The following is a 115,343-nucleotide window of genomic DNA, read 5'->3' as shown; positions in this document are numbered from 1 at the left end:
TTTCTCCGTTTGGGTCATAAGCTTCTTGCGATTTTGCGAGATCCAAACCTTTTGGATGTGCAAATTTCCCGCCTTGATCATCACCCTGAACATCAATCTCCAGACTTCTTAAGCCCTTATTTAATTGGTCTGTAAGAGGAATATGCGTGTATTGTAAACCTTTTAAAGAACGTGTAGTGTCTTTCGCCTGAATCAAATTGAATAAATCAGGTTCAATGGCGTGGCGATAACTATTATGAGAGCCGATAACTTGTAATTGATTTATTTTTAAATCATCGCTTTGAGCATGAGAATTATAAGTTACGGCAATAGTAATTAATAATGTAAACAGAATTCGTTTCATAGATTGAAGTAAATAGGAATTAATAAAAATAGAGTGGGGACAAGACAAGTGAACTTTGTCGTTTTTTGAGATTACTAAATTAGAATCAAGATTTGATTTTTGTGTTACATAAAAAAAAAGAAATCGCAAAGTGAGTGTCATTTCGGCTTAAAAAAGTAGTATTAATAAAACAAATACAGGCATTCCTTAATTTAAAGATAACCTTCAGGAAAAAAACAATGGTACAACATTTTATTATTTTACATCAGCAAATCCTACCAAAATAAACTATGAATACACCTGAAATCTTTGAGAAAACGTATACTGAATACTGGAAAAAGCTGAATGCTTTTTCGTATACGATGACTCAGGATAAAGACTTGGCTCAGAACATTGTTCAGGATGTTTTTATTGATTTGTGGGAGCGAAAAGACGAACTCAATATCAATGCAATTGAACCTTATTTGTTTCGTGCGGTAAAAAATCAGGTTTTCAAACATTACCAAAATAATAAGTTTGATAAGACGGTTCTCGAGGATAAATTTGAAGATTATGTAATTGATCATTTTGCGACAATTGATCCCGAAGTTTTAGAGGTTCTCTATTCTTTATTAGACAAACTTCCGGAAAAAAGAAAAGAAGTTTTACTGATGTACAAAATGCAGGATATGTCGATTGATCAAATTGCTGATGAACTCGGAATTTCTAAACAAACCGTTAAAAATCAAATTTCTTCCGGATTAAAACAATTGCGTGAAGGCCTTAAAGACGTAGCGTGGATGGCACCAATAGTTATTTTTAGTCATAATTTTTAAGATAACTTTCTGTTAATGGTTTCATAATATTTCCGGATAGTACGATTTTATGATTCTTGTACTTACTTGTAATAATAAGTATTATGATAAAGAGAATCAAACACAGTCTGGAACGCCTACTTGACAAAAGTTCCCGAAATAAAACATCAAGAGCAGAAGAAGATCTGTTGAATAATTTTGCATTAAACGAATATCAGAATTCAAAATGGGACGATGCTTCTATGGGAAATTCAGACGAAGTTTCTAAAAATATATACGAAGGAATTCAACTTCGAATGGGTAAGAAAAAATCTTTTCCGTATTTAAAATATACAGCCGCTGCCAGTATTCTTTTTCTTGTTGGTTTAGGATTTTTCTATAAACCAAGTATTGCTAACGAAAAGCAATTAACATTTAAAACATCAGATGCCCCCAAATCTATCAAATTAAGTGATGGCTCGAAAATCTATCTGGCAGCAAATTCATTATTTCAATATCCTGAAAAATTTCTGGGAGACGAAAGAAAAGTTTCGCTTTTAAAAGGAAATGCTTTTTTTGAAGTAGCAAAAGATAAAAAACATCCCTTTATCATTCAGTCAGGAGAAATTAAAACTAGAGTATTAGGAACTTCATTCCATATTCAGTTATCAAAATCAAAGTGTGAAGTTATTGTCGTAACTGGAAAAGTAAATGTTTCTTCAAAAGGGCAAAGTGTCGATTTAGTACCGTATGAAGAAGCATTGTTTTCTGGCGACAAACTAACCAGACTTCCTGTAGATAAAGCATTTGTAATTAATTGGTATACCACTGATATTACGTTAAATGAAACCACACTGCAACAAGTAATTACCATTTTGCAATATAAGTACGGAGTAACATTCGAATTCGAAAATAAATCGGTTCTGACGGTTCCTGTTACGGTGTTTATCGAAAAAAACGCCTCTTTAGAAAGTATCTTAAAACAAATAAATTATATCACAAACTTAAAATTTAATGTATATGACAAGATAATAAAAGTGAACTAAAAAACAAAAAGCAGTTGCTGAGAACAACTGCGATTAATAATTAAGTATCGAAAAACCAACAACTTAAATCATGTATTTTAAACGAATCAATTTAAATCTTCTAAAAGGAATTTTCTTTTTAGCCCTGGCGTTACTGACCGTTCAAATTGGTTACAGTACAACCCATTACAAAAAATCAAATGTAGATAATAAAATAGAAAAAGCAACATTGGTTTCTATTTTTTCGAAATTAAGCCAAAGAACTGATTACAAATTCAGTTACGGACAAGCAATTATCTCTGATAATACGGTTTACACGGTGAATTATACTAACGAATCTGTAACTGTAATTTTAAACGACCTTTCTAAAAAAGCGAATTTCAATTACAACATCAACGGAAAATTAGTTTTAATTCAGAAAACTGCTCCTTCAAAAATTTCAGAATCAGCAGAAAAAATTAGAGCAAAAGGAAAAATTGTAGATGAAAACGGTGTGCCAATGCCAGGTGTAACAGTTTTAGAAACAGCTACAAAAAATGCAACAACAACTAATTTTGATGGTGAATTTGAACTTTCAGTAACAGAAGGTGCAACAATCGAAGTTTCATACTTAGGTTATAAAACCAAAACAGTTGGAGCTCAAAACAAGTTCATGACGATTCAGTTAGAGCCAAATACATCAGAATTGAGCGAAGTTGTGGTTGTAGGTTATGGTAAGCAATCTAAAAAAGATGTAACCGGAGCCGTTACGCAACTAGAAGCTGCTAATTTTAAGCAAGGTGTAAATGTTTCTGTAGATAATTTACTGCAGGGAAAAGTTGCGGGTGTTCGTGTTGTTAATACAAGCGGAGAACCTGGAGCAGGTGTAAATGTTACCATTCGTGGAGTTGGATCTATCAGAAGCGGAAGTACACCTTTGTTTGTTGTTGATGGTATGCCATTGTCTAATGATGATACAAGTCCGGCAGGTACTAATGTTGGTTTTGGAGGTTCAACAGCAAAAAATCCATTAAACTTTTTGAATACAAGTGATATCGAATCGATTACGGTTTTAAAAGATGCATCTGCTGCAGCTATTTACGGAGCAAGAGGATCTAATGGAGTTGTTTTGGTTACTACTAAAAAAGGATCAAAAGGCGAAGGAACATTAACTTTTGACTCTTATATGGGAGTTTCTTCTGTTGCTCACAAATTAGATGTTTTAGATGCAGGCCAATATAGAAACGCTATAAAAGATAAAGCATTTGATCATGGTGGAAACACAGATTGGCAGGATGTAATTTTTAGATCTGCGATCACTACCAATAACGCTTTGTCTTTCTCTAAACAAACAGAATCAGGAAATTATTATGCATCTGTTGCACAAATGGATCAGGAAGGAATTATTCATAACAGTAATTTCAAACGTCTTTCAGGTAGAATTAATGCTGCCGAATCATTTTTAGACAACAAACGTTTAAAAGTGAAACTAAATCTTACTGCGAGCCAGACTACAGATGATGGTGTTCCTGTAAGTGATGACGGTGGTTCTAACGGGCAATTGATCGTGCATACTTTAATGGCGAACCCAACAAGATCAGTTTTTGATGCTAACGGAAAGTACACAAACTTCAACATGAACGCACATTATAATCCTGCTTATTTATTAAGTATTTATGAGGATCAAACGCGTACACTAAGAGTTTTAGGAAATTTAGAGACTTCTTTCAGAATTATCGACGGATTAGAATATAAATTAAATATTGGTATTGATCGCTCTACATCAGAAAGAAATACCACAATTTATGCAAACCTTACCGATTTAAATCCAAAAGGTAAATATGCTCAGAACAATCTTGATTCAAAAAATTCATTGGTTGAGCATTATCTAACTTATAATAAGACACTAGATAAACATAAAATTGAAGTTCTTGGAGGATTCTCTTATCAAAAATTTGAAAGATCAGGAACAAGTTTCAGTATTGATGGAATTTCAGCGCAAGGAGCAGGTGTAAAACCATCTATTAATCCAGGTTTTGCAGGAACGCAGTCTGGTACAACAGGTTATGCTCAGGAAAACGAATTGCAATCTTATTTCGGAAGATTAAATTACACTTTTGATAATAAATATTTATTGACAGCTTCTATGAGAGCTGATGGTTCTACACGTTTTGGAGATAATAACAAATATGGTTATTTCCCTTCATTTGCTGTAGGATGGAATATTTCTAATGAAAATTTCCTGAAAGATTCTCAAACAATCAATAACCTAAAGCTTAGAGCAAGTTGGGGACAAACAGGAAATCAAGAAGTACCAAATAAACAAACTAAGGCAAGTTACTCTTTGGCTGGCCCGGACGGATATTATTTATATGATGATTTAAATCTTGTAAATGGTGTTTCTGTTTCCAGAACAGCAAATCCAGATTTAAAATGGGAAGTTGTTACACAATATAATATAGGTCTTGATTTTAATTTATGGAATGACAAATTTTATGGAACTGTAGACTATTTTAATAAAACAACTACAGATGCTATTTTGTATATACCTTCAACTCCTTTGAGTCAGACAAAATTTATCTGGACAAATATTGACGGTAAAATTGTTAATAAGGGTATTGAGATTACGCTGGGTTCTAAAATCATCGATAGAAAAGATTTCAGCTGGAATGTTGATGTGAATGGATCAACATTAAACAACAAAATTGAAAACTTACCGCTTTCAGAAATCTTAACAGGTGCTATTTCTGGTCCTGGACAATCAGGTGTTAATGCTAATATTTACAAAAGCGGTTATGCGGCAGGTTCATTCTATTTGTTAGAGCACACTGGTTTTGATCAAAATGGAGCAAACGTATTTAAAGACCAGAATGGAGACGGTAAAATTGATAACAGCGACAGGATTATTATTGAAGGAGCTTTACCAACTTTTTATTACGGTTTCAACAGTGATATGAGATATAAAAACTTTAGTTTTTCATTCTCAATTATTGGACAAACAGGCGGTTATTTGTTGAATAATACAGGATTGAATGCTTTAAACATCAATAACTTAGCATCAGATCGTAACGTGGCAACAGGATATTATGAGTCAGGAGCAAACCCAACAAACTCACCAGTTTTGTCTACGCTTTTCTTAGAAAAGTCTGACTTTATAAGATTAAATGCGGCACGTATAGGTTATAATTTTGATTTGAAAGGATTGAACTGGATTAATGGCTTAACACTGTATGTTACAGGAAATAATCTAATTACAATTACAAATTATACAGGATTTGATCCATTAGTAAATACTCCTAAAGCAACCGACGGAAACCAATCTATTGGAATTGATTACGCAGCTTATCCAACTTCGAGAACGTTCAGTTTAGGAGCAACTTTAAAATTATAAATTATGAAGACAAAGACATTTTTAAGCATAAAATTTTTAACATTATTCTCTTTTATTTTTCTTCTAAACAGCTGTACTGATCTGGATGAAGTTTTTTTAGATGAAATACCTGGAAATACAGTTTCAGATCCTGCGGGTTCACTTGCTGCCGCTTATGACAGATTGGGTGACGGAACTTTCGTTGATCACGGAGCCATTTTTGCCATGCAGGAATACACTACAGATGAAGCTATTTTACCAACTCGTGGAAGTGACTGGGGAGATGGCGGAAAATGGAGAGATATGCACGAATTTACCTGGAGCTCTACTAATTCAATCATTGTAGGTAACTGGGATTTATTAACAAATGGTATTACACGTTGTATAACAGCTATACAATCGGCTGAACAAAGTTCAAATCCTGAAAAGAAATTATTTGCTGCAGAAGCAAAAGCACTTATGGCTTTTTACATGTATACCACTTTGGATTTATACGGACAGGCTCCATATAAAGATCCAATGGATCCAAAAGCAACTTTACAAATTTTAAAAGCAGATACTCAAATAGATAAATTAATTACAGATGTTGAGGCTTTAATTCCTGATTTAGCTGATATTGGAACGCAGAGAACCTATCAGGGAAGATTTACCAAACAAGCCGCTTATGCTTTTTTAGCCAACATGTATTTAAATCGTGCTGTATTTAAAGATCGTTACAATGCGTCATCAAATTTCAATTTTAATGAACCTGCTGTAACAGGCAGCACAGGAACAGATATGGATCGTGTTATTTATTACACTTCTTTATTAATCGATTCAGGAAAATTTAGTTTAGAAAGTGACTTTTTCAAAAACTTTGCAAGAGATAACAATAATGGTAAAGAACTTATTTTCGCAATTTCCCAAAAAATAGATTACATCCGTAACGGTTCAAACAGTTTTGCTTATGTGTGCATGGAGCGTAACCAAAGAGCGTCTGCAGCAAACAGAGGAACAAATGCAGCTTGTATAACACCTGAATTCTATGCAAGCTGGGATGGTAATCATGACGATCCACGATTCGAACAACATTATCAATATGCTGATGGTACATGGTTTATGAACGATGGTACAGATGTAAGTGTTCCCGCAACCGATATTGTACCTAAAAGTAGCCCGGCGTTGCCTTGGTTCCATTTCAACAGAGGAATCCAGGCAGGACTTCAATACGGTCCAATATTATTACCTTCAGGATCTCTTGAAATGGTAGGTAACCGTATCAAAGTTTCTCCGTTATTTATGGAAAAAAGTACTGGTACAAGAATGAATTTTACCCCATCATTAACATTTGCAGATCCTACTAAATCTGTTTTTGCTCAAAATGAAATCAATCAGGGAGCTCGTGTTTTTAAATATGAATTTGATCCTGAAGGAGGAAACGGTAACAGTAATGTTGATATTCCGTTATTCCGTTTAGGTGGAATTTATACAATGAGAGCTGAGGCATATTTTAGAAAAGGAGCTGTAGGTGCTGCAATGGACGATTTAAACAAATTGCGTACAAGCAGAAAAAGAGAATCATTATATGCAAATGCTCCTGGAAAAGCGCTTACTGCTTTAGATTCAGAGCAATTGTATAAAGAATTAGGTTTTGAATTGTACTGGGAGTTACAAAGAAGACCACAAAGTATTCGTTTTGGAAAATTCGATTTAGCCGGAACTGCAAAAGCTGCTTCTCAACCTTTTAGAAGACTATTTCCAATTCCGCAAACTGTTATAGATCAAAAAGTGTTTAAACAAAATCAAGGATATAATTAAGTTTTTGTGTTAGTTTATTTTTTAAGTCAAAAGCCTGCTCATTAATTTGAGCAGGCTTTTATATTTATATTTAACACATAGAAACATAGTTTACATAGTAGAGAAAGTCGTTTTCACTTGTAATAAAACTCATAGCTCTGTACTTTTTCACAAAGCAACGCTATGAGTTTTATTACAAGTGAAACGCTTTTTTTCAAATTAAAAAATCTATGTTTCTATGTGTTAAAAAAATAAACACAACGTTTTTATTTCTCATCTTCAGGAAGAATTACCTTATTCATTTCCGCTTCTTTTTCGGCTCTTTTTTGGGCAGCTTTTCCTTTTCCTATTGGTATTCCTGCAGTTACATACAACGATCTGTTGTATTGATCCGGATATAAATCGCCTTTCATGACAGGAACTAATCCGAGATAATACTGAACGGTAATATTAAGGCCGTTTCCAACATTCATATGATAACCCGCACCAAATGCAATTCCGGCATCGATTACATGAATCTGGTCTCTGATATTGTGTTTGTAAACCACATCATCGCCATTGTATTCTTTTTCAAATTTATCAAAAGCTTTGGCTAATAATCCTAATTGTGGACCTGTTTTAAGATAAATATTATTTTTAAATTGATATTTGATTAAAATAGGAACATTAAAATACCGAATTTCCCGATTGACACTTCCACCGGCAAACGTATTATCTAAATTGGCATCATTTAACGAATAAACAGGTAATCCGTGCGCGCCCATTGGCGATTTTACAATTACGCCGGTATTAATCATCCAGGCCGGATTTTTTTTTGATCTTATATCGAAATAAAAACCAAGGTTAAATCCAACCTGAGTTCCTGAAGTATCTAAATTTGAAATAGTCGAAAAGTTAAGTCCTCCATCTAAACCAAATTCCAAAAAAGGCGAATTAAGTTTATCCCCAAAAAGTAATGAAATTAAAACTTGAGATTGTGCACTTGTCATGCAAAACAAAGTGCTAAGTATAAATAAACCTTTTTTCATGGTGATGAAGTTAAAGTCCAAAACGATACTGAACGCCACCTAAAACTTGCGTACGAGTGCCTAAAAAACCAGTTTCCAGCCTGAACATAATATGCTTATTGTATTGAAATTGTGTACCAATAATAAAATTCCACATATCTTTTGGCTTTTTTTGAAGCGAATATTGTACTGTAGAAGATTCGGCTGTACTTAAAGCACCGTCTAAAGTTGTTAAAAAATTTCCGGCACTTTCCAATGCTCTGTTTGCCGTATCGTGTTTCGCAACATTTACCGGATTTGCCTGTTGCGCAGGTGTCAAATTATCCCACCAGTTATCAACTTTGGTTTGATTTTCGGCTACTCTGGTAAAACCATTATCTACTTTTTTCCTGAGCTCCGTCTAATTGTAAAACGTCGGATAAGTTTATATTTCCCTTTGTGTCACCCGAAATATGCACTCTAAAACCACCAACCCATAAAGCTACATTTCTATCCGGTTTATGCAATTTGAAAGTTTTACCCAAACGGGGTCCGAATATATAAGAAAATGCAGGTTTGTCTAAAGCACTTACATCGCTCCAGGACATGTTCATATCAAGAGCCAGCCAACCGCCGCCAATACCAATAGTTGGCGTTAAACCAAGACCGAATGTTGTCGCACTAAAATTAGCCTTGGTATTAAAACTGGCAATTTGCGACCAGTTATTATCTGCGTCAGGAATCCAGATTCCTGCATTGATTTTGGTTGTTGGAGTTGCTTTTCCAAAAATCCCATACACATTTAAAAATGGAAGTAGCCAAATGTCTGGTCTAATAGTTATGGCACCGGCTTCAACAGAAGATTTGTCAAATCGTACAATTTCATCTAAATTAAACATCGGACCATTATTAAAACCAACATTTAAATTGCTTATAACAATTTCAGAATCCTGCCAAAAGTAATTTACCGAGATTCCGGCTGAATAAGGTAATTTGTATCCTTTTTGGGCTACTTTTTCTCCCCAAATAGGCAATGCATAGGGATATTTTTCAACTTTAAGACTGTCTTTGAGTTCTTTATTCTTTTCACCTATTATTTTTTCGGTGTAAACCTGACCGAAAAACTGTATACTAAAAAATAAAAAAAAGGCTGATATTAGTGGGTTATATTTCATTTGTCTGGAGTTTGATGAGATTAATAAAACTGCTTAAAATAAATAGGTAGTAATGTAATCTTAGGTTAATGGCTGATAATTATTATTTGAAATAATAGAAATAGATTTACAGGCGTGTAGTTTTTTATATGGTAATTATTGTTAAAGTTAACTAAAATTTTTTTCCATGTATAATTTTTTTCTAATATTATTCAATTTTTGATACAATAGAGCGCTTAAAATGAGGTAGATAGGTTATAAAAGAAAAAAAGGATAAAAGAGAAACGTTCTTTTGTCCTAGAAAAAAAGATTGCGCCTCAAAATAAAAAAAGCGGATATACTCAATTTAATTATATCCGCTTTCTTTTTAAGACTTCTCTAAATAAAATAAATTAGTGAAAATTAGTGTAATTCGTGGCAAACCATTTAAGCCACAATTTCTCCACCATTAATATGAATAAATTGCCCTGTAATATAACTGCTATCTTCGCAAGCCAGAAAAACGTATGCAGGCGCAACTTCTGATGGCTGACCGGCTCTTTCCATCGGATTATCTTTCCCGAAATCAGAGAGTTTGTCGAAACTTGCTACAATTAATGGTGTCCAGATTGGCCCGGGGGCAACTCCATTTACTCGTATTTTCTTTTTGGCTAACATTGTCGACAGTGATCTTGTAAAACTTACAATCGCACCTTTTGTACTGGCGTAATCTACAAGATGTTCACTTCCGCGATAAGCGGTAACCGAGCTTGTATTGATTATTGTATCGCCTTCTGATAATAGAGGCAATGCTGCGTTTGAAATATAGAAATACGGATAAATATTAGTTTCAAATGTTTTGTGAAGCTGTGTTGCCGTAATTTTTTCTAATTCGGTTTGAGGAAATTGTATCGCCGCATTATTTACCACAATGTTTAATTTCTTAAAATGAGAATGGCATTTTTTAACAGCCGATTTACAGAATTTTTCGTCTTTTAAATCTCCACTAATGAGCAAACATTCCTTGCCTTCTTTCTCAATCAGCGCTTTGGTTTCAAGTGCATCTTTATCTTCTTTCAAGTAAACGATTGCAATATTAGCGCCTTCTCTGGCAAAATGTACAGCTACGCTTCGGCCAATACCGCTGTCGCCGCCTGTTATAAACGCTACTTTACCCAAAAGTTTTCCGCTTCCAACATAGTTATCCCGTATAATTTCCGGTTGTGGATTCATTTGATATTCGTTACCTGGAAGATTTTGTTTTTGTTCGGGAAATTTCTTTGGTTTTTCTTTTTCCATGATCGTCAAATTTTGAGTCATTAATAATTCTCTAAAGTAGTCCAAATCTGAAAAAAAAGTTGACTGAAAAAAATCTAAAAATAGCCCTATAGATGCTTTAAAAGGTTGATAAATAGAGATTTTGTAATATTTAACAGAGATCATATAAGAGAAAAAAATAATATTGTAGTTACTTTTGGGAGACTTCAGAATATCCATTTTTAATTCAATAAAATCGATACCTAATAGATTCACAGAATAAATTTTAAACAAATAAATTAAAGAAAAAATGATACACCAAATCGATACCGCAGATAATATTGTTGCTTTTAGAGCATTAGCCGAAGTAACTAAAGATGATTTTCAACGAGTTGTAGTTCCTGCAGTTGAAAAATTAGTAAATCAATTAAATGAAATCAATTTTTTACTGGTTTTAGATACAGACTTAGAAAATTTTACTGCCGGTGCGTGGCTTCAGGATGCAATGTTAGGACTTAAACATTTAGGAAAATGGAACAGGGCTGCAATCATTTCAGATTCTGAAGAAATTATTTCGTTTACAAACGGTTTTAGTTATGTTGTTCCGGGAGAGTTTAAAGGGTTTAAAAAAATTGAATTTAATAAGGCCCTAAATTGGGTTGAAGGAAATATATAAGACTTCTTCAGGCAAGATTTACTTTTCTGAACAGTTATTAAATACAAAAAATAATAGTTATGAGGTCAATATGGACAGGTTCAATAAGTTTTGGGTTAATCAATATTCCCATAAAAATGTTTTCTGCTGTGCAGGAAAGTAGTCTTGATATGGATATGCTTGATGCCAGCGATCACTCTAACATAAAGTTTAAACGTGTAAACGAAAAAAGCGGTAAAGAAGTAACTTTTTCTGAAATTGTAAAAGGTTACCGAATTGACGATAAATACGTTATAGTTGAAGATGAAGATTTTGAAGCCGCAGATGCCATCAAAACCAAAACAATAGATATTCAGAGTTTTGCGTACGAAAAAGAAATTGAAAGTATTTATTATGAGCAGCCGTATTATCTGGAACCGGATAAGGGTGCGATGAATGCCTATGGTTTATTGCGCGATGCACTTGAGGCAACGGGTAAGGTAGGAGTGACGAGTTTTGTTTTAAGAAACAAAGAAAGTCTTGCCATTTTAAAGCCCTATAAAAATGTTATTCTCTTAAACCGAATTCGTTTCGAACAGGAAATCAGAGACACGGCCGAACTTAAAGTTCCTGCCATTTCTAAAAAGAAAACCAAAGAAATGGATATGGCCAACAAACTCGTAGAACAACTTACCGAAAAGTTTGATATCAGCAGTTATAAAGACGAATATACTGATAAGCTTTTGAAAATAATTAAGAGCAAAGCAAAAGGTAAAAAACAAACTAAAACACCAAAATTGGAAGTCGTTCACAAACAAAGCGACGATTTGTTAAGTATGCTAAAAGCAAGTCTTGAGAAGAAGAAATCCTCTTAATAATTGTAAATGGTTAATTATGAATTATGAATTATGATTTATGATTTATGATTTTTTCATTAATAATTAACCATTTACAATCAACCATTATAACTTGTTCATTATCTTCTTAATATTTGCGCCTTTACCTAAAACGGGTGCCCATAAATCTCCTTTTTTCTCGAAGCGTTGCAATACATTTTTTATGGTAAATTGAGACGGATGCAGCTTATCATTTACTTCACTCCATTCTAAGGGTGTAGAAACTTGTGCTCCCGGAACTGGTCTTACAGAATAAGGTGCGGCAAGCGTTTGTCCGCGGCGGTTTTGCAGATAATCAATGTAGATTTTATTATTTCTTTTTTTGATGCTTCTTTCCAGAGATGTGGTTTCCGGTAAACGCTGTTGAATTTTAGTCGCAATTAATTCAGCAAAAATCTTGATCGAATCATAATCATATTTAGCACCAAGCGGAATATAAACGTGCAATCCTGTAGCACCGGATGTTTTGCAATAACATTCTGTTTCAAGTTCATCCATAACATCTTTTACCACCAATGCCGTTTCTATAACTTCTTCAAATTTATCCTTAGAGGGATCAATATCAATAACCAGCCAATCCGGATTTTCGATTTGTTTAATTGTCGAATTCCACGGATTTATTTCAATACAACCTAAATTTGCCATATAAAGCAAAGTTGCCTTATCGTTGCAAATAAGATAATCCAGGTCTTCATTATTAGATTCAGAAAATACTTTTTTCGTTTTTAACCATTTTGGAATTTTATCCAGGTCAACATCTTTTTGATAAAAACTTGGTCCATTAATTCCGCCCGGAAATCGGTTCATAGATTGCGGACGATCTTTAAGATACGGAAGTATAAAATCTGCCACTTCATTATAATATTGCACGATTTCACCTTTTGTAATGCCACTTTCAGGGAAATATATTTTATTTTGATTGGTTAGCTTAAGGGTGTTTTTGCCTACTTTCAAATCAAAATTATCTTCGCCTTTACCTAATTCTTGTGTTGTATCTTTTTCCATGACTTCATCTTCTTTAATTATTGTGCTATTGATCTTTGCAGGCAGAAAAACCTCTGATGCTTTTTTATCAACTCGTAATCCTAAAAAAACAGGATGGCGTAATCGTAAATCATCTGTCCATTCCGTAAATTTAATTTGCGCAACAAATTTTGGTTTAATCCATTGAATAGTATCTCTAAGCGGTACTTTTTCTGCAACAGGCGATTCATTTATAAAATTAGGTTCAAATTTAGTGTACAGCTCTTTCAGCGTATCTTCGGTAAATCCAGTTCCACATTTTCCTATAAATTTCAATCCTTTACCGTAATATTGTCCCAGTAATATTGCACCAAAATAATTTCGGGAATTTTTAGGCTTTGTAATGCCAATAATGACAGCCTCTTCCTGTTTTTGTATTTTTATTTTTAGCCAGTCATTGGTTCTTTTTCCTATTAAGTAAGTGCTGGAAGCTTTTTTAGCAATAATACCTTCGGTTTTGTTTTTAGCGGCTAATTCTAAACGTTTTACTCCATTTGCTGCAGTATGCTCAGAGTAAAAAACGTTTGGTAATTCATACTTTTCCAGTAATATTTTTAGAAGTTCTTTTCGTTCAAGCAACGGTAAATTAGTAGTTGAAAAACCGTCAAGATTTAAAATATCAAAAACATAATATTTTAAAATTCCTTTTCCTGTTTTAAGGTAATTTTGAAGAAGTTGAAAATTGGCTTCACCAACAGCATTTTCGACGACAATTTCACCATCTAAAATGGCCTGATGGTTTATTTTTTTTAATTCCTGCTGAATAGGTTCAAAATTTTTATCGAATGAAATTTCATTTCGGCTAAAGAGATGTACTTCGTCAGAATTAAGAACAGCAAGCGATCTGTAGCCATCATATTTATTTTCAAAAACCCATTCAGGATCGTCAAAAGGTTTTTCGACTAAAGTAGCGAGCATTGGTTTTACAAAAGAAATGTTTTCTGTTTTTTCAGGCTTTTTTTTTACTGTAGAAGTTGTTTTTTTTGCAGTTGTTGCCTGTTTCTTTTGCTCCGGTTCTTCCGCTTTTTTAGCTAATGATTCTAAAGTTCGTTTAGAAAGTACCGATTTATCTTTTTTAAGAATATCTTCGTCAGAAGCAAATTTGTCGGTCTTTTTTATCAATAACCAGGCATTTTCCTGTTTGCCTTTAAGTTTGACCAGGGAAAATTCGCCTTTTAGTTTTTTGCCTTTTAGAACAAAGCTCAAACGGCCTTTATCTAAATCTGCCAATAAAGTTTTTTTTGCTGATGCAGAAGTATCATCTGCAGAGGTATACGTTCCGTTATCCCAAACAATAACATTTCCTGCGCCGTAATTTCCTTCGGGAATAGAACCTTCAAAATCTTTATAATCATAAGGATGATCTTCGACCATCATCGCAAGGCGCTTTACTTCAGGATCCATCGAAGGACCTTTTGGAACCGCCCAACTTTTAAGAACACCATCTAATTCCAATCTAAAATCATAATGCAAATGAGAAGCCGCATGTTTTTGAACAACAAAAATCAGGTCTTTTTCAGATTTTCCAATTTTGCCTTTTGGTTCTTCTGTTTGCTTAAAATTACGTTTTTGGTTGTATTTAGAAAGTGACATAATGAAAGTATTTATGGGTTCATGGTGCAGTTTTTATAAGTGAAAAAAAAATGTACTTCCTAGTCCTCATTCTGCTCTTTAATCAATTGATTAAAAACAAAAGTGAAACCGGGAAGTACAAAAATTATTTATGCGTGTTCTGTTATAGCGTCAGAATTGTCTGCATTTGCTTGTGCTTCAGAAGCTTTTCTTTGAATTTTTTTATAAATAGCTGAAGCTAGAATTGGTAATGCAAGTCCTGCAACAACAGCTCCTGCTTTTTTATGTCCTGTTTTTTTCAAAACAGCTCCTGCAATTAATGTTCCCACTCCGGCAACAACTAATTGCTTTGTAGAAATATTTAAGGCTTTTTTTTCTAGTTCTTCAGGAATGATTCCGTGTAATAATGGATTAATGAAATTTAAGTTTTCCATGATTTTTATTTTTAATTAAACATTTGTAAGGATCTGAATATTTTTAAATAATCAGATTAATTCTTTTTATCTTCTGAATCTTTTGTTTTGTCTTTCGAAATACGATTTGGATTATCGTTTATAAATTCTTCAACATTTTGAGTATTATTTTTATCAGTATGCAATTTCGATTTATGAAGATTTTCTACCGTTTCTTTTTCCGGACAATTATCATTATCGGGATCATAATTCTTTTCGACCATAATAGTATTAATTTATGATTTGCTAATTGTCAAAATTAGTTCAAATGAAAAATTTTGCTTTATAAGATTAAATTCTGTACTTATATAATTATCAGAAAATACAAGATATCAGAGGTGTTATCTGACATAATATCTACTGCGTAAGATACTTCTTAAATTTTAACATTTGAGAAAAAACTACATAAAAATTATATAATAATCCTAAATTATTTTGTAATACATTCTTACTAAAAAATTTAAATATTTGCTTAATAATTTTAAAGATTGATTCAAAAACGTTAAAGTATTTGTGGGTAAAATCAATCAGTTTATTAATAATTAAAATGAATTACCATGAATAAGAAAGGACCAATCATACTCATAGAAAATAATCAGGGAGATCGTAAATTATTTACACAAATATTTTCTGAATTAGGTTTTTCAAATAATATCCTATATTTTCATTCAGGAAACGATGCTTATAACTACTTAATTTCTAACAATGTAAAACCATTTTTGATATTTTCAGACATTGTGCTTCTCCATATGGATGATGAGCAGGAAGTTAATATTAGTTTTAAAAATTTAAGTATCGAACTAAATTGCCCTTGTTTGTTTTTTACAACTGTCTTTAATCAATGTTTTGTAATGGATTTATATTCTGCGCCAACACAAAATTACATGGTTAAACCTTACAGTTATGAAAAGTTTAAAGAAATTATCAATACAATACTTGAATATTGGCACAAAAATGAATTTATCGTACAAAAAAAATCTAAAAAGGAGAAAGATAAATTGTAATTCCGTAAATTTAAACAGATGATAATGATGTAAGTTGCGAATTGTAATATATAACTTATAATATTGATTTATTCTGATATTTGTAAAAGAATAATTCTTAAGAATTAAACTTTCAAATCAAACTATTAATTAAAAAATATCATATTATGAAAAATTTATTTTTAACAATCGCAATGGTGATGTTCGTTGGAAGTGCAATGGCACAAGAAACTCCAAAACAAACAACGACAACTCAGGATACTGTAAAAGAGCATTTAGCTAAAAAGAGAGATGCAGCAGCTAAAAAGGCTGATACGGTAAAAAAACAAAAGTCGAATAGTACCAAAATGGTTTCAGATCCAACTTCTCATCCAATGACGATAGATACCATCACTAATTCGAATACTAAAAGAAAAACAAAAAAATAATCGGATTATAAAAAGCAAAAAGCCTATAAAATTTTATAGGCTTTTTGCTTTTTATATTATATCGGGTTACTTAATTTCCTTTTGAATAATTTCTTCTTCAATTTCGATTTTTTTGATTTCTACTTTTTCTTTTTTGATTGCTTGTCGCAACAATCCAAACAAACTCATATAAACATTCGCGACAAAAACTAATGCAAATCCCGCAATTAAATATCCACGCCAATCAGTAAGTAATAGTTTGTATTCGCAAAAAATTATAAAAAAAATAGTTACATAATGGCTGAAACAATATTCGCAGGTAAAAAGATAAAAAAGCTTTCGTGTTACCAAGAGTCGGCTGTTTTTAGAACATTCAACGCAAAAGTCCCTGGGTTCTTTAAATATTTCTTCATGCGTTACTGTCCAACTGATACAGGAAATAGGAATAGCTAAAATAAAAAGCCAAATAATTTGAATTGATATATCCATGAGGAATTATGAGTTATAAATTATGAGTTATTAGTTAAAAGTAGAAGTTATGATCTAAAAATCCAAAATTCTAACAATCTAAAATCTAAATTCTCCAATTTAAAATCATTACTCTCTCGTATGTGTATCAGGAAAATATTCATCGGCTTCTTCTAAATCTTCGCTGCTTTTATAATCTTCATCTTCATTATCGTCATCCAGATCGCCATCTTTTTCGATGATATCATCTAAATCATTTTGATTAAAATCATCATCGTCTTCCTCTTCGTCATTCTTAGTCAATCCATCTTCATCAATGACTCTTTCCTCGTTCGGAATATTTTCATTTCTGTTATAATCATTAGTTTCATGATTAATATCGATTAGAGTTTCTTCTTTATTTTGAAGATCGTCTTCCAGATTTTGATATTTATCATTGTCAAATAATTCTTCTATCGCAGTTTCTTTATTTCTATCTATCGGACCATCTTCGTCATGGTGAAAATTACGTTCTAACTGACCGTAGTTTTCGTTAGTTTCATTTTTCATAATATAAAAGTTTAAGGTTATTTTTATAATTGTTATACAAAGCTAGTGCTCAGGTACGCATAAACTCTTATAGAAAATTAAATACTACTTGTATAATTTTCAGCTGTTTGTAGACTTTTCAAACAAAAAAAACCGTTAGCATTTAGCTAACGGTTTTATATAAAATCTTACTTGAATTTAAAATTGTCTTGGATGGTTTACAGGATGAATTTCTTCTAAATCCTGATCAATATCTTCTTGTGCAGATAAGTCGGCATCGCGAAATAAACCGTCGTCCTCATCTTCTGGCTCATCATAAAGATCCAGTTTTTGATCTGCTTCTTCATGATCATCATCGTTGGTAACGGCATCGTCCTGATTTATAATTTGATCATCATCCGGAGAATTAAAATTTCTCGGGTGATGGCTATCTGCTTGTTCGTAAATACTAACATCATTTTCTGAATCCAGTTCTTGTAAATTAGTATCTGAATAATATTTTGTACCTAAAATTACATCTTGTTCGTAATGAGGGAAATTACCATTATTATCACTTGAAGTATTCATAATATATAGTTTAATGATTAATATATTACAAATGTAGCAGTAATAACTTCAGATTACTTATAGAAAAATATTTTGTAATTGTATAATTTACTGGTAATTAGAATAATAATGCTAAAATTTACTCTTCAAGATGTTAAGTTGATTTCTAATATTAATCCCTTGTACCTTTGCACTTCCTGTTTCATTGATTTCTGCCAATGACGGAATTTCAATATTAATCAATCTTCTGTTTTCTAACTTAGAATCAATTGAAAAAGAAGCGTTTAAATTTTTAATTCTAGTTTCTAATTTTGCAAAACTGATGATTTCCATGTAATTTTTAGAATCCGAGCCAAAACCATTATCTTCAACCGTAACGTTCAAATTACCATCAATAAAATTCAGCTGAACTTCTATTTCTGAAGCTTTTGCATATTTTATTGTGCTTGTAACTAATTCCTGGATAATTTTAAAAACCTCACATTGAAGCTGTTCACTGATTTCATTAACCTCTTTTTTAGGATAAGTCAAAAATGAAATTTTAAGCTGACAGGCTTCACCAATATTATTGAGATAAGATTCTAAAAATTCACAAAATCTATGTTGACTGAATTTCTTCGGAATCAGGTTAGGAGATAAGTTTTTAAATTGCTGATAGGTTTCTTCCAATCGCACATTAATAGTACTTATATTTTTTAAATTGCTATTATTCAGATGATTAATTTGCAGTTTTATAGATGCTAGTTTGCTGCCAATGGTATTAATCATTTCTTGCGAAACACGTACACGTTCTTTTTCCTCATCAATAATAAAAGCTTTTAACAGCATTAATTCCTGCTCCAGCAAAATAGTACTGAGCTCCTGTGAACTAAGCTCTGCCTGATGTTCATCTAATAAATTTTTAGTTTTTAAATACTTGTAATTTTGAAGTAAAAAACCAACGGTGAGAATAAAAATTGCAATAATAGCAATTAGAATATAGGGTTTATTTGATGCATTTTGAAAAGGTAAAATTGCGTTTTTATAAACGAGCAATTTTTTACTATTTTCAATATGTGCCTGAGCACTGAAAGATAAAAACGAGAACAACAATAAATGAAGCCTTTTGAAACAAAGTACCATACGTTTTAGTTTTTTAATCAATAAATAAAAAATTAGGTTAAAGTCTTGTAAATTTGGGATTTATAAGAATAAAGCAACCAAGCTTTGAACGCTAAAAATAGTATAAAAGGATTAATAAGAACTATTTTTAAGTACTTTTTTAAGGTGATTTTATGAAATAATTCATTTTCGTAAGAATTTTTATTCAATTGATTTTAAGCAAATTAGTATTTTAATTTTACTAAACATTTTAGTAAAAAATCTTATTTAAATAAAAAAGTCCATTTTAAGACAAAATGGACTTTGGTTTGTTTTGATTATTTCTATTTTATTTGGTTTTATTCGCTTCTTTTAATGCTTTTTTTAGGGCTTTCTTTTCTGCTTGTTTCTTTTCAAAATCTTCATGCGCAGATATTATTGTTTTTCCGGCTTCGAGAACAAAAATGATGTACACACCAACACCAATAAAAATGTAAATGATGTTAAAAACGACTCCAATAGTCGAAAAAGTTACCGCATGATCATACGGACTGTTCATCGAAAGCGTTCCCACAGAATAGGCGAGTGCTTTGAGAAATGGTAAATGTTCGACCAGCCAGAAGAACATCGTTCCTACAAGAATGAGTACAAATATTAAAAATCCTAAAGTTCGAAAAGTTTTATCGCTTCTTAATCTTTTAACGATATCAACAATAAATTTCCCTGTTAAAGCAAGTTCTATTAGCATATCTTTTTTGGTTTTAAGTAGTTCAATATTAGCGATTTATTTTTATATAACGAAATTTTTACTACATTTATATTAACATAATTTAACATAAATTATTTGACAACCCGTATTTAAAGGGAAAATAGTATTTATGGTATTTATTTTTTGATTTTTTTTGGTTAGTACTATTAAAATATTGGCAAGTTGATGTATATCAGCGATTTAATTAAAACAAAAAAATATGAATTATCGGTTACCTAAAAAAACACCTTTTCGATATCTAATGCTGACTTTAATTTTTTTAATTCCTGTTAAAATTTTGAGTCAGGCAGATAATTCAAATATCAAAATAATACGATTAGAAGAAGCACTTCAGCTTGGAAATCAAAATAACAGACAACTTAAAATAGCAAATACAGATGTTGCCATCGCGAATGAAAATGTCAGTCAGGCAAAAATGGCGAAAATTCCGCGTTTGAGTTTGGGCGCAGGATATACCTACATTGGAGATCCTAAATTATACGAAGGATTTTATGAGAGAAACATAACAGTAGATTACTATAACCATCGGGCTTTTGCTAATATAGTCTCCTCAATGCCCATTTATAGCGGCGGTGCAATAAACGATAAAATCGAGCAGCAAAAACTCATTTCCCAAATGCAGGAATCAATTGTAAAAATGACCGAGGCAGATGTAAAAAATGCAATAACAGAATACTATTTTACACTCGAAAAATTATACAGCCAAATTGAAGTAACCAAACAAAATATTATCAATACAGATCTTCGGTTAAAACAATTAAAATCGCGTGTTGATAACGGACAAAATCTTAAAAGTGATTTATTAAGAACCGAATTGCAGCAATCGAATTTTAAAGTTTCGGTTTTTCGAAATACAAATGATATCGAATTGGTAAGCAATTATTTAGACATATTAATTGGTCTTCCAACAAATACGATCTTAAAACCGGATGTGGTTGCAAATGTTAGTTTCGAAGAAGTAGATTTACAAAAAAGTATAACGGAAGCCTATCAAAACAGACAGGAAATAAAACGCGCTGAAATAAGCCTGAAACTTTCAGAATCAACTTTAGATATTACAAAAAGCGGCTTTAAACCTAATATAAGTACAAACCTTATTCTAAATACCGAATATCCCGCACAATGGCCTAATTATGTCAATATTATAAATTATTGGGCAGCAGGTATTTCGCTAAATTGGGATGTTTCGAGTTTTTACAATATAAAACATCGCATACGCGGAGATAAATTGCAAATCGATAAAAGCAATATTGCACTTGATGCCACAAAAGACCAAATCGAAAGAGAAGTAAAAACAGCTTACATCAAATATGCTGAAAGCAAGGAAAACATCAAAACGTATAAAAAAGATGTCGAGCTGTCTTTAAGCAATTATAAAATTGTAAAAAGCAGATATGATAATGATTTTGCTTTAATCAGCGATATGGTCGATGCTGAATTACAGTTGAATAACTCCAAAATTTCATTAGTTAATGCCAATTTAGATTTAATTATTCAATATTATTCCCTGCAGTTTGCAATGGGTAAACTCTAAAAAAAAGCTATTATGAGCGAAGAAAATGCACCAAACGGAGCCCTTCAGAAAGACAAAAAACGAAATACCATTTTAACGGTTCTTTCCTTTATTTTTCTGATTGCTGGAGGCTTCTGGATTATCAGCCTGTTTTTTGATTTTAGCAATTATGAAACTACCAATAATGCTCAGGTTCAGGCGTATATCAATAACGTTTCGGCACGCGCGACGGGGCATATCAAAGAAATTCGGTTTGAAACCAATCAATTGGTGCATAAAGGCGATACACTTATTATTTTAGACAATTCAGAATATTTAATTAAGGTAAAACAAGCCGAAGCCGATTTGGCAATAGCCGAAGGAAACCTGCATTCGATGGAACAAACAATTGTAACTTCATCATCAAATCAGGCTGCTACAAAAGAAAAATTAGCAGGAGATTTAGCAAGTCTTGAAAAAGCCCAAAAAGATTACCAGCGATTTAAAAACATGTATGCCGATTCTGCCGTAACAAAAAATCAATACGATCAGGTAGTTTCAAAATTACGTTCAGAAGAAGCTTATCTAAAAGCCGGAAAAAAAGGATTAGAAGCAAATAATTCGGTAACCAAACAAAGCAGCATCAATTTAGAAGCAGCCAGAGCAACCGTTGCCAGAAAAAAAGCAGATCTCGAGGCAGCAAAATTACAAGCGTCGTATACCAATATTATTGCTCCAGGTGATGGAATTGTTGGCGAACGCAATTTATCGATAGGAGAATTAATCAATGCAAATCAGGTTGTTGCCACAATTGTATTGAATCAGAAATTATGGGTTTCGGCGAATTTTAAAGAAACTCAAATCGAAAAAATAAAACAAGGACAGCAAGTTACCATTACGATTGATGCGCTTAACGGCAAAGAGTTTAAAGGAAAAGTTCTCGGTTTTTCTCCGGCAACAGGCGCTAAATTTTCGATGGTCGAACCCGATAATTCAACCGGAAATTTTGTAAAAATAACACAAAGAATTCCCGTAAAAATTGAATTTGAAGCCGATGCAAAAGCTTTAGAAGAAGTAAAACCAGGAATGAACGTAACGGTGGAAGTAAAAAAATAAAAGATGTTCGCAGGAAAAAAACGAAGCATTTTTACCCTCATAGGATTATATCTCCTGACGATTCCTTTTTTTAACGGACTGAACGTTACGACTTATGATAATTCTCAAATTCTCGGACATTTTGGTGCTTCGACAACGGTTTTTACGTATTCCATTTACATTTCTATTTTTGTTTTACTGGCTTTTATGCCTTTAGGATTAAAACTCGGAAAGCAAATTCCCGTACGCACGATGATTTTATCGGCTAGTTTTTTATCTATTATTTTCAATACGGCTTCTTTATTTGCGGTTAGTATTGAATGGTTTACGTTCTGGCGTTCACTTTTGGGAATTATTTCTGTTATTGGAATATTTGCTTCAATGGTTCCAATTTTATTAAAATACAATCCTGCTTTTAATATGGCGTTGCTGTACGGAATTCTTCAGTTTATTCAAAAAGGTAGTCAGCATGTTTATCAATATTTTGGCGCACATTTTACCAGTTTTTACAATTGGACATTCGGAATTTACTTTCTAAATATCAACTTTTTAATCTGTATTATTCTGGCCTGGTATTTTTATAAAGCGGATGTCGCGCCCATGAAAACGAAGTTTCAGTTTGATTGGTGCGGATGGATAATTATGATTGTATTTTTTACCATTATTCTTTTTCTAAGTGCCGAAGGACAAAGCAGAAACTGGTTTAACGATCCAAAAATAAGTTTAGCGGTTGCCTTATTATTTATCATTCTCGGAATTTATTTAATCCATACCCGTTTTACCGAAGATCCCATAATTGATCCCGAAGTTTACAAATATAAAAACGTAATTATAGGAGCTTTTTTAATGTTTTATATCGGAGTAATGAACGGAACCGGAAGCGTTATCACAGGTTATATGACTAATATTTTGGGTTTTGATTCTGTCTCAGGAGCGCGCACGCATTTGGCTTTGGTGATTGGTTTATGCATTTCAATTCCGTTATCCACCTATCTTTTATTCAAAAGAGTGTATTTGGCAACCATCTGGATAATGGGTTTTGGCTGTTACGGATTTTATCATATCATTCTCTTTTTCAGGTTTTATCCCGGAATAGATTCGGCTGATTTTTTTCTTCCTTTAGTATTCAAAGGCCTCGGAATGGGGTTTCTTTTTCCAATTTCACTATTATATATTTCAGAAGGAGTTCCGCCTAAATTAAGCGCCTCACGAATGATGACCGGAATTATTGCACAAGCTGTTTTTGCAGGTTTATTAGGAAGCGCGATTTTAGGGACCTGCATTTCTAATATGAATGTACAGCACAAAACAGGTCTTAGCCAGCAATTAACAGCCGTAAACCAATTGGCGCAGAAACAATTAACAAATACCAAAAGAAGTTTTTTAATGCGAGGATTATCCGAATCCGAAGCACAAAAGAGAGCCGAAAAAAGCCTTTCTAGTAAAACTTCTCAAGCCTCAATATTATTGGCGTACAAAGATATTTATCTGGTCATGTCAGCAGTTTGTTTTTTACCCATTTTTATAATTCTGCTTTTTAAACTTTGGCGACGACCACTTAGAAGAGTAGAGTTAGAGCCAATTCCAATTTAGAAAAAAGGTACACAAAAGACAGTAATTCGCTTAATCTGTGTACTCTGTGGAAAATCAAATCAATCCTTTAATTAAAATAAAATGAAAAATTCTAATCTACATAACCGTAAAGAACTCTTAGAAACCATTTTGCAATTCATTTTTATTTTTCTGATTGTTGGGTTTTGTTTCAAACTAATGCTGCCTTTTATTATGCCAATGATTTGGGCAACAATTTTAGCCATTATCTTTTATCCGTTTTTTAATTTTCTTCAAAGAATTTTAAGAGGAAGAAAAACGTTGGCATCGATTCTCATAACTGTTACAATTGTTGGATTATTGATTTTGCCTGTAATTTATTCTTTGAATTCGGCAACAAGCAATTTTTTAGAATTAAAAAACAGTTTCGAAACCGGAACGCTTAAAATACCGCCACCCGCAGCAACCATTAAAAATTGGCCAATAATAGGGCAGCCATTATTTGAATTTTTACATTCATTATCATCAGACCTGCAACATAGTTTATTAAAATATGATGTACAAATTAAGGCGATTTCAATGAAAATTATGGAAAGCGTTTTGAGTTCAGGAATGGCTTTTCTTCAGTTTATTTTATCCGTAATTATTGCCGGCGTTTTATTGGTATCAACAAGTGCCAAGAATTTAATCGTGAAATTTATTAAAAGAATTGCCGGAGATAAAGCAGATGAAATTTTGACAATTTCGGTTTCTACGATTCATCAGGTTGTAAAAGGAATAATTGGAGTTGCATTAATTCAAACCATTATTCAGGCTTTCGGACTTTATTTTGCCGGAATTCCGTACGCCGGAATATTTACTTTGCTGTGTCTTATCTTTTCTATTTTACAAATTGGACCCACTATTATTAATATTGGTGTCATTATTTTTATGTTTTCAACAGGCGATTCTGTTTATGCCATTTGCTGGACGATATTTTTTATCATCAGCGGACTTTCAGATAATATTTTAAAACCACTTTTATTGGGCAAAGGTGCTATGGTACCCATGCTTGTTATTTTTCTCGGTGTTATTGGCGGATTTATCATGTGAGGATTTATAGGCTTGTTTGTTGGCCCAATTATATTTTCAATTGGGTATAAATTATTTATCGCCTGGCTTGATGAAACTCCTGAAAGTGAAACTTTTAAAAACGAAAATTTTGAAACTGATCTTTCTGAAAATGATATTATTGTATAACTCAATTGACATCTTTTAAAACGTCAGCATTTTTAAGTTCTTTTTAAGTTTATTGTAAGTATTTGAAAATTAATTAAATAGATTTAAATAATTCGTTTTTAAAAACATCTTATTAAATAAGATTGATCCTGTACCAATATTCATTCGTAAATTAGTAGCCAAATTATACCACATGACAGTACTTACCTTTACTCTGATTATGATTTTGGGCGCTTTTTTGGCAGGATTTATAGGTTCATTATCAGGATTAGGCGGCGGAATAATTATTATACCGCTTTTAACCGTTTTTCTTGGGGTTGATATTCATTATGCAATTGGCGCAGCTTTGGTTTCGGTAATTGCAACTTCTTCAGGCTCTGCAGCGGCTTATGTAAAAGAGGGAATCACGAATATGCGTCTTGGAATTTTCCTTGAAATTGCCACAACAATTGGCGCTGTTTGCGGAGCTTTACTTTCTACTATTGCACCAACTTCTTTTATTGCCGTTTTATTCGGATTAACATTGATTTTCTCAGCCATTAATTCTTTAAGAAAAAAAGAAGAACATATCGTTTTAGAATCAAGTCCATTGGCTAAAAAACTAAGATTAGAAGGAACTTATCCCACTCACGATGGTGAAGTAGTGTATTACGGAACAAAAAATGTAATTGGCGGATTCAGTATGATGGGAATTGCCGGAATGATGTCCGGATTATTAGGAATTGGTTCCGGCGCTTTTAAGGTAATTGCTATGGATAATATTATGAGAATTCCGTTTAAAGTTTCAACCACAACCAGCAATTTTATGATGGGTGTTACCGCAATGGCTAGTTCTGTGATCTATATTCAAAAAGGATATATCGAACCCGGAATTTGTATGCCCGTTGTTATTGGCGTTTTATTTGGCGCGATGGCGGGAGCTAAAATACTGGTAAAAACAAACCCTAAAAAACTCCGAATCTTTTTTGCCTGTTTAATTTTTGTATTGGCATTGAACATGATTTATAACGGACTTAATGGAAAAATCTAAAGCTATGTTACAAGAAAAATTTGGAGAAAAAGATTTTCAAACTATTATAGGAAACTTGTTGCGCTACGGCGTTTGGATCTCGTTATCAGTCGCTTTTATTGGCGGCGTAATTTATTTATTGCATCACGGAAATTCCATCGAGGATTATTCGGTATTTAAAGAAAATGACCGAAATATTTTTGAAGTAATTGCTGATGTTTATAATGGAGTTATTCAGGGCAGGGGAGAATCGGTTATATTTTTTGGCGTGATACTGTTGTTTTTAACGCCTGTATTTCGCGTATTACTTTCACTATTTTCTTTTATTTTGGAGAAGGATTATTTGTACGTAGCCATTACTACAATTGTCATCGGAATTATAATATTGAGTATTTCATTTGGTTTTTCACATTAAAAAGGAGCAGAAGAAAAGTTATTTTCCAATAATTTTTTTCCTGTGTAAATCGCCCCAATCTTTCAATGCAAAAATAACATCTGATAAAGTTTTGCTGTGTTCTGTTGCTGCATATTCAACAGTAGGCGGAAACGTATCATAAACTGTTCTCGTTACAAGTTTGTTCACTTCCAGATCTTTAAGTTCTTTCGAAAGCATTTTATCGGTAATTCCGTTGATGTCTTTAGAAATCTCCTTGAATCGTTTTGGCCTGTTTGATAAAGTGATTAAAATAGGTAATTTCCATCTTCCGCTCAAAACTTCCAAGGCATCTCTAACCGGAAGCAGCGCAGCCAGACATTCTTCTTGCTGGTGCTCTAATACGTTCGTTTTTTTCGTTGTCATATGCACTAATTTGTGTTACTATCTTCCAGGATAGCGCTATCCTCCGGGATAGTACTATAAAAGAGATAGTAAATGTAGATAAGTTTGTATCATAAACAAAATAATAATAAGTTATGAGCAAAAAAGTGCTGAATATAGTAACAAGTATCAAAGGCGATGCTTCATTTAGTAATAAATTATCTAATGCTGTTCTCGAAAAATTAGAGAAAGTATATGGTGAAATACAACTGCAAACAATTGATCTTTCAAAAACACCGTCACCATATCTTGACCAGTTAAATTGAGGTGCATTTTTTACACCTGCAGAAGCGCATACTGAAACACAAAAAGAAGCGATTCAATATTCTAATAACACCATTAGCAATTTATTAGAAGCTGACATTATTGTGATTGGTGTTCCGGTTTACAATTTTGGAATTCCCGCAGTATTAAAAGGCTGGATCGATCAGGTTGCCAGAGCTGGTGCAACTTTTACTTATGGAGATGGTACACCAAAGGGTTTAGTAATCAATAAAAAAGTATATTTATCTATTGCATCAGGAGCTGTATTTTCTGAGGGACCATACAAAGCTTACGATTTTTCAGAACCGTATTTACGTGCTGTACTTGGTTTTTTAGGCATGACAGATATTACTGTTTTCCGCGTAGAAGGAACCGCAATTCCTGATTTAGCAGAAGGCGCTTTGCCAAAAGCCTTAGCAAGTGTCGAAGAATTTGCTTTTTAATTTTCAAATAATATAAAATCCAGACGTTTTTCTGGATTTTTATTTAATCAAAAGTAAAATTAGCCTCGACTTACACAATTTTTCACTAATTGATGGTTTACGCGCAAATAATTTATAATTAATTGAAAATTAACACATTAAATGAATTCGTCTGTTTTTTAACGAAAAACTACGTTTTTATGCAAGAATAAAAAACAGCATATTTTTTATCAAATAAAGAAATGTTAATAACTTTTAGAAATCTAGATTTCATAAGCTATCGCGAAAACATTTTTGTTAATAATAAGTATTATAGTATTAAATTTTACATAATTGTACGAAAAATTTACATTATTTTAATGTTTGAATGAAATTATTCATATACATTTGGGAAATTACTTATTAATATTTAGAAACCCAAATTTTATGAAAAAAGTTTTATTATTAGCCCTTGCGCTAAATTTTGTAGCCTGCTCTACAGACAACAATGAAGACAATTCTGTTGAAACAGCAAAAGTAACGACCAGTACTTTTAATGCTAATCCTAGTCCTGATGATTATCGAAAAGCTAATGATGCTAATTTTGTTAAAGACGAAAAAGCTTTATTAGAACAGGCAAATATTACAAAGAAAACAGCTGCGGTATGGGTTAATGCTACTATTCCAGATGCTAATTTAAGAGCAGCATTAATAAATATTGGAGCAGGCGATGCAAATGACGGAACTCCAAACGACAATACTATTAATATTGATAAAACGCGCGGTGGTCTTTATCTTGCTGGAGCTAATATTAGTGATGCAACAGGTTTACAAGCATTTACTTCTTTATCTCAGTTGATTATCAATGGAAATAATTTAACAAGTTTAAACGTTTCAGGTATACCTACTTTAACCTGGTTAGAATGCCAGTACAACCAACTGACAACTTTAAACCTTACATCAAATACCAACTTAACACAAATTTGGTGTCACAATAACCTGCTTACAAGTTTATCGCTTCCTGCAAATGTTAGCGGTCTTTGGGGATTATGGTGTTACGGTAATCAATTGTCTACATTAAATCTTAATGGAAATGTTAACCTGACAAGTTTATTTGTACAAATTAACAATTTTTCTACCTTGTCTACAGCTTCGTTAACTTCATTAAAAATGGTAAACCTTTCTTATAATAAATGGGTGACTTTAAACTATAGTACAAATTCACAATTAAATTGTTTCTGGTGTTATAACAACACATTGCTAACGGATATTAATCTTAAAAACGGTAATAATGCAGCAATTACTATTGTTGATTTTTCCGGAAACACAAAACGACCAGCTATACATGTTGATGCGAACTTTGTAGCACAAGCACCTATACTATGGACTCCAAGCGGAGGTTCAGTTTATCAATTGTAATTTCACTCATCAAATAAAAAAAATCCAGACATTTGTCTGGATTTTTTGTTTTTTAACTGAGATGGTTTTTTAAACAAATGGAAACATAAATTTTAAACTTGATAGAAAAGATGTCTTAAACTTATATTTCCTTATATAACTTATATGGTTTGAACTAAAACAAACCTACAAGGTTTTGAAAACGTTGCAGGACCGCATAATTAGCCATTAATAATTAACCATTCATAATTATTTTTCAATAATCATCGTAATTCCCTGGCCGCCTGCCGCGCAAATCGAAATAAAACCTTTTCCAGAACCTTTTTCGTTTAATAATTTTGCCATAACGCCAATAATCCTTCCGCCAGTGGCAGCAAACGGGTGTGCTGCGGCCAAACTGCTTCCTTTTACATTCAGTTTGCTTCTGTCGATGACGCCGAGTGGTTTTTTAAGACCTATTTCAGCACTAAGTTCAGGGCTTTCCCAAATTTTTAAAGTGGCCAAAACCTGAGCGGCAAAAGCTTCGTGAATTTCATAATAATCAAAATCCTGTAACGTTAAGTTTGCTTTTTCGAGCATTCTGGATGCAGCAAATAAAGGCGCTAATAATAAGTTTTGCTGGTTTTTTACATATTCAATGGCAGCTACTTCTGCGTGCGTGATGTACGCTAAAATAGGTAATCCGTTTTCTTTAGCCCATTCTTCGCTTGCCAATAAAATACTCGAAGCGCCATCTGTAAGCGGCGTTGAATTTCCTGCTGTTAATGTTCCGTTTACTTTATCAAAAGCCGGAGCTAATTTCGCTAACTTTTCTAACGTACTGTCTTTTCTAAGATTATTATCTCTGTCAAGTCCGTTAAAAGGTGTAATCATATCATCAAAAAAACCTTCATCATAGGCTTTTGCCATATTCAAATGACTTTTTAACGCCAACTCATCCTGGTCTTCTCTCGGAATTTTATAATATTTGGCCGTAATTTCAGTATGTCCACCCATCGAAAGTCCGGTTTGGGCTTCTTCATTTCTTGGAACTAATGGCGAAAGATCTTTAGGTCTTAGTTTTAAAAACAATTTTATTTTTTCGCCCAATGATTTTGCTTTTCTCGCCTGAAGTAATATTTTTCTAAGATTTTCGCTCACCGCAATTGGCATATCACTAATAGAATCTACGCCGCACGCAATTCCGGATTCGATCTGGCCGAGCGCAATTTTATTGGCAATATAAATAGCACTTTCAATTCCTGTATCACAAGCTTGTTGCAAATCGCAGGCTGGAGTTGCAGGATCAAGAGAAGTTCTCATTACAGATTCCCGAATCAAATTATTATCAGACACATGTTTGATTACAGCACCGCCAACAACTTCTCCAAGCAATTTTCCCTGAAGATTATATTTATTGATAAGACCATCAAGAGTAGCGGTCATCATTTGTAAATTACTAACGTCTGAATAAAAAGTGTTTGCCCTTGCAAAAGGAATTCGGTTATAACCTACAATAGCAACTCTTCTAATATTACCCTGATTTTCCATCTTGTTATTTTTAAATTTATATTGTCTGTTTTACTTTATTTGGCACTAAAAGTATAATTATAAATAATTAGTATTATACATTTAAATAATGAGAATTTATAACGCTAAATTTACCATTTAAATCCTGTTTACGAAACATGCATTTCTTTATTTTCGACATTAAATACAAAGTTAAAATTTGTTTTACAGCTATTTTTAAATAACTAAATAAGTTCTATCTAAAAAGATTAAAAAAAGTTTTTGTATAATAAAAAGCAGCAGGAATTAGCAATATTTCGTAAATTGAAATCCGTTAAAAAGAATTTTACCAAAATTAATATATAGAAAAAAGATGCCGGAAATAAAATTAAAACTAGACGAAAAGCAGCATGGAGGTTTTCAATTAATTGAAAATGAGGAAAAAATAGGCGAAATGGTGCTTAGTATTTCAGGTACAATCCTGACAGTTTATCATACAGAAGTTGATGAAAAATACAACGGAAAAGGATATGCAAAATTGCTTTTGGATGCCATGGTTGCTTATGTTCGCGAACATAAATATACTGTAAAACCACTTTGTCCGTATGTTTTTGCACAATTTACAAGACATCCGGATGAATATGCTGACATCTGGCAAAAGTGATATTAAAAAAAAGCCTTCAAATAATTTGAAGGCTTTTTGATTTTCAGAAGAAGCTCTTTTTATGATGAAAAAGTTAATCCTTTAGCTTTAAAATTACTAAACATAACTTGTCTTGCTGTACTAACAGTTTCTTCGGTACGGTAAATACTGCACCAGAATTTGACCAGGATTTTGAATTTTCCGTCAGAAATAGCAGTGTAATAAATCTGAGAAGGTTTAGCATTATTTACTAACGGAAGATTTTCTAAAGATTCATTTATAATAATATTAATGTCTTCAGGATCAATATCTCCGGTAACTTCAATCGAAATTTCTACCAATTTAAAATTGTCAGTATACGTCCAGTTTGTGATGTTTTGAGATAATAAATTTCCATTCGGAATAATGATTTCGGCACCATTTGGAGCATTGATTTTCGTTGTACGAAGTCCCATCGATTTTACACGGCCAGATTCAGAACTTATATCAATAACATCCCCAATTTGAATTGGTTTATCAAAAATTAAAATAATACCCGAAACAAAGTTGTTTACCACATTTTGCAATCCAAGTCCAACACCGACACCTAAAGCTCCTAAAAGAATACTTAATTTATCCAAAGGCATTCCGGATGCAGCAACGGCCAAAAGATAACCTACAATTAAGACAACCAGTCGCGTAATTAGTAATTTAGAATGTTGTCTTTTATTAATGTTTTCTTCGTTTTCATCATCAATTTCACCAAAAAAGTACGCTACATATTTCTGCAATAAATGCGCTGTCCAGATAATAATAAAGAACAATACAATATTTCCTAACGTAAATGTAATGCTGCCAATTGTATTAGGATGCGTAAGCACTGATCCTAATGAAGTATGTAAAGATTCCCAAATATTTAAATTGGAAGCAATTACCACAAGCCACATATAACTTATAACGATGATAAATGGTTTTTTTAGCGTATCAGATAAACTTTCGTGATCAAAAAGTTTTTCGATATCACGTTTAAGTCTAGTTGTATATATCTGTAAAATAATGATTTCCAGAATAATTTTCAGCAAAACACTAAGTGCTACAATTTGTGTAAGCGATATAAAAGCGGTTAAACTAAGCATATTAGAAAGAGAAACTCTTCCGAAAATATTGTAAAGTATAGACAAACCGTTTAATACAATAAAAATAACACTGGCCCATTTAAAGAAACCTTTTATATATAATTGATCTTTAATGCTTCTGATTTGCACCAAACCATAACGAATTCCAAAAATATTAATCGCAATAAAACAACAACGCTGAAATAAACCAACTCCAATAAATAAATCAAGGAAACAAAGTGCAAAGAACAATCCTAAAAGCAACAGCCAGTTTCGCATTGATTTTCCTGACCATTTATTTTTGAAAAGTACCGTAATGCTCGCAAGTAAAATAAGATGAAGCATTTCTATAAAAAATGCCGGAGCGTATAAATTGCCAACAATGGCAATATTAAGACCAATTACAATAACCGGAATTATGATGCCTCTGTTAAGATATTTAAAATTAAAAGAAGTAAGTTTATCCAGGTGACCTTTTTCTTTTAAATAATTTAGATTGCGTTTTATGTACCAACCCAAAATTCCCATTAAAAAAGCCAAAGTAATCAGTCCGCCAGCACGATAGCTCAAATAATAAGAGGCAACACTTTCTTCAATAATTATTTTTGATTTGATATTTTGGCCAACTTGTTTTTTAGGAATAGAATCGTTGATACTCCATAAAAAAGGATATTCTTTTTTAAGCATACTAATTCCAGACTTCTCAAGCTTGCCCTCTACAGTAATTAAAGCATTCGAAACTGCAATTTTTCGCTGAACAGTTAATCGTTTATTGCTATTTAAAATCCCCTGATTTTTAGTCATCAGGCTATCTGTTGCTTTGTATCTTTTTCTAAGATTTCCAAATTCTTTTTTAAACTGCTTACGCTTTATAGTGTCTTTTACAAGACTCATTAAAGTTTTATCTTTACGAAGCTCAATAAATCGGGCTTTAATTTTTTCAAGATTCTGATTGCGTAAATTGATATCATTATTCTGATCGTCAAGTTCCTGCTGAATTTCTTTCAGTACAATACGATACATTTGCTGGTTTCGCACGTTCGGATTTGCACCGCTCAAACTGTTTAAAATTAAATCGAGTTTGCTTTGTGTTCTTCTTATTTCTCCAAATAAATGGTGACTTGCGCCATCAAAATCGGCATCATTATAAGCAGATTCCATTACAGCGCCGGCTTTTTCAATTGCCATCAAATAATCGCTGTCTGTTGTGGTTTCTTCAAATAGTTTTGATTTGCTGCCTGTTTTAGAACTTTTATTTTTTATGCTATCCGTTTTTAAACTATCTTTTTTTGGAACAGCGTTTTGCGAGTAAGAATGTGATGCAAAGAGCAACACGGTAAGTAAGGCTAATAAAATAGAATTTTTCTTTTGCATCATAATTTTAAGAATGAGTTTGGGTGCTCAAATTTAATTTTTTTTAACTGACATTTGGTGTTGTTGTGATAAGATTATAACAATTAAAAATTAATAATTAAAAAATGAAAAAGTCCAATTGATGTAATTGGACTTTTTTATTTAATAAGCTGAGGCATTTAAATTCCAAATTCTATTTTAAAGTAGTTGTTTTAATTTTAGCTCTCCAATAAAAATAAACGGTTAAAGTATTTAAACAAACGAATATCCAGAGAATGGGATTATTGAAAAAAGTTTGATAATTTCCCCGTTTGGAATTTCAATAAACGGAACTGTTATTAAAATATCCAACAACAATGCCGTTAATGACATAATTAATCCAATAACAAAGCCGTGAGTTTTACGGCCTGTTTTATAATAAAATTTCGCGCTTTCATTAGCATAAAAAACAAGTAACATCATAACCAATGCGGCTTGCAGGTTGAGTGAACTGTTTACTAACGGAACAAAACTGAGAATATAAAACGAAATACTTACACTAATCCAAACCAATATGCCGGGCAAAAGAATTTTTAAATAATTCATAAGAAGAATTTTAAACATTTATCGCATTCCAGATTCCGGTTTTCGCAGTTTCCTTTGCATAAGTTTCAAAATCAGTTGGTTTTCTGCCTAATACTTTTTCAATGTCATTTGTAATTTGAGAATTTCTTCCGTCTAAAACTTGTTCAAAAAGATAGTTAACCAACCAAATATGATCTTCCGGAATTTGATATTCCCGCAACATTTGTTTGTATTCTTCCAGCGTTACTGCCTGAAATTGAATCTCTTTATGAGTTGCTTTTGCAATTTCGGCAACAGCTTCAGGAAAAGTTAACAATTTTGGACCCGTAAGTTCGTAGGTTTGATTGTTATGATCGTGCAAAAGACATTCTACAACTACATCGGTAATATCATTTGCATCTGTAAAAGGCTCAAGTGCTTCTGCTCTTGGTAAAGCTACAAAACCGGCTAAAATAGGTTCCAGGAAAAAGCTCTCGCTAAAGTTTTGGTTAAACCAGCTTGCTCTTACAATCGTCCAGTTTTTGGCTGTGTTTTTTATAATTTCTTCGCAAAGCTGGGCTTCTTTTTCGCCTCTTCCGGATAATAAAACCATTTTTTGAACGCCAAGGTTGGTGGCTAGAGTTGCAAATTGCTGAATAATTTCTGCAGCAGCAGGAACAGCTAAATCGGGCTGAAAAGTAATGTAAACCGAATCTATTTCGTGTAAAACGGCATACCAGGTTGCTGGATTTTCCCAATCAAAAGGCTGTGCTGCATTTCTGGAACCAATTCTGATTACTGCTTCGTCTATTTTTTGCAAACGCTCAATAACTCTGCTTCCTGTTTTTCCGTTAGCACCAAGTACTAAAATGTTCTTATTTTTCATATCAATATTTTTAAAAGTGAATACTGATACAAAGGTGTTTAAGAATACATCAAATCATTTGTTGCAAAAGAATTACGATTTGTTTGAAAAGCATTTTTGTTTGATATCATTTGGTCGGGCACCAAATTTTTTATGAAAAGCATTCGAAAAAGAACTAAGACTTTCGTAACCCACTTCCCATGCGGCTTCCTGAACCGTTTTATCGCTTTGCTGCAGCAATTCATAAGCTTTGTTAAGGCGTTCTTCCTGAACATATTTAAAAACCGGAATTCCGAACAGCTCTTTAAAGTTCTTTTTCAATTTACTACTGTTCAGTCCAACCATTTTAGAAAGCTGGGTAATCGATGGCGGTTGAGAAAAGTTATGCGTAACAATTTCTTTGGCCTGAAAAAGTTTGTTTTTATCTTTTTCTGAAAAAACATCCTTTTGATCACTCGCCAATAATCCAAAAAAGTGTGCAAGAAGCTCGCTGATTTGACTTTTCAAAAATAATAATCGTGTATTTCCGGTATAAGTAGTATTGAAAATTTTTTGAACGGCGAGTTGCATATCAAGTGTCATGTAAAACGATGGGCCTTTTACAAAATGTTCCTGCGGATTTAATAAATCAGGCAAATGTTTTTCGAAAATTTCCTTTTCTGCCTGCGATAATAAATGCATGTTTTTTAATTTTGAGAAAATGCTAATCGACTGTAACGGTTTATCAGGTTCAATTTTATGAGAGAATTCTACTTTCTGATTTCCAAAAAAGCAAATAGCCAAACCTGTTGTATTGGTTAAGTATTTCGTTTGCTGGTTGTGTTTTATTTCTAATTCGACATTGCCGGAACCATAAAAAGCAAATCCAACAGCATCGCCATCGATCTCGCATTTCTGAACAAATGTTTTCGTTGCATTCGATTGCTCAATCAAAACTATAAAATCATTCAATTCAATAATATCCGTTGTCATATTTATTAGTTTATGATTTTAATCTCAGACGTTAAAAGTAGAAATAAGTTTTAATTTTCAGCCTCTTATCATGCAAAAAAACAAATCTGATACTAATTATAAAATTGATCTTTTGATGGGTTTATTGTTTTTCAAAAATAGGATTTCAATAGTTTTTCTTGTTTCAAAATAGCGCAATTGATGTTTCATTTTATAGCATGAAACATGTTTGTAAAATATTGTATGCTTGTTATTCCTAATTTAGATTTATCAAAATATAACGTTCCGGTTTGTTTTATACTGTTTGTATTTTTTAGTCCCAAATACTACACTAAATTTTTAATACAAAATCATATTTATATGTCCCTTCCCAACGAATTATACAGTGCGAAATTTGCAGATTATCTTGATTCTCTTAAGATTTTATACTTAGTAGATGATAAGTTTAAAGTAATATGCGATGATTATTGTAAGAGTAAAGTGAATACTGAAAAATACAAAAAAAAATTTGAGAAAAACTTTCATAACAAATTACAATCTGAGAATTTGTCTAAAGAACTGGAAGAAGAGATATTGATTTATCTGATAAGAAAAGAATAAATATCAAAGTAAATAAAACTTTAAAGTAATAAATTAAGTTATGAAAAAGATACTCCAGAACCTGGTAATATTGAGTTTTGCTGTAATTTTGTTGTCCTGCAAAAAGGATAAAAAAGATGAAAATATTGCCGGAGTTGTAAAACAATCGGCTGCTGATTCTATTGGCACAACTGATATTGGCTGGCCACGCGAAGTAACAAATGATGGAGCAAAACTGGTTTATTATCAGCCACAAGTTGATCAGTGGAGAGATTTTAAACAGTTAACTGCGCAAATTGCCTTTTCGCTAACGCCAAAAGACGGAAAAGAAGTTTTAGGAGTTGCTTCTTTGCAGGCAGAAACTATGGTCGATAAAGATTCTCATAATGTATTCTTTAAAAATGTGGAAGCAACTGGTGTAAGATTTCCTGCTCTCGATGAAAAACAAACACCTCAGATGGAGAAATTATTTAAAGAATTGCTGCCAAAAAGCGGAAATCCGATTGGTTTAGATCGAGTTATGGCAGATTTAGCAAATTCTAAAAGTCCTGATAAAGGTGTAGCTGTTAAAAATGATCCTCCCGTAATTTTTTACAGTGCAAGCCCGTCCATATTATTGATTGTTCAGGGCGAACCGGTTTTAGCTCCGGTAGAAAAAACGAATTTGAGCTATGTTGTAAATACCAATTGGGATTTATTTTATGATAAATCTTCAAAAAAATATTATTTGCTGGCAGAAAATGTATGGCTTACTGCTACCGATTTAAAAGGAAAATGGACCAAAACCCAAAGTTTACCAAAGGAAATGAGCAATTTGCCATCCGATCAAAATTTTGATGATGTCAAGAAAATGGTTCCGGCAAAGGCTGTTAATGTAGATTTGCAGGTTTTCTATAGCAATAAACCGGCTGAACTTATTGCAGTAAACGGAGCTCCAAAATTTTTAAAAATTCCGGACACGCAATTAATGTATATTGATAATACGGATAATGATATTTTTGCCGATCAAAAAGACGGGCAATATTATGTATTGCTTTCTGGCAGATGGTTTAAATCGAAGGAATTAACTGGACCCTGGAGTTATGCAACAACAAGCTTACCGGCTGATTTTGCAAAAATTCCCAAAGATTCTCCTCGTGCTAATGTATTAGCTTCTGTTCCGGGAACAGAAGAAGCTTCAGATGCTGTATTGCTTGCTCAGGTACCTACAACAGCCATTATAAAAAAAGCTGACGCCGAAGCTAAAGCAAAAGTCAATTATGACGGAACACCACAATTTAAACCCATTGAAGGAACATCACTTCAATACGCCAGCAATACGCAGGAGAGGGTAATAAAAGTAGGCGATATGTACTATTTGTGTTTTCAGGCGGTTTGGTTCATGTCAACAACTCCTAATGGACCATGGAAAGTAACAAATTCAGTCCCGAAAGAAATTTATACAATTCCGCCAAGTTCGCCCGTTTATAATGTAACCTATGTTACACAAAATGTAACCGATACAACAGTAGAAAGCAGTACAACAGCAGGTTATTTCGGAGCGTTTATTGTGGGTGCAATGTTTGGAGCCGTACTTACTTACGGAACCGGATTTTATTATCCGCCGTATTTATTCTATGGTCCGATGTATCCCATTTACCGCCCATGGCCTTGTACTTATGGCGTTGGAGCCGTTTATAACCCATGGACGGGCGGTTGGGCGGCAGGAAGATCTGTTTATGGCCCTTACGGATCAGCAGGAACCTCAGCCTGGTATAATCCTGCAACCGGAAGATACGGTCGTTCTGCAAGCGTTCAGGGTTGGTATGGCGGACGTACCGTAGCGCATTCATACAATCCGTGGACAGGAAATTATGCAGCCACAGCGCAAGGTCATAATGCATACGCACAATGGGGACATTCTGCAGCTACCAACGGCCGTGACTGGGTTCAGTCCGGACATATTACTACCAGACACGGAACTGCTATTGGCTATAAAACATCAAGCGGAAATGAAGGTGTAATTACGCATCACAGAGGTGGAGGAACTACAATTCGTACCAATAATAATTTGTATGCAGGGCATGACGGTCATGTTTATAAAAAAGATGCTAACGGAAATTGGAGCCATTATAATAATGGAAATGGTGGCTGGACTCAAGCAGGAACGCTGGGTTCTACACACAATTCCGGAGAAAAAATGCAGCGTCCTGCAGATAAAATTCAAAATAATAACCTGGATTTACAAAAAGCAGACAGAGTGTTAGGTTCGCCCAATAAACCTCTTGGAGAGCCGGGTCGCGCCAGCACTATTGATGGTCTTAATCGATCTGATCTTGCAAGAAACAGAGGAGAAACGCAAACCCGAAATTTTCAAAACTTTCAACGTTCCGGAGGTGGAATTGGTGGAGGCGGTGGCCTTAGAGGCGGCGGTTTCAGAGGAAGAAGATAAATTATTAATTCAGAAAAACAGCGTTTAGAGACTACGATTCTAAACGCTGTTTTTTATTTAAAAGTTCCAATTCTGCAATGATTTGTTTTTTCATAATAGTATGAATATAATCTTTGGCTTCGGCATAAGAAATAGCATATTTGCGTGGAATATCTTGTAAATGAGAAGGAAAAGAAGCTACTATTTTATCGTAATAAACGTCTAATTCTTTTTCATCCGGCATTTCAAATTTTAAACGTATTTGAAAACGTCTTAATAAAGCAGTATCAATACTATGATAATGATTGGTGGCACAAATAAGTAAACTTTCATTAGGCAAATAATCAATCAATTGAATGATAGTATTTACGAGACGTCGCATTTCGCCAACATCCTTGTCATCGCTGTCGCGGCTTTTTCCTATCTGGTCAAATTCATCTAAAAATAAAACTGCTTTTTCACGAATCGCCTTATCAAAAATGGCTTTTATGTTTTTAGAAGTTTCACCAATTCGTGCATTTATCAAAGTACTTAAATTGATAATTACAATGTTCTTATCCAAAGCAGTTGCAATCGCTTTTGCTGTTGTTGTTTTACCGCAGCCCGAATGTCCGTACAGTAAAATTTTATGATCAACTTTAAGATTGTACTTTTTTAATTCCTCAATATATTGATGTTCCTTAATGGTTTGCGCTAAAGCAGATTTATTTTCATCACTAAAAAGTAAATCACTCAATGCTATTTTTTCGGTATCGTTTACGGTAAGTTCGTACAAATTCATTTGAGTTTTTATTTGGTGCAAAATTAGATTTTATTCTGCAATATTCTCGTTCCAGATTTCTTTTCCCAAAAACCGATTTCCAAAGATTGATGTTCCAACTCTAACAAGATTAGAACCTTCGGCTATAGCCAATTCTAAATCTTGCGACATTCCCATAGAAAGTTTTAAATCAGAAATGCCTTCAATTTCTTCCTGATAAATCAGATCTCTGATTTCTCTTAACAAACGAAGAGAAGGGAGCATTTTTTCTTTTTCTACATCTAATAAACCAATAGTCATTAAGCCTTTGATTTTTAAGGTTTCGTATTTTTTAATTTCTTTAATAAATGAAATAACTTCTTTTGGAGGCAAACCAAATTTACTTGCTTCAAACGAAGTATTTACCTGAATAAAAACGTCCAGATTTCTGCCTTCCTTTTGTAATTGTTTATCTAATTCCTGCGCAAGACTTATTCGGTCAAGTGATTGAATGCAAGTCACATATTTTAAAACATCTTTAATTTTATTGGTTTGCAAATGACCAATAAAATGACGTTCAATATTTAAATGCCGCAAATCAGAATCTTTATCGCGTAATTCCTGCATTTTATTTTCGCCAAGTAAATGTTCTCCAGCTTCAATTGCAATTCTGATTATTTCGGCAGGAACGGTTTTAGTTGCTAACAAAAGCTGAACATCTGATGCATTTCTGCCAGAAATTTTACAGGCATTTTCGATACGATCGTGAACCTGTTTCAAATTAAAAAGGATATCGTCTTTCATAGTGCAAAATTACAAATGATCTGGAATGTAAATACAATCCAGTTTGTTCTATTTTGAATGGTCCAGTTTGATGTGTTCTTTAATAAATTGAAAATTGTAACTGGACCAGTAAGCTGTTATAAATGACAAAACTGGATGATTTTATGGTTAGGTATCCTGACTAATTTTGTCCTGTCAATAAAGTTTAACTAAAAACAAAACACAATGAGCAAATCGATTTTTTACCACGCAGGATGTCCAGTTTGTATCAGCGCAGAACACGACATTTTAAATTTAATTAATTCTTCGAATGTTGAAATAGTCAACATTGGAACAGACAGAAGCAGAATCGCCGATGCGCAACAAGCAGGTGTAAAATCAGTTCCGGCATTGGTAACGCCAACCGGAAATGTATTGCATATCAATTTTGGTGCTTCTATGGAAGATGTAATTGGTTAAATGTGATTACGCAGCTTCTGTCATTTCGACGGAGGAGAAATCACATAAAGTATTCCTCATGCAAAATCGCCAATCTTTGTCGAGTTACACATGTGATTTCTCCTTTCGTCGAAATGACACAATACTTAAAAACTAAATAAAAAAACTATAAATAATATGAAAGTAGCAGTATGGGATACATATGTAACCCGAAAAGACGGAAAAATTATGCATTTTGATATTCTTGTTGATGAGGATAATTATGATGCCAGCCAGGTTTTTGAATATGGTAAAAGTTACCTTAAAACAGTTTTACAGGAAGGTCAGCCTTTGACCGCCAACGAATGCAGATTTTGCCATATTGATCAGGCGCCTGCAGAAGTAGAAAATGAAATACTTAAAAACGGTTTTTCGATTATTGAAATGGAAAACTGTTACTAATGATTCTCTTTTAGGATTATTAATTCAATAGACTGAAAGTGGGGGCTTTCAGTCTATTTTTATTTGTTATAATAGTATGAAAAACATTTTTAATTTAGAAATGCAAAACAACAATTTAGACGGAAAAATTGTGGCTGGTTTCGAACGCTTGTCTCAGGTTTTCAGGGTTTTATTATGGGAAAAAGCCAAAAAATATGATTTGAGTCCAATACAGATTCAGCTTTTGATCTTTATAAAACATCATTACGGAAACAAATCAACAGTAAGTTATCTGGCGAAAGAATTTAATCTGACAAAAGCTACCGTTAGCGATACGATTAAGATTTTAGAACAGAAAAAATATATAGTTAAAGAGGCGAATAGCAGCGATTCAAGAAGTTATACAATTGTATTAACTGCTAGAGGTTTAGAAATTGTTTTGGTAACAGAAGATTTTACAGATCCTTTGTATGATATTGTAACAGAAACATCTGAAAATGATAAAGTTGTTTTATGGCAGAACATTAGTGCTCTAATTCAGCAACTGCATACTTTGCAAGTTATTAATGTGCAGAGTACCTGTTATAATTGCCATTATTTTTCGCAACAAAACGGAAGCAATCATTGTAAATTGATGGAAATAAAATTAGAAACCGCTGACATTAAACTGGATTGTCACGATCATAAACCCGCACGTTTATAAGTATTTGGCAAGGGTTAAAATTCCTTCTTCCATTTGTTGTTCTGTAAGTGAGGCATATCCTAATCGAAATCCTGATACCGGATTGCCAAAACTAAACTTATCCGGATTCATGATTTTGATGCCTTTGCTACGCAATTCTTCGCAAACTTTTTTGGCATCAATATTTTTATTCGGAACCATCCAAAAGGCTAAACCTCCTTCGGGTTTTGTAAAAGTAATTTTATCTTTAAGATGAAGATGGCAAAGCGTTTCAAAATGATCTCTTTTTGCCTTATAGATCAGGTTTGTTTTTTTAAGATGCCTTTTGATTTTACCTTCATTGATAAGATGTAAAATGGCTTCTTCCATAATGTTATCTCCTTGTACATCAATTATTCTACGGTGATTGGCAATTTTCTGAATGTTTTCAGATGAACTGGCAACATAACCTATACGCAATGCCGGAGCAACAATTTTGCTTAAAGTACCAATGTATACAAAGTTTTTGGCATTGGCGTAACTCGAAATGGGCAAAATGGGACGTTGCCCAAAATGGAATTCATGATCATAATCGTCTTCGATAATTGTAAATCCGTATTGATTGGATAAGTCAATAAGTTTCAGTCTTTTTTTCAGACTCATCGTAACCGTAGTAGGAAATTGATGGTGTGGCGTAACGTAGATTGCTTTTACATTTTGTTTTTTTTTGAGATGATTTTCAACCTCATCCAAATCTAAACCATCTGTAGTAACATTTACAGGAAGTAAACTGGCACCGGCATTTTCAAACGCTTCCCAGGCAGGTTTATAACCCGGATTTTCGATCATTACAAAATCTCCTTTCGAGAGTAAACAATGCGCCGCGAGATACATTGCCATCTGGCTGCCGCGCGTAATGCAAATTTCGTCGAGCGAAACATTCATACCTCTTTTAAAATTCAGCATTTGCACTATGGCTTTTCTAAATTCGATATTTCCCAATTCATTGCTGTAGCCCATAATTTGCCAACGCGATTTTCTGTTGAAAATTTCCCTGTAAGCGCGTGCCAGATCATTCATAGGGGCGAGGCGGCTGTCTGGAAGTCCGTCATCAAAAATAAGATGTGGTTTTAAATCTTCAACTGTATTATTGATTTGTTCTGTCGCTTTTTTATTCGGAATAATTTCGGGTAAAATATCAGCAATAAAAGTACCTTTTCGATCCATCGTAATCACCCAGCCTTCGGCAATAAGTACGTCCAGAGCTTCAATTACTGTATTTCTGTTCACATTTAAAAGTCCGGCCAACTGTCGGCTTCCTGGTAAAGCATTACCACTGGTTAATTTGCCGGATTTTATCGCAATGATAATAGCATCAGCAATTTGTAGATAAAGTGCCTTGTCTGATTTTTTGTCTAATTGAATTTCAAATTGCCATGGTCGTAACATCTGGACTGGTTGTTTGTGTTGGAATTGTAATTTACTGATAGACCAAAATTACAATAATAGATTAAAAAATAATTAAAAAAATAGCCGGACTTATATTTAAGTACGGCTCTTTTTTTTAGAATTCTCCTTTTTTCATATAAGGCTGACCCCAAAGTATACTTTGAATTAAAACACTTTTTACCCAGGCATTATACATTTTATCGACATCGGCAGTACTTGCTCCGGTTTTTGCCAAAAATGGTTTTAGCGTGGTTGTAACCGGAATGGTTAGAGCAGGAATGTAACGATAGTTAATAATTGGCACAGAACTAACTTTGTCTGTTTTGTTTTTCTTGGTGGTGTAATGTCTCAAACCAATTTCGTATTGATAGTTAAGCCAATCCTGATCGTACTTAGCTTCAGCCGTTTGAAGAATCCACATTTTAAAACGTGCCCTTACTTTTGCTAAATATTCTCCGTCTGGTTTTCCGGTTTTTGTGTTGCCAAAAAAATAAACCAATTGTGGTGTTGAGGCCACAAAACCGTACCAAACGTCTAGAATTGCATCGGTTTGACCTTCAAGAATATCGTGGCTCATTCGTAAATACTTTACATCTTCTTCTGAAAAAAGTAAAGATTGTTCCAAAAGTTTTAATTCTTCAAGTGTAAACGGCGATTTTGCCACTTCTTTAGTTCCGTAAGTATAACCGTGTGGCGCTTTTGTTTCCTGTGCTGTAGCCTGCAGAGTGATGATAAGCAATGTTGCTATCAATATATATTTTGATCTCATTTGATTTGATTGGTTTAGCATTTATACTAATTGATGATTATCCTCTAACGTCGGCAAGTGTTGCTCCGAAGTTAATATGAAGGACATTTCCTTGTGAAGTAACTAAAGCCGGTACTGATTTTACGCCGGCATTTTCAGCCTCTGCAAGACGGCTTTTGTCTTCTCCAAAATGCACTACTTCTACATTTGATGCTCCAATTAAACTAATGATTTCCTGTTCTGCAGTTACACAAACCGGGCAGCCTGCATGATAAAAAATTGCTTTTTTCATTTTTTAAGTTTTATATTATGACTTTATCGTCATGACAAACTTAGGTAGGTATCCTAACTAAAAAATGATCCAGTTTTTTGATTTATAATCCTAAACTGGTTTATTTTAAATTAAAAATTGAGAATTAAAAATTAAAAATTTGGAATCATATAATTTTTAAAATCAGAATTTTTTCAAAAAGGACTATGCGGCTTATATTTAATGAAACGCCTTTTCAGCGATATGCAAATTCTATGTTTCTATGTGTTTTAAAAAAAAACTATACTAATTCAAGCAGTTTTTCTGTAGTGATTACTTCCGTAAATTCGTTATGCAAACTGGCTAAACTGGTTTGATGCATTAATTTTGAATCAAATTTTTCTCCATTAATGCCAATTCTGTCAAATGTAGCGGTGGCATCAGCTATTAATAAATTTTCGTAACCGTAATTTCCGGCCATTCTGGTTGTGGTAGAAACGCAGTGATTGGTAGTTAAACCCACAATAACAAGATGTGTGATTCCTTGTGTGTCAAGTCTTTCTTTTAAATCGGTTCCGATAAAAGCGCTGTTTACATTTTTTACAATAACAGGTTCGCCATCAATTGGTTTTACTTCCTCTTTGATTTCAAAACCTGGATTTGATGCGTTTAATTTTGAATTTGGATGAATGGAACTGTGTACAATATGAAAAACAGGCAATTGAAGCGCTCTCCATTTTTCCAGAATTTGAGCCATTTTGGTTTCAGCATCTTTATTATTTCGGTTTCCGCCCCAAAAAGCTTCTTCGTTAAAACCTTTTTGAACATCAATTATAATTAAAGCCGGATTTTTTTCTCTTAGTTTCATTTGTATATCTTTTTGATTATTAGATTACAAATGTACTTTGGTACTTATTGCTGAAAAAGGACAAACGATAGTCGTTTTAAGACAACCGACTGTCGCGTACAATTATTTTTAACACATAGAAACATAGATTTGAATACACTAAAAAGGCGTTTCACTTGTTTTTAATGCACATAGCTAATAGCTAGGTGACCATATTAAATTAATTTTTAACGAGTAAATAATTATGCTGATCGAGCACAACTCTTAATTGTTTCGAAGTTTTATAGCCGCATAAATGGGCAATATGTTCTATTTTGTAATCTGAATTAGCGAGCAGGCTTTTGGCTTTTTCAATTCTTAATTTGGTTCGGTATTCGGCAATTGTAATTCCGGTTTCTTTTTTAAAAATACGGGTTAGATTTCTTGGACTTATGAATACCAAATCGGCTAAAAAATCAATGTTTGAAGTCTTTTCTAAATTGTAAATAATCCAATCCTGAATGGTATGAATTTTTTCGTCACGGTGATTTCGGTTTTGCAAATAAACGCTTTCCTGTTCATCCGTTCCGTTTCGTCTTTTATAAACCACAAGTTCTTTGGCAATCGTCGTTGCAGCATCTTTGCCGTGCCTTTCTTCTATAATAAACAAAGCCAGATCAATTCCCGTTACAATTCCGGCGCTGGTGTAGATGTTTTCAGATTTGGTAAATAAAATGTTCTTTTGAGGTTTTAAAAGCGGAAAATCTTTTTTTAGTTTTTCAAGAAGTTTCCAATGTGTCGTACATTCTTTATGATCTAAAAGTCCTGATTTCGCCAGCAGAAATGCGCCTGTACAAACGCTGCAAATGGTTGTTAGATTTTTGTTTGCATTCTGCAGCCATTCAAAAAATAAAGGATCTTCTGTAAGTTTTGCTAATTGATGCGTACTGAATCCGGAAACAAAAATAATATCATTTTTTTGTGGATTTGTTTCAGAAAAATGAATCAAAGAAGAAAGCTCTAATCCCGAATTAGAATTCATGGAAGATTGACTGCTCACGAACTTTAAATCATAACTAAAATTCAGATTATTGGCTTCCTGAAACACTTCTACAACACCGCTTAAATCAAGTAATGAAACATGTTTGGGAATGTAAAAATAAACCGTTGCTATTGATTTTGTCATTTTAAAGAAAATTCTATTTTAGTTTTTCCTTAAAAAAGTGAATAGTTCTCGTCCACGATAAAGTTGCGGCGGCTTCATCGTATCTTGGTGTTGTATTATTATGAAAACCGTGATTTACGTTTGGATAAAAATAAGCGGTATTTTCGACTTTATTTTTATTGAGTACTTCCTGAAACGCTGGCCAGCCTTCGTTTACGCGGGTGTCTAATCCTGCATAATGCAACAATAGCGGTGTTTTTATTTGTTCTGCTTCTTCTTTGGTAGGTTGCCCGCCATAATACGGAACAGCCGCACGCAAAGTTGGAATTTTAACCGCCATCATATTCGAAATCCATCCACCAAAACAAAAGCCAACCACGCCAATGTAACCGTTACAATCCGGATGTGATTTGAGATATTCATAAGCAGCAATAAAATCTTCAAGCATTTCTTCTTTGGTACGTTTTTTTTGCAATTCACGTCCGGCATCGTCATTACCGGGATAACCGCCTAATGGCGATAATGCGTCTGGCGCAAGCGTAATGAAACCTTCTATAGCAGCTCGTCTTCCCACATCTTCGATATAAGGATTAAGGCCTCGGTTTTCGTGTACGACAATTATTCCGGGTAGTTTCTTTTTAGTTTCAGAAGGCTGGGAGAGAAGACCTTTAATGCTTCCGCCGCCTTTTGGAGAATCATAATTAATATAACCCGTTTTTAATCTTGAATCTGTGGGCGGAATTAAAATACTGTCGACATAATTGGGTGTCATAAAACTTAAAAGCGAAGGCAGCGTAACGGCTCCTACAGCAAATATGGACAGCTTTTCGACAAATTGTCTTCTGTTGATTTTATTATGAGCGTAATCATTATATAAATCAAATACTTCCTGACTGATATCTTCTTTGGTTAGTTTGGCCATGATTTAAATTTTAAAACTAATTTAAGGAATAAAGTGGAATTTTTTCGCCGCGAGTTACACTAATTTCCACGAATAAAATCTGAAGATCAATTTAGAAAAAAATTAGTGAATTAGTGTAATTCGTGGCAAACCTTACAAACTCTTAAGTTTCTTCATAAAAACAGGAAACACGTCATTCAATTCTTCAAACAAAGGATTTTTGCGGTGTTTTAGTTTGATTTCGCTGAACAATTTTAAACCAAGTGCAAATTGTGTGGCTTCAGATTCATTGTCGAATATATTTTTATCTTTTATTTTTTCAATTATTTCAAATATTTCGTCGTGATTATCGAATTCAATTCCCAGTTCTTTTGCTGGTTTTGTTTCTCCATTTGCATATTGCTTTAAGCTCAATGTTAAATGATATTTGTTCGATCTTTTTTCCATGGTATTTAATTTTTTATTTGATCCATTTTTCTACAATAGCTTTAAAAGTCTCCTTGTATTGTTCGCCAACTGTTATTTCTTCTTTATCAATAAAAATGGAGTTTTTGCTGATGGCACTAATTTTATCCAGAGAAACAATGTAAGAACGATGCACTCTCATAAATTTTGATGAAGGCAATTTTTCTTCCAATGCTTTTAAAGATATGAGCGAAAGCACGGCTTTTTGAGTATCGTCGAGATGTACTTTTACATAATCTTTTAAACTTTCGATATAAGAAATATCTTTAAGAGAAATTCTAACCCATTGATACTCGACTTTCAGGAAAATAAATTCATCGTCTGCCGTAACAGTCTGAAAATGATTAGAAGTATCTTCTGTTATTTTCAAAACTTTATTGGCAGCGCGCAAAAACTCTTCATAACTAAAAGGTTTTAAAAGATAATCGACTGCATTTACGCGGTACCCTTCAATTGCATAATGATTGTAAGCGGTAGTAAAAACGATTTTAGGCAACGGTCCCGGCTGTTCCTGCAAAAGTCTCGCCAATTCCATTCCCGTTAAATTAGGCATATTAATGTCCAGAAAAACAAGATCCGGCTGTTTTTCGCGAATTAAGGTCAAAGCTTCAACCGCATTATCGCAACTGGCTGTTAATTCTAAAAAAGGCGTTTGCTCAATAAAAGTCTGTACCAATTTTAAAGCTAAAGGTTCATCATCGACCGCTATACATTTTAATATTGTCATTATTCTAAAGTTATTTGCAGTTTTACATTATACATTCCGTTTTTAGCTATTCCGGCTACTAACGAATGTTTCTGTGGATAAATTAAATGCAGTCTGCGTTTTGTATTTGTTAACCCAATGCCGCCTTCGTCAGATGTCGAAGACTTTTCGAAATAGGTATTTTCTACTTTAAATTCAAGAATGCTGCCATTCTGCCTAAGCGAGATATGAATTTCACTTTTATCAGTGGCATGAACACCGTGTTTAAAAGCATTTTCTACTAAAGGTAGTAATAACATCGGAACAATTGGGTAATCGTGAATCTTTTCCGGAATGTCGGTCGTAATCGTTAATTTACTATTGGCACGAAGTTTCATCAAAGCGATAAAATCCCGCATAAACTCCGCTTCTTTCAGCAATGTTGTAGTTTCTTCGGTGCTGTAAAGCAGGTATCGCATCATTCGGCTCAAAGTGTGCAGTGCATTTCTAGAGTCTTCAATATCAGTATAAGTGAGCGAATAAATACTATTTAAGGAATTGAAGAAAAAATGCGGATTAATCTGCGCTTTCAGCATCGCTAATTCGGCCATTGTTTTGTCCTGTTCCAGTTTTTGTTTGTGCTGTGCCGCTTTTTGCCAATGCTGTAACATCGCCCAACTGGTACTGATTCCTAAAACCAGTAAAGTAAGCATTAGAACATAATTGTCGAAATAAGGATTTCTATATTTTTTGAAGCCTAAAACGAGACTCACTTTAGTATGAAGATCTGTTTGCGAAGTAAAAAAATAAGCAATAAACTGCATCACAACAACAGCAATAAATGCCCATAATAAATAGGGAGAAGTATGGTCTTTAATAATGGTTTTTGGAACTACGATTTTGGCATTAGAATAAAAAATGATAATTAATAAAAACAATACGATCATTTGCCAAAGCCAGAAAACCGAAGGAAGTATAACATTCCATGTTATAGGAATGTAAAACAACATAATAAATCCCAATAATAACCAGCCAAGAATGTGTATTCCGGCAAATAAATAAGGTCTGGAAATGTTTTTGGAAATGTTTGTAGACATTAGAATTGACGTTTTTTTACAATATTACATTTTATTTGAATGCAATTTTGAACCAATCGCTCAATAGAGAATTACAGTCTTTAAAAACCATTTTAGAACCGACGAGTTTTAAAATTAAACACTTGTTTAGTTTTTTGAAAAAACCATCGGCTCTAAGGTTATCTCTATCGATTGTGTCTGGCTTTTCGTCTATTTCAAAAATTTTGTGTACCTTAATTTCTTTATTTTGATAACGTAAATATAGAAATCACACCTTTATACAATGAATAAGCAATCTTTTTTAAGCATTTTAGCAGCAGCAATTATCATCGCCTCGTGTGGTAATAAAGACGACAAAGCGGCTCAGGCCGGAGGTCCACCTCAAATTAAGGAGTATAAAACACTGACATTACAGCCAGAATCAGCCACTTTATATACTGATTATCCGGCAAGTATTCAGGGACAGCAAAATATAGAAATTCGCCCGCGTGTTGAAGGCTATATCGAGAAAATTTACGTAGACGAAGGTGCAGTTGTAAAAGCCGGACAGCCTTTATTTAAAATCAATGCTCCTGAATATGAGCAGCAAGTGCGCACGGCATCTGCCAGTATAAAAAGTGCGCAGGCAGCAGTAAGTACGGCAAAATTGGCGGTAAATAAAGTAAAACCGCTGGTTGAAAAAGAAATCATCAGTAAATACGAGTTAGAATCGGCGCAATATAATTATGAGTCGGCTATGGCAACATTGGCACAGGCAAATGCAGCTTTGGTCAATGCAAGAGTCAATCTTGGTTATACAACCGTTACCAGTCCGGTAAATGGTGTTGTAGGTTCAATCCCGTTTCGTTTAGGAAGTTTAGTAAGCTCTAATAATGCTGAGGCTTTAACAACAGTTTCAAGTATTGGTAACGTTTATGCGTATTTTGCCATGAACGAAAAAGCACTTTTAAACTTTACTCAAAGCGCAGGTTCTCTGGCTCAAAAAATCAAAGATTTTCCGCAAGTTTCCTTATTACTTTCAGATGGCTCAACGTATGAAGAAAAAGGTCGTATTGAAACCGTAAACGGATTAATTAATACAGAAACCGGTACAGTAAACATCAGAGCTCGTTTTCCCAACCCAAGAGGTGTTATAAGAAGCGGAAGCAGCACAACAGTAAGAATTCCAAAAGAAGTAAAAGAAGGATTGATTATTCCGCAAAGTGCAACATTTGAGCTTCAGGATAAAATGTTCGCGGTTACTGTTGGAAAAGACGGAAAAACGAAAAACACAAACATAACGATTTTAGACAGCAAAGCCGGAAATTATTATGTTGTAACAAGCGGTTTGCAAGCCGGAGACCAAATTGTTTTAGAGGGAGTTGCAACGCTTAAAGACGGAACGCAAATTAAGCCTCAAAATCAAAATGCCGAAACTGTATACGCCGATTTAAAATAAAAAAAAATGTTTAAAATATTCATACAAAGACCTGTACTCTCGACCGTAATATCTGTTATTATTGTTATTCTGGGTGTTTTAGGGTTAATAGCACTTCCTATTTCTCAATATCCGGATATTGCGCCCCCAACGGTAAACGTTTCGGCAAGTTATACCGGTGCTAATGCCGATGTGGTATTAAAAAGTATTGTAATTCCGCTTGAAGAGCAAATTAATGGTGTGGAGAACATGACGTACATGACTTCTTCAGCAACCAATGACGGAAATGCTTCTATAAAAATTTACTTCAAAGTAGGAACCAATCCTGATTTAGCAGCGGTAAATGTGCAAAACAGGGTTTCAAGAGCAACCAGTTTATTACCGGTTGAAGTTACTCAGGCCGGGGTTACCGTAACCAAAAGCCAGAGTAGTAACTTATTGATTTTCTCTTTATACAGTGATGATAAAGCGTACGATCAGACTTTCCTTCAAAATTATGCGAAGATTAACCTTGTTCCACAAATTCAGCGTGTGGTTGGAGTAGGAGATGTAACGGTTTTTGGAGCAAAAGATTACTCGATGAGAATCTGGCTGAAACCGGATATCATGCAACAATACCAACTGATTCCGAGTGATATTTCGGCTGCTTTGGCAGAACAAAATATCGAAGCTGCACCAGGTAAATTTGGTGAGAACGGTGATCAGGCCTTTCAATATGTAATTAAATACAAAGGACGTTTAACAAGCGCTCAGGAATTTGGCGATATTATTATAAAATCTGTTGGTAACGGACAAATGCTGCGCCTTAAAGATGTTGCAAAAGTTGAACTAGGATCATTAAGTTATTCTGCAACAATTAAAACAAACGGTGTAGAATCTGCCGCTATGGCGATTAGCCAGACTCCGGGTTCTAATGCGCGTGACGTAATCAACAATTCTAAAAAACTGATTGAAGAAGCCGCAAAAAATTTCCCAAAAGGAGTAAAATATACACTTCTTGTTGACGTTAACGAAAATTTGGATGCTTCTATCGAAAAAGTAATTCATACTTTGATCGAAGCTTTTATATTGGTTTTTATCGTAGTATTTATTTTCCTTCAGGATTTCAGATCAACATTAATTCCGGCGATTGCGGTTCCGGTGGCGATTGTAGGAACATTTTTCTTTCTGAATTTATTCGGGTTTACGATCAACTTATTAACGCTTTTCGCAATGGTTCTGGCCATTGGTATTGTCGTCGATGATGCCATTGTCGTCGTCGAGGCGGTGCACGCCAAACTTGACAGCGGTTATAAATCATCTAAGAAAGCCACAATCGATGCGATGAATGAAATTTCCGGAGCGATTATTTCGATTACGCTTGTAATGGCGGCGGTATTTATTCCCGTAACATTTATTACAGGTTCAACAGGAGTTTTCTACAAACAATTTGGTATCACACTTGCCGTTGCGATTATTCTTTCGGCAGTAAATGCATTAACATTAAGTCCGGCTTTGTGTGCTTTACTTTTAAAACCACATGAAGACGATCATAAACATAAAAGTTACTTACAAAGATTTTATACGTCGTTTAACGTTGCATTTGATAATGTAACGCAGAAATACAAACGTTCCGTAAGTTTTCTTTCAGTTAAAAAATGGATTGTACTTGCGGCTATTCTTGTTTCAGGAGCAGCATTGTTTTATATGATGAAAACTACGCCATCGGCTTTCGTTCCTGCGGAAGATCAGGGAACTGTTTTTGCCAACATTAGTTTACCGCCATCGGCTTCTATGGAGCGTTCTGATAAAATCGCGAAGAAAGTAGACAGTATTGCCAAAACGATTCCCGGTGTTAAAAATACGCTTCGTATTGTGGGGCAAAACTTTACTGCAGGAGCGGGAAGTGCCTACAGTATGGTAATTGTAAAACTGGAAACGTGGGACAAACGTGACTTAAGTGTAAATGATGTAATTGGTCAGCTTTTTGCCAAAACAAGCGGCATTCGCGAAGCTAATATATTCTTTATTTCTCCGCCAACCATTCAGGGATTTGGACAAAGTGGTGGATTCGAATTCCAATTACAGGATAAAGGAGGTCACACGACAGCAGAATTCTTTAAAGTGAATACAGACTTTTTAGAAAAATTATCTAAACGTCCTGAAATACAATATGCAACTACGCCTTTTAATCCAGGTTTCCCTCAATATATGATGGACATTAATCTGGCAAAAGCGAAAGATGCTGGTGTTTCTATCAATTCGATTTTGTCAACGATGCAAGGGTATTACGGAGGATTGTATGCTTCGAATTTTAATAAATTCGGAAAACAATACCGTGTTATGATCCAGGCTTCTCCTGAATTTAGAGCCAATACAGAAGGGCTGAACAAAATTTTCGTCAGAAACAGTTCAGGAAATATGGCACCAATTACCGAGTTTGTAAAAATGACAAGGGTTTTTGGTCCGGAATCTATTTCAAGATTTAACCTTTTTACCTCTATTGCCATTACAGGAGCGCCAAACCCGGGATTTAGTTCCGGAGATGCTATTAAAGCAATTCAAGAAGTTGCGGCAGAAAATCTTCCGGCAGGATATGGATATGAATTTTCAGGTTTAACGCGTGAAGAATTAGCATCAGGAAGTGAAACTATTTTCATCTTCATTTTGTGTTTAGTTTTCGTTTATTTCTTGTTGAGTGCGCAATACGAAAGTTATATTTTGCCTTTTGCTGTATTATTTTCGATTCCGTTTGGATTGGCAGGGGCGTATTTATTCTCGATTATATTCAAATTGAACAGTAGTATTTATTTGCAGATTACCTTAATCATGCTGATTGGATTGCTGGCCAAGAATGGTATTTTGATTGTTGAATTTGCTTTGGAAAGACGCCGTAAAGGAATGGCAATTGTAGAAGCTGCAATTGCGGGAGCCGTAGCGCGTTTACGACCAATTTTAATGACATCTTTCGCTTTTATTTTAGGACTTGTTCCTTTAATGCTTGCTTCCGGAGCGGGTGCTGTGGGTAACAAATCGATTGGTACAGGTGCCGTTGGCGGAATGTTAATCGGAACCATTTTAGGAGTATTTGTTATTCCGGTATTGTTTATCATTTTCCAGACTTTACAGGAAAGAATCAGCGGTCCGGCAAAAGATGGTTATGATGAAGATGACGACGAGGAAATACAACTATTAGAAGCTCATAAAGAGTAATAATTTAATTAAGAAAACAAAGATGACTCATAGTTCAAATAAATATATTTTAATGGTAATTGCAGCCACTCTTTTGAGTGCCTGCGTTACCAAAAAATACGAAAGTCCCAAGACAGTTTCTACGGAAAAATTATTCCGGGATCAGGCTGCCGCGGATTCTACAACTATTGCAGATATGCCATGGCAAAGTGTTTTTAAAGATGCGAAACTGAACGCTTTAATTCAAAAAGGCCTGGATCAGAACCTGAATCTTAAAAATGCTATCGAAAATATTGTTCAGGCACGTGCCACATTGCGTCAAAGCAAATTAGCGTATTATCCAACCTTGAATGTTGATGCCAATGTAACGCGTACGAAGCAATCAGAAGCAGGATTAAACTTTCCGGCAGGAATTAATATCAATACCTTAACAACAACTTATAAACTGGGTTTAAGTACTTCGTGGGAAGCGGATATCTGGGGAAAATTAAGCAGTTCTAAAAGATCAGCTTTTGCTTCCTATCTTGCTACAGATGCAGCGAGACAAGCCATTCAAACGCAATTGATTTCGGATATTGCCAACAATTATTTCTTGTTGTTAGCTTACGATAAACAGCTTGAAATAACAAAAGAAACATTAGAAAGTCGTATTAAAAATGTGGAAACAATTAAATCTTTGAAAGAAGGAGCAATTGTTACCGGAGCGGCAGTAGTACAAAGTGAAGCCAATCGTTATGCAGCCGAAGTTTTGATTCCGGATTTAAAACAAAGCATTCGCGAAACCGAAAATGCTTTGAATATTCTCATGGGACAAGCTCCCGGCGAAATAGACAGAGGCGTTTTGGGCGATCAGCAGATTCCTGAAAATATTGCGATAGGTTTACCTTCTCAATTGCTTCAAAATCGTCCTGATGTTCGTCAGGCAGAATTGAATTTCAGAGTGGCTTTTGAATCTACAAACCTGGCAAGAACTTATTTTTATCCAAGTTTAACACTTACAGCAAGCGGTGGATTTTCGAATTTGCAGCTAACAGACTTTTTTACAAATTCTGTTTTTTATTCCATCATTGGAGGTTTGACACAGCCACTTTTTAATCACGGTATTAATAAAGCCAGATTAACAACGGCACAATCACAACAAATCCAGGCGTTAAATAATTTTCAACAAAGTCTTTTGGTTGCCGGACAAGAAGTTTCAAACTCATTGTATGCTTATCAAATGGCAGTAGAAAAACAAGATTCGAGAGCAAAACAAATTGAATCATTGACAAAAGCGGTTGATTTCACACAACAGCTTTTAGAATACAGTTCTGCTACGAATTATACAGATGTATTGACCTCTCAACAAAATCTTTTAGCTGCACAATTGAGCGGCGTAAACGATAATTTGCAAAAATTACAAGCTTTAGTTGATTTATATCGCGCTTTAGGCGGCGGTTGGAAGTAGAAGTTAGGAAAATTTCATGAGAACGTTGTAGGAATATCAATAGTTTATCGGTTAAAAGGTGCTATTTGTCGATTAGTTTGCAGTTTAGGTATAATGAATGCGATAAACTTAAAAATTGGCACTACTTTCGATATGTTACAATCAAGTAATATTAAACAATAAGAAAATGAAAAAATTAGCACTAGCTTTAATGCTCCTGTTGGGTGTATTATCTCACGCTCAGGTATCGGTAAATGTAAATATTGGTACACCGCCAAGTTGGGGACCGGCTGGATATGATGATAGCAGATATTATTATTTGCCGGATATTGATACTTATTATGATGTAAACACAAGCCAGTATATTTATATAAATAATGGTCAATGGGCACGTGCAAGCAGATTGCCTTCAAGATACAGAGGATATGATCTTTATGGTGGTTACAAAGTAGTTTTAAACGATTACAGAGGAGATGCTCCTTACACTTACCACAAAACACACATTACTAAGTATCCAAAAGGATATAAAGGTAAACCTCAGAAAAACAGAGGAAGCAAGCCTGAAAAACAATATAAACAGGATAACAAGCATTACAACGGGAATGGAAAAGACAATGGTCATAAAGGAAACTCTAAAGATCATAAAGATAAAGGTCATCACTAATTAAGTAGAACTGACTTTAAAACGCCTCAAATTTTTGAGGCGTTTTTTTTTTGTTTACAGATTAATAATTTAAAATATAATTGGCATAAAATATTATATTAGTACAAGAACAAATAAAAGGATTGTCCTAAGTATATAGAATCAATTAAATGGAAAATATTACCGTAATTATTATGTTGTTGTTCGGGGTTGCATTCCTGAGTCTTTTAAGTAAAAGATATAATTTTCCTATTCCAATTGTGCTTGTTCTTTGTGGCGTAATCATCAGTATAGTTCCCGGACTTCCTGTAATTGCCTTAAATCCCGAAGTAGTTTTTATTATCTTTTTGCCACCGCTTTTATATCACGCCGCCTGGTATACCAGTTGGTCTGATTTTAAACAAGCCGTACGTCCGATAACACTTGCTGCTGTTGGTTTGGTTCTTTTTACAACCGTTGCTGTAGCAGTTGCCGCGCATTGGCTTATCGAAGACATTTCATGGCCATTAGCATTTTTGCTTGGTGCTATTGTTTCTCCTCCCGATGCGGTTTCGGCGACAGCCATAACAAAAGGACTAGGTTTACACCCGAGGCTTATTGCTATTCTAGAAGGCGAAAGTTTACTAAACGACGCAAGCGGACTTGTAGCTTATAAATATGCACTTACCGCTATTACTGCCGGAAATTTTGTGCTTTGGCAAGCTGGGTTGAATTTCTTCATCATGTCGACATTAGGTATTGCGATTGGTTTGGTCGTTGGTTTTGCGATGAGTATTATTCATAAAAAGTTTGTTTGCGACGATGTTATCGAAGCAACGCTAACCTTGTTGACACCTTTTGCTTCTTATTTAATTGCAGAGCATTTTGAATGTTCCGGTGTTTTGGCTGTGGTAACAACAGGTTTATTCCTTTCCGCAAGATCAGGTACTATTTTTACACATGAAAGCAGGATAATGACCAATACAATCTGGAGTGTTCTTACGAATATTCTAAACGGTTTAATATTTATTTTAATCGGACTTCAGTTGCGTTCTATTATTTCAGGAATTGCACATTACTCCGGAATGTCTTTATTTATTTGGGGCGGAACAGTAAGTTTAGTTGTTATTGTAGTTCGGTTTTTATGGGTTGTTCCGGCAACGCTGCTTCCGAGATACATTAGTAAAAAAATACGTTTAAAAGAAGAATTTGATTATCGAAATATGATCGTTTTCGGATGGGCCGGAATGCGTGGTGTTGTTTCTATGGCCGCCGCATTAGCACTACCATTAACGATAAATAACGATGAAGAATTTCCGTTAAGAAATCTTATTATTTATCTGGTTTTCTGTGTGATACTTTCTACTTTGGTTATTCAGGGATTAACACTTCCGTGGGTAATTAAAAAACTAAAATTGCAGCCGTATTCAATATTGGCTGAAGAATATGAAATTCGGAATGTTATTGTATCTGAAACGATTACGCATATCGAAGATAATTTTTCATTACTGAATGATGATTTGCTTCATAACATCAAAAGTAAATACGAAGTAAAATTTAACCGCTTGCAGAGAACCGAACTTCCGGCTAATTTTTTTGGAGGAGGAAAAGTAATGGGAGGGGAGATTTTTAATGATTTTACGAGACTGCAAATTGATTTGCTTAATGTAGAACGAGCTAAATTGGAAGTTATGCATAAAAAAGGTTCTGTTAACGAAGAAATTTTCAGAAAGATCGAAAAAGAACTCGATCTTGAAGAAACCCGTTTATGGATGGAAATGCATGAGGATTAAACTTGTTGGCGTAATTTTTAAACACATAGAAACATAGCTTTGCTGTATGTTCAAAAAAGACATTTCATTCTAAATAAAACTCATAGTATTATAATAAACCGAATAGTTTTTTGTGAAAAATACGGCAGCTTTGTCAAAGTTTGAAACTCTTACAAAGCTGCCGTTTATATGCTATGTGAAAAAATCTTGATTTCTAAGAAATCCTTGAATTTCAATCTATAAAATCTATGTTTCTATGTGTTTAAAAAAGATACCTTAAAAATTAACCTTTATGAACTAAAGGAATAACTTTTGTTCCGATAAATTCTATTGAACTCATTAATTGAGTATGTGTAAGTCCGGCGTTATCCATTTGAAATGTAAATCTTGAAATTCCACCCAAAGCTTCGCTGTGACGCAGAATTTTCTCAGCAACTTGTTCAGGACCTCCTAAAACCAAAACGCCTTGTTTATCAATAAGACCTTTAAACTTTTCTCTGGTTACAGGCGGCCAGCCACGCTCCAGACCTAATTTTGTCCAAAGTTCAGCATAACCCGGATAATATTCTTCGATTGCTTTTTCATTTGTTCCGGAAACATATCCCGGAGAATGTAAACCTACTTTAAGTTCGTTGGGTTGATATCCTGCAGCCTGACCAGCTTCGCGATACAAATCGATTAACGGTCGAAAACGATGCGTCTGACCTCCAATTACGGCCACCATCAAAGGCAAACCAAGCGATCCTGCTCTTACAAAAGATTCCGGAGTTCCGCCAACGCCTAACCAAATTGGTAATTTTTCCTGTAATGCTCTCGGATAAACCGGAAGATTATTAATCGCCGGACGAAATTTTCCTGACCAGTTTACAAATTCATTATCTCTAATTTGCAATAATAAGTCTAGTTTTTCTTTAAAAAGCGCATCATAATCATTCAGATTAAATCCGAAAAGGGGATAAGCTTCAATGGAAGATCCTCGGCCTACGACGATTTCTGCTCTTCCTTTCGAAACCAAATCTAAAGTAGCAAATTCCTGATAAACCCGTACCGGATCTGCGGCGCTTAAAACACTAACCGCGCTGGCTAATCGTATGTTTTTTGTTCTTGAAGCAGCGGCACTGAGTATTACTGCTGTAGCCGAATCTAAAAATTCTTTTTTATGGTGTTCTCCAATTCCAAAAACATGAAGCCCAACCTGATCGGCAAGTTCAATTCTTTGAAGCAATTGCTCCATCGCGTCAACACTGCTTAAGGAGTTGTTGTCGCCATACATTGCCGAAGCAAAACTGTCTATTCCTATTTCTATCATGTAGTAAAGATATTAAAAATCTCTTTTTGCTAGAGGTTAAGATTTTGGTTTTTGGGAGATCCTGTTAAATAAAGTACTACGCCCGGACCAGATTTCACTCTGTTGATTTCCCAAATATATGTGTCTGTTTGAGTTAACTCTTTTACAAGATTTTGCATTTCTTCAACAGAATAAGTTCTTATTGAAGATACAATTCCATCCCACAAAACAAAAAGAGGTACAATTGGAATAAAATAAGTAAAAATAATTCGTCCTATTTTAAAAGGTCGGATAAAAGGTGTAGTCAATAAAACGGTTAAAGGCGAAAAAATCATTGCTAAAATACTGGCAAAACTTCTTTCCTGTACTTCAAATATGGCAATTGCAGCGTTTGAATCCACAGCATTTTGAAGAATTTGTTTAGCATCTGTTAGTTTAAAATGATGAAAAGACAAGAATTGAGTTCGAATACCCTTTAAGTCTCCAGGGACATGTCTTGCATCGACACTTTGATTGTAAAATTCAAAATTAGCCGATTGTTTTTTGGTGTATTCAAAAGCTGAAATATTGGGATAATAATCGGTTAGGATAATTTTTAGATCCGGAATTTTCTTTTCAAGTTCTTTATTAATCCAAAGCATTCCGCCACCGCCACCAGATGCGAGATCAACGATTGTATTGGCATGGTTTTCTTTTAATAAATTTTCTAATAAGGGAATAACAGGTTTGTACATTCCGCTTTTATTAGACAAAAATTGCAAAAAATCAGTTCCGTAATTTCTCAAAAAATCAGGGAACCATTTTTGATCTTCAAACTCAAATAAATGTATTCTTCCCATAAAAATAGATTTTAAATTTATAGTATTTCAAATTTAATAAATCTGTAATTACAATAATAAAAAACGGGACAAAAGTATTGCTACCAGTCCCGTTTTCTAATCATTAAGGATAATAATTATTTATTTCTTCATAATAGAAATCGCTTTACTGCCTTCATTATTTTTAATGAAATAAATTCCCGAAGCTGCTTCAGAGATATTGATTAAACTTCCTTTTCCTTCTTTAATTTTAATGCCTGAAGGCGAATAAATCTTCCAGTCCATTTCTGTTGATAAATGAAATATTCCAGAAGATGGATTTGGATAAACTACAACTTTCTTAGCATTTTCGGTTGGAAAATCAACTCCAAGATTACAGCTATGAACCATATATTCAAATTCTTTTGTATGAGTTCCGGCGGTATTTGTAACTTTTAAAGAAACTGTTTTGGTGCCTTCGGTACCATAAAGTACACTATGTGGACCAATTCCTGTTGCTGTTGCGGGTGTAGCACCGTCGCCAAAACTCCAAACATACGTATCAATCGTTCCAACAGAACCGGACGCAAAAGTAGCAGGTGTATTAATGCATCCCATTTGCGGAGCGACTTCAAAATCTGCAACGGGTGTTATTGCATTTCCTGACAATGAAAATTCAATTTTATTTACATTGACATCTGCTTCGTCAAACCAAAGCGTAATAACATGTAAACCTTGCGTTAAAGGAATATTTGGGATTGTTGCCGTTTGCCAGTTCTGGAATCCACCAGTATTTGGAATATTAAATCTGCCGGAAACATTTACACCATCAACTTCAATGTGTAACGCTTTGTTTGCGTATGGCGTTGCAACTCTTAGTTTAATATCATAATTGCCCGTAGTATTTACTTTTGAAGTGTATTTAAGCCACTCGTTTTTAGCCACGTACGAAATATTAAAACCGCCTTCGTTACAAACTTCTGTTCCTACGCCATCTCCGGCTCTGTATTGCGTGTCTCCGCCGCCATTCGAATCAAAAACCGCACTTGGGCCAATATCATAATTTTCAGCTTCAATAATACCCGGAATTTGAGAAATTAGTCCCTGATAAGGCGCGCTAGGAAGTGTTGTTGCGGTATAAAAAGCCGTATAGGTTATTGTACCCGTAACAGGAGCCTGAAACGTTTGGTTGACAGCGCCGCCCTGGCTCCAATGATCAAAATCATATCTGACATTGCCGGCGTATTGCGGCGTTGGAGCATTTAATGTTTGCACTTTAGCGTTAGCCACCACTTGTTTGGTCGAAGGCGCAACGACAGGTTTTTGGTTGAACTCTAAATTTAGCAATGCAGGCGAACTTGTCACGGTAACATCAACCAAATTTGGTTTTATATCAACAAATTTTGTAGCGGTTAAACCATTGCTATCCGTTACTTTTACGGTAAATCTGTACCAGACATTTGGTGTTTTTTCACCTTGGTTTGATGCCACAAAAGTTCCCAGTTTCACGCCTTGCGGACTTGCTCCAGGATGTGAATGTCCGGCTCCCGGAACATCTTCGTGAAACAAATCGATGCTCCATGAAAAAGCACTGGCAGATAATACGCCATCTTCAATATCTGTTGCTGTAGCTTCAAAATTTACAACATCATCTGCTGTCCATTTTAAGGTTGGCAGTGGAAATTTCAAATCAACCGTTGGCGCATTACTAAACGGCGTTACGGTAAGTGTCGCTACATTACTTGTTGCGCTTCCTGCCGTATTGGTAACAATAACTTTGTATGCTCCCGCATTTGCCGCTGTTACATTCGGAATTGTATAAGTTGCCGCTGTAGCGCCATTGATATTTACGTTGTTAAATTGCCATTGATACGTTTGCCCAACACCGCTTGCTGTAACACTAAAAGTTACAGGATACGTTGCCATAATGGTTTGCGATTGCGGATGATTTACAATCGTTGGAGCAGCGGTTTCAATATAATCAAGTTTAATTAAAGCACCGTTGTTTCCGTAAGCACAATAATAAATATAACCGTCGTTTCCTAACATCATACCAAGTGTTTGTTGTTGAGGAGCTTCATAAAATTCAAAAGATTCCGGATCAGCAACATTCGGGTCAAAATATCTTATAGCATTTCTCACATAATCCTTGATAATAAATTTCCCTTGAAGGTTAGGATAACGAGGCGTTGTTGGGTTGTATAAAACACCATTTGTTAAAGCATTTCCAATACTTCCGGTTCTATAAGTAAATATTGGGTTCGTAAATAAATTCGTTTCCGTTTGTTTTCCGTCGCCTCCGTCTTGATGTCCCCAGCCATAGTTACGAATTGTTGGGTTACTTATTTCATTAATTTCTTCCCACGAAGTTCCAACATCCAAAACAAATAATTTATTGGCTGTGGTATTCGGAACCAGTCTCCACGGATTTCTAAATCCGTAAACCCAAATGCTTTGTCTTTGTACAGAACCGGTTCCATAAAATGGGTTTCCGGGTGCAGGCAATCCATTTTCGGTAAGACGCAATATTTTTCCTTTGTAAGTGTCTAAATCTTGTGCGTTTGTATCAAGTTGACTATCTCCAACAGTTACATATAAAAATCCATTAAAGAATTTTAAGTCACCTCCATTATGAAATCCGGCACCAATAGGTTCAAGCAGTAAAATTTCCTGCCTGCCTAAAACCTGATTGGCATTGTTAATTTGTACGCGCTCTATTCTGTGTCTGATCACAGTTCCGTCATCAATAGAATAAAACACATATACATAGCCGTTTGTAGCAAAATCAGGATGCAAGGTAAGTCCAAGTAATCCTTGTTCTTTATCTGTGATAGTTGGAACGGTAAAAACGGTTGAAACAGTATTGTTTTGAAATACTTTTACAATACCGGCTCTTTCGGCAATAAATATTCTTCCGTCAGAAGATTGTTCTAACGATAAACCTTCTTTAATAACTACAGTAGGAGCAAGGTTTTGCGTAATGTACTGGCAATTTGCCTGTGATGAAATCAGTAAAAAGAAAGCAAATAGTAGAAATTGCCTTAATTGTTTCCTCTGATTTAGTCTAAGATGTAGATTTTTTTTCATAAGTTATTTTTAGTAGATTGATAGGGGTTAATCAAATTTAACATTTTTTTTACTACTAAACCTAATTTTATTTTAGAAAATATTTGGTTATTATAAAATATATAAAAAGCTATAATACAATTGGTTAACTATTAAATAATTTATAAAAACTATTATTTATTTTGAGATTTTATTTAAATTTGACGTTGCAATTTCTAGCCAATATTCATTATGGAAAAATTGAAACGCCCGGTTTACCTCAAGCCCGGTACCGATGATTTTTTTAAAATGCTGCAACAAGAAGTGAAAGAAACCGTTTTAAAAAATTCATCATTGTATCAGATTAATATTTTAAAATCATTAGGACTGTTAGTGCTCTTTTTTCTGTTTTATTCCTGCGTATTGCTATTTGGAAATAATACGCCATTACTCTTTATTTTTTATATTTTATGCGGCATTACGATGATTGTGCTTTTTATAAATGCATTTCACGACGCCGCGCACGGAGCATTGTTTAAAAAGCCAAAACACAACGAATTGTTTACTTATTCATTAGAGCTTTTTGGAAGTAATCATTGGCTTTGGATACGCCGGCATATTGGTCTGCACCATGCCTTTACAAATATTCCCGATTGGGATGTTGACCTCAAACAAAGCGATATCGTCAGGATTTTTCCAACCAGTCCGTTATTCAATTATCACAAGTACCAACATATTTATATGTGGTTTATTTATCCGTTTTATAGCCTGAATTGGATTTATATTAGAGATTTTAAAGATTTTTTTGGGAAGAAAGACAATTATGTAAAAAAGGTAGTGGATAAAATTCCGAAGAAAGAAATCTATTTACTTTTTACTGCAAAAGCACTTAATCTTTTTTATTTATTATTTATTCCGATGATCTTGCTAAAGCAGCCTTGGTATTTTGTATTAGGCGCTTGGTTTGCGATGCATCTCTCTGCAAGCGTGGTGGGTGTAATTGCATTAGTATCGACTCATGTTGATGAAGATGCACATTTTCCGGTAACAGATGAAAACGGAAATTTATCAGCTACATGGGCGAGACATCAAATGATTGTTACTAAAGATTTTAGCACAGACAGTAAGCTTGCTAATTTTTTATACGGAGGTTTTACGCATCATGTTGCGCATCATCTTTTTCCCGGCGTTGGCCATACCTTTTATCCCTATATTACACCTATAATTAGGCGTTATGCCGAAGTATATAACCTTCCTTATACTTCTTATCCGTTTTATCATGCAGTGCGTTCACACTTTAGAATGCTGAAAAACAATGGTGTAAAAGAGAATATTTTAAAAACGGGAGAAATATAATGTATACATCTTTTTGTGTTTTGATAAAATAAATTTGTTTTTATGTAGCTAACTACGTAGTTTTGTTATATAAAAATAAAACTATGAAACCAGATATTATCCCGATCGAAAATCAACATGCAGATACAGTTATAGATCTAGTCTTAAACATTCAGCAAAAAGAATTTAATATTGCCATTACTTTACAAGACCAACCGGATTTATTAGACATAAAGAACTTTTATTATGCCAGTGGCGGCAGATTCTGGGGCGCATTTATAAACGAGGAATTGGTGGGAACGATTGCTTTAATCAAATTTGATGAGCACGCAGCAGCCATCAGAAAAATGTTTGTAAAAAAGGAATATCGCGGAAAAGAATTTTCTATTGCCCAAAAATTATTAGAGACTTTAATTCAATATTGTACAGAAAACGAAATTGATGATTTATATTTGGGAACAGTATCGATATTAGAAGCTGCTTTGCGTTTTTACGAAAGAAATCATTTTGTACGCATCGAAAAAGGATTGCTTCCCGAAGCATTTCCATTAATGAGCGCAGACAACGTTTTCTGCCATTTAAACCTAAAAGAACAAAAATGAATATAATTGATGAATCAGGAATTTTAGCCATTTCAACACGATTGCAGCGTTTGAGTGAGCAATTGCGTAAAGATGGCGCATTGCTTTACAAAGAATACGGAATTGACTTTGAACCGAAATGGTTTCCTGTAATTTATACTTTATATCATAAAGAAGTTTTGAGCGTTGTTGAAATTGCCAATGAAATTGGTTACACACATCCTTCGACTATCAGTTTATTAAAAGAGCTGGAAAAGCAAAAACTCATTCGTTCTAAAAAAGACAAAATCGATGAACGAAAACGACTTTTGCAGCTTACTCCAAAAGGGCAGGAGCTTATTTTAAAAATGAAACCCGTCTGGTCAGTCATGACAACGGTTCTAAGTGACATTGCAGATAATCAAAACAATTTACTTCAGGCTATTAATGAAGCCGAAAATAAAATAATCCATCAGAGTTTTTTGCAACGTGCTTTACAGTTGAAGAGTGAAGTGGAGAAGTAAGATTGTTAGACTTCTTAGATCTTTAGATCTTTTTATACTTTAATATAATTGATTACAAAAAATTAAATTTCAGAATCTTGTTTCGACGAAAGAGAGATTACATTCAGAAGGCAAGTAATGCAAATCCATAATATTCTCATAGTTAGACCCGACAGGTTTTTAAAACCTGTCGGGTCTGCGTTGCTTAGTGAATAAAGCTTTGCGAACTTTGCGTAACCCTTCGCGCAATTTGCGGTTAAATCTTTCGCGGTTAATTTTATCTCATAGTTTTATAATTAAAATTGATATTTACTTATCTTTATAAAATAAAATTATAATCGATGACCATTCAGCAATTAAAATATATAGTAGCCTTAGATGAAGAACGCCATTTTGCAAGAGCGGCAGAAGTTTGTATGGTTACACAGCCCGGACTTACCATTCAGTTAAAAAATCTGGAAGAAGAAATCGGAATCAAAATTTTTGATCGGAATAAAGTTCCCCTAACACCAACTTTACTGGGAACCGAGATTATAAACAAAGCCAAAAAAATCCTTCGGGAAGCCGATGAAATTCGGGATTTTGTTGTGAATGAAAAAAATCTGCTGGAAGGGGAGTTAAAGCTTGGGATTATTTCAACTTTATCGCCTTATCTCATTCCGTTGTTTATTAAAGCAATGAAAGAAGCGACTCCAAAAGTACATTTCATAATCAGAGAAGCCAATACAGGGCAATTGATGAAGGATTTAGAAACCGGCGCACTCGACGTTGTTATTATGGCAACACCAACCGGAAATCTAAATTTAATTGAACATCCTATTTTTAAAGAACCTTTTGTGGCTTATTTGAATGAATTTCATCCCATGGCCAATGAAGAATTCTATGAAATGCAGCCCGGCGATAAAACCGAATTGTTATTACTGCACCATGAATACTGTTATAATGCACAGCTTTTAGACATTTGTGGTTTAAAAACTTCAGACAAAATAAAAGAACAATTTACGTATGACATCAGTTCCATTGAAACGTTAAAAAACTTAGTCCGTGCCCATTTAGGATTTGCGATTATTCCGCAGCTTTCGATTATGAACGAAGCAAAATCAGCACTTTTTAAACCTTTTAAAGAACCAATTCCTGTTAGAGAAATAAGTCTGGTAGTTTCAGATTCATTTTCAAAGAAATTATTATTAGAGAAAATGAATGAAGCAATTTGGAATTGTCTACCGGAATCGCTTAAAAAAGATTTCGCGTACCGAAAAATACGCTGGAACGATTCTCCTTATTTTGTGAAAGCGGTTAGTAAGTTTATGTAAACTAAAATGAAATTACAATTGAAAAATTCCAAATTCCAAAGCTGTTGCGATTGGAATTTGGAATTTTTATTTTTTAAGATTGTTTTCTTTAGTCCAGATTCCTCGTTCCTCGGAATGACAAGAGTGTGATGAAGGTTGAGAAATAAAAAAGCCTGACCGTAAAGTCAGGCTTTTTTATGTGATGGAATTAATTTATAATTCACCATTAATAATTTATAATTTTTTAGACGCTGCAATTATAACTTTCGCTACAGCTTCTGGCTGTGAAATAAACACTACGTGACTTCCTTTTATTTCAGTAATTTTTGTGTTAGAACGTTTGTACATGGCACGCTCAATAGAAGGAGCAATACTTTTATCTTCAGTAGCTACAATTCCGTAAGCCGGTTTATCTCTCCAGGCAGCTTTAGTAATTGGAGTTCCAAAACCTTTTGCATAAAATGCACCTTGCGAAGCGAACATAAAATCAGCATCTTCTTTGCTAAGATCACCGGCAAAACCAGCGTGAAATTTAGCTTTGTCATAATAAACAACTCCTTTATCATCTGGAGCCAATACACCATTTTCGGGTGCTGGCGGAGCAGTTTGCAGCCATTGAATAGTGTTTTCTCCATTATCCGGCTGAAATGCAGCGATGTATACCAATGCAGCTACTTTTGGGTGATTTCCGGCTTCAGTAATAACAGTTCCGCCCCATGAATGTCCAACCAAAATTGTTGGTCCGTCTTGTTTATCCAAAGCTAAATTTGTTACTCTCACATCATCTTCAAGAGAGCTTAACGGATTTTGAACTATCGTTACATTATATCCTTTTTTAGTCAAAATTTGATACAATCCTTTATATCCTGAACCATCTGCAAAAGCCCCGTGAACCAGTACTACATTTTTAATTTGAGGAGTTGTTTGTGCGTTTACATTTGCTGTTGCGAATAATAAACTAAAGATTAAAGCGGCGAACACTAAATAAGATTTCAATTGTTCTTTTACATATTTTGTTTTCATAATTTATAATTTAAATTGTTATTGATTTTTGAGATTGTTATTGATATTTAGTTTAAAGTAACAGCTAAAGTAATTTCAGTATTTAATAATTTTGAAATTGGACAAATTTCTTTTGCTTTTTGAGCAGTTTGCTGAAAAACTTCTTCAGAAATTCCAGGTACTTTTCCGGTAAGTTCTAATTGAATTAAAGTAATAGTTCCGTCTTCGAAAGTTACTTTTGCAACAGTGTCTAAATTTTCCGGAACAAATCCTGCTTCAGAAAGTAAAAAGCTTAATTGCATCGTAAAACAGCCAGAATGTGCCGCAGCGATTAATTCTTCAGGATTAGTTCCTACGCCTTCTTCAAAACGGGTTTTAAAAGATAATTGTGCTTCGTTTAGTGTTGTGCTTTGTGTACTGATGGTTCCTTTTCCTTCCATTCCTGTACCTTTCCAATTTGCGTTTGCTCTTCTTGTAAATTTCATGATTTCTATTTTTTAAAGTTGTTTTTAAATTTCTCAAATCAGTTGTTTGATTTTGATAGGACAAATTTATGGTGAAGGTGTTTATTAATCAAATTAATAATTTTTTAGGGTTATTAAAATTATTTATAATAATATTATGCAAGGGATGCAGTATGGAATGGTAGTTATATTTCATTTGTATAACCTTGAAATAAAAGGAACTTGTAATACAAATGTATACCTGTTCTGGAAATTTACTCATAATTGTACTGCGTTTTCGGGTTTTGTTTTGATTGTGTTTAAATAAAAACTTAGTTTAAGTATGAAAATTTGATAGCTTTTTGATTTAATATACTTATACAAATGTTTAAGGCTAGACATGTTTGTGAAGTAGTAAAAGGAATATTATTGAGTAGCTAATGGAAAGCAAGCAATAATTCAATTAAATCACTTTTGAAATAAAAATATAAGTTCATTGATCTATTCTTTTACTATTTTCCTCAGTTCCCTTACACTCTTTTTTGTATGTTTGTGTATATTTTCCTTTCACAAATAGTGCCTTTTGAGAATCCATACCTAGAAAGATTGTATATCTTTTTAAATTATTTACAGAACAAATTAGTAGGTGAAACACAAATCGATTTTTCAAAAGGTATTTTGGATAATATTGACATGGATAGTTATCGTTTACAGTTGGAAGCAACAACAAATGTAGTTTTGGAACAAGGAGAAGATTTAAAACCAATTCCGACTGAAATGAGAGGTGGTGCATCTGATTCAGAAATCGATAGATTGTCAAATATACTGCAAACTTTTAATGACAGGTACGGTACACAATTTGAAGATGCAGATAAAGTACGTCAAATGGCTGAAAGTATTGCAAATGATGTTGCCAAAAACAATGAATTAATAAATTCCATCAGATTTTCAGACGATCAAAATGCAAGAATAACAAGTGATAAAGTTGTTGGAGAAGAACTATTAAAGCACATTACAACAAACTTTGATTTATTTAAATTGTATTCTGACAATAAAGAATTCAAAGAAGATTTTTCTGCTATGATGTATGGAGTTGTAAAAGATCTAATTCAAAAAGGGTTTAATAATACATCACATTTTTGATATTTAGAATTTCCTTATGAAATCCCTAGCCTTAATGGGAGCAACATCCTTTTGTGCAGGTCCAGAGGCTTCGGGAGGTGTAAAAGATATAGCAAACAGCTGATTCCGAAATCTCGGGATATCCCAATAAAAAAAACGGAACCATTTCTCCTAAAAGAAACAGTCCCGTTTTCAATCAACTTAAAAAAAGAGAAATAAATTATCCGTGTGCGGCTACAGACACGTCAGCCCATTCTTCCCACGTTTTTATTTTTTGTTCGTAAGTTTGTTTTGCGAATGGCAAAGCAACTTTTCCTAAGAATAGGCGTAGAGGAGGGTTTTCGGCTTCAACCAATTTAATAATTGCCGGAACTGTAGCGCTAGTTTTTCCGAAAGTATCAGGATCGTGACCTTCTGCAAGAGCTTTTTTGATTCCGTCATAAGCATCGATGCTTTCGCTGTTGAATCCGTTACCCCAGATATCAGTAACATAACCGTTTGGTTCAACCAAAGTTACATTGATTCCGAATTGTTTTACTTCTGAAGCCAACGTTTCAGTAAGACCTTCCACAGCAAATTTAGACGCGTTATATAAACCAATTATTGGTAAAGTGGCGATTCCTAAAATAGAAGAAACCTGAATAATATGACCGCTTTTTTGATTTCTCATAATTGGTAAAACCGCTTGTGTTAACCAAAGAGTTCCAAAGAAATTAGTTTCAAATTGATCTCTCGCTTCTTTTTCGCTTGCTTCTTCAACCGCTCCGTTCAAAGCATATCCTGCATTGTTGATCAGGATATCAATTTTTCCGAAATGCTGTTGTACTTTTTCTACTACTGCAAACGACTCTGCGCGGTTGTTTACGTCTAGTTTCAACGGTAAAATAGCATCTCCATATTGTGCTTTTAAGTCGGCTAGGGTATCGATATTTCTGGCTGTTGCAGCTACCTTGTATCCTTTTGCTAAAAATGCTTCTGTCCAGGCTCTTCCGAATCCTTTTGACGCTCCTGAAATTAAAATTGTTTTTGACATGAGTTCTAGTTTTTAATTGTTAATGGTAAATTGTGAATGATTAATTATGAGTTATGAGTTATGAGTTATGAGTTATGAGTTATGAGTTATGAGTTATGAGTTATGAGTTATGAGTTATGAGTTATGAGTTATGAGTTGCTTTCGATTGATTTTTAATTTTTAATTCCTGATTTTTAATTTTTTTCTTTAATAAGTGACCGAAAGGTCATTTTTTAAAGAAAAAAAATTAGAGGCTGTTTTCCTCTATTATTTTTTTAAGGGTTTTGGTGATAACTTTCATTTTATCATTACTGCCTGACATTCTTGACATTAAATGACCGCCTTCCATCATGGCGAAAACTACCGTTCCGAAATCTTCGGCGTTCCAGTCCGGTTTAAATTCCCCGTTTGCGATTCCTTTATTGACGCTATTAGCCAGCAATTGCTGATTGAACTGAATTCCTCTGTTGATTTTCTCTTTTACAATAGGGTTAGTGTCATCAGCTTCTGTTCCGAAATTCAATAACGGACAACCTCCGGTTAAGGGCGGATTTACAGCATTACTAAAAAAATCGATATAAGTGAACAATTCCTCTTTTGCAGTTTTACTTTTACTAATTTCAGATACCAGTTTATCGCCCAATACTTTCATATTATGATCGACTGCGGCACAAGCCAGGACCTCTTTATTTTCAAAATGAACGTACATGCTTCCTTTAGACAATTTGGTAGCCTCCATAATATCACTCATAGCTGTTGCGGCAATCCCTTTTGTATTAAAAATTGGGGCTGCTTTTTCTATAATGAATTGTCTGGTTTCTTCTCCTTTTGTCATGATAGGTTTCTATTTAACACTGCAAATATATGACCGATTGGTCATATATGCAAATTTATTTTGTTTTTTATGATAAATTTCACTTTTGAGGTATGAGTTAAGAGTTAAAGGTTAGGAGTTTACATTGTACATTCATAACTTATAATTTATAACTCATAACTTATTAGCAATATGTTTCCGATGTGCGATTCCCCATTTAATCATTTCTGAAATTATGGGTCCGAAAGATTGGCAATAGGGCGTAGATTCGTAAAGTATGGGTACTTTGGCATCGCGGTCTTCGGTTCTTTTTACCAGATTATTCAATTCCATATCCTTCAGTTCTTTCGAAAGCATTCTTGAAGTAATGCCCGGAATACTTTGCTGAATTTCCTTAAATCTGTTATTACCGTTACAGATGGAATTGATTATAGGCAGTTTCCATTTGCCACCCAAAACATAAATAGTATCCTGAAGCGCCTGAAATTCTTCTTTCTGATTTCTTTCCATTGGTAATAATTTTAGACTAAGATATAAAAACATTCTTTTTTACCATATAAGCTATATAAGTTCATTTAATTCTTTCACTCTATTATTAATATGGCTTAAAAACATTCCATTAGACTACCACCAGCTTTATTGAACTTATATAGTTTATATGGTGAAAAACATAATTCGGTATACTCCATGATACCACTGAAAAAGCAACCTGTTTTCCCATTTAAATTTGTACCGTTAATTTAAAAACATAAAAATGAACGATTTTAAAAATAAAGTTGCAGTAATCACAGGCGGAAACAGCGGAATCGGATACGCAACAGCAAAACAATTGAAAGAACAAGGCGCAACGGTTATCATTACCGGAAGAAGAAAAGAGGCGATAGCGAAAGCAGCTTCAGATTTGGGTGTAACTTCTATTGTTGCAGATCAGTCGAATATTGGTGACATCGAAAATCTGGCTTTAAAAGTAAAAGATGATTTTGGTAAAGTTGATATTCTTTTTATCAATGCCGGAATCGCAGGTTTAGGAAAAATCGAGCAAGCAACCGAAGCTTTATTCGATAGTATTATGAATGTCAACTTCAAAGGCGCTTATTTTACCTTAAGCAAATTTATTCCCATTTTAAAAGACGATGCTTCGGTGGTTTTTCTTTCTTCAAATACCGCGAGTATGCCAGGTCCGGGATCATCCATTTATTCTTCAAGCAAAACTGCTTTGAATTCGGTTATGAGATCAGCGGCTTTAGAACTGGCTCCGAGAAAAATCAGAGTAAATTCAGTTAGTCCGGGTCCAACAGAAACAGAAGTCATGAACAAAGTCGGTTTAGACAAGGAAACCATTAAAACGATTATGGATGTAGTGGTCGATAAAATCCCACTACAACAAATGGGAACTTCAGAAGACGTTGCCAAAATGGTCGCTTACCTAAGCAGCGACGCTTCAAAATTCATTACCGGAGCTGATTTTATTATGGATGGGGGGATGGTTCTTGCTTAATTTTTAAGGTTCAAAGTTGCAAAGACTCAAAGCGACAAAGGTTTTTTCAGATTCTGAGTAGCTAAGTTGCGAAGGTTCTGAGGTTTTTTCCTATTGTCATCCTGAGCGAAGTCGAAGGCTTTTGAAACGTGAAAAATTGGAATTTGGAATTTAAAAAATTGGAATTTTAATTTTAATTAGGAGCTATTCCTGCTGTCCTTCCCAATCTTTTGTGGCTCCCGAAGCCTCGGGACCGGAACAAAAGGATTTTCCCTCCCATCAGGGCTAGGAAACTCGTTTTCAAAAGAAACAACAAAGATCAAACTTAGTCCCGAAGCTTCGGGATAGTACCTCAGAAACTCAGCAACATTATAAAAAACCTTTGTACCTTTGAGCCTTTGCAACTCAGAACCTTCTCTAAATGGAATCCAAAGAAATCCTAAAGCAACACATCTCCAAAACGGCTTCATTAACAGATGAAGAATTCGATTATTTCTTTTCTCATTTTAAAACACAGACTTTTAAAAAAGGGCAAACTATTATTAGTGAAGGGGATAAGGTTGATTGTGAGTATTTTGTAATTTCAGGTTGTTTAAAGGCTTTTTTTATTAATGATGAAGTCAAAATGTACATATTGCAATTTGCAATGCCAACATGGTGGACTTCTGATTATACGGTTTTATACAATCAAACGCCTGCGACTATAAACGTCGATTGCATTTCTGATGTAGAATTGCTTTGTCTTTCTAATGCTGATCGCGAAAAACTTTGCAATGAATTTCATCAGGTCGAACATTTTTTCCGCTGGAGAACCAATAAAGGATATATTGCTTCTCAAAAAAGGCTTTTATCCTTTATGAACAATAATGTAAAAACCCGCTACGAAGAACTTTTAGCGCTTTATCCTCAACTTTATAATTTAGTTCCAAAACATTTGATTGCTGCTTATCTGGGTGTTTCAAGAGAAACGTTAAGCAGACTTTATAATCCTTAATTTTTTTACAAGAGATTTTACAGATTAAAAATGATTTTTGTTTCACGCAGATTTTAAAAAGATTTAAGCAGATTTTTATTGATTCCTGTTTTTCCGATGTAGTTTGTCATCCCTCGTTCCCTGAAATCAGAAGATTGGGGTTACTTTGCGTTTCAAGGGATTTTAATCCATTCTACGTACGCAAGATGCCAATCTTTATCGAGCTTCTTGCGGAGATCTCGTTCCTCGGGATGACAAAAATGAGAATAAAAAAAGTGAGTACTAAAACTTTGCGTCTTCGCGCCTTTGCGAGAATATAAAATTAAGCATAGTTTAAAAAAAAAATCTGCGCACATCTGCCTAAATCCCTTAAAAATCTGCGTGAAACAAAAAACGCATAATTCCACCCCAAAATCAGAATGTGATCTACATCACGTAACCAATTTCTATAGTCGCCGTTCCTTTGCCTTGTACTTTTAAACACAATTAAATACAATAAAAATGGAAACAACAAATTTTAAAATCGTAAGCACAAATAGCAAAATCGATTGGACTGGTAGAAAAGTTACTGGTGCACATAATGGTACAATTGGTATCAAAGAAGGTAATTTCATCTTGAATGATGGAAAAGTTAAAGGTGGTAACATTATCATCGACACAACTGCAATTGAAATTCTGGACGTAACAGATCCGGCAACAAATGCACAATTTGCAGGTCACCTGGCTTCGGATGATTTTTTCTCAAGCGAAAAATTTCCTACTGCAACATTTGATATTCTTTCAGTAAAAGAAGTTTCAAACAACAGCTATTATTTAGAGGGAAATCTTACCATAAAAGATATTACACATCTTGTTGGTTTTGAGGCGCAAGTAGCGCATAACGGAAATTCTATTTCTCTTTCCGGAAAATTGGTAATTGACCGTACTAAATACGATATCAAATTCCGTTCAGGTAATTTCTTTACCAATTTGGGAGATACTTTAATCTACAATGACTTTGATTTAGATTTTAATATCACAGCCGAAGCTATATTTTCAGGACAATCTAAAAACTAAAAATCATGCCTTACGTAAAAATCGAATTGACCCGCGAAGGAGTTACTCGCGAGCAAAAACAGGAATTAATTAGCGGTATTACCAATTTAATTACCGATGTATTAAACAAAGATCCACATTTAACTCACGTTGTCATTCAGGAAGTGGAGTTAGACGATTGGGGTTACGCAGGAGAACAAGTATCAGTTTTAAGAGAAAAAGGCATAACAGCCGATAAAAAATAAATATCATGAAAAAACAAACCATAATCGTTACCGGAGCAGCTTCAGGTATCGGAAAAGGAATCGCCAAATACTTTTTAGAAAGAGGCGATAACGTAGTCATCAATTCAGTAACACCAGCTTCATTAGAAAATACTTTTAATGAATTTGGAGCAGGAGAAAACCTTGCCATGTTTGCCGGAGACATAAGCAACAAACAAACAGGCGAACAATTGGTGAAAATTGCCTTAGAAAAATTCGGTTCTGTAGATGTATTGGTAAACAATGCCGGAATTTTTGACAGTAAACCATTTTTAGAAGTTGACGAAGCTTATTTAGATAAGTTTTTGACAACCAACCTAAAAGGAACTTATTTTACTACACAAGCCGTTGTTCCGCAAATGCTGAAACAAAAAGACGGAGTTGTAATTAATATTGGAACGCCACTTGTAAACCACGGTTTAGGCGGATGGCCGGCTACAGCACCAATTGCGAGTAAAGGAGCCATTCACGCTATAACAGTTCAATTGGCGGCAGAATTCGGAAAACAAAACATCAGATTTAATACCGTTGCACCTGGCGTTATTCGTACACCAATGCATGGAGACAAAGCCGATTTGAGCGCTGGTTTACATTTATTAAACAGAGTAGGAGAAATCGACGATGTTGCAGAAATGGTATACACTGTTGCAAAAAGCACTTTTATTACCGGTGCCATCATCAATGTTGACGGTGGTAAAGCAGCAGGACATAATTTAAACTAAAGTGAAAACTATTTTATTAACCGCTTTTATGCTCTGGAGTTTTCAGGGCATGAAAGCACAACCTAAAGGTAAAATGGAAAATCAAGCAGAAATTGCAGTCATTACAGATGCCGTTGAAAATTATTATTTAAAAGGTATTTACGAAGGAGATGTCATACGCCTTGGAAGTATTTTTCAACCGGGAACATTTGTTTATGGAGATGTAAAGGGGCAGCCTTATTTTAAAACCGCAGAACATTATCTGGATGGCGTAAAAAACAGACAAAGTCCGAAAGATTCCGGAAAACCTTTTAAAGGTGAAATTCTGGAAATTAAAGTGGTGAATTCGATCGCTGTAGCTGAAGTTAATCTAAAAATGTACGATTTTAATTATCGGGATTTTTTATCTTTCCATAAAATTGATGGAAAATGGCTTATCGTCAATAAAATGCTGACAGACTTAAGTGAATAAACTTTAAAAGAAGAAATGATGTGGTACAATACAAAAGCTACAGAATTATTGGGTATTCAATATCCAATTCTGCAAGGACCATTTGGAGGTAATTTATCAACAGTAGAACTCACTGCTACGGTTTCAAACGCTGGCGGACTTGGCGGCTACGGAGCCTACACAATGTCTCCACAGGAAATTTATGAGGTAGACAAGCAAATAAAAGCAGCAACAGACAAACCGTATAACATCAACCTTTGGGTTTCAGATCATGATATTCCTGATTCTGGGTTAACCGATGAAAAATACAATCAGGCCAAGGCATTGTATAAACCTTATTTTGATGAGGTTGGAATTCCGTTACCGGAAAAGCCAGTTCCATTTCAATCCAGGTTTGAAAATCAATTGGAAGTAATTTTAGACATCCGTCCGAAAGTATTCAGTTTTATGTTTGGAGTTCCTTCAGCCGATGTTCTAGAACAATGTCGCAGATTAGGAATTGTTACTGTTGGTGCAGCGACTACTTTAGACGAAGCCATTTTTCTGGAAGCAGCAGGAGTAGATATGATTATCGCATCTGGTTTTGAAGCCGGCGGACACCGACCATCATTTTTAGCTTCAGCAGAATCATCTGTAACAGGAAGTTTTGTATTACTGCAATTGATTCGCGAAAAAGTAAAAATCCCCGTTATTGCGGCAGGCGGAATTGCAAACGGAAAAGGCGTTGCAGCAGCATTGGCGCTAGGAGCAGATGCAGCTCAAATAGGAACCGCATTTCTAGCCACCGATGAATCGAATGCATTGCCTATTCACAGAGAAATGTTATTTTCAGATGCTGCAAAATATACCACTTTATCTCGTGCGTATACAGGAAGACTTGGCCGTGGAATTACCAGCAGAATTGCCAAAGAAGTTTTAGGCAGAGAAGAAAACATATTACCATTTCCGCTGCAAACCACACTTATGGCGCCGTTACGAAAAGCGGCTCTCGATCAACAAAAATGGGATATGATCTTATTTTGGGGCGGACAAATTGCTCCAATTTTAAAACATAAAAAAGCAAAAGAATTAATGGATTCTTTAATAAAAGAAACTTCACAATATTTCGGCGATCTGAAAGCTTAATTTAAGTTGTTAAACACAGATTGTTTTAAAAGAACCTACACTTGTAGGTTCTTTTTTTGTTTACAAATAGGCCTAAAGTATTATTTGAAAATTTTCAGGTTTCTGTATGTCCGTTTCAGGATTCACTTCGTCTGTTTAACCTATTTCCTCATTTTAAAAGGGCTGTAACCATTATACTTTTGACGAAGAAATTAACTGATAAACATATAATTTAAAAAATCAAAACAATGGAAACAATTCAAAATAAAATAAGTTTTCTGAATGCAATTGCAGCAGGAACTTTTATGCTGATCGCCACAGCTGGCTTCGCACAGCAAAAACAAATACAAACTAAAAATGATTCAGAAGCAATTCGTCCGTACCGTATTAGTATTTCTCAGGAAGCAATAACAGAACTCCGTAATCGTGTAAACGCTACAAGATGGCCTGATAAAGAAACCGTAACAGATCAATCTCAAGGATTGAAATTACAGCAAATTCAAGGTCTTGTAAAATATTGGGGAACTGATTATGATTGGCATAAAACAGAAGCCAAACTAAATGCATTGCCTCAATTTGTTACCAATATCGACGGATTGGATATTCAATTCATTCAAATAAAATCAAAACATAAAAATGCACTGCCACTAATTATTACACATGGCTGGCCGGGATCTTTCTTTGAACTTCTAAAAGTAATTGGGCCGTTAACAGATCCAACAGCTTATGGAGGAAAAGCCGAAGACGCTTTTGATCTTGTAATTCCGTCAATGCCGGGCTATGGTTTCTCAGAAAAACCAAAAGGAACAGGTTGGGGACCGGAAAAAATTGGAAATGCCTGGGATGTTTTAATGAAACGTTTGGGGTACAAACAGTATGTATCTCAAGGCGGTGACTGGGGTTCAGTAATTGCAGATGCCATGGCACGCCAGGCTCCGGAAGGATTATTAGGAATTCACTTAAATATGCCTGCAACAGTTCCTGCAGCTATTTCAAAAGCTTTACAAAATGGAGATCCGGCACCTGCAGGATTATCAGTAAAAGAAAAAGCAGCTTTCAATTCACTTAATAAATTATATACCAAAGGTGCAGGTTATGCCGGAATGATGGTTACACGTCCGCAAACTTTAGGTTACGGACTTACAGATTCTCCTGTTGGTCTGGCTTCATTCTTCCTGGATAAATTCAACGATTGGACTTATAGCGGAGGAAATGCTGAAAAATCCTTAACCAGAGACGAAATGCTGGATGACATCTCATTGTACTGGTTTACCAATACCGCAAATTCATCGGCACAATTGTATTGGGAAAACAACACCAACAACTTTAATGCTGTAGAGCAAAGAACGAATGAAATTAAAATTCCGGTTGCGATTACCGTTTTTCCCGGAGAAATTTATCAGGCACCAAAAAGCTGGGCCGAAAGAGCATACAAAAACCTGATTTATTTTAATGAAGTAAACAAAGGCGGACATTTTGCTTGCTGGGAAGAACCACAACTTTTTACCATTGAACTTCGCGCCGCTTTTAAATCATTGAGAAAAGGCAATTAAAAATTAGAAATTAAAAATTAAAGTCAGTCCAAAGTTTTTTCATAATTACTCTATGTGTTTTATATAAACCCACAGATTAAGCATTAAATACATTAAAAAATAAAATCTACTCAATCTGCAAAATCTGCGTAAAAAATAGCTAACACATAGATTAATTTGAAAATCAATACGAAATCTAAGTATTCGAAAACACACACAACAATTCAAAAGATATGAAAACAAATAAAAATTCCAGTTATATACCATTGCTATTCTAAGTTTTATAGCATTTACCATTTCAAATAATGCATCAGCGCAAAAATCAGGGATTACACGAACCGATTTACAAAAACACGACATAAGTGTCGTTGGACACGAAACTGTTCAAGCACGAATCGATTTTGAGCCTCATACGGCTTTTGGGAAACATTCTCATCCCGGCGAAGAAGTTATTTATGTTTTGGAAGGTTCTCTAGAATATCAAGTTGAAGATAAAACGCCAATAATATTAAAAGCCGGAGAAGTACTTTTTATTCCCGCAGGCCAAATTCACTCCGCTAAGAATCATACTAATAGCAAAGCTTCAGAGCTGGCGACATACATTGTTGAAAAAGGGAAACCTATTCTGGTACTGGCTAAATAATTAAAACCTTATGTTTTTGTCTGTCCGTTTCAGCCGCAACTTTGTCCGTTTCAACTATTTTCTGATTGTAAAAGGACCGTTGCAAGAATACCTTTGACGAAGAAATTAACTAATAATCAAACTATTAAAAATAATAATCATGAAAACACTACAAAATAACCAAAGCAGTTTCGTAAACAGAGTAGCTTCTAAAATAGTGCTAATTGCAGCTTTGTTTTTTACAATGACAGCAATCAATGCACAATCAGAAAAACAAACAACAACAAGTTCTCTTGGAACATTAAAACAAATTAATGCCGGACTTTTAAACGTAGGGTATACCGAAGCCGGACCTTCAACAGGAAAACCCGTAATTTTGCTTCACGGCTGGCCGTACGACATTCACAGTTACAATGAAGTAGTGCCAATATTAGTGGCAAAAGGTTACAGGGTAATTACGCCCTATTTAAGAGGATCAGGAACAACGACTTTTCTTTCTAAAGATACTTTTAGAAACGGACAACAAGCAGCACTTGCAAGCGATATCATTGCTTTGATGGATGCGCTTAAAATTGATAAAGCCATTATTGGAGGTTTCGATTGGGGAGCAAGAACAGCCGTAGTTATGGCAGCACTTTGGCCGGAACGCTTAACCGGATTAGTTTCTGTAAGCGGTTATTTAGTTGTAAATCTTGAAGCAAACTTAAAACCATTGCCTCCAACAGCAGAATTAGGATGGTGGTATCAATATTATTTTGCTACCGAAAGAGGAAAATTAGGTTATACCCAAAATACTTATGAATTCAATAAACTGATCTGGAAAATAGCTTCTCCTTTATGGAATTTCGATAAAGCAACTTACGACCAAACCGCACAATCGTTTGATAATCCGGATCATGTAGCAATCGTAATTCATAATTACAGATGGAGACAATCGCTTGAAGCCGGAGAGTCTAAATACGATTCTCTAGAGAAAAAACTAGCTTCAAGACCTGAAATAAAAGTCCCAACGATTACAATAGGCAGCGATTTCGACGGCGCAAACGCTGATGGAAAAGCATACGCGAGTAAATTCACAGGAAAATATGCCCACAGAATTCTAAAAGGAATAGGACACAATGTACCACAAGAAGATCCGAAGGCATTTGCACAGGCGATTATTGATGTGGACGGACTTAAATAAATCAATTAAAAATTAAAACAAATAATCACTGTTTTAAAGCCTTAAAGAAATCGTAAAGACAGAATTATGAAAAAAATAAAAGTACTACCAGCATTTTTTATCACACTACAGCTAATGGCAATGACAGCTTTTGGACAAAACAATACAGAGAAAAAAGCCGTAAAGGGATTTGCGCTTTTAGAATTATACACTTCAGAAGGCTGCTCCAGTTGTCCGCCTGCGGATGAATTGATGGTAAGAATTCAAAATGAATACAAAGAAGACAATGTTTATATTTTGGCGTATCATGTTGATTATTGGGACAGACAAGGCTGGAAAGATATTTTTAGCAACGCCGATTTCACTAAAAGGCAATACGAATATTCAACGTTTTTAGGAAAAGAACAAGTTTATACGCCACAACTAATCGTTAACGGAAAAGCAGATTATATCGGTTCACAAGAAACAATTGTGAAAGCTGCAATTAAATCTGCACTTTCTCAACCCGTTGTTGCCGACTTATATTTAGAAGCCAGTCAAAGCAACAATAATCTTACTGTAAATTATGCTGTTGAAGGAACTTCAAAAAACAGCAGTTTGTTAATTGCGATTGTTCAAAAACATGCTAATAGCAATGTCAAAAGAGGGGAGAATGCTAATCGTGTTTTATCGCATTATCAAATCGTTCATCAGTTGCAAAGTGTAGATTTAAGTAAGGCCAAAAAAGGAACAACATCCATTCGTTTGCCTAAAAATTTTGAGGCTAAAGAGTTTGAAATAATCGGCTTTGTGCAGGATAAAAAATCCGGAAGTATTTTAGCAGTAAATAAGACAGTTTTGCAACAAATATCGTTATAATTATTTGTTTATTAATTCAATATAAAAAGTCTCTTAATTGAGGCTTTTTATATATGAAAAATACAGCTATTTAGTTTAAAATTTTTATTTACATTAATGATTTTAAATATCTAAATATCAATAATTTATTGTTCTTGATTTTTGTAATAATTAGCAATTGTTTTATTAAACCTATAAAATTGATTTTCCAATAATATTAAATCCTTTTTTAAGTCATTTTTCTTTCTTTTAATGGAAAGGTAAAGGCTAATTTTAAGTGTGTTTTTCAATGATATTGGAATTATCACAAAAAATTCAATTTATATACATTGAAAAAATATTTTTTAACTAAAATTTTAAACTCTGAAATAGAGAAAATAAAATCACTTTTTTAAGATTTTAAAATCGCTAATTTTTATAAATAAATATACAAAATGATCATTTTTAGTATTATGACGAAATGGCAGTCGCTATAATTTTAATTTCATAAGTGATATAATACCAGATACTTTACTTAATATATCTAAAGTTATAATTAAGTATTATTATGAATGAAATTTTCCGGTCCTTTAAAAATTAGAAATCATTTTTTAGGCATAAAATACTTTTAAAATATCCTATCTTTGGCAAAGCAAGATCAAAAAAACAGACTAAAATTATGGAAAAAATAAAACGCTTTCAGGTTTCTCTAAAGGTCATTTGGGGAAGTTCTATAGCACTGGCAATTCTTGCTTCAATTCCCAAATTATTTGATGTATATTCTACGCCTGGAGATATCGTAATTAACTCATCCATTACGTTGTTATTTTCTATTTTTATATGGTATTACAATATCTACAGTTTGCCCAAATTTTCGACAAAACGAACCAGTACAAGTTTATTTAACTGGAAATTGTTATTAAGCGTTATAATGGGGATTTTAGTAATGATTTTGATTGTAATTGGACATCAGGAACTTTTTCAGATTTCTAAGATGGATGCACCAATTATGTTTGAATTGCGAGGTCTTTTAATCAATTTGATTGTTTACATGTTTTTGCACTTGCTTTTTCAAAACTATCAAACCCAACAAATAGGCGCAGAACTGGAACTTACGAAAGCTCTAAATCTGGGCGCGCAATATGAACTTTTAAAGCAACAGGTCAATCCACATTTTTTATTCAACAGTTTAAATACTTTAAAATCGATGGTTGATATTCAGGATCCACAAAGCTCAGATTTTATTTTGAAACTATCTGATTTTTATCGATTTACATTAGAAAGCCGAAAGTTAGACTTGATATCACTTCGTGAAGAACTTCAGATCTTAGATTCGTATGTTTATTTACTAAAAGCCCGTTTTGAAGACGGTTTTGTTTTGAATAGTAACATCGATCAAAAACAATACGATGCTGCAATTCCGCCTTTTACTTTGCAATTGTTAATCGAGAATTGCATTAAACATAACGTTGTTTCGCTCGATAAACCCTTGCAAATCGATTTATATACCGAAAATGATTTCCTGGTTATCGAAAACAAAATTCAGCTTAAAAGAGGCGTATTATCGACCGGAGTAGGTTTAGATAATATCAATCAGCGTTTTATGCATTTGGTTCATAAGGAAATAGAAATTGATAAAAATGAAACTACTTTTAAAGTAAAAATACCACTGATTTATGACTATCGTAATAATTGAAGATGAAGTAAAAACGGCCAAAGCACTTGGTCAGCTAATTTTGAGTATCAGACCAGATGCTCAAATTCTGTCGTACATTCAAAGTATTGATGGAGCGGTGAGTTATCTTTCAGAAAATGATCAGCCGGATCTTATTTTTATGGATATTCAGCTTGCTGACGGTTTATGCTTTGAAATTTTTAAAAACGTCGCCGTATTATCACCTGTGATATTCTGTACTGCCTTTGATGATTATGCGATTGAAGCATTCAAATCAAACGGAATTGATTATGTATTGAAACCTTTTTCAAGAGAAAGCATTGCACAGGCCATTAAAAAAGCGGGAGAATTGAAGAACTTCTTCCAAAGAAATAAAAAAGCCATGCCAGATTTCGAGTATTTATTAACCAGGACCGGTGAAAATACAGGAAAAAGCAGCTTTTTGGTTTTTAAAAACAATAAGTACCAAACTGTTTTAACAGAGAATATTGCGTTTTTTTACATTAAAAATGAAACGCCAACCATTATGTCTTTTGATAAAACAGAATATCAATTAACACAATCGCTTGATGAGGTTCATAAACTATTATCGCCAACACAATTCTTTAGAATCAACAGGCAATATTTGGTTAATTTTTCGGCTATAAGAGAAGCAGAACACTATTTCTCACGCAAATTAATCATCAAACTAACCGTTCCAACCGAAGAGAAATTACTGGTAGGAAAGGAGAAAGCTACTGCTTTTTTGACATGGTTAGAGAACAGATAATAAGTTTGTGTGTTTTTTTTAAACACATAGAAACATAGATTTAAACACAATAAAAGCTGATTTATGATTTTAAATCAGCTTTTGTTGTTACAGAGATTTTTCCTGTACTTGTGTTTTGTATAAAACCTATTAACTGCCAGTTAGTTGCGTTATAATTTTCTGGCTTTGTGATAGTCACATTCCCTTCTTTTTCAGAAATAGAAAAACTCTTAAGCTCTTTCACAATCTGAACGTGATTTAACGTATTTCCCTTGTTTTCACCGCGTTGTACTTTAGAAATTCCTTTTCGCAATATTGTTGCAATAAATATTTTTTTGTTTTTATCAACTGAATTTGTTTCGAAATGAATCGCTATCGAATCGTTATCAGAATGAGTAGTAAGTTTCAACGTATCAATTTGTTTAGTTTTTAAGGCATCAGCAATTTTTTGAGAAAGTGCGGCTTCATTATAACCTGCAAATTCAGCATTTCCGTTAATAATAAACTGAGGCGTATACATCACGTACAAATTTAACCAATCCTTATAATGTTGCTGACGGTTTGTAAATTCAGCCGAACTAAATTGGTCCTTCCAGCCCAAACGATCCCAATAATCAACATGATACGCCAGAAAATAAATGTTTTGGCCGTTAGATTCAAGTTGTAATTTTGCCATCAATTCGTCTGCTGGCGGACAGCTTGAACACCCTTCAGAAGTAAAAAGTTCTACTATAGCAAAGCCTTTATTATTTGTCGATTTTATCTCGGTTTTTGCTGCTTTTTTTTCTGATAATTCCATTTCAGGAAACATAAAGCAATTCAGAAAAAAGAGCCCGGAAAGCATAATTGCTAAAAAGAGAAAGATTCTATTTTTCATAATTTTTCATTTAAAATTGGATTGAAATTCTATTATTTCTCTCAAAGGTAGAATCGTAATCGCTGATTTATAAGTGAATAATAGCGAACCGTCCAAATTAGGAGGTGAATAGTCCATTTAGTGCTTTAAATAAAACTGAACGTTGAAATGGTTTTTTACCACAGAGGTCGCAATGTTTCTAAAATGCATGCTGTATAAAAAGTAAAGTTCGCAAAGCTTTGTGTTGAAACAGCTTTGCGAACTTTGTGTTTTGTGAACGTAATATTGAGTAAAATCTTAGCGATCTTTGCGGTAAAACCCCATTTCGAACCTGAAAACTAAATTTTCGAAGGCGACAATCCAAATTGTTTTTTGAATGCAAATGAAAAATGCGAAAGATCTTCAAAACCCACTTCCAGATATACTTCAGAAGGAGTTTTTCCTTGCTCTTTAATCTGATAATATGCTTCCTGCAATCTTTTTTGTAATAACCATCGGCTGGGAGAATTATTAAAAATACGTTGAAAATCCCTTTTAAAAGTAGCCAGACTGCGGCCTGTGAGATATGCAAAACGGTCTAATTGTACATTAAAATGAAAATTCTTCTTCATGAAAGCTTCGAGATCTATCTTTCCAGGTTCGTTGAAGTCAAATAAAATATCTTTTAATCCCGGTTGGCATTGCAATAAAACAGTAATCGCTTCATTTACTTTTAAAGTCTGAAGATCTTCGTTAATTAATTGATCATCATTGATGTATGGAATCAAAGAATTCATGAGACTTTTAAGTAATGGCACTTCTTTTAAATGAAAAACAGTTTCTGTTTCCGGACTTTTAATCAAATTGGTTTTCTGGTTGTATTGTATAGAGAAATCCCGCAGTGCATTCTGATTCAGATAAATAGAAATAGACTGAAAACCAATATTCGGATCGGGTTGTTTGATGAACTTAATAAGCTGATTTCTTCTAATAAACCGAAAATCACCAGGCTTAAAAAGATATTCTTTAGTGCCGTTATTCAAAGTAAGTTCCCCCGAAATCTGAAAACTCATAACATGTTCAGCAGCAAATTGCTCGCCTTCCCGATTTTGGGTATAGTAGCAAGAATAGGCAATAGGCGATTTTTTCTGATTTATTTTAGAATCGTTCATATCACAAATTTATAAAAAAAGCAATCAGCATCGAATACCTTTTACCCGATGCTGATTTTGTTTTTAGTTAGATAAATATATATTTAAACACATAAAGACATAGTTTTTTCTTGATCTATAAGGCGTTTAACTTGCTTAAGCAAACATAGCTATGTGTGAAAATCTAGATTTTTTCAAACGTCTTTTATTTAAAAGTAATTCTATGTTTCTATGTGTTTAAAAAATTATGCGTTATACTGAGATTTATTGATTTTTGCAATTGAAATTGCAATTATTACTTTTTACCAGTATACCATTTACCCTGTGTTGTATTTAAAAAGTTTTCGGACTCATCATGATCTGTAGATAAACTAACATCCATCCATTTTTCCATTTCTTCTTTTCGTATTTCGTCAGCATTTTTTAAGAGCCCAATTGCTTCGCTTCCCAAAACAAGATGCATTGGCGGATTTGGATGTGAAGCTAAATCTAACATTACTTTAGCTGCTTTTTGAGGATCTCCAACCGGAACAAAATTTCCACCTTTGAAGAAATCCGTACGCTGTTTTACCATTTCGTAGCCTTCAATATCATCCGCATAAGTCATTGATACTCCAGCCCAATCGGTACGGAAACCTCCTGGTTCAACGCTTGTTACGAATATGCCAAGCGGAGCAACTTCTTTTACCAATGCTTCTGTAAATCCGCTTAAGCCGAATTTTGCTGCCTGATACATTGTTAAAGCGGGATTTCCAACGCGGCCGCCAACAGAGCTAATTTGCAAAATACGTCCCGAACCTTGTTTGCGCATAAAAGGCAATACAGCGCGAGTAATTGCGATTGGTGCGTATAAATTGGTTTCTAACTGACTACGAACCTGCTCATTTGTATACGCTTCTGCTGCGCCAATGATTCCAAATCCTGCGTTGTTTACCAATACATCAATCCTTCCGAAATGTTCGACAGCTGTTTTTACTGCATCGTTAACCTGATCATGATTGTTAACATCTAATGTAATTGGCAGAATTTGATCTTTAAACCTTTCTTTTAAATCATTTAACTGATTAATGTCTCTTGCCGTAGCAGCAACTTTGTCACCGCTTTCTAAAACTGCCTCTGTAAGATTACGTCCTAATCCTCGAGAACTTCCTGTAATAAACCATATTTTATTCATTGTAATTGTGTTTTAAATTCATTACAAATTTACGGTAGAAGCAAAGTTTGTTGTTTTGTTGAAAAGCTCAAATTTGTTTGTTATAAAGATCAAACAAAATATAAAATATTTTCATTTAATAAAATAGTCGCGAAGCCACAAGATAAAGTTTGGGACTTCGCGACTTTGCGACATTAAAATGTAAGCTTGTTTTTTAAGCCACAGATTGAAGGATAAAAATGATTTTTTTTCACGCAGATTTTGCAGATTAGAGCAGATTTAATTTTAAAACAGGAAATAAACTATCTGCTTAAATCTGCTTAAATCCTTTTTAAAATCTGCGTGAAATAAAATTAATAAGCTTACTCTAAACTTTTAATGGTATAAGTGGCAACATACAATCTTCTAAACATAATATACGTAACGCTAACCATTATAAAAGCAATAATTGCATCAATTGTTGCTGGAAAACCTAATACAGCAAGTTTGGAGAAAAAGGCAAAAGTAATGTCAAAAAAGATTCCCGCAAATACCCATTCTTTCAAACGAAGCAATTTATTCGGAATCAATAAAGTGATTACTCCCAATACTTTCAGTATACCAAGTAAATAAATAAAATGGGGCGGATAGCCCAATTGTACTGTAATTTCCCAAACAATTTTGTTGGTTGTAAGTTCAAAAAATCCGCTGGCACCAAACCATAAAGAAGTTAAGATGATACCTGTCCAGTAAATAATTTTTGTTGTTTTTGCATTCATGTTTTTAATGATTTTAAGTTGTTAAACAGGACAAATTTGCTTGATTGGCGTTAACTTTCATATTCAAATTTTGCCGAAACGTACAATTTAAACTTTGAAATAGACAATCTGAAGTTCGATTTGAATTCTAATCTTAATCACTCTGCAACTAACTTTTGAAGGATATTTATTAACAATAAATTACAATTTTGAAATCTCATTAGTTTTATATTTGTGTAAACAATTACCTAACTCAACTGAAATACCACATTAGATGAAAGAAATAAAAGCTTTTAAGATTTTTCTTTTTGTATGCTTAGCCTTTTCATTAAACGCTCAAAGTCAGAAAGTAAAGCTGCTAAATGTAGATCAGCTTCAGGAAAGAATCAAAAACGGAAAAGACAGTACGTATGTAGTGAACTTCTGGGCAACCTGTTGTGCGCCATGCATTAAAGAGTTACCAAACTTTGAAAAACTTGGCTCAGAGTATAAATCAGAAAAATTGGCCGTATTATTGGTCAGCGTTGATTTTAAATCGAAATTGGCCTCTAACATAGAACCTTTTGTAAAAAGGAAGAATCTAAAAAGTGAAGTTTTTCTTTTAAATGAAAGCAATCCTCAGGAATATATCGATCGTATTGATCCTTCATGGTCGGGAAGTATTCCGGCAACACTTTTTATCAAAAACGATAAAAGAAAATTTATCGAAAGCGAACTTACTTACGAACAATTACTTACCGAATATAAAAAACTATAAATTATGAAAAAGTACATCTCCTTAGTATTATTTTTAAGTGCCTTTATTGCTCAGGCACAAGCCCCAACACTAAAAGCCGGACAAACTGCACCGGATTTTAAACTTAAAAATGTAGACAATAAAGAAGTTTCATTTGCCAGTTATCCTGATGCAAAAGGTTTTATCGTTGTATTTACCTGTAACACATGCCCGTACGCAAAAGCTTACGAGCAAAGAATTATTGATCTTGATAATAAGTTTAAACCACAAGGTTATCCCGTAATTGCTATTAATCCAAACGATCCTGAAGCATCAAAAGCAGATACTTTTGATAAAATGAAGGAATTGGCAAAAGAGAAAAAATATTCATTTCCGTATCTATTTGATAAAGGACAAGTGGTTACAGATCAATACGGTGCGAAACATACACCACATTTATTTTTGGTTTCTAAAACAGCAAAAGGAACTGTTGTAGAATATACCGGAGCAATTGATAATGATCCTGAAGGAACAAAAGACGAAAAAACGAAATATGTTGAAGATGTAATCACATCATTAAAAAACAATCAAAAACCAACGATAACAGAAACAAAAGAAATTGGCTGTACGGTAAAAAGGAAAGCTAAAGCATAAATTATTTCTTTAAAATATAACGTCTCATTAAAGTGAGGCGTTTTTTTATGCTTTAAAATTAAGAATAGCTAATAATGAGAAATAAATCAGCATTGTTAGTATCTTATTGTCACTGTAACCTTTCTTTCTATCACTAGCGATTATAAGAAAATAACTATTTTTTTTGACTAAATTATACTCCAATTCAATTTAATTAGTAATTTTGTTTAGAATAAATCTAAATAGTGATGAAAAATTTCCTTCTGGCTGATTCCGAAAACCTACACATAATCGGATTGAGGCACACACTTAAAAAGTTGGTAAAAACACCCAACTTAAAAGTGGCAAATTCAAGAGAAGAATTGTTTAAGTGTTTGGATAAAAATGATATAGAATGTTTGATTATTGACCCCAATAATATTTTTTTGTTTTATGATGATGATCTTAAAACCATCAAAACAAATTATCCTAAATGCAAAATTATAATTCTTTCATATTTTAAGAACAAGCAAACCATTAACAGCTTTTTAAAAGATAATATAAATGGCTTTATATCAAAAGATTGCGAAGAACAAACCATTTATGATGCCTTGTATAAAATTCAGCACGGAGAACGCTATTTATGCCCCAAAACCTTAAATGCGCTTATTGATGTTTTTGCTTTACCAACTGCAGAAACTGATGAAAAACTTACTTTAAGAGAATTTGAAATCCTAAAGCAAATAGCACAGGGAAACAACGGAAAAAGTATCGCATCGCAGCTTTTTATCAGCATACATACTTTCAGGACACACCGCAAAAACATTATGAAAAAGACCGGAAGACATACTACTTCTGAATTGATTTTGTACGCATTAGAGAAAAAAATAAAGTAATTGTTGTATTACTTAAGACATTTTTATGCTCATGTTTCTACTACAAATGCGGTATTTTGCATACCTCATTTATAGAAATCATTTTCACTTTTTTATGGTATTGATTTAATTTTCGTACAAATCTACATTTGTCAAAACTATTCTTTAGAATCAATCTAAATAAATACCACAAATGGAGGCACAAGAAAAATTAGGAACAATACTGCAGGAAGTTGTAATTGATAATGCGTACAATAAACATGTTTTTTCTAACAATACTAAATCAATTGGGATTTATAAGAAAAGCATGAAAAAGGCCATTAAAACAATTGGAAATCATTTAAAAGAAAGAGATACACCGTTTACTGGAGCCAGTATTTCGACGATTAAACAAAAAATCGACAACATTTATCTCGAAGAAAACAAGAACGGGAAAAGCCTTGATTATGTTCTGGATGAATTGAAAGACATTTATTTAGATGATTGTATTCATTTTCATAACCCGAAATACATCGCGCATCTTAATTGCCCAATTCTTACGCCAACACTTGTGGCAGAAGCTTTTATATCGTCATTAAATTCTTCGATGGATACATACGATCAAAGTACGGGAGCGACTTTTATCGAATTAAAATTGGTAGAATGGACGCTTGATAAACTGGGTTATCCGGAAAACGCTGACGGAATTTTCACCAGCGGTGGTACGCAATCGAACATGATGGGATTGCTTTTGGCAAGAGATCATTACATCAAAAAACATTACGGAATTGATCCAAAAATGGATGGATTGCCTCCTGAAGCTTCAAAATTCAGGGTTTTATGTTCAGAAGTAAGTCACTTTAGTTTAAAGAAAAACTTGAGCCTTTTGGGTTTAGGACAAAATGCCGTGATTCCGGTTGCTGTAGATCCTGATTTTAAGATGAATACTAACGCATTGAAAAAAGTAATTCAGCAACAAAAAGATTTAGGCAATATCCCGATTGCGATTGTGGGGACAGCTGGCACGACTGATTTTGGTTCTATAGATCCGTTGACTGAAATTGCTAAAATTGCCAGTCAAAACGACATTTGGTTTCACGTCGATGCGGCCTATGGCGGCGGTTTACTAATCAGTAACATTCATAAAGAAAAATTGAGCGGAATCGAATTATCAGACTCCGTTACCATCGATTATCACAAAACGTTTTATCAGCCCGTAAGTTCAAGCGGCTTTTTTATGAGAGATAAATCATTTGTAGATTACATTAAATACCACGCTGATTATCTGAATTCTAAAGAACAGGAAGACGAAGGAATTCCAAACATGGTCAAAAAATCAATTCAGACCACACGCCGTTTTGATGCCTTAAAATTGTGGTTTACTTTAAGAATGATAGGAACTGAAGGTTTGAGTTCTTACATGGAAAAAGCCATTGCCAACGCACAATTTACCGCAGATTTATTAAGAAACAGAGATGATTTTGAAATCATTCATAAGCCTGAAATTAGTGCAATTGTGTTTCGTTATACACCTTTTACCGGAAACGGAAATTCGTATTGCGGCATCAACAGTTACATTCGTAAAGCTATTTTTAACGAAGGTAAAGCTATCATAACCAGTACAAAAGTCTACAATGAAGTATTTCTGAAATTCACTCTATTAAATCCGTTAACAACGCCTAAAGACATTGAAGAAATCATTGATCTGATCGTATTTCACGGAAATGAATATTCACTAATAAATTAAAATATCATGCAAAATAAAACATACGATTTCATCGCCGTTGGAGTAGGACCTTTCAATTTAAGTCTGGCCTGCCTTACCGCACCAATTGAAAATTTAGACGGGTTATTTTTCGACAAAAACGATTCTTTCAACTGGCATCCGGGAATGTTGCTGCAAGACACAACGTTACAAATTCCGTTTATGGCCGATTTAGTGACTTTGGCAGACCCAACAAGTCCGTTTAGTTTCTTGAATTACATCAAAGAACAAGGCAAAATGTATTCATTTTACATTCGTGAAAACTTCTTGTTATTAAGAAACGAATACAATCAATATTGCCAGTGGGCGATTAAAAAACTGCCGAATATTTATTTTAATACTGAAGTTACGGCGATTGAATACGATGAAAATCAGCAGCTTTATATCGTAACTACACTTTGCACTAAAACAGCTGTTACGACCATTTACAAAACTAAAAAAATTGTTTTAGGAACAGGAACAGCACCGCATATTCCGAAATCCTGCCAATCTTTAAAAGGAAAAGCAATTCATTCCTCAGCTTATATTCAGAATAAAGCTTCACTTCAAAAACAAAAATCAATTACGGTTTTAGGAAGCGGACAGAGTGCTGCCGAAGTTTTCAACGATTTATTGCAGGAAATTGATGTTTACGGCTATCAATTGAACTGGATTACGAGATCTTCTCGCTTTTTTCCGATGGATTACAGCAAGTTAACGCTCGAAATGACTTCTCCTGAATATGTAGATTATTTTTATAATCTTCCTTCGGACAAAAGAGATCATTTGCTTAAAAACCAGAAATTATTGTACAAAGGAATCAATAAAGACTTGATTGCAACGATTTTCGATACGATTTACAACAAAAAAGTAATTACAGAAATTGATGTGAATTTAAGAACCAATGCCGCTTGTACCAAAGGAACTTATAATGAAGAAAATCAGTATTTTGAGTTGGAATTGCATCAGGTGGAACAAGATAAAAGATACCGTCATAAAACCGATGCATTGGTTCTGGCAACAGGTTACGGTTACAAATTGCCCCAATTTTTGGAAGGAATTGCAAACCGAATTCAATGGGATGAAAAAGGACGTTTTGCAACCAACAGAAATTACAGCATCGATAACAATGCTAACGAAGTTTTCGTGCAAAACGCAGAACTCCACACACACGGATTCGTAACGCCGGATTTAGGAATGGCTTGTTACCGAAACTCTTACATCATTAAAGAAATCACCGGAGTCGAACATTACGCTGTAGAAACCAAAATTGCATTTCAGGAATTTGGTGTTCCCGCAGCAGAAGTGATTGAATCTCCGGCATTTGAAACCATCGCATAATTATGGAAACAGCACAACCAAAAAAGAGGGTTTTGGCAATCGATTTTGCCAGAGGAACTAGTGTAATTTTAATGATGATGGTGCATACCATGTTAATTTACGGTACCATTGCCACACAAACCAATACCGTTTTAGGAGAAATTATTTTATGGTTAGGCCGCGGAACAACTATGTTTTTGGTAAGTATGGGAATTTCTTTTGTGTTATCAAGACGACAAAGTTTTCTGGCGGTTTGTAAAAGAGCTTTATACATTCTCGCTGTTGGTTACGGAATGAATATTTTGAAATTTCTGGTGCCAGAATTTATTTTTGGAGGACTTCCGGAAGCTTTTGTTTCAGCTTATGGTTTAAAATCAGGCACTTTAGAAACAGGAATTTTCTTTTTGCTTTTGGGCGATATCCTGCAATTGGCCGGAATTACTTTGTTTATCATGGGGCTTATCGATCATTTTAGCAAAAGCAAATATATTCCGTTGATTGTGGCTTTGTTAATCACTTCTATTTCAAAAGAATTAAGCGGTTTCAGAGTCGGAATTGCGGGTTTAGATTATATCTGCGATCTGTTTTTTAGCAATCAGTTTAATGTCTATTTCCCTGTTTTTCCGTGGAGTGCTTTTATTTTAATCGGCATGTTTTTAGGAAGATGGTATAAAGAACTTAACGAAAATCAGGATTTATTTTTCAAGAAAATGCTGCTTGTTGGTTTGGCTTTTATTGCCGTTGGAGGATTTTTAAACTTCTCAAATCCGGAATATCATTTTGGCGATTATTATCATTTAGGACCAGGCGGAAGCATTTTATTACTCGGAACGAACCTGGTTTTATACTGGCTCACAAATATTATTGTTAATCTTTTTAAAGAAGATAACCCAGTGTTTACTTTATTGACTTTCTGCAGCAAACACGTCACAAGTTTGTACGTAATTCAATGGGTTTTGATCAATTGGGGCATGTATGTTTTGGGTTTCTGGGAACACGATCAATGGATAGTTTTAGGTTTGTTTCCGGTTGTTATTGCGACAAGTCTAAGCATTCAACTTGCTTATAATGAAATTAAAATAGTCCTAAGTCAAAAGTCCAAAGTCGAAAGTCTAAGAAATCTAAAATCTCCAATCTAAAATTAAAATAGTCCAAAGTCCAAAGTCTAAAGTCGAAAGTCTAAGAAATCTAAAATCCAAAATCTCCAATATAAAATCTAAAATCAAATGAGTACATATAAACCTATATACAGCACAACCATTCCGGATTTCGGGACTATAGATTTTCGTCCATTGCAATTACCTGCCGATGCAGAAATAATTCATGATTGGGTCAATCGTGATTATGCGCAATATTGGGGCATGCAGGGGAAAAATCTGGAAGAAGTTCGATTAGAATATGAAAAAATCACTAAAGAATCTGATGTATTTATCGGACTCGTAAATGGCGAAGTTTCTTTTTTATTAGAACGCTACAATCCAAAACAAGATATCATTGGTAACTATTATACCGTTCAGGATTACGATTGTGGCATTCATATTATTGTCGCGCCATCAACAAAACCCGTACATCAGTTTACTTGGCACATTTTTTCGAGTATCATCAAGTTTATTTTCAGAGATCTTACCATCGAAAGAATCCTTGTCGAGCCGGACATTCGTAACAAAAAAATGTTCGATATGTGCCACCGCGTAGGTTTTGAAGATGCCGATGTGGTCCATTTACCGCATAAAACCGCTTTACTCGCATTTTGTACCAGAGAGCAATTCATTAAAAAAATAGATTCATTTAACCTCAATTATACTGAAATGAATACCGAAAATCAATTAGAATATCCCGAGAAAGCCATTACACACATTCAGCCCGAAGTTTGGGAGAAAGCCAATCGATTGTTGGTCAAAAAAGCCATTTGTGAGTTTTCGCACGAACTTTTAATCGAACCAATATTAGAATCTGCAAATACATATTCGTTGTTTTCTGATGATCAATCAGTTAAATATACTTTTAAGGCAGAACAATTGGCTATGAATCATTTGAATATTGAAGTCAATTCGATTTCAAAATATAAAAATGGAATGCCAGTTCCTTTAGATGCTGTTGATTTTATTCAGGAATTTAAAACCAGTTTAGGGATTTCAGAGCAATTGATTCCGTCTTATCTGGAAGAAATTATAAGCACACTTTACGGAAGCTGTTATAAATTATTAAAAGAAAATTCCACTTCAAAATCATTAGCGAACTCTGATTTCCAAACCATTGAACAAGCCATGATGGAAGGACATCCTGGATTTGTGGCCAATAACGGCAGAATTGGTTACAACAGCATGGATTACAAAGCCTACGCGCCTGAAGCCGGAAATCCGTTCAGGATTTTATGGCTCGCCGGACACCGCGACAGAACTGTTTATGCCGGAACTAAAAAACTGGATTACGATACGTTGATTCAACAGGAATTAGGATCTGAAACCATCGCAAAATTCAATGCCACGATTTCAGAAAAAGGAGAAAATCCAAATGATTATTTCTTTATTCCCGTGCATCCGTGGCAATGGTTTAATAAACTGGCCAATTTGTTTTCGCCTGAAATCGCCAAACAAAAACTGATTTGTGTAGGTTACGGACCCGATTTATATCAGGCACAGCAGTCGATCAGAACGTTATTCAATTTGAGCAATCCTAAAAAATTATATACCAAAACATCGCTTTCGATCCTGAATATGGGCTTTATGCGAGGCTTACCGGTATTTTATTTAGGAACAGCGCCGGAAATGGCAGAATGGCTGGATCAATTATTAAGTGGTGACGAATATTTGCAAAAAGTAGGTTTCGGAATGTTGGGCGAAGTCGCTTCTGTAAGTTACATTAATCCGTATTTTGAGAGCTTCGGAAAACACAATCCGTATAATAAAATGATTGCATCTTTATGGAGAGAAAGCCCGGTGGCAAAACTCAAAAACGACGAACAACTGATGACAATGGCGGCACTTTTACACTTGGATAAAGACGGAAATTCACTGTTATCTGAAATTATAAAAGCGTCTTCATTATCCATAGACAATTGGCTTGCCGAATATTTCAAGGTGTATCTGAGTCCGTTATTGCATTGTTTTTATCAATACGATCTGGTTTTTATGCCACACGGCGAAAACCTTATTTTAGGATTAGAAAATCACGTTCCGGTGCGTTCTTTCATGAAGGATATTACCGAAGAAGCAGTGATTCTAAACCCTGATGTAGTAGTTCCCAAAAACATTGACCGTATTTATGCCGAAGTTCCGGAAGACGTAAAATTACTTTCCATTTTTATTGATGTTTTTGATGGGTTTTTCCGTTTCATGTCGGCTATTTTAGTTTCGAGTGATAATTATTCTGAAGATCGTTATTGGGAATTGGTGGCAGAATGTATCTCTGATTATCAGGAACAAAACCCATATCTCGAAGCTAAATTCGAGCAATATGATTTGTTTGCTAATGAATTTCAGTTGTCCTGCCTGAACCGTTTGCAGTTGAATAACAACAAAACCATGATTGATCTTGATGATCCTGTGGCGTTATTACAATTTCAGGGAAAATTGCAAAACCCGATCGCTCCGTATAAAAAAATAACAGCTTAATTCCGAAACAGATGAATAGTATAATAAATCATCCTGAAAATGATGTCATAACAGATGTTGTTTTTGTAAAAACAATTCCCGGTTTAGGGGTTTTTGAGCTGCGTCCGATTGATATGGAACTTGATATTCCGTTGATACACAATTGGGTAAATCGTGAATATGCCGTGTATTGGGAAATGAATGGATTTTCTGAAGAAGAAGTAAAAAACACCTACTATAATATTCAGGAAAAAGCACAGGTTTATATGGGCAAATTCAATAACAATGTCGCTTTTTTATTAGAATGTTATAATCCTGAAGATGATATTATAGGCAAATATTACGAATCGCAAAAAGGCGATAAAGGCATGCACATATTGGTTGCACCATCAGAAAAGCCAATTCCGAATTTTACCTGGAACATTTTTACCGTCATTCTTGATTTTATTTTTAGTGATGGCAAAAACCAAAGAATTGTTGTAGAACCGGATGCCAGAAACCATAAAATTCATTTACTGAATAAAAGAGCCGGATTTGTTTTTCAGCGTGTTCTCGATTTGCCGCACAAACAGGCACATCTCGAGTTTTGCACACGCGAGGATTATTACAAGGCATTACAATCGGTTTAATTTGATAGAAATGAAAACACCAACCCAAAATATACAGCATTTAACGAAGGAGAATTGGGATAAGGCCAATGCTATCTTGCTCAAGAAAACGTTAAGCGAATTTGCTCATGAATTGTTGATTCAGCCAATTTCTAATGGAAATAATTTATATAGTATTTGTTCTCCTGATAAAAAGGTCGAATATACTTTTGAAGCTTCAATTTTGGCTTTACATCATTGGTCGATTGCTGTAGATTCTATACAAAAGACAATTGAAGGAAAAAATTCGCCTTTACGTTTATTAGAATTTATTATTGAATTTAAAGATACTTTAGGCATCAGCGAAAGCCTTTTGCCAACGTATCTCGAAGAAATCACAAGTACGTTATATAGCACAGCGTATAAAATCGCGAACGAAAAATATTCGTCAAAAGATTTATTAGCGCTTGATTATCAAATTATCGAACACGCCATGACTGAAGGGCATCCGTGTTTTGTGGCCAACAGCGGAAAAAATGGTTTTAATATTGATGATTTTGCTACTTTTTCTCCTGAAGCGAACGCGCCCGTAAAATTATTATGGCTTGCAGGGCATAGGAGCAAAGCAACGTTTACAGCGATTGAAACTTTAGATTATCAAAAAGTATTGCAGCAGGAATTGTCTGCGGAAAACATTTCATTGTTTGAAAATGTACTGAAATCGCAGAATTTGAATGTCGAAGATTATTATTTCTTTCCCGTGCATCCGTGGCAATGGTTCAATAAACTGGCTTTGATTTTTGCTCCCGATATTGCCGAAAATCATTTGGTTTGTCTGGGTTATGGTGATGATGAATATTCGGCACAACAATCGATTCGGACTTTTTTTAATACTTCGTCACCAGAGAAATTTTATGCAAAAACCGCACTTTCGGTCATCAATATGGGATTTATGCGCGGACTTTCCCCGTATTATATGGAAAGCACGCCCGCGATTACCGAATGGGTTGCCAATTTGGTTGAAAACGATTCGTATTTGCAGCAAAAAGGCTTTACACTTTTGGGCGAAGTAGCCACAATTGGTTATCGCAATTTCTTGTACGAACCTCTAGGCCGAAGCATTCCGCATAATAAAATGCTGGCTACTTTATGGCGCGAAAGTCCGATTCCGAAACTAGAAAATGGACAACATATCATGACAATGGCAGCTTTATTGCACGTTGACCAATCCGGAAATGCTTTTGTTGATGAATTGATTCAGAAATCCGGAATTAACGCAAAAACCTGGATTAGCCGTTATTTAGACGCTTATCTTTCACCTTTATTGCATTGTTTTTACGAGCATGAAATAGTTTTTATGCCACATGGCGAAAACCTGATTTTGGTTTTAGAAAATCATATTCCCGTAAAAGCGATTATGAAAGATATTACCGAAGAAGTGATGGTTTTTAATGGAGAAATTCCGTTGCCAGAAAAAGTAAAACGCATTCACATTAATATGAAAGAACCTTTGAAAATTCTATGCATTTTTAATGATGTTTTTCAGTTTTATTTCCGTTTTCTTTCGGCTATTTTATCCGAAAGCAAAACACTTTCAGAAGAAGATTTCTGGTCTGCCGTCGCCGATTGTATTCACGAATACCAAGCCGAACAACCGCATTTGCAGGAGCAATTTAAAAAGTACAATTTGTTTGTTCCAGAATTTGATTCGTGTTGTCTGAACCGTTTGCAATTGCGTAACAATAAACAAATGCTCGATTTGGCAGATCCTATTGATAGTTTGCAGTTTGTTGGGAAGCTTTCGAATCCTGTGGCAGTTTTTAAGCAACAAGAGACTGTAATTTAAAAGTCACTTCTCGCAAAGGCGCAGAGGCGCAAAGTTTTTAATATTAAACCCGACAGGTTTTTAAAACCTGTCGGGTTTGTTTTGTTACGATTGAATCAAAATGGTTCTTTTTTTGTCATTTCGACGGAGGAGAAATCACACTCGTGATTCGACAAAGATTGGCGATTTGCATTGCGGAGTTACGAGTGTGATTTCTCCTCCGTCGAAATGACACAAATATTGCGTATAAACTTTGTGGCTTTGCTAGATTGTTTAAGTGGTATATTTAATCCTCAGAATTAATATCAATAATGTTTTTTACATTATTAATAAAAGCTTCGGTATTTTTAATTTCTTGTTGAATAGAAATATGATAATCAGATAAATTAAACTGATCGAGCATGTCTTTTTTGAGGTATTTGATCATCGATTCAATAGTTCGGGTATCGGTTTCGTTGTTTCGGTTTAATTCGCGTTGTTTGCTTTCCAGATAATCTAAAGTCTTTTTTAACTTTTGAACTTTTATTTTTTCCAACCTTTTTTTGTTCTTAAAATTTAATAAAAAAGACGATAATCAGGAACATAACAAACTCAATATTTTTTCCCAAAAAACGCAATAATGAATTAAACTTTATCTCATTACTAAATTTATCTTATCCCAGATTACCGTCTTCTTATACTTACGTTTTTAATGACGATTTGGATTTAGAAAATTAAAAATTAAAAAGTGAAAATTAAAAAGTGAGTTGTAAAAGTAAAATTATCGATCAACAATAACTCACATTTCACAACTCACAATTAACCATTAATAATTAACAATCAACCATTAACAATTACTTCACCACTGTTGCCTCGAATTCTACTTTCAATGTCTCAAAAAGGGTTTTTACTTCCATTAAACTTGTGGCTTGTTGAACGCCGTGTTTAGCAATCCATTCCTGAATGATATTGAAATTAGGCCAAAGTGCTTCCATATCAGTAGTATACATAGTCAGCCGAACAATTCCTTTTGGTTCGTATCCGGCTTTGGCAATTACTTGTTCCAGATTACTCAGGGCAAGTTTTATTTGCGATTCCATGTTTTCGTTGCTCGAAGTTCCGTCGGCGTTTACGGCGGCTTGTCCCGAAACATATAGCGTTCCTTCCGGATTTTTAACTTCTATGGCCTGGTTATAACTGCGTTCATTTTGCCATTCCCACGGGTTGATAATTCTTTTTTCCATTTGTTTAGCTTTTTTAGTTTGTGCCACTATTGGCATTGCTGTTAATACTAGTAATACTAAAATTTTTGATGTTTTTTTCACGATTACAGTTTAAAATTGATACTGCAAAGTTGGGCATAACATCCGGAAAAAGGTCTTGACATTCCTCACGATTATAAAGTGAGAAATGTCACATATAAGGGTTAGGAGTTATGAATTATGAGTTATGAGTTATGAGCTAGGAATGAAAATGTAAAAATGAAATCTGCAAAATCTGAGTGAAACAATTCCGATTTTAAAGATGAACTATTAACTGAGACTGAAAACTAAACTTTACGAAGATAAACGGCTTAAGGTTTCGCGCGAAACGCCCAAGTACGAAGCGATTAAGCTTTTTGGTACACGCTGAAAAAGTAAAGGATATTGTTTTAAAAGTTGTTCGTAGCGTTCTTTAGAATTCGAAGTCTGCCAGGAAATAATACGGCGTTGCGATCCCAGAAAACCAGAAGTGGCTTTCTCCAGATAAAAGCGTTCCATTTTTTGCAAACCGCTGCAAAGGTTTTTATACTGTTCGAGCGTGCAGTAAAGAACCTCAGTATCTTCCAGACATTCGAGTGACAAGGTAGCTTTGGTTTGTGTAAAAAATGCATAATAATCGCTTTCCCACCAATCTTCCATAGCGAAAGAAACGATGTGTTCTTTTTCTGAAGCATCGGTATGCACCAGTTTTAAAAGTCCCGAAATAACAAAGTAAGAATAGACAACCGCATCGCCTTGCTGAATAAGAAATTGGTGTTTCTTAAACTTTTTAGTTGTAAAATGAGAAGCCACAAATGCAAACTCATCATCCGTAAGCGGAATTATTTTTTCGATATGTTCTCTAAGGTTTGCCTGCATAAGGCTCAAAGTTATTGAAATTTTTGAGATTGGAAATAGGGGGAAGGATTATGATTTTTTTATTGAAGATAAATGATTGAATTTATAAGTAATAAAAAAAGCGCAAAGTCGGAGATATTTGCGCAGCTTTGATAATGAACACTTGGTAGAGCGGGGGATTATTTTTTAATTATGGATATTAATTAGCTCTTTTATGTTAATTCCAAATTATTTTGATCAAGTCAAATAATAATCTATGGCGCTCTTCCAACTCTTCTTTACCAAATTGTTCCATATGTCTGAACTTTAATTTATAGGTATTTATCATTTTGCTAAAGTCTAGTTTTGATTTATAAGTATCTTCTCTAAGAGTTTCATTCCAATAAAGAGTATTTGCATATGATTTTAGTTTCTTTTTATAAGCTTCATTATTGCTAGAAATATTATCTGCGCCTTTTAATAATAAAAGTCCACCAAGTCTATTTCTTTCTCTTTCGAATAGTTCTTCATCATTATTAAAGTGAGCTTTATTTTCTGAATTATATGATAATATATGTTCAACATGAAATCCATTCTTAGAACCTGTATTTTGTATTAGATCATAAAAATTATGCTTCATATTTAATTTTGTATTGTCAGCAATAAATTTTTCTATACGAGCAAAGAAATATCTTTTAAAACGTTTTTCTAATTCTATTCCTGTTTCTTTAAAAAAAGTATAATTGTAAAGACTTTCTACATTTATGCCCCTAACATCAGAAATATGTTGTAATAGGTACTTTTCAAAAACTTTGTCAATTTTTTCTATAGGTTGATTTCTTATCTCAGCACTTAATTTATAAATTTCGGTTGTAAATGAATTGCTGTTATAGCTCTTTTGTAATTGGAGAAGACAAAACATGCGGTCTAATTGCCGACTAACAGTAAATATCTTCTTTTCTTCGTCATTATCATTAATTTCACAAGCAGACATAATAAGCAAGAACTGATTGTTCATTGATATTAAATTATTATAATATGCATACGGCTGTAGATCATTAAAGCTTACAGCATATTGTAATATTTTATGATATAAATTTGTGTAGTATATGAAATCATTAAGTAAAAATTTTTTAACACCTTTTGCATTATGTTTTAATTTGAGTTCTTTATCATATTCGTCCTCAAACATAACTCTATGATAATCCTATCAAATTTTTGAGCTAAACCACGTGTGTCAGCAAGGTTTCCTTTAAGAAAATAGTTAAAAAACTCATCAATTTCATCTTCTTTAAAATCATTTATTTTTTTTACTTGATCCTCCCAAATATCATTAAGTTTTAGTTGAATTAATTCATCTTTTTCAATTTGCCCAAGAAGTTTTCCTTTTAAAATTTCATATGGCTTTAATTTAACACCCCTATCATTAATAACCTCAAAAACCATCGGAACTTCAGTTTGTTCAACAGCCAGATTAATTAATACTAATCTATTTAAGAAAAAAAAAATAAATGATTCCAATTTGTAAAGATTTCCAGAAAGTTCATTATCCAGCCATTTAGAAATACTTTGATAATTAGAAACCATATTTTGTGCAGTTATACCACTAGTAACGTCTATAGAATCAGACGCTAATCCATCTAACAATCCCTGCATAGCAATTTTATGCGCCTCATGATTCATCCAAAATTCTTTTTTAAAACCAGCATGACCAGAGATTTTATTCTTAACCCAATCAGTTAATTCAGATTTTTGTGATTCTGCCAAATGTTTAAGTTTAATGAGTATAAGGGTAATAGTTGTAAGTCTTTGCTGTCCATCTACCACATATATTTTACCATCAATTACGTTAGTGACATACGTATTTAGATAATACCAAGAATATTTAGTAATCAATTGTTCTAAAGGAATATCTGAATCTTTATGTTTTTTAAATTCTTCATTAAATTTATAAAAGATATCTTCCAAAAGCCTTTTTACAGGTTCTTCATTCCATTTATATTGTCTTTGATAGAAATCAATATAATAAGTTGTATTTGAAAAAACACGATCAATGTTTTGTTTGTCAGGTGAAATATCCATTCTTTTTGTTTGATTTTATAATTAATAATTATCGGTATTAATAATTATTAATGCTTGTGGTTTATATGTATCATTTTTTGGAACTTCAATTCTATAATTAAATTCTTTTATCAATCCTTCAACATTTATTTTTAAGATAGGAATAATTTCATCATCATCCTCAAATAATTCTTCGATTCCTGGAAGGAAAAAAAAGAAAAAATTTGCTCTACCTCTTCGTTTAATAATTCTAAATGCTCTATTAATCATTTCAGCAATTTCCACAGTAAAATATGATAATTCATGAAATGGAACTGCTAGATGTCCTTTTGTACTCTTGTGAAAATAAAATAAATGAGAAAAATATCGCCAAGTAAACATTTTAGGTGACATTGTTAAACCGCAATTAAAATGATAATCAGAAAATATTCTACTTCTTAACATCCTAATAGAATATGCAGAAGCTATTGTTATTCCTAAGCTTTCTTTATCAAAAGGTGTCATCGAATTATAGTGATTTTGCAAAGTAGGAGTATTTTCAGTTAGATGATTAAAAAAAGCATACATTCCTAAACTTCGTTCTGATTTTGAAAAATCTGACAATGTAGTTGCTTGAGGAAAGTCTATCTCTTCATATTTACTATTAATTTTTTTTCCTTTTAAAGTTTTTGCTTGAATAAATAGTCGTATAAATCTTCCTTTTGAAGGACTTCCTATAGCCAATTCAAAATCGTAACCTTTTATTTTTTCTTCTTTTGGAGGAATCATTAATATTTTTTCTATATCTGGACAATTAGCTCTTACAAGTTCCTTGATTGACATAGTTGTTAATCCTTCTTCCCTTACCTCATATATATGATATCTTGAATCATTTGGAATTGGCTCTAATTCATTCCAAACTTTATAAGCTGCTCTTTTTAATGCTTCTTCTAATGTCATTTTCAGTTGATTATTTTAAGATATTGATTACTAAAAATCTGCTTGATCCTTTCTTATTCTACAAATATTAGTTTTTAATAATTAGCCTCCTTACGGAAAACCATAATCCAACTAAATTTATTCTCAACAAGAATACCACTAAATAAAAATGCTACAATGCGTATTTATACGGGTTTTATAAAACACTACAACTTCTGATGAAAAAGATTGCCTAGCCCAGATAGAAGCGGTATCCTTTTTCTTGCTTTTTTCAGCAAGAAAAAGATATAGCGGATAGCTGGAAATAGCTCCTGATAATATTTCAAGGGAAAAAGCACTAATTATTTTCTTAAAATCAAATAAAATGAGGCATTTAACTACAGCAAATAGTATATTTGTGCCACCTAAGAAAAATAGAACAAACTAAATTATTCGATATTGAATTTTTCCATTTCCACAGATTTTTTAAACAAACTAAAAACACATACCGCAGCATCGCATAAAAGGCTGGAGGAACTTCCGGTTTCTTCTTACATTCTTTCGCCAAACATGAAAATGGACGATTATGCGCATTATTTACAATTGATGTACGATGTACATTATAGTGTAGAAACAACTGTTTTTCCGCTACTTTCTACTATTATTGATGATGTAAACGAAAGAGCAAAAAAGGATTTAATCGAAGCTGATCTTTTGTATTTAAATTATCCTAAACCTGTTGCACGACCTGTTTTTAGTACACAATACATAACAATTCCGTTTGCTTTGGGAATTTTGTACGTGGTTGAAGGTTCTTCGCTTGGTGGCAGATTCATCTTAAAAAATCTTGAAACTATCGACGGACTTACAGACGGAAAAGGGGTTTCTTATTTTCAGGATATGGGAATAAAACGGGGAGTTATTGGAAAACTTTCCTACATTTGCTTACCGCATACGAAGAAGAGTATAATGTTGAAGATGAAATAATTGAGGGAGCAGTTTATGCCTTCGATTGTATTCATAATCATTTCCAGCAGACAAAAAAATAAATGAAATTAAGAGATATTGTAAATCGGGATATAGTCACTTTGACCAATTGCGAGCACGAACCCATACATATTCCCGGAAGTATTCAGCCGCATGGTTTTTTGATTGGCGTTACCACAGACTGGACAATAGATTTTTGTACGGCTAATATTTCAACGTTTGTTGATTTAACGTACAAAGAAATTATTGGAAAAGAGTTTGGCGCCACCTTTGGAAACCACGTTCATGAAACGATAGTAAAATATATCAATGATGGTATAAATCAATCGGTTTTTCCACTTGAAATTGAACTTTTAGGGAAATTATTTCAGCTCAGCATTCATAAAAGCAACGATATTTATGTGCTCGAGGCTGAACCGCATTTTAGAAGCAGAGAACTGCTTGCAGATTTATATTTGCAGAATATTCAGTTTATTACGGACATGAACTCTACCAGAACGCTGCAGGAATTGTGCGCGCTTGTGGCGAAAGGAACGCGCGAAATTGCGGGTTACGATCGTGTCATGATTTACCGTTTTGATGAAGATTATAATGGTGAAGTTTTTGCCGAAGATTGTCGGGAAGATTTAGAGCCGTTTTTAGGATTGCATTATCCGCATACCGATATTCCGGTTCAGGCGAGGGAATTATACATGAAAAATCAGCTTCGTTTGATTGTTGATATGGATTATGAACCGGTGCCGATTTTTACGGTCGATAATCAGGAAAATAAAAACCTTGATTTAAGCCTTTCTATTTTAAGAAGTACTTCGCCAATTCATGTTCAGTACCTGAAAAATATGGGAGTGGGAGCGACGCTTACCATTTCACTTATTCACCACGGAAGACTTTGGGGATTAATTGCGTGTCATCATTATTCGGCAAAAAATATTTCGCCGGAAATTAGGCTTGCGGCTAAACTGCAGGGGCAATTTATCACATCTCAAATCGATTTGCGACAAAGTACAGATGAATATGAGATTGCCCGTAAAACAGCTTTGGCTTTAGAACATTTGGTGGGTTTAACTCTTCCGCTTGATCATTTGCCTTTTGAAATTATTGTTACTGATCCTGAATTATTGAATCTTTGTAATGCTGCAGGTGTTTCTATTTATGTTGGAGGAGAAATGTACCGATATGGTTTAACGCCGTCAGAAGATCAGATTTCTAAGATAAGTGAGGAAATATCACATCATGTCAGAGAAGGAATTTTTTGCACTAATAAACTGGCAGATTATTTTAGCGAGGATGAAAAGTTTAATGTTGCCGGAATTATTTACCATTCGCTTGGTAATGAAAACAATATAATTTGGTACCGACCTGAAAATATATCTGAAATAAATTGGGCGGGAGATCCTGTAAAGGCAATTGTAAAAGACAGTAATGGGCTGCATCCGAGAAATTCATTTAATATTTGGAAACAAATAGTTAAAAATCAAAGTAGCCGCTGGCTGCATCTTGAAATAAATGCTGCGGCTAGTTATGCTCATGCGCTTCACAACCAGATTATTATGATGATGCTGAGTGAAGAGGAAGAAAAATACCGTAATCAAAGTGATGTTTTGAAGGAAACCAATGCAGAACTTGAAAATATAAACTGGATTAGTACGCATGATTTGCAGGAACCTTTGCGTAAAATTCAGCTGATTATATCTAAACTTTTGGGTGAAATCGATAATGTTCCGGCACAATCGGTTTTTGATTCTTTGTTGCGCGTTTCGAATTCGGCTAACAGAATGCAGACTTTATTGCAGGATATTCTAAAATATACCCGTGTAAAATATACTACCGATTCGCTTCAAAAAGTAGATCTGAACGCTATTATGGAGTCGACAATTAGCGAAATGAAGGAAGTATTTAATGAAAGCGGTGCTGTAATTGAATATGAAAATCTGCCTGAAGTGTACGGAATTAACTTTTTGATGAAGCAGCTGTTTTCTAATATTCTTCAAAATTCAATAAAATACGCGTCTCCCGATCGCTTACCGGTTATAAAAATAACGGCTTCGCAAGAGTCTGAAATCTATGATCATGCGAATAAAATATATTGCAACTGGATTACTTTTACTGATAATGGTATTGGTTTTGAACAGGAATATGCGGCATCGATTTTTAAAATATTTACGCGATTGCACACTCAGGAAAAATACAGCGGTTCCGGAGTTGGTTTGGCTTTATGTAAAAAAATAATGCAGACTTGCGGCGGAACTATTAAAGCGGTTGGAGTACCGGGCCAAGGAACGGCGATAACGGTTTATTTTCCTTGTGATCATTTGATTCCGTTGATTTAATTCAATTTCTACATAAAAAAATCCTCTGAACGAACTTCAGAGGATTTTTTATTTGGATTGATTTGTTCCCTTTTTAATTGCTGATTTTAGATGATTTTTTTAACACCGGGAATTAATAAAATCAATCCGCCTAAAGCAAAACTTCCCACAACTATCAATGGTGCCACTACAAGAAGTTTTATTGCAGGATCTACTGGCCAGTTTCTTACCGCCAATGTAATGGCAACAACTACGACAGGATGAAAAATATAAGTGGCAAAACTATAGCGCGATAATTTGGTAAGCAATGCAGATGATTTGTTCCAGTTTTTTCTCCCCTTAATTAATAAAACGGTTAAGATGGAAAGCCCAATCCATTGTTCCCAAACGGCGTACAGCAATTGTTGCCAGTGAAAACCTCCCGAATACCATTCTACAGGCATTTTTACCGTGATTCTGATAATAAAAAAGACAGGAAAAAATAACAAACACAGCCAAGCAGAAAGCGTAAGGTGTTTTCTGGTTTTTTCAGAAAGTGCTTCGAACCAATTGTTTTTAGCAGCAATTAATCCAATGGTAAAAAAGGCAATATATTGAGGAAAATGTCCTAATTGAAATCCGAACGGTTCTAAAACCCATCCCACCGGAAATATAATTCTAACTAAAAAAGAAACAAAACCTAAAGCGACTGCAAAGAGAATGATAGTTCTTGATCCCGGAACGGGGAATGTGTTTTCGAAATTGATTTTAAAAACCGTTTTTACGATTACATAAATAAAAGTAAATACAAGCAAAGCTAACACAAACCACATTACACCAACTTCCCAGGCATCGTAAGCGCTCATATATTGCAAAAAGGGAATATGATGTTCGAGTGCAAAATAATACACGAGATAACTGGTGAAAGGAGAAATTAGAAGCACATAAAAGACTAATGGAATTCCTAATCGGATCAAACGATCTGCAATGAATTTAAAAGTACCTTTTTTGGTAAATGAAACATCTGTAAAGTAGGCCGCAAGCATAAAGAAAAAGCCCATAAAAAATGACTGGTTGATGCTAATGAACATTTTCATGGGAACAACAACACCCATAATAGTTGTTGGTTCTGTATAATACCATCCTGAACCGGAATAAGCAATAAAAGTATGATGAAGAATAACCAGTACTGTTAATAAAACTTTGATAGTATTGATGTAAACGAGTTTGTTTGGCTGTTGCGCACTTGGAGAAAAAGCAGCATTTTGAGAAGACATACGAAATAGATTTTGAGTTACTGATGGCAAACGTACAACAAGAAAATACAGTTTTAAGTCGGCATGTTATCAGCAACTAGCTTTTGTGATGAACAACAAGCTTAAGCTATTTGTCGGTTTCTGAGTTGGTTATAAAAGCTATTGAAACTCTCAATTTGATTTCTTGAAACAGGCACTTTAAGATCGGTATTATAAAACGACAATAGATATCCCTGAGAATTTCCGGCTACTTTTTGAATCTTAAACATGTTGACCAAATACGCTCGGTGGCATCTGAAAAAATGCGGATAAGCTGTTATTTGTTTTTCGAACTGCGTCAGTGAAATTCTTTTTAATTCGACATTGACTTCTTCATTTTCAGATTTGGTGAGTTCAATATAATTGCCGTCAGCTTTTACAAATAGTAAATGTTCTAAATCGAGCGTAAAATCATCTTGTCTCACTTGAGTATTGATGAAGAGCGTCGATTTTAGAATTGTTTTTTCGGGTTCATTTGCTAACGGAACAAACTGTAATACAAAAGGAGAACCTTTTTTTGATTGAAAATAAAAGCCGGTTAATCTCAGCAAAAAATAGAAAAAGATTCCGGCAACAAAGCAATTTCTGATTTCTTCATATAAATAATGTAATAACCAATTGAGTTTGTTATTATAAATCAGATCACGCATCAAGAAACTTGCGATTCCACACAGTAACAAAACTGCGCCAACGTGTGCGTATTCGCGAAGCAAGCTCCATTTATTAAATCGATTGTTTTTTTGTTTTATGTAATTGAATATTCCAAAATAAACAAACAAAATCAAGGCAGGTGAAAAAGCGTGAAAGAAACAAATCAGGAAATAATTCATTCTGAATTCAGGTTCGTAAACTCCAAACGGTGTAAACAATAAAAGAAACATAAAAAGAACAGCAAAAACAACAAAAGCACTTTTCACGAGATTTTCAGATTGATATCGGATTGGATATTCAATTTCGTTTACTAAATGTTCTTTATTAATGTAAAATCTCATGGTCGAATTGCCTTTGTTTGGGATTAAAAGTACAAAAAAAGCCTTCTTAAAATCATAATTGATTATAGAACGCTTTTTTAGTCGGTGTCTTATTTTGATACTTATAAAACTTATTGTGGCTCTTTCCTGATTGGGTTTGAATTTATTTTACAAGAGCCTTAGTTCTCTGGTACTTTTTAACCTTCAGTAATAACAGAGCGATTCAAAACAATAATCAAACAATAATTATATGAGTTTTTTAGCAAAATTAGAATTAGACAACGAAGTTTTTAATGTCTTACAATTTGATGTGAGCTTTGTTCAAAACGTTGACAACAATGGAAAACCAGCCAGTAAAGCCAAAGGCGGACAAATTAGATTAATAATCGAAACCACACAAACAGATTTATTTTCAGATTGGATGGTATCCCATACAAGTGTAAAGGACGGAAAAATTATTTTTTACCGAAGAGATGCCATGAGTACCATGAAAAAAGTGAGTTTTAATAAAGGATATTGCATTTCGCTTCAAAAGAAATTTAATAGTGAAGGAACGGTGCCTATGACGACCGAGATTCTGATTACTTGTAATGAAATAAAAGTAGGCAATACTGTATTCGACAATAACTGGAAAAATTCTTAAAACTAAAAAACACTATTAACTACCAAAGAATAAGAGAATATGGCATTACAAACTGATACAACCATAAAAATAGGCGAAACCTTAATCAGGAATTTTAGCCATCTAAAGATTATTCAAAAAATTCATGATCATAATACTTTCACTTTAGAAGTACGCAAAGATTTATTAGTGGATGAATTAAAGAGCGTGATGCCCGTTTCGCAGCAACTATCGGGCGCAAAAATCAGCATCGAAATAAAACCAATACAAGGTTTGGATGATCTGATGATTATTAAAAATCCCAAAGATTATATCCTGCAGTTTTATGGTGTGATAACGAAAGTAAGATTGCAAAAATCGAATATTAAAGATGTAGAGGAAACGATATTGATTCAGGGATGCAGCACCTCAATATTGTTAGACAATGCACCGGATTCGAACTCTTTTACAAAAATGTCCCTTGAAGATATTGTAAATAAAGTAAAATCAGGTTATGAGATAGATATGCATGTTAATTCCTATTTCAAAAATAATCTGGCTTATACGGTTCAGTATCAGGAAAGCGACTTCGATTTTCTAAACCGCCTGGCTATGCGCCACGGACAATGGTTGTATCATAACGGACGTACAATAGTTTTTGGAACGCCGGGAAGCTCATCTGTAGAACCAACTTTGGTTTATGGCGTTAACCTGCATGATTTTAGTTATAATATAAAATTACTTCCTGTATTGCTTAAAGTCCTTGAAAATGACCATCGAAAAGGGGATTATTCTAGCGATGCCATTTTAAAATACCGAAAAGAAGTTGACGGATTCCATCAAAACTTTATTAATAAATCGAGCGAGGTTTTTAATAAAGAAACGCTTATTCAGCTCAATCAAAATGCAGTTGAAGGAAATGGCAGTACTGCCGCTGAAGAATATGCCAAAAACAAAATGCGCGCTGTAGCAGGCAAAATGACGCAGATAAAAGGCATTAGCGAAGTTCCGGGAATTACAATAGGCAATAACGTTGTAATAAGCGGTGTCGATGTACAATTAGAAAGTGCTTACAGAGTAACAAAAATAACCCACACCTGCGATGATGGCGGCGGTTATGAAAATCATTTTACGGCTGTAAACTTTAATGGTGCGGTATTTTCACCCAAAACGAATCCGGATTTATTTCCGAAATGCTACAGCCAGACTGCAATTGTAACAGCCAACGCAGATCCAGACGGACTTAGCGGAATACAGATACAAATGCCTTGGCAGGAATTAAAAGGAGAAACTACGCCTTATGTACCATTGATTCAAAAATATGGCGGAGATGCAAGAGGCGGTCATGTTATTCCGGAAATAGGCGACACTGTATTTGTTGATTTTCAGGGAAACAATGCCGAATTGCCAATCGTAATGGGGACGATGACGAGCAGAAAAGAGAAAAGCGGTTATAGTATGCCTAATAATGATTTGAAAGTTTTCCGCACGCGCTCAGGAATCTTAATTGTGTGTAACGATGCTGATGGAAGTGTTTTAATTCAGGACCCAAGCGGAAACAAATATTTTATGGATGGGAATGGGAATATGGAATTTGACGCTCCTAAAAACATGACTTTTAATGCTGGGGAAGATATTACTATCAATGCTGGGCAAAATATGAATACTAATGTAGGTGTCAACAAAAATAATACTGTTGGTGGAAATTATTCCGAAACGATCACAGGTTCGAAAGATGTAACTATAGGAATAGATTTTATAGTGAATGTGACAGGAAAAATGTTTGAATGGGTAAAAGGATCTAAAGAAACACAGAGTAAAGGAATCAAAGAGATTGCGAAGGAAATAAATCTAAATAGTACCGAAGAAAATATAAATATATTAAGTGCGAAAAATGTAAATAACCATAGCGGCGAAACATCTAAAAACGGTTAATTATGAGTATTACGAGAATTATTGGCGGATCACTCACAAAGACCGCCACAGGAAATATAGAAATTCATGCAACAGATGGAGATCTTAATATAATTTCGGCTAAACACAATAAACAATATGGAGAAGAAGGCATGTCTTATAATGATTATGAGCCCTTACATCCTGCTGATTCATTAGCAAATGAAATCGATATTACGCTAAATATTTTTTTTGATGGTACACAAAATAATAAAACCAATACGCTAAAAGGTAAAGATTACATAGAATCGAACCATATAGACGATAGCTATACCAATAACTTCTCGAACGTGGCACGAGGTTATGATACCGTAGCTACTAATGTTCCTTTTCAAGAAAAAATTTATATAGAAGGTATAGGAACTCATAATGAAGAAAGTGACGATATTCTTCCAGATGTTGCCTTAGGTATGGGCGATAGAGGTGTAATGGCAAAAGTTGTAAAGGCTTGTGTTGAAGTTGGGAAAAAGTTTCAAAAAAAGAATATAAAAGTAAAGAAATCGATGAATTAAAAATAAATGTTTTTGGTTTTAGCCGTGGTGCCGCAGCAGCCAGACATTTTTTGCATGTAGCCAATAGTCCTGCAGTTGTTTTTAGCAAAGACAAAGATAATAATGTAACACTTATTGCGCCAAAGGTCTACCAAGACATGCTAATGGAAGATGCCAGGATTACGATACCTTATAGCCCTATATTAGATAAACACGGTTATTTTGCAGCTTGTTTATTAAAAAACGAAATTAATCCAAAAAGAATTCATTTCAATTTTACAGGACTCTACGATACTGTTGCCTCTTATGGAGTTTATCATGGCAATGATGTAAACGATTTAAATCTGGATGCCATTAAAAATTCACATTTTGTATTTCAGCTTTCTGCTGATGATGAATACCGCGAAAATTTTGACCTAACTGATATTACAAGTGCGGGCTTAAATGGTTTAGAATATACCTTGCCCGGTGTACATTGTGACATAGGCGGTTCTTATAATGATAATGAAGATGAAATTTCTGTTTTGTATTACAAAAGACAGTCAATATACAACAGGATTATTCATGATACAGATACAGAAATTGAAAAATTTAAGGAAATAGTAATTAATGAGGGCTGGTACAAACCTAATCAAATTACATCGGGTGTACTTCATGACTCAAATTTAGGTACAGAAATAAAAGGAAGTGTCGATGATTCCGAAAAGTTCTATACTGTTGTAGGTACAAGAAAAAAATTGCAAAATACCTATGACAAAATACCTCTAAAAAAAATGTTTTTTTACTCTGATCATTTTGGGGTGAAATATAGTGATGTGAAGATTAAAACAAAACACGAAATAAATAATCCCTTTTTGCAGGGAGTTTACAACCAATTAATGAACTATATGGCAGCATGCAGTGATTTAAGGAACAAATATGTTAGAGCAAAATCGACTGATTCGAAAAGTTATTTAAATGAATTACGGCAAATATCGTATCTCGATTATATAAATGAAAAAGATTTAAAAAAACTACGAAACGAATATTTACATTGGTCTGTAAAAGCCAATAAATTTGGATTGGAAACACGCGAAAGTCAAGCCCCGTCTAAAGAAGGCGCTTTAGAACAAAAATATAGAAAAAGAGAAATACACCATGGATAAAATAAAAAAAATAGTATTGTATTATAGTTTATTAGCTGTTGTTTTTACCCAATTAATTAGTTGCCAAATGAAAAAAGAATTACCGCAATTTCACGTATAAATGTGCCACCCTGAAGATAAATATTTAATAGAGGTGGTTAATGATAAAGTAAAAACACTCGAAGGAGTCTCTGCTTCTTTCCCGTACGGAGGTTCTTCGGGTGAATGGGGAGATTCTCATGCTTCCTGGACAGAACAGAACGGTACACCTATCGGTGCAGATGTTACTTATTATGCAGGGTATGAAGATACTTTTTATCGTTTAAATGTAGATTTTCCAGTAGATACGATTGTAGACTTAAGTAAAAGATTCTATTGCAATAATGAAGATTTAGAATATGGCGACATTTTAAAGGAATACGTATATGAGAGAAAACCCAATCAAAGAGCTTATACGGAGTTTAGAGATTTGGTTTTTGGTTTTGCTCCAAAAGGAGTGGTTGTGGTTTGGTTGCGGTATGGTGCAACTCAAAAAGAATTAGGACGTTACCAAGCAGAGGTAGTAAAAGACAACGCAGCACTTGAAAAAAAATTATTTGCATCATGGTCAATGAACCGAGAAGAAGTGCGTGAAAATTACTTAGCTCCATATTCAAGTCCTGAAAAATGGGACAATTATCGTAAAAAATATGTTTGGCATCCTGTAATAACTTCTGATAACTCAAAATTCAAACTTTTTGATGTAATGACAGGGTTTTTTAATGCAGAATCTGAGATTGCAGTTAGGCCTATATCATTGAACCCTGCTAAAAGGGAAAGGGCTATTCCCAGTGCAATTACTTTTTTTTGGGAAACAGGTAAAGGAGAAAAATATGAAGGAAGAGCATTTTTTAATTGGGAAAAAACCAACGAAAAATTTAAAAATGAAGATAACGGCGATAATGAGATTCAAATAAAAGTGAATAATGGCAATAGAGATTTTGAAGTTTTATTAAATGGAAAATCTTTAGAAACAGTTAATAAAAGGGTGTATTTAAGCAATCAAGAATTTAAAGACTCGTATAAATAAACATTTCACTCATATTAAAATGTTATAATCTGCCATAACATTTACATATCTTTTGGTTGGAATTTTATATAATGAAATACTTTTATCAACCTGATGACCTTTGGTCCCTAAATTCTTATTGATAAATTTGTACCGATATACCATCAATTTATACCATTTTTAAAATTTTGTTGAGACTTATCTTTGTGTTATTATTTTAAACTTTAAAAGTAAAAAAATGAAAGCAATAGGATTTAAAACATCATTAGACATAACAGAAAAAGACAGTTTCATTGAATTTGAAACTTCTAAACCAATTCCGGGATCGCGTGATTTATTGGTGAAGATTAGTGCCATATCTGTAAATCCGGTCGATTTTAAAATTCGCCAAATCGGAGCTAAAGACACCGTTCTTGACACGCCGAAAATTATTGGCTGGGATGCCGTTGGTATTGTTGAAGCGATAGGAGAAAACGTAACCTTATTTAATATTGGCGACGAAGTTTAT

At 34.0% G+C, this 115,343-nt stretch carries 112 protein-coding genes and 1 pseudogene (2 of these 113 only partly in view); 63 read left to right on the top strand and 50 right to left on the bottom strand.

Annotated elements, in window-relative coordinates:
* Positions 1–343, bottom strand: the beginning of a protein-coding gene (locus tag EV143_RS05480) for a phosphatidylinositol-specific phospholipase C1-like protein (RefSeq protein WP_133506961.1). 719 nt of this gene lie to the left of the window's left edge; only the first 343 of its 1,062 coding nucleotides appear in the window; it begins with the start codon at positions 341–343; the stop codon falls past the left edge of the window.
* Positions 344–612: 269 nt separating this feature from the next.
* On the opposite strand from EV143_RS05480, the gene EV143_RS05475 reads away from it, so the two are divergent.
* The 4 genes from EV143_RS05475 (at position 613) to EV143_RS05460 (ending at position 7,266) form a co-directional block, all read left to right on the top strand.
* Entirely contained in the window at positions 613–1,137 is a 525-nt protein-coding gene (locus tag EV143_RS05475) for an RNA polymerase sigma-70 factor (RefSeq protein ID WP_133506960.1), read from the top strand.
* An 83-nt stretch (positions 1,138–1,220) separates the two neighbouring features.
* Positions 1,221–2,141: a FecR family protein gene (locus tag EV143_RS05470; protein ID WP_133506959.1), complete on the top strand. Its 921-nt coding sequence runs from the start codon at positions 1,221–1,223 to the stop codon at positions 2,139–2,141.
* 70 nt (positions 2,142–2,211) lie between these two features.
* Complete coding sequence (locus tag EV143_RS05465; protein ID WP_133506958.1) at positions 2,212–5,490, top strand: SusC/RagA family TonB-linked outer membrane protein; 3,279 nt, start codon at positions 2,212–2,214, stop codon at positions 5,488–5,490.
* 3 nt (positions 5,491–5,493) lie between these two features.
* Positions 5,494–7,266: a RagB/SusD family nutrient uptake outer membrane protein gene (locus EV143_RS05460; RefSeq protein ID WP_133506957.1), complete on the top strand. Its 1,773-nt coding sequence runs from the start codon at positions 5,494–5,496 to the stop codon at positions 7,264–7,266.
* A 245-nt stretch (positions 7,267–7,511) separates the two neighbouring features.
* Here EV143_RS05460 and EV143_RS05455 read toward each other — a convergent pair whose 3' ends face one another.
* The 4 genes from EV143_RS05455 to EV143_RS05445 all read right to left on the bottom strand — a co-directional run bounded on the left by EV143_RS05455 (position 7,512) and on the right by EV143_RS05445 (position 10,663).
* Positions 7,512–8,273 carry a porin family protein gene (locus EV143_RS05455; protein WP_133506956.1) on the bottom strand — a complete coding sequence of 254 codons (762 nt, stop codon included), beginning with the start codon at positions 8,271–8,273 and terminating at the stop codon, positions 7,512–7,514.
* Between the two features lie 10 nt (positions 8,274–8,283).
* On the bottom strand, positions 8,284–8,571 hold the full coding sequence (locus EV143_RS21750) for a hypothetical protein (protein ID WP_243739799.1): 288 nt from the start codon (positions 8,569–8,571) through the stop codon (positions 8,284–8,286).
* A 55-nt stretch (positions 8,572–8,626) separates the two neighbouring features.
* On the bottom strand, positions 8,627–9,406 hold the full coding sequence (locus EV143_RS05450; protein ID WP_243739798.1) for a hypothetical protein: 780 nt from the start codon (positions 9,404–9,406) through the stop codon (positions 8,627–8,629).
* 405 nt (positions 9,407–9,811) lie between these two features.
* A complete protein-coding gene (locus tag EV143_RS05445) occupies positions 9,812–10,663 on the bottom strand; it encodes an SDR family oxidoreductase (protein WP_133506955.1) in 852 nt (283 codons plus the stop codon).
* 268 nt (positions 10,664–10,931) lie between these two features.
* Here EV143_RS05445 and EV143_RS05440 point away from each other — a divergent pair, with 268 nt between their 5' ends.
* Positions 10,932–11,297: a SpoIIAA family protein gene (locus EV143_RS05440; RefSeq protein ID WP_133506954.1), complete on the top strand. Its 366-nt coding sequence runs from the start codon at positions 10,932–10,934 to the stop codon at positions 11,295–11,297.
* Between the two features lie 59 nt (positions 11,298–11,356).
* Positions 11,357–12,130, top strand: a complete 774-nt coding sequence (ku, locus tag EV143_RS05435) for a non-homologous end joining protein Ku (RefSeq protein ID WP_133506953.1) — start codon at positions 11,357–11,359, stop codon at positions 12,128–12,130.
* A gap of 87 nt (positions 12,131–12,217) precedes the next feature.
* Here the strand turns inward: ku and ligD are convergent, their stop codons facing one another.
* The 3 genes from ligD to EV143_RS05420 form a co-directional block, all read right to left on the bottom strand.
* Entirely contained in the window at positions 12,218–14,767 is a 2,550-nt protein-coding gene (gene ligD, locus EV143_RS05430) for a DNA ligase D (RefSeq protein WP_133506952.1), read from the bottom strand.
* Positions 14,768–14,895: 128 nt separating this feature from the next.
* Positions 14,896–15,180, bottom strand: coding sequence for a PrgI family protein (locus tag EV143_RS05425; RefSeq protein WP_133506951.1), 285 nt, complete (start codon positions 15,178–15,180; stop codon positions 14,896–14,898).
* A gap of 56 nt (positions 15,181–15,236) precedes the next feature.
* A complete protein-coding gene (locus EV143_RS05420) occupies positions 15,237–15,422 on the bottom strand; it encodes a hypothetical protein (protein ID WP_133506950.1) in 186 nt (61 codons plus the stop codon).
* A gap of 333 nt (positions 15,423–15,755) precedes the next feature.
* On the opposite strand from EV143_RS05420, the gene EV143_RS05415 reads away from it, so the two are divergent.
* Both EV143_RS05415 and EV143_RS05410 read left to right on the top strand, forming a co-directional pair.
* Positions 15,756–16,202 (top strand): response regulator, encoded by a 447-nt coding sequence (locus tag EV143_RS05415; protein ID WP_133506949.1) that lies wholly within the window; start codon positions 15,756–15,758, stop codon positions 16,200–16,202.
* Positions 16,203–16,348: 146 nt separating this feature from the next.
* Positions 16,349–16,609, top strand: a complete 261-nt coding sequence (locus tag EV143_RS05410; protein ID WP_133506948.1) for a hypothetical protein — start codon at positions 16,349–16,351, stop codon at positions 16,607–16,609.
* Between the two features lie 66 nt (positions 16,610–16,675).
* On the opposite strand, the gene EV143_RS05405 is transcribed toward EV143_RS05410, so the two are convergent.
* The 5 genes from EV143_RS05405 to EV143_RS05385 all read right to left on the bottom strand — a co-directional run bounded on the left by EV143_RS05405 (position 16,676) and on the right by EV143_RS05385 (position 19,958).
* Positions 16,676–17,077, bottom strand: coding sequence for a hypothetical protein (locus EV143_RS05405; protein WP_133506947.1), 402 nt, complete (start codon positions 17,075–17,077; stop codon positions 16,676–16,678).
* Positions 17,078–17,185: 108 nt separating this feature from the next.
* Complete coding sequence (locus EV143_RS05400; protein ID WP_133506946.1) at positions 17,186–17,605, bottom strand: hypothetical protein; 420 nt, start codon at positions 17,603–17,605, stop codon at positions 17,186–17,188.
* Between the two features lie 177 nt (positions 17,606–17,782).
* Positions 17,783–18,151 carry a hypothetical protein gene (locus EV143_RS05395; RefSeq protein WP_133506945.1) on the bottom strand — a complete coding sequence of 123 codons (369 nt, stop codon included), beginning with the start codon at positions 18,149–18,151 and terminating at the stop codon, positions 17,783–17,785.
* A gap of 111 nt (positions 18,152–18,262) precedes the next feature.
* Complete coding sequence (locus EV143_RS05390) at positions 18,263–19,252, bottom strand: sensor histidine kinase (protein WP_133506944.1); 990 nt, start codon at positions 19,250–19,252, stop codon at positions 18,263–18,265.
* A 307-nt stretch (positions 19,253–19,559) separates the two neighbouring features.
* A complete protein-coding gene (locus EV143_RS05385) occupies positions 19,560–19,958 on the bottom strand; it encodes a hypothetical protein (protein ID WP_133506943.1) in 399 nt (132 codons plus the stop codon).
* A 220-nt stretch (positions 19,959–20,178) separates the two neighbouring features.
* Between EV143_RS05385 and EV143_RS05380 the strand changes: the two genes are divergently transcribed.
* From EV143_RS05380 to EV143_RS05355, 6 genes are all read left to right on the top strand, one after another.
* Positions 20,179–21,513 carry a TolC family protein gene (locus tag EV143_RS05380; RefSeq protein ID WP_133506942.1) on the top strand — a complete coding sequence of 445 codons (1,335 nt, stop codon included), beginning with the start codon at positions 20,179–20,181 and terminating at the stop codon, positions 21,511–21,513.
* A gap of 12 nt (positions 21,514–21,525) precedes the next feature.
* A complete protein-coding gene (locus tag EV143_RS05375; protein ID WP_133506941.1) occupies positions 21,526–22,587 on the top strand; it encodes an HlyD family secretion protein in 1,062 nt (353 codons plus the stop codon).
* Positions 22,588–22,590: 3 nt separating this feature from the next.
* Positions 22,591–24,159: an MFS transporter gene (locus EV143_RS05370; RefSeq protein WP_133506940.1), complete on the top strand. Its 1,569-nt coding sequence runs from the start codon at positions 22,591–22,593 to the stop codon at positions 24,157–24,159.
* An 81-nt stretch (positions 24,160–24,240) separates the two neighbouring features.
* Positions 24,241–25,209, top strand: coding sequence for an AI-2E family transporter (locus tag EV143_RS05365; protein ID WP_133506939.1), 969 nt, complete (start codon positions 24,241–24,243; stop codon positions 25,207–25,209).
* A 319-nt stretch (positions 25,210–25,528) separates the two neighbouring features.
* The gene (locus EV143_RS05360; protein ID WP_133506938.1) at positions 25,529–26,365 is read left to right on the top strand and encodes a sulfite exporter TauE/SafE family protein; all 837 of its coding nucleotides are present in this window, start codon (positions 25,529–25,531) and stop codon (positions 26,363–26,365) included.
* Between the two features lie 4 nt (positions 26,366–26,369).
* The gene (locus EV143_RS05355; protein WP_243739797.1) at positions 26,370–26,759 is read left to right on the top strand and encodes a DUF1634 domain-containing protein; all 390 of its coding nucleotides are present in this window, start codon (positions 26,370–26,372) and stop codon (positions 26,757–26,759) included.
* 18 nt (positions 26,760–26,777) lie between these two features.
* On the opposite strand, the gene EV143_RS05350 is transcribed toward EV143_RS05355, so the two are convergent.
* A complete protein-coding gene (locus tag EV143_RS05350; protein WP_133506936.1) occupies positions 26,778–27,143 on the bottom strand; it encodes a winged helix-turn-helix transcriptional regulator in 366 nt (121 codons plus the stop codon).
* Between the two features lie 113 nt (positions 27,144–27,256).
* Between EV143_RS05350 and EV143_RS21945 the strand changes: the two genes are divergently transcribed.
* From EV143_RS21945 to EV143_RS05340, 3 genes and pseudogenes are all read left to right on the top strand, one after another.
* Positions 27,257–27,427, top strand: coding sequence for an NADPH-dependent FMN reductase family protein (locus EV143_RS21945; protein WP_317128062.1), 171 nt, complete (start codon positions 27,257–27,259; stop codon positions 27,425–27,427).
* A 39-nt stretch (positions 27,428–27,466) separates the two neighbouring features.
* Positions 27,467–27,868: pseudogene (locus tag EV143_RS05345) on the top strand (FMN-dependent NADH-azoreductase); the annotation flags it as partial.
* A 405-nt stretch (positions 27,869–28,273) separates the two neighbouring features.
* The gene (locus EV143_RS05340; protein WP_133506935.1) at positions 28,274–29,245 is read left to right on the top strand and encodes a leucine-rich repeat domain-containing protein; all 972 of its coding nucleotides are present in this window, start codon (positions 28,274–28,276) and stop codon (positions 29,243–29,245) included.
* Between the two features lie 228 nt (positions 29,246–29,473).
* On the opposite strand, the gene EV143_RS05335 is transcribed toward EV143_RS05340, so the two are convergent.
* Positions 29,474–30,754, bottom strand: coding sequence for an acetyl-CoA C-acetyltransferase (locus tag EV143_RS05335; RefSeq protein ID WP_133506934.1), 1,281 nt, complete (start codon positions 30,752–30,754; stop codon positions 29,474–29,476).
* A 331-nt stretch (positions 30,755–31,085) separates the two neighbouring features.
* On the opposite strand from EV143_RS05335, the gene EV143_RS05330 reads away from it, so the two are divergent.
* A complete protein-coding gene (locus EV143_RS05330; RefSeq protein ID WP_133506933.1) occupies positions 31,086–31,376 on the top strand; it encodes a GNAT family N-acetyltransferase in 291 nt (96 codons plus the stop codon).
* Positions 31,377–31,435: 59 nt separating this feature from the next.
* On the opposite strand, the gene EV143_RS05325 is transcribed toward EV143_RS05330, so the two are convergent.
* The 4 genes from EV143_RS05325 to EV143_RS05310 form a co-directional block, all read right to left on the bottom strand.
* Positions 31,436–33,826, bottom strand: coding sequence for a mechanosensitive ion channel domain-containing protein (locus tag EV143_RS05325; RefSeq protein WP_133506932.1), 2,391 nt, complete (start codon positions 33,824–33,826; stop codon positions 31,436–31,438).
* Between the two features lie 228 nt (positions 33,827–34,054).
* Entirely contained in the window at positions 34,055–34,387 is a 333-nt protein-coding gene (locus tag EV143_RS05320; protein ID WP_133506931.1) for a DUF5367 family protein, read from the bottom strand.
* 10 nt (positions 34,388–34,397) lie between these two features.
* On the bottom strand, positions 34,398–35,231 hold the full coding sequence (locus EV143_RS05315) for a Rossmann-fold NAD(P)-binding domain-containing protein (protein WP_133506930.1): 834 nt from the start codon (positions 35,229–35,231) through the stop codon (positions 34,398–34,400).
* 72 nt (positions 35,232–35,303) lie between these two features.
* Positions 35,304–36,182 carry a helix-turn-helix domain-containing protein gene (locus tag EV143_RS05310; RefSeq protein ID WP_133506929.1) on the bottom strand — a complete coding sequence of 293 codons (879 nt, stop codon included), beginning with the start codon at positions 36,180–36,182 and terminating at the stop codon, positions 35,304–35,306.
* A gap of 339 nt (positions 36,183–36,521) precedes the next feature.
* Between EV143_RS05310 and EV143_RS05305 the strand changes: the two genes are divergently transcribed.
* Both EV143_RS05305 and EV143_RS05300 read left to right on the top strand, forming a co-directional pair.
* Positions 36,522–36,761, top strand: a complete 240-nt coding sequence (locus EV143_RS05305) for a hypothetical protein (RefSeq protein WP_133506928.1) — start codon at positions 36,522–36,524, stop codon at positions 36,759–36,761.
* A gap of 40 nt (positions 36,762–36,801) precedes the next feature.
* Positions 36,802–39,171, top strand: coding sequence for a hypothetical protein (locus tag EV143_RS05300; protein ID WP_133506927.1), 2,370 nt, complete (start codon positions 36,802–36,804; stop codon positions 39,169–39,171).
* 31 nt (positions 39,172–39,202) lie between these two features.
* On the opposite strand, the gene EV143_RS05295 is transcribed toward EV143_RS05300, so the two are convergent.
* Both EV143_RS05295 and EV143_RS05290 read right to left on the bottom strand, forming a co-directional pair.
* Entirely contained in the window at positions 39,203–39,931 is a 729-nt protein-coding gene (locus EV143_RS05295; RefSeq protein ID WP_133506926.1) for an AAA family ATPase, read from the bottom strand.
* Positions 39,932–39,961: 30 nt separating this feature from the next.
* On the bottom strand, positions 39,962–40,693 hold the full coding sequence (locus tag EV143_RS05290; RefSeq protein WP_133506925.1) for a YggS family pyridoxal phosphate-dependent enzyme: 732 nt from the start codon (positions 40,691–40,693) through the stop codon (positions 39,962–39,964).
* Between the two features lie 204 nt (positions 40,694–40,897).
* Between EV143_RS05290 and EV143_RS05285 the strand changes: the two genes are divergently transcribed.
* The 3 genes from EV143_RS05285 (at position 40,898) to EV143_RS05275 (ending at position 42,233) form a co-directional block, all read left to right on the top strand.
* Complete coding sequence (locus tag EV143_RS05285) at positions 40,898–41,131, top strand: thioredoxin domain-containing protein (RefSeq protein ID WP_133506924.1); 234 nt, start codon at positions 40,898–40,900, stop codon at positions 41,129–41,131.
* Between the two features lie 156 nt (positions 41,132–41,287).
* Positions 41,288–41,551, top strand: coding sequence for a DUF2024 family protein (locus EV143_RS05280; RefSeq protein ID WP_059117182.1), 264 nt, complete (start codon positions 41,288–41,290; stop codon positions 41,549–41,551).
* Positions 41,552–41,627: 76 nt separating this feature from the next.
* On the top strand, positions 41,628–42,233 hold the full coding sequence (locus EV143_RS05275; protein ID WP_133506923.1) for a MarR family winged helix-turn-helix transcriptional regulator: 606 nt from the start codon (positions 41,628–41,630) through the stop codon (positions 42,231–42,233).
* Here the strand turns inward: EV143_RS05275 and pdxR are convergent.
* From pdxR to EV143_RS05230, 9 genes are all read right to left on the bottom strand, one after another.
* The gene (gene pdxR, locus EV143_RS05270) at positions 42,228–43,640 is read right to left on the bottom strand and encodes a MocR-like pyridoxine biosynthesis transcription factor PdxR (RefSeq protein ID WP_133506922.1); all 1,413 of its coding nucleotides are present in this window, start codon (positions 43,638–43,640) and stop codon (positions 42,228–42,230) included. The two genes, EV143_RS05275 and pdxR, sit on opposite strands and share 6 nt — an antisense overlap.
* Positions 43,641–43,755: 115 nt before the next feature.
* Positions 43,756–44,409 (bottom strand): protoglobin domain-containing protein, encoded by a 654-nt coding sequence (locus EV143_RS05265; protein WP_133506921.1) that lies wholly within the window; start codon positions 44,407–44,409, stop codon positions 43,756–43,758.
* Positions 44,410–44,446: 37 nt separating this feature from the next.
* Positions 44,447–44,680, bottom strand: a complete 234-nt coding sequence (locus tag EV143_RS05260; protein WP_133506920.1) for a thioredoxin family protein — start codon at positions 44,678–44,680, stop codon at positions 44,447–44,449.
* Between the two features lie 259 nt (positions 44,681–44,939).
* On the bottom strand, positions 44,940–45,506 hold the full coding sequence (locus tag EV143_RS05255) for a cysteine hydrolase family protein (protein ID WP_133506919.1): 567 nt from the start codon (positions 45,504–45,506) through the stop codon (positions 44,940–44,942).
* Positions 45,507–45,705: 199 nt separating this feature from the next.
* Positions 45,706–46,650 carry a GlxA family transcriptional regulator gene (locus EV143_RS05250; protein WP_133506918.1) on the bottom strand — a complete coding sequence of 315 codons (945 nt, stop codon included), beginning with the start codon at positions 46,648–46,650 and terminating at the stop codon, positions 45,706–45,708.
* 13 nt (positions 46,651–46,663) lie between these two features.
* The gene (locus tag EV143_RS05245) at positions 46,664–47,551 is read right to left on the bottom strand and encodes a dienelactone hydrolase family protein (RefSeq protein WP_133506917.1); all 888 of its coding nucleotides are present in this window, start codon (positions 47,549–47,551) and stop codon (positions 46,664–46,666) included.
* 132 nt (positions 47,552–47,683) lie between these two features.
* A complete protein-coding gene (locus tag EV143_RS05240; protein ID WP_133506916.1) occupies positions 47,684–47,977 on the bottom strand; it encodes a DUF3861 domain-containing protein in 294 nt (97 codons plus the stop codon).
* A gap of 13 nt (positions 47,978–47,990) precedes the next feature.
* A complete protein-coding gene (locus EV143_RS05235; RefSeq protein ID WP_133506915.1) occupies positions 47,991–48,722 on the bottom strand; it encodes a LytR/AlgR family response regulator transcription factor in 732 nt (243 codons plus the stop codon).
* A complete protein-coding gene (locus EV143_RS05230) occupies positions 48,722–49,777 on the bottom strand; it encodes a sensor histidine kinase (protein ID WP_243739796.1) in 1,056 nt (351 codons plus the stop codon). Before EV143_RS05230 ends, EV143_RS05235 begins: the two co-directional genes overlap by 1 nt.
* Before the next feature lie 262 nt (positions 49,778–50,039).
* Here EV143_RS05230 and EV143_RS05225 point away from each other — a divergent pair, with 262 nt between their 5' ends.
* The 5 genes from EV143_RS05225 to EV143_RS05205 all read left to right on the top strand — a co-directional run bounded on the left by EV143_RS05225 (position 50,040) and on the right by EV143_RS05205 (position 58,185).
* A complete protein-coding gene (locus EV143_RS05225; protein ID WP_133506914.1) occupies positions 50,040–51,194 on the top strand; it encodes an efflux RND transporter periplasmic adaptor subunit in 1,155 nt (384 codons plus the stop codon).
* A 6-nt stretch (positions 51,195–51,200) separates the two neighbouring features.
* Positions 51,201–54,365, top strand: a complete 3,165-nt coding sequence (locus tag EV143_RS05220) for an efflux RND transporter permease subunit (protein WP_133506913.1) — start codon at positions 51,201–51,203, stop codon at positions 54,363–54,365.
* Between the two features lie 22 nt (positions 54,366–54,387).
* Positions 54,388–55,791 (top strand): efflux transporter outer membrane subunit, encoded by a 1,404-nt coding sequence (locus tag EV143_RS05215; protein ID WP_133506912.1) that lies wholly within the window; start codon positions 54,388–54,390, stop codon positions 55,789–55,791.
* A 166-nt stretch (positions 55,792–55,957) separates the two neighbouring features.
* Positions 55,958–56,434 (top strand): hypothetical protein, encoded by a 477-nt coding sequence (locus tag EV143_RS05210; protein ID WP_133506911.1) that lies wholly within the window; start codon positions 55,958–55,960, stop codon positions 56,432–56,434.
* A gap of 149 nt (positions 56,435–56,583) precedes the next feature.
* Positions 56,584–58,185: a Na+/H+ antiporter gene (locus EV143_RS05205; RefSeq protein WP_133506910.1), complete on the top strand. Its 1,602-nt coding sequence runs from the start codon at positions 56,584–56,586 to the stop codon at positions 58,183–58,185.
* 262 nt (positions 58,186–58,447) lie between these two features.
* Here the strand turns inward: EV143_RS05205 and EV143_RS05200 are convergent, their stop codons facing one another.
* From EV143_RS05200 to EV143_RS05190, 3 genes are all read right to left on the bottom strand, one after another.
* Positions 58,448–59,470, bottom strand: coding sequence for an LLM class flavin-dependent oxidoreductase (locus EV143_RS05200; RefSeq protein WP_133507167.1), 1,023 nt, complete (start codon positions 59,468–59,470; stop codon positions 58,448–58,450).
* Positions 59,471–59,502: 32 nt separating this feature from the next.
* On the bottom strand, positions 59,503–60,291 hold the full coding sequence (locus EV143_RS05195) for a hypothetical protein (protein WP_133506909.1): 789 nt from the start codon (positions 60,289–60,291) through the stop codon (positions 59,503–59,505).
* Positions 60,292–60,411: 120 nt separating this feature from the next.
* On the bottom strand, positions 60,412–63,336 hold the full coding sequence (locus tag EV143_RS05190; RefSeq protein ID WP_133506908.1) for a PQQ-dependent sugar dehydrogenase: 2,925 nt from the start codon (positions 63,334–63,336) through the stop codon (positions 60,412–60,414).
* Between the two features lie 210 nt (positions 63,337–63,546).
* On the opposite strand from EV143_RS05190, the gene EV143_RS05185 reads away from it, so the two are divergent.
* From EV143_RS05185 to EV143_RS05170, 4 genes are all read left to right on the top strand, one after another.
* Positions 63,547–64,650 (top strand): fatty acid desaturase family protein, encoded by a 1,104-nt coding sequence (locus EV143_RS05185; RefSeq protein WP_133506907.1) that lies wholly within the window; start codon positions 63,547–63,549, stop codon positions 64,648–64,650.
* 83 nt (positions 64,651–64,733) lie between these two features.
* Complete coding sequence (locus tag EV143_RS05180) at positions 64,734–65,231, top strand: GNAT family N-acetyltransferase (RefSeq protein ID WP_133506906.1); 498 nt, start codon at positions 64,734–64,736, stop codon at positions 65,229–65,231.
* Complete coding sequence (locus tag EV143_RS05175) at positions 65,228–65,713, top strand: MarR family winged helix-turn-helix transcriptional regulator (RefSeq protein WP_133506905.1); 486 nt, start codon at positions 65,228–65,230, stop codon at positions 65,711–65,713. The genes EV143_RS05180 and EV143_RS05175 overlap by 4 nt, the downstream gene beginning before the upstream one ends.
* Before the next feature lie 320 nt (positions 65,714–66,033).
* Positions 66,034–67,005: a hydrogen peroxide-inducible genes activator gene (locus EV143_RS05170; protein ID WP_133506904.1), complete on the top strand. Its 972-nt coding sequence runs from the start codon at positions 66,034–66,036 to the stop codon at positions 67,003–67,005.
* Between the two features lie 213 nt (positions 67,006–67,218).
* Here the strand turns inward: EV143_RS05170 and EV143_RS05165 are convergent, their stop codons facing one another.
* Entirely contained in the window at positions 67,219–68,007 is a 789-nt protein-coding gene (locus tag EV143_RS05165; protein ID WP_133506903.1) for an alpha/beta hydrolase, read from the bottom strand.
* 47 nt (positions 68,008–68,054) lie between these two features.
* The gene (locus EV143_RS05160; protein WP_133506902.1) at positions 68,055–68,471 is read right to left on the bottom strand and encodes an OsmC family protein; all 417 of its coding nucleotides are present in this window, start codon (positions 68,469–68,471) and stop codon (positions 68,055–68,057) included.
* 504 nt (positions 68,472–68,975) lie between these two features.
* Between EV143_RS05160 and EV143_RS05155 the strand changes: the two genes are divergently transcribed.
* Positions 68,976–69,572 (top strand): hypothetical protein, encoded by a 597-nt coding sequence (locus tag EV143_RS05155; RefSeq protein WP_208111256.1) that lies wholly within the window; start codon positions 68,976–68,978, stop codon positions 69,570–69,572.
* Between the two features lie 199 nt (positions 69,573–69,771).
* Here the strand turns inward: EV143_RS05155 and EV143_RS05150 are convergent, their stop codons facing one another.
* From EV143_RS05150 to EV143_RS05140, 3 genes are all read right to left on the bottom strand, one after another.
* The gene (locus EV143_RS05150; RefSeq protein WP_133506901.1) at positions 69,772–70,584 is read right to left on the bottom strand and encodes an SDR family NAD(P)-dependent oxidoreductase; all 813 of its coding nucleotides are present in this window, start codon (positions 70,582–70,584) and stop codon (positions 69,772–69,774) included.
* 226 nt (positions 70,585–70,810) lie between these two features.
* Entirely contained in the window at positions 70,811–71,398 is a 588-nt protein-coding gene (locus tag EV143_RS05145; RefSeq protein ID WP_133506900.1) for a TetR/AcrR family transcriptional regulator, read from the bottom strand.
* Between the two features lie 153 nt (positions 71,399–71,551).
* Complete coding sequence (locus EV143_RS05140; RefSeq protein ID WP_133506899.1) at positions 71,552–71,887, bottom strand: winged helix-turn-helix transcriptional regulator; 336 nt, start codon at positions 71,885–71,887, stop codon at positions 71,552–71,554.
* A 244-nt stretch (positions 71,888–72,131) separates the two neighbouring features.
* On the opposite strand from EV143_RS05140, the gene EV143_RS05135 reads away from it, so the two are divergent.
* The 13 genes from EV143_RS05135 (at position 72,132) to EV143_RS05075 (ending at position 83,957) form a co-directional block, all read left to right on the top strand.
* Positions 72,132–72,875: an SDR family oxidoreductase gene (locus EV143_RS05135; protein ID WP_133506898.1), complete on the top strand. Its 744-nt coding sequence runs from the start codon at positions 72,132–72,134 to the stop codon at positions 72,873–72,875.
* 400 nt (positions 72,876–73,275) lie between these two features.
* The gene (locus EV143_RS05130; RefSeq protein WP_133506897.1) at positions 73,276–73,848 is read left to right on the top strand and encodes a Crp/Fnr family transcriptional regulator; all 573 of its coding nucleotides are present in this window, start codon (positions 73,276–73,278) and stop codon (positions 73,846–73,848) included.
* 480 nt (positions 73,849–74,328) lie between these two features.
* Positions 74,329–74,883, top strand: a complete 555-nt coding sequence (locus EV143_RS05125; RefSeq protein WP_133506896.1) for a YceI family protein — start codon at positions 74,329–74,331, stop codon at positions 74,881–74,883.
* Positions 74,884–74,888: 5 nt separating this feature from the next.
* A complete protein-coding gene (locus EV143_RS05120; RefSeq protein ID WP_059118813.1) occupies positions 74,889–75,107 on the top strand; it encodes a tautomerase family protein in 219 nt (72 codons plus the stop codon).
* A 5-nt stretch (positions 75,108–75,112) separates the two neighbouring features.
* Positions 75,113–75,847, top strand: a complete 735-nt coding sequence (locus EV143_RS05115; protein ID WP_133506895.1) for an SDR family NAD(P)-dependent oxidoreductase — start codon at positions 75,113–75,115, stop codon at positions 75,845–75,847.
* 1 nt (position 75,848) lies between these two features.
* Entirely contained in the window at positions 75,849–76,298 is a 450-nt protein-coding gene (locus tag EV143_RS05110; RefSeq protein WP_133506894.1) for a nuclear transport factor 2 family protein, read from the top strand.
* A 15-nt stretch (positions 76,299–76,313) separates the two neighbouring features.
* Positions 76,314–77,402 carry an NAD(P)H-dependent flavin oxidoreductase gene (locus EV143_RS05105; RefSeq protein WP_166638119.1) on the top strand — a complete coding sequence of 363 codons (1,089 nt, stop codon included), beginning with the start codon at positions 76,314–76,316 and terminating at the stop codon, positions 77,400–77,402.
* A gap of 227 nt (positions 77,403–77,629) precedes the next feature.
* Positions 77,630–78,934 carry an epoxide hydrolase family protein gene (locus tag EV143_RS05100; protein ID WP_133506893.1) on the top strand — a complete coding sequence of 435 codons (1,305 nt, stop codon included), beginning with the start codon at positions 77,630–77,632 and terminating at the stop codon, positions 78,932–78,934.
* Positions 78,935–79,178: 244 nt separating this feature from the next.
* Positions 79,179–79,556, top strand: coding sequence for a cupin domain-containing protein (locus EV143_RS05095; protein ID WP_133506892.1), 378 nt, complete (start codon positions 79,179–79,181; stop codon positions 79,554–79,556).
* A gap of 139 nt (positions 79,557–79,695) precedes the next feature.
* Positions 79,696–80,718, top strand: coding sequence for an alpha/beta fold hydrolase (locus tag EV143_RS05090; RefSeq protein ID WP_133506891.1), 1,023 nt, complete (start codon positions 79,696–79,698; stop codon positions 80,716–80,718).
* A 66-nt stretch (positions 80,719–80,784) separates the two neighbouring features.
* Positions 80,785–81,555, top strand: a complete 771-nt coding sequence (locus EV143_RS05085; protein WP_133506890.1) for a DUF1223 domain-containing protein — start codon at positions 80,785–80,787, stop codon at positions 81,553–81,555.
* Between the two features lie 637 nt (positions 81,556–82,192).
* Entirely contained in the window at positions 82,193–83,209 is a 1,017-nt protein-coding gene (locus tag EV143_RS05080; RefSeq protein ID WP_133506889.1) for a sensor histidine kinase, read from the top strand.
* Positions 83,190–83,957, top strand: coding sequence for a LytR/AlgR family response regulator transcription factor (locus tag EV143_RS05075; RefSeq protein ID WP_133506888.1), 768 nt, complete (start codon positions 83,190–83,192; stop codon positions 83,955–83,957). The genes EV143_RS05080 and EV143_RS05075 overlap by 20 nt, the downstream gene beginning before the upstream one ends.
* A 61-nt stretch (positions 83,958–84,018) precedes the next feature.
* Here the strand turns inward: EV143_RS05075 and EV143_RS05070 are convergent, their stop codons facing one another.
* From EV143_RS05070 to EV143_RS05055, 4 genes are all read right to left on the bottom strand, one after another.
* Positions 84,019–84,813 carry a DUF1223 domain-containing protein gene (locus tag EV143_RS05070; protein ID WP_133506887.1) on the bottom strand — a complete coding sequence of 265 codons (795 nt, stop codon included), beginning with the start codon at positions 84,811–84,813 and terminating at the stop codon, positions 84,019–84,021.
* Between the two features lie 317 nt (positions 84,814–85,130).
* Entirely contained in the window at positions 85,131–85,943 is an 813-nt protein-coding gene (locus EV143_RS05065) for a helix-turn-helix domain-containing protein (RefSeq protein ID WP_133506886.1), read from the bottom strand.
* 274 nt (positions 85,944–86,217) lie between these two features.
* Positions 86,218–87,096 carry an oxidoreductase gene (locus tag EV143_RS05060; protein ID WP_133506885.1) on the bottom strand — a complete coding sequence of 293 codons (879 nt, stop codon included), beginning with the start codon at positions 87,094–87,096 and terminating at the stop codon, positions 86,218–86,220.
* Between the two features lie 341 nt (positions 87,097–87,437).
* A complete protein-coding gene (locus tag EV143_RS05055) occupies positions 87,438–87,833 on the bottom strand; it encodes a DoxX family protein (RefSeq protein ID WP_133506884.1) in 396 nt (131 codons plus the stop codon).
* A 253-nt stretch (positions 87,834–88,086) separates the two neighbouring features.
* On the opposite strand from EV143_RS05055, the gene EV143_RS05050 reads away from it, so the two are divergent.
* The 9 genes from EV143_RS05050 to EV143_RS05010 all read left to right on the top strand — a co-directional run bounded on the left by EV143_RS05050 (position 88,087) and on the right by EV143_RS05010 (position 99,083).
* Positions 88,087–88,569: a TlpA family protein disulfide reductase gene (locus EV143_RS05050; RefSeq protein ID WP_133506883.1), complete on the top strand. Its 483-nt coding sequence runs from the start codon at positions 88,087–88,089 to the stop codon at positions 88,567–88,569.
* A 3-nt stretch (positions 88,570–88,572) separates the two neighbouring features.
* Positions 88,573–89,181, top strand: a complete 609-nt coding sequence (locus EV143_RS05045) for a thioredoxin family protein (RefSeq protein ID WP_133506882.1) — start codon at positions 88,573–88,575, stop codon at positions 89,179–89,181.
* 227 nt (positions 89,182–89,408) lie between these two features.
* Positions 89,409–90,035: a LuxR C-terminal-related transcriptional regulator gene (locus tag EV143_RS05040; RefSeq protein ID WP_133506881.1), complete on the top strand. Its 627-nt coding sequence runs from the start codon at positions 89,409–89,411 to the stop codon at positions 90,033–90,035.
* Between the two features lie 172 nt (positions 90,036–90,207).
* Positions 90,208–91,740 carry a pyridoxal phosphate-dependent decarboxylase family protein gene (locus EV143_RS05035; protein ID WP_133506880.1) on the top strand — a complete coding sequence of 511 codons (1,533 nt, stop codon included), beginning with the start codon at positions 90,208–90,210 and terminating at the stop codon, positions 91,738–91,740.
* 6 nt (positions 91,741–91,746) lie between these two features.
* Positions 91,747–93,078, top strand: coding sequence for a lysine N(6)-hydroxylase/L-ornithine N(5)-oxygenase family protein (locus EV143_RS05030; protein ID WP_133506879.1), 1,332 nt, complete (start codon positions 91,747–91,749; stop codon positions 93,076–93,078).
* A 2-nt stretch (positions 93,079–93,080) separates the two neighbouring features.
* Entirely contained in the window at positions 93,081–94,196 is a 1,116-nt protein-coding gene (locus tag EV143_RS05025; RefSeq protein WP_133506878.1) for a heparan-alpha-glucosaminide N-acetyltransferase domain-containing protein, read from the top strand.
* An 87-nt stretch (positions 94,197–94,283) separates the two neighbouring features.
* The gene (locus EV143_RS05020) at positions 94,284–96,671 is read left to right on the top strand and encodes a GNAT family N-acetyltransferase (RefSeq protein ID WP_133506877.1); all 2,388 of its coding nucleotides are present in this window, start codon (positions 94,284–94,286) and stop codon (positions 96,669–96,671) included.
* Between the two features lie 11 nt (positions 96,672–96,682).
* Positions 96,683–97,279 (top strand): GNAT family N-acetyltransferase, encoded by a 597-nt coding sequence (locus EV143_RS05015; RefSeq protein WP_133506876.1) that lies wholly within the window; start codon positions 96,683–96,685, stop codon positions 97,277–97,279.
* Positions 97,280–97,289: 10 nt separating this feature from the next.
* Positions 97,290–99,083 (top strand): IucA/IucC family protein, encoded by a 1,794-nt coding sequence (locus EV143_RS05010; RefSeq protein ID WP_133506875.1) that lies wholly within the window; start codon positions 97,290–97,292, stop codon positions 99,081–99,083.
* A 265-nt stretch (positions 99,084–99,348) separates the two neighbouring features.
* On the opposite strand, the gene EV143_RS05005 is transcribed toward EV143_RS05010, so the two are convergent.
* The 6 genes from EV143_RS05005 to EV143_RS04985 all read right to left on the bottom strand — a co-directional run bounded on the left by EV143_RS05005 (position 99,349) and on the right by EV143_RS04985 (position 104,119).
* Positions 99,349–99,597 (bottom strand): hypothetical protein, encoded by a 249-nt coding sequence (locus EV143_RS05005; RefSeq protein WP_133506874.1) that lies wholly within the window; start codon positions 99,595–99,597, stop codon positions 99,349–99,351.
* Between the two features lie 298 nt (positions 99,598–99,895).
* A complete protein-coding gene (locus EV143_RS05000; RefSeq protein WP_133506873.1) occupies positions 99,896–100,285 on the bottom strand; it encodes a RidA family protein in 390 nt (129 codons plus the stop codon).
* A 312-nt stretch (positions 100,286–100,597) separates the two neighbouring features.
* Positions 100,598–101,161 (bottom strand): Crp/Fnr family transcriptional regulator, encoded by a 564-nt coding sequence (locus EV143_RS04995; RefSeq protein WP_133506872.1) that lies wholly within the window; start codon positions 101,159–101,161, stop codon positions 100,598–100,600.
* Positions 101,162–101,357: 196 nt separating this feature from the next.
* Complete coding sequence (locus EV143_RS21650; RefSeq protein ID WP_208111254.1) at positions 101,358–102,311, bottom strand: GmrSD restriction endonuclease domain-containing protein; 954 nt, start codon at positions 102,309–102,311, stop codon at positions 101,358–101,360.
* Positions 102,275–103,201 carry a DUF262 domain-containing protein gene (locus tag EV143_RS21645; RefSeq protein ID WP_208111253.1) on the bottom strand — a complete coding sequence of 309 codons (927 nt, stop codon included), beginning with the start codon at positions 103,199–103,201 and terminating at the stop codon, positions 102,275–102,277. The genes EV143_RS21650 and EV143_RS21645 overlap by 37 nt, the downstream gene beginning before the upstream one ends.
* 21 nt (positions 103,202–103,222) lie before the next feature.
* On the bottom strand, positions 103,223–104,119 hold the full coding sequence (locus tag EV143_RS04985; protein WP_133506871.1) for a DUF6615 family protein: 897 nt from the start codon (positions 104,117–104,119) through the stop codon (positions 103,223–103,225).
* A gap of 417 nt (positions 104,120–104,536) precedes the next feature.
* Here EV143_RS04985 and EV143_RS04980 point away from each other — a divergent pair, with 417 nt between their 5' ends.
* Together EV143_RS04980 and EV143_RS04975 are read left to right on the top strand one after the other, a co-directional pair.
* Positions 104,537–105,064, top strand: coding sequence for a biliverdin-producing heme oxygenase (locus EV143_RS04980; RefSeq protein ID WP_166638118.1), 528 nt, complete (start codon positions 104,537–104,539; stop codon positions 105,062–105,064).
* Between the two features lie 62 nt (positions 105,065–105,126).
* The gene (locus tag EV143_RS04975; RefSeq protein ID WP_133506869.1) at positions 105,127–107,394 is read left to right on the top strand and encodes an ATP-binding protein; all 2,268 of its coding nucleotides are present in this window, start codon (positions 105,127–105,129) and stop codon (positions 107,392–107,394) included.
* Positions 107,395–107,480: 86 nt separating this feature from the next.
* Here EV143_RS04975 and EV143_RS04970 read toward each other — a convergent pair whose 3' ends face one another.
* On the bottom strand, positions 107,481–108,629 hold the full coding sequence (locus EV143_RS04970; protein WP_133506868.1) for an acyltransferase family protein: 1,149 nt from the start codon (positions 108,627–108,629) through the stop codon (positions 107,481–107,483).
* Positions 108,630–108,730: 101 nt separating this feature from the next.
* On the bottom strand, positions 108,731–109,639 hold the full coding sequence (locus EV143_RS04965) for a LytTR family DNA-binding domain-containing protein (protein ID WP_133506867.1): 909 nt from the start codon (positions 109,637–109,639) through the stop codon (positions 108,731–108,733).
* Positions 109,640–109,868: 229 nt separating this feature from the next.
* On the opposite strand from EV143_RS04965, the gene tssD reads away from it, so the two are divergent.
* The 6 genes from tssD to EV143_RS04935 form a co-directional block, all read left to right on the top strand.
* Positions 109,869–110,261: a type VI secretion system tube protein TssD gene (gene tssD / locus EV143_RS04960; RefSeq protein ID WP_133506866.1), complete on the top strand. Its 393-nt coding sequence runs from the start codon at positions 109,869–109,871 to the stop codon at positions 110,259–110,261.
* 39 nt (positions 110,262–110,300) lie between these two features.
* The gene (locus tag EV143_RS04955) at positions 110,301–112,154 is read left to right on the top strand and encodes a contractile injection system protein, VgrG/Pvc8 family (RefSeq protein WP_133506865.1); all 1,854 of its coding nucleotides are present in this window, start codon (positions 110,301–110,303) and stop codon (positions 112,152–112,154) included.
* Between the two features lie 2 nt (positions 112,155–112,156).
* Positions 112,157–112,684 carry a hypothetical protein gene (locus EV143_RS04950; RefSeq protein WP_133506864.1) on the top strand — a complete coding sequence of 176 codons (528 nt, stop codon included), beginning with the start codon at positions 112,157–112,159 and terminating at the stop codon, positions 112,682–112,684.
* On the top strand, positions 112,672–113,808 hold the full coding sequence (locus EV143_RS04945; RefSeq protein WP_133506863.1) for a phospholipase effector Tle1 domain-containing protein: 1,137 nt from the start codon (positions 112,672–112,674) through the stop codon (positions 113,806–113,808). Before EV143_RS04950 ends, EV143_RS04945 begins: the two co-directional genes overlap by 13 nt.
* A gap of 100 nt (positions 113,809–113,908) precedes the next feature.
* Complete coding sequence (locus EV143_RS04940; protein WP_133506862.1) at positions 113,909–114,856, top strand: DUF2931 family protein; 948 nt, start codon at positions 113,909–113,911, stop codon at positions 114,854–114,856.
* 217 nt (positions 114,857–115,073) lie between these two features.
* Positions 115,074–115,343, top strand: the 5' portion of a protein-coding gene (locus tag EV143_RS04935; protein ID WP_133506861.1) for a zinc-binding alcohol dehydrogenase family protein. It continues 744 nt past the right edge of the window; the window shows 270 of its 1,014 coding nt (coding positions 1–270); the start codon lies at positions 115,074–115,076; the stop codon falls past the right edge of the window.

The sequence above is a fragment of the Flavobacterium chryseum genome (assembly GCF_004362015.1).
Taxonomy (GTDB): Bacteria; Bacteroidota; Bacteroidia; order Flavobacteriales; family Flavobacteriaceae; genus Flavobacterium.
Note: the sequence above shows the minus strand (reverse complement) of the source record. Positions and strands in the feature narration are given on the sequence as shown.

Excerpts from the sequence above, each read along its gene's own strand:
- EV143_RS05220 (WP_133506913.1), top strand. The coding sequence starts at position 51,201 with ATGTTTAAAATATTCATACAAAGACCTGTACTCTCGACCGTAATATCT.
- EV143_RS05140 (WP_133506899.1), bottom strand. The coding sequence starts at position 71,887 with ATGGAAAGAAATCAGAAAGAAGAATTTCAGGCGCTTCAGGATACTATT.
- EV143_RS05290 (WP_133506925.1), bottom strand. The coding sequence starts at position 40,693 with ATGAAAGACGATATCCTTTTTAATTTGAAACAGGTTCACGATCGTATC.
- EV143_RS05190 (WP_133506908.1), bottom strand. The coding sequence starts at position 63,336 with ATGAAAAAAAATCTACATCTTAGACTAAATCAGAGGAAACAATTAAGG.
- EV143_RS21650 (WP_208111254.1), bottom strand. The coding sequence starts at position 102,311 with ATGTTTGAGGACGAATATGATAAAGAACTCAAATTAAAACATAATGCA.
- EV143_RS05385 (WP_133506943.1), bottom strand. The coding sequence starts at position 19,958 with ATGCTAATAGAACTTGCTTTAACAGGGAAATTTATTGTTGATATCGTT.
- EV143_RS04965 (WP_133506867.1), bottom strand. The coding sequence starts at position 109,639 with ATGAGATTTTACATTAATAAAGAACATTTAGTAAACGAAATTGAATAT.
- EV143_RS05440 (WP_133506954.1), top strand. The coding sequence starts at position 10,932 with ATGATACACCAAATCGATACCGCAGATAATATTGTTGCTTTTAGAGCA.
- EV143_RS05180 (WP_133506906.1), top strand. The coding sequence starts at position 64,734 with ATGAAACCAGATATTATCCCGATCGAAAATCAACATGCAGATACAGTT.
- EV143_RS05240 (WP_133506916.1), bottom strand. The coding sequence starts at position 47,977 with ATGGAAAAAAGATCGAACAAATATCATTTAACATTGAGCTTAAAGCAA.
- EV143_RS05035 (WP_133506880.1), top strand. The coding sequence starts at position 90,208 with ATGGAGGCACAAGAAAAATTAGGAACAATACTGCAGGAAGTTGTAATT.
- EV143_RS05025 (WP_133506878.1), top strand. The coding sequence starts at position 93,081 with ATGGAAACAGCACAACCAAAAAAGAGGGTTTTGGCAATCGATTTTGCC.
- EV143_RS05105 (WP_166638119.1), top strand. The coding sequence starts at position 76,314 with ATGATGTGGTACAATACAAAAGCTACAGAATTATTGGGTATTCAATAT.
- EV143_RS04955 (WP_133506865.1), top strand. The coding sequence starts at position 110,301 with ATGGCATTACAAACTGATACAACCATAAAAATAGGCGAAACCTTAATC.
- EV143_RS05245 (WP_133506917.1), bottom strand. The coding sequence starts at position 47,551 with ATGGCCAAACTAACCAAAGAAGATATCAGTCAGGAAGTATTTGATTTA.
- EV143_RS05340 (WP_133506935.1), top strand. The coding sequence starts at position 28,274 with ATGAAAAAAGTTTTATTATTAGCCCTTGCGCTAAATTTTGTAGCCTGC.
- EV143_RS05135 (WP_133506898.1), top strand. The coding sequence starts at position 72,132 with ATGAACGATTTTAAAAATAAAGTTGCAGTAATCACAGGCGGAAACAGC.
- EV143_RS05000 (WP_133506873.1), bottom strand. The coding sequence starts at position 100,285 with ATGGAAAAAAGAATTATCAACCCGTGGGAATGGCAAAATGAACGCAGT.
- EV143_RS04985 (WP_133506871.1), bottom strand. The coding sequence starts at position 104,119 with ATGACATTAGAAGAAGCATTAAAAAGAGCAGCTTATAAAGTTTGGAAT.
- EV143_RS05250 (WP_133506918.1), bottom strand. The coding sequence starts at position 46,650 with ATGACAAAATCAATAGCAACGGTTTATTTTTACATTCCCAAACATGTT.
- EV143_RS05320 (WP_133506931.1), bottom strand. The coding sequence starts at position 34,387 with ATGAATTATTTAAAAATTCTTTTGCCCGGCATATTGGTTTGGATTAGT.
- EV143_RS05280 (WP_059117182.1), top strand. The coding sequence starts at position 41,288 with ATGAAAGTAGCAGTATGGGATACATATGTAACCCGAAAAGACGGAAAA.
- EV143_RS05255 (WP_133506919.1), bottom strand. The coding sequence starts at position 45,506 with ATGAAACTAAGAGAAAAAAATCCGGCTTTAATTATAATTGATGTTCAA.
- EV143_RS05380 (WP_133506942.1), top strand. The coding sequence starts at position 20,179 with ATGAATTATCGGTTACCTAAAAAAACACCTTTTCGATATCTAATGCTG.
- EV143_RS04995 (WP_133506872.1), bottom strand. The coding sequence starts at position 101,161 with ATGCAGGCAAACCTTAGAGAACATATCGAAAAAATAATTCCGCTTACG.
- EV143_RS05365 (WP_133506939.1), top strand. The coding sequence starts at position 24,241 with ATGAAAAATTCTAATCTACATAACCGTAAAGAACTCTTAGAAACCATT.
- EV143_RS05215 (WP_133506912.1), top strand. The coding sequence starts at position 54,388 with ATGACTCATAGTTCAAATAAATATATTTTAATGGTAATTGCAGCCACT.
- EV143_RS05010 (WP_133506875.1), top strand. The coding sequence starts at position 97,290 with ATGAAAACACCAACCCAAAATATACAGCATTTAACGAAGGAGAATTGG.
- EV143_RS05330 (WP_133506933.1), top strand. The coding sequence starts at position 31,086 with ATGCCGGAAATAAAATTAAAACTAGACGAAAAGCAGCATGGAGGTTTT.
- EV143_RS05195 (WP_133506909.1), bottom strand. The coding sequence starts at position 60,291 with ATGGGAAGAATACATTTATTTGAGTTTGAAGATCAAAAATGGTTCCCT.
- EV143_RS05410 (WP_133506948.1), top strand. The coding sequence starts at position 16,349 with ATGAAAAATTTATTTTTAACAATCGCAATGGTGATGTTCGTTGGAAGT.
- EV143_RS05415 (WP_133506949.1), top strand. The coding sequence starts at position 15,756 with ATGAATAAGAAAGGACCAATCATACTCATAGAAAATAATCAGGGAGAT.
- EV143_RS05160 (WP_133506902.1), bottom strand. The coding sequence starts at position 68,471 with ATGAAATTTACAAGAAGAGCAAACGCAAATTGGAAAGGTACAGGAATG.
- EV143_RS05350 (WP_133506936.1), bottom strand. The coding sequence starts at position 27,143 with ATGACAACGAAAAAAACGAACGTATTAGAGCACCAGCAAGAAGAATGT.
- EV143_RS05405 (WP_133506947.1), bottom strand. The coding sequence starts at position 17,077 with ATGGATATATCAATTCAAATTATTTGGCTTTTTATTTTAGCTATTCCT.
- EV143_RS05120 (WP_059118813.1), top strand. The coding sequence starts at position 74,889 with ATGCCTTACGTAAAAATCGAATTGACCCGCGAAGGAGTTACTCGCGAG.
- EV143_RS05445 (WP_133506955.1), bottom strand. The coding sequence starts at position 10,663 with ATGGAAAAAGAAAAACCAAAGAAATTTCCCGAACAAAAACAAAATCTT.
- ku (WP_133506953.1), top strand. The coding sequence starts at position 11,357 with ATGAGGTCAATATGGACAGGTTCAATAAGTTTTGGGTTAATCAATATT.
- EV143_RS05130 (WP_133506897.1), top strand. The coding sequence starts at position 73,276 with ATGGAATCCAAAGAAATCCTAAAGCAACACATCTCCAAAACGGCTTCA.
- pdxR (WP_133506922.1), bottom strand. The coding sequence starts at position 43,640 with ATGTTACGACCATGGCAATTTGAAATTCAATTAGACAAAAAATCAGAC.
- EV143_RS04970 (WP_133506868.1), bottom strand. The coding sequence starts at position 108,629 with ATGTCTTCTCAAAATGCTGCTTTTTCTCCAAGTGCGCAACAGCCAAAC.
- EV143_RS05185 (WP_133506907.1), top strand. The coding sequence starts at position 63,547 with ATGGAAAAATTGAAACGCCCGGTTTACCTCAAGCCCGGTACCGATGAT.
- EV143_RS05080 (WP_133506889.1), top strand. The coding sequence starts at position 82,193 with ATGGAAAAAATAAAACGCTTTCAGGTTTCTCTAAAGGTCATTTGGGGA.
- EV143_RS05400 (WP_133506946.1), bottom strand. The coding sequence starts at position 17,605 with ATGAAAAATGAAACTAACGAAAACTACGGTCAGTTAGAACGTAATTTT.
- EV143_RS05020 (WP_133506877.1), top strand. The coding sequence starts at position 94,284 with ATGAGTACATATAAACCTATATACAGCACAACCATTCCGGATTTCGGG.
- EV143_RS05090 (WP_133506891.1), top strand. The coding sequence starts at position 79,696 with ATGAAAACACTACAAAATAACCAAAGCAGTTTCGTAAACAGAGTAGCT.
- EV143_RS04975 (WP_133506869.1), top strand. The coding sequence starts at position 105,127 with ATGAAATTAAGAGATATTGTAAATCGGGATATAGTCACTTTGACCAAT.
- EV143_RS05355 (WP_243739797.1), top strand. The coding sequence starts at position 26,370 with ATGTTACAAGAAAAATTTGGAGAAAAAGATTTTCAAACTATTATAGGA.
- EV143_RS05040 (WP_133506881.1), top strand. The coding sequence starts at position 89,409 with ATGAAAAATTTCCTTCTGGCTGATTCCGAAAACCTACACATAATCGGA.
- EV143_RS05055 (WP_133506884.1), bottom strand. The coding sequence starts at position 87,833 with ATGAATGCAAAAACAACAAAAATTATTTACTGGACAGGTATCATCTTA.
- EV143_RS05050 (WP_133506883.1), top strand. The coding sequence starts at position 88,087 with ATGAAAGAAATAAAAGCTTTTAAGATTTTTCTTTTTGTATGCTTAGCC.
- EV143_RS05070 (WP_133506887.1), bottom strand. The coding sequence starts at position 84,813 with ATGAAAAATAGAATCTTTCTCTTTTTAGCAATTATGCTTTCCGGGCTC.
- EV143_RS05175 (WP_133506905.1), top strand. The coding sequence starts at position 65,228 with ATGAATATAATTGATGAATCAGGAATTTTAGCCATTTCAACACGATTG.
- EV143_RS05425 (WP_133506951.1), bottom strand. The coding sequence starts at position 15,180 with ATGGAAAACTTAAATTTCATTAATCCATTATTACACGGAATCATTCCT.
- EV143_RS05455 (WP_133506956.1), bottom strand. The coding sequence starts at position 8,273 with ATGAAAAAAGGTTTATTTATACTTAGCACTTTGTTTTGCATGACAAGT.
- EV143_RS05205 (WP_133506910.1), top strand. The coding sequence starts at position 56,584 with ATGGAAAATATTACCGTAATTATTATGTTGTTGTTCGGGGTTGCATTC.
- EV143_RS05305 (WP_133506928.1), top strand. The coding sequence starts at position 36,522 with ATGTCCCTTCCCAACGAATTATACAGTGCGAAATTTGCAGATTATCTT.
- EV143_RS05165 (WP_133506903.1), bottom strand. The coding sequence starts at position 68,007 with ATGAAAACAAAATATGTAAAAGAACAATTGAAATCTTATTTAGTGTTC.
- EV143_RS05015 (WP_133506876.1), top strand. The coding sequence starts at position 96,683 with ATGAATAGTATAATAAATCATCCTGAAAATGATGTCATAACAGATGTT.
- EV143_RS05315 (WP_133506930.1), bottom strand. The coding sequence starts at position 35,231 with ATGAAAAATAAGAACATTTTAGTACTTGGTGCTAACGGAAAAACAGGA.
- EV143_RS05075 (WP_133506888.1), top strand. The coding sequence starts at position 83,190 with ATGACTATCGTAATAATTGAAGATGAAGTAAAAACGGCCAAAGCACTT.
- EV143_RS05235 (WP_133506915.1), bottom strand. The coding sequence starts at position 48,722 with ATGACAATATTAAAATGTATAGCGGTCGATGATGAACCTTTAGCTTTA.
- EV143_RS05210 (WP_133506911.1), top strand. The coding sequence starts at position 55,958 with ATGAAAAAATTAGCACTAGCTTTAATGCTCCTGTTGGGTGTATTATCT.
- EV143_RS05155 (WP_208111256.1), top strand. The coding sequence starts at position 68,976 with ATGTTTGTGTATATTTTCCTTTCACAAATAGTGCCTTTTGAGAATCCA.
- EV143_RS05325 (WP_133506932.1), bottom strand. The coding sequence starts at position 33,826 with ATGATGCAAAAGAAAAATTCTATTTTATTAGCCTTACTTACCGTGTTG.
- EV143_RS05100 (WP_133506893.1), top strand. The coding sequence starts at position 77,630 with ATGGAAACAATTCAAAATAAAATAAGTTTTCTGAATGCAATTGCAGCA.
- EV143_RS05465 (WP_133506958.1), top strand. The coding sequence starts at position 2,212 with ATGTATTTTAAACGAATCAATTTAAATCTTCTAAAAGGAATTTTCTTT.
- EV143_RS05115 (WP_133506895.1), top strand. The coding sequence starts at position 75,113 with ATGAAAAAACAAACCATAATCGTTACCGGAGCAGCTTCAGGTATCGGA.
- EV143_RS05390 (WP_133506944.1), bottom strand. The coding sequence starts at position 19,252 with ATGGTACTTTGTTTCAAAAGGCTTCATTTATTGTTGTTCTCGTTTTTA.
- EV143_RS05335 (WP_133506934.1), bottom strand. The coding sequence starts at position 30,754 with ATGGAAAATCAGGGTAATATTAGAAGAGTTGCTATTGTAGGTTATAAC.
- EV143_RS05395 (WP_133506945.1), bottom strand. The coding sequence starts at position 18,151 with ATGAATACTTCAAGTGATAATAATGGTAATTTCCCTCATTACGAACAA.
- EV143_RS05230 (WP_243739796.1), bottom strand. The coding sequence starts at position 49,777 with ATGTCTACAAACATTTCCAAAAACATTTCCAGACCTTATTTATTTGCC.
- EV143_RS05145 (WP_133506900.1), bottom strand. The coding sequence starts at position 71,398 with ATGACAAAAGGAGAAGAAACCAGACAATTCATTATAGAAAAAGCAGCC.
- EV143_RS04950 (WP_133506864.1), top strand. The coding sequence starts at position 112,157 with ATGAGTATTACGAGAATTATTGGCGGATCACTCACAAAGACCGCCACA.
- EV143_RS05125 (WP_133506896.1), top strand. The coding sequence starts at position 74,329 with ATGGAAACAACAAATTTTAAAATCGTAAGCACAAATAGCAAAATCGAT.
- EV143_RS05065 (WP_133506886.1), bottom strand. The coding sequence starts at position 85,943 with ATGAACGATTCTAAAATAAATCAGAAAAAATCGCCTATTGCCTATTCT.
- EV143_RS05275 (WP_133506923.1), top strand. The coding sequence starts at position 41,628 with ATGAAAAACATTTTTAATTTAGAAATGCAAAACAACAATTTAGACGGA.
- EV143_RS05310 (WP_133506929.1), bottom strand. The coding sequence starts at position 36,182 with ATGACAACGGATATTATTGAATTGAATGATTTTATAGTTTTGATTGAG.
- EV143_RS21945 (WP_317128062.1), top strand. The coding sequence starts at position 27,257 with ATGAGCAAAAAAGTGCTGAATATAGTAACAAGTATCAAAGGCGATGCT.
- EV143_RS05370 (WP_133506940.1), top strand. The coding sequence starts at position 22,591 with ATGTTCGCAGGAAAAAAACGAAGCATTTTTACCCTCATAGGATTATAT.
- EV143_RS05260 (WP_133506920.1), bottom strand. The coding sequence starts at position 44,680 with ATGAAAAAAGCAATTTTTTATCATGCAGGCTGCCCGGTTTGTGTAACT.
- EV143_RS05170 (WP_133506904.1), top strand. The coding sequence starts at position 66,034 with ATGACCATTCAGCAATTAAAATATATAGTAGCCTTAGATGAAGAACGC.
- EV143_RS05475 (WP_133506960.1), top strand. The coding sequence starts at position 613 with ATGAATACACCTGAAATCTTTGAGAAAACGTATACTGAATACTGGAAA.
- EV143_RS05045 (WP_133506882.1), top strand. The coding sequence starts at position 88,573 with ATGAAAAAGTACATCTCCTTAGTATTATTTTTAAGTGCCTTTATTGCT.
- EV143_RS05360 (WP_133506938.1), top strand. The coding sequence starts at position 25,529 with ATGACAGTACTTACCTTTACTCTGATTATGATTTTGGGCGCTTTTTTG.
- EV143_RS05300 (WP_133506927.1), top strand. The coding sequence starts at position 36,802 with ATGAAAAAGATACTCCAGAACCTGGTAATATTGAGTTTTGCTGTAATT.
- EV143_RS05150 (WP_133506901.1), bottom strand. The coding sequence starts at position 70,584 with ATGTCAAAAACAATTTTAATTTCAGGAGCGTCAAAAGGATTCGGAAGA.
- EV143_RS04940 (WP_133506862.1), top strand. The coding sequence starts at position 113,909 with ATGTGCCACCCTGAAGATAAATATTTAATAGAGGTGGTTAATGATAAA.
- EV143_RS05375 (WP_133506941.1), top strand. The coding sequence starts at position 21,526 with ATGAGCGAAGAAAATGCACCAAACGGAGCCCTTCAGAAAGACAAAAAA.
- EV143_RS05085 (WP_133506890.1), top strand. The coding sequence starts at position 80,785 with ATGAAAAAAATAAAAGTACTACCAGCATTTTTTATCACACTACAGCTA.
- EV143_RS05460 (WP_133506957.1), top strand. The coding sequence starts at position 5,494 with ATGAAGACAAAGACATTTTTAAGCATAAAATTTTTAACATTATTCTCT.
- EV143_RS05030 (WP_133506879.1), top strand. The coding sequence starts at position 91,747 with ATGCAAAATAAAACATACGATTTCATCGCCGTTGGAGTAGGACCTTTC.
- EV143_RS05295 (WP_133506926.1), bottom strand. The coding sequence starts at position 39,931 with ATGAATTTGTACGAACTTACCGTAAACGATACCGAAAAAATAGCATTG.
- EV143_RS05225 (WP_133506914.1), top strand. The coding sequence starts at position 50,040 with ATGAATAAGCAATCTTTTTTAAGCATTTTAGCAGCAGCAATTATCATC.
- EV143_RS05470 (WP_133506959.1), top strand. The coding sequence starts at position 1,221 with ATGATAAAGAGAATCAAACACAGTCTGGAACGCCTACTTGACAAAAGT.
- EV143_RS05450 (WP_243739798.1), bottom strand. The coding sequence starts at position 9,406 with ATGAAATATAACCCACTAATATCAGCCTTTTTTTTATTTTTTAGTATA.
- EV143_RS05285 (WP_133506924.1), top strand. The coding sequence starts at position 40,898 with ATGAGCAAATCGATTTTTTACCACGCAGGATGTCCAGTTTGTATCAGC.
- EV143_RS05420 (WP_133506950.1), bottom strand. The coding sequence starts at position 15,422 with ATGGTCGAAAAGAATTATGATCCCGATAATGATAATTGTCCGGAAAAA.
- tssD (WP_133506866.1), top strand. The coding sequence starts at position 109,869 with ATGAGTTTTTTAGCAAAATTAGAATTAGACAACGAAGTTTTTAATGTC.
- ligD (WP_133506952.1), bottom strand. The coding sequence starts at position 14,767 with ATGTCACTTTCTAAATACAACCAAAAACGTAATTTTAAGCAAACAGAA.
- EV143_RS21645 (WP_208111253.1), bottom strand. The coding sequence starts at position 103,201 with ATGGATATTTCACCTGACAAACAAAACATTGATCGTGTTTTTTCAAAT.
- EV143_RS05060 (WP_133506885.1), bottom strand. The coding sequence starts at position 87,096 with ATGAATAAAATATGGTTTATTACAGGAAGTTCTCGAGGATTAGGACGT.
- EV143_RS05265 (WP_133506921.1), bottom strand. The coding sequence starts at position 44,409 with ATGAGATCAAAATATATATTGATAGCAACATTGCTTATCATCACTCTG.